This is a genomic window from Belliella marina (assembly GCF_042682445.1).
GTDB classification, from domain to species: domain Bacteria; phylum Bacteroidota; class Bacteroidia; order Cytophagales; family Cyclobacteriaceae; genus Belliella; species Belliella marina.
Genome location: NZ_JBHUHR010000023.1, coordinates 1 through 101,774, shown reverse-complemented (window position 1 = coordinate 101,774; position 101,774 = coordinate 1). Strand labels below are relative to the sequence as shown.

Genomic DNA, 101,774 nt, shown 5'->3' with positions numbered 1-101,774 from the left:
TCTAAAATCGGCCTTGCTGAGAGACTAGTAATTTACAAAAAATCTTGCCACGATGCTCTCAAACGTTAGCTTACGAAATCAACTTTTTTAAAGTAGGGGGAATGTTAGGCAACGTTTTTCTTTTCAATTTTATTTCTCCTGTGGTTTCTCGGTCAGTCCAATATTGTCCTTCCATTTCATTGACTTTGAAACCTTCAAATATTAACAAAGCCGTACCGTAATGAATTTCGCTTCTCTCTCTAACACTTGATTTTGGTGTGTTTATGTATGAGTAAATTAGTTGTTCTAAGCCACGGTCTTTTTCTATATCAAATGATGCTCCAATACTATGACTTCTGCTCTCGTTTGTTTTAATTTTTATCTGGACGTTGAAGAATGTCTGGGCGATTTTTATTTCAGTTGGAATTGGGTCAAGTGATTTTTCTTTCCAATTGGATTTAAGTTCTCCTTCCCATTCTCCTGATAGGTTTGGGAATGGGACAAGCCAAGGATAAAATATTTTCCACTTCCACGCCCATTTAATAAATAATGTCCATAGGATAACATTTATCGAAATAGTTGTAGATATGTGAGTCAAAGCTTTATTAAAATCAACGCTATCTAAATTTTGAGTTGACAGAAATATAATTCCATATGTCAAAAATGCTAATCCCAAAATCGTAAATGCAAAAACTCGAATGTTATAAGTTACCATAGATTAAAATTCTAAGTGATTCCATAATAAAACCATATAAGAATTCACATCCTTATAAGTCCACTTCCTGCCAACAAATAGGTATAGCAATTCAGAAACTTCCCCCCATTCTTTGCAAGTTTCTTCGTCCTTGGTCTGTTCGTAAATGTAAATTATTGACTCCTTTAATCTATCTGTCCAAGAATCGTTGTTATTCATAATCCGATTTGGAACATTCCAAACAAGGCACTCCAAAAGAAAAGAGGTGATATTGTCGCTTACATTCTCACCGTCATCAATCATTTTATATCTCAACTTGCGGTGTAATCGGGTAAGACGTTTAAACCTGCGGTAGGTATTCGAGTTTTTATTTATCCCATTTTCTATGTGCTGCTTTGGATAGTTTACTACCCAATTTCCGCTATCAGCTCTGAATTTTGCACCTAAAACATAGTTTCCATTTTTGGAGTATCTTCTGTAATTCCAAGTTGGAACTACATCTGTTTCAATTCTGTAACTATTCCCTTTTATAGTAATGCACTTGTCTTTTCTCTTAACATCATTTCTACCAAACTTTGCTACCAAAGCGTTTTCAACATCATCTTTAAACTCGGAATATGAGTATTCTGATGGAGAAAGAGATTCAATTCCAACATCCTTTTCTTCGGTGTTAGGTGGTAGGTTAAAGTAGAAACCACCTGTATATCTTACATTTATGTCAATGTCACTATTAAGTCTTACGTTAGTATTGTTGGCGTATGAACCTTGTCCGAATGTTTCTGTTGATTTCTTTTTTAATTTTTCGTCAGAGTTTATGGCATCTCTAACCATTCGTTCAGAATTTTCAAGTTTTGTCTGTTCTGAATCACTTGGAGGTGCTGTCCAATTTGTTAGTTGTTGCTCTGAATATTTTGCCATTACACTACTGTTTGAGTATTGTTCTTATTAGGTCTTTTCTTAGCGTTTTGTATAGCTTGGCTTAATCTCTCTAAGACTTCTTTTCTACTTTCTGATTTGTTAAATTCAGTCACTCCACAACAAACTGTTAGTCTATAGCTGTTATTATCCACAATTAGGGTTGAATCTTGGATTAATTTTCTTTTTCGTTCAGATGCTAATTGGGCGTTTGATACTGATGTCTCTTTGGCAATAATTAAAAACTCGTCTCCACGCATAAAATATCGGTATGTTTCGTCTGTAATTCTGCTGTCCTTGTTTAATAGTTGACCAAGCTTTGATAGTATTTTATCAGCTATTTCATAACTATTCTCGTCATTGAATTTTTTAAAATCATCAACATCAATTAGAATTAAAGATATAGGTTCATCTTTTTCTTTTCTTTCATTTTCCAATTGTTCTAAGTCGCTTTCTAATGCCTTATAATTTTTTAAACCTGTTAATTCGTCAATTTGATTTTCTAATTGAATTGCATTCAATTTTTTATTGAAGATATTAATTGAGAGAACAAAACTGAGTGTTGTGAGTAATAAGGATAATAACATTATGAGCCATATTGATAAAGAAAACTCAATACTTAACCATTCCTTGATTACTGGAACATATTGTAAGAGAAATACAAAGACTACTGAGATTATTAGATACTTTAAAGAATCGTAAAATGCTTTAGAAAGAGCATCCTTTTTAAATTTTTTAAATGAGTCTTTTAAATATTTCATCGTTCTTTAAATGTTGCCTAACTTCAATATACCCGATACAACTTTCGCTTAGCCATCTTCAATATAGGAAAATAAGCGAATGATATACTCTGAAATTTTATAGGGTTATCTCCCAATCATCAAACCTACCAATTCCCCATTAAAGAAAAAATACCAACTACAGGGTATATTTGACAATATTCAACCTTTTTTTATTCAAAAAATTAATTTTATTTTGTCAAAAGCGCAGCTTCTAACGAGGAGAAAAAATTCGGAATATTTATCCAAACTCGAATTCTTAACTTAACTGCCATGTTTGAAGATAAAAAAATCCGCCTTTTCTTCTTTACTATTTTCAGTTTGCTTTTTGGTTTTAAACGGATTCAACTTATACATCCAGCACATAAAACCAAGGAAAACTAAAGAGCCAACCAAAATAACTAATCTCTCTACTCACAAAGTTTAATTCCCCATTATTTATGTTATCTCTTATTTATCAAATAACTTTGCCTAATAATATAAACCACTAACCATTCGCCATTTTGAAAATCATCATTATCAACGGTCCAAATCTCAATCTTCTCGGAAAAAGAGAGCCCGAAATCTATGGAAACCAATCTTTTGAAGATTACTTTCTTACTCTTAAAAGTAAATATACTGAGCTAGAATTGAGTTATTTCCAAAGCAATGTAGAAGGAGAAATTATCAACAAAATCCATGAAGTGGGTTTCGAATGTGATGCCATCTTACTCAATGCCGGCGGATATACCCATACTTCTGTCGCGATCTCTGATGCCATTGCTGGAGTCAGCACTCCTGTCCTGGAAATCCATATCTCCAATATCTACAAAAGGGAGGAGTTTAGACACAAAAGCATTATCAGCAAAGAGTGTGTTGGAATGATTTCTGGACTTGGACTTAGAGGATATGAACTTGGATTGCAATACTTTCTCACAACCTAACCAAACCTATGACTACTACATTTTCACCCGGACCGTCTAAGGTCTATGATGCATTGCCAAAATACCTGCAAGATGCTTATGAATCAGGAATTCTAAGTGCAAGCCATAGGGGTACTGCCTTTATGAACCTATATAAAGAAACGGAGACATTGATGCAGGAAAAACTTCATGTTCCTGCTGATTATAAATTGCTATTCACTTCATCAGCGACTGAAAACTGGGAAATCATCACCCAATCTATCGTTCAAGGAGCGAGTTATCACATATTCTCAGGTTCATTTGGAAAAAAATGGTTTGAGTACGCAAAGCACATCAATGCAAAAACAGAATCATTAAAGATCGATGCAAATGAAACCATCGATGTGGAAAATCTGCAGATAGCTAATGATTTTGATGTAATTGCCATTACCCAAAATGAAACATCAAACGCCACCCAGGTAAAGAATGAAACGATTGCTGCAATAGCGGAGAAGTTTCCCGAAAAGATGATTGCAGTGGATACAACTTCTTCTATGGGTGGAATCGAATTGGATTTTAGCCTGGCTGATATATGGTACGCTTCTGTTCAGAAATGCTTTGGCTTGCCTGCCGGGCTTGGTGTATTGATCGTATCACCGAAGGCTATTGAGAAATCAAAAGACAAAGGTGAGAGAGGCAGATACAACAGCCTGAATTTTATGCTGGAAAATGCTGAAAATTACCAAACCCACTATACGCCAAATGTCTTTGGGATTTATTTGCTGAATAGGGTCCTGCGAGACATGCCAGAAATCCAGCATGTGGACCAGATCACCAAAGAGCGTATGCAAAAGCTTGAGTACACAGTGGCAATGACTGGTAAATTGAAGCTTTTGATAGAAAACGAGGAGAGCAGAAGCTCAACGGTTTTGGCGATATCAGGATCTGAGGAGTTTATCACTTCTGTCAAAAAAGCTGCTGAAAAAGAAGGAATGCAAATGGGCGGTGGTTATGGCCCTTTGAAACCAACCAGTTTCAGAATCGCCAATTTTCCGGCAATAACGGATTCGGAATTTGAGAAATTGATTTCATTTATAAAGCAATATTGATTCGGTCATGTTCGATTTAAAAGAAATACTTTCAGTCACTTTAATCCTTTTTTCAGTCATTGATATCTTGGGATCTATCCCTATTGTGATCAATTTGAGGAAAAAAGTTGGGCATATCGAATCTGAAAAAGCTACCCTTGCAGCTGGATTGTTGATGATCCTGTTCTTATTTCTCGGCAAATCCATCCTGAATCTTTTTGGGATTGGGGTGGAGGATTTTGCGATTGCAGGAGCGTTGATCATTTTTGCTCTGGGTGCTGAAATGATCCTTGGAATCGAACTCTTCAAACCTGATCCAGACGCCAGTGGTGGGGCTTCGATTGTACCGATAGCTTTCCCATTGATCGCTGGGGCAGGCACTTTGACCACTATCTTGACACTGAAAGCTGAGTTTGCACAAATCAACATAGGAATAGGAATAGTCATCAACTTGATCATTGTCTATGTGGTTCTGAAAAGCACCACTTGGCTTGAGAGGAAATTGGGGAAAACTGGACTGGATGTATTGAGAAGGATTTTTGGGATCATTCTCCTTTCTATTGCCATCAAAATCTTCAAAACAGCATTGTTTTCAGGAGAGATGATATAGACGATAGTCAACGGTTACACTAGTGATCTTGCCTGAATTTGATTTACACATTAGTGTCTAGTGCCAGGTTTTGATTCTTCGTTTAATTGGATATCCCTTTTCATACTAGTAGCCATTTGCAACATTGTATGACGTACATTTCTAGCTGCTGTGGTCAGATGACTGTAGACAGTTGACGAAATAATGAATATATAATTATGTATAGCAAATAGTATCAAGTCAAATATCCACCTTCCGGTAAATTTTCTTCCCAAATGCTTTCGGGACCAAGATGCAAATAAAATTGACTTTGCGGCTCTGCGTGCCACCCAAACTACAATACCTGACTTGACAATAGTGTGTAAACCTTTAAAACCCCATGAAACTCACAAGCCTAATCATCTCGGATCTAAAAGAAGTTGCTATCCCTGAAAAGGCTGAATTTTTCCCTCGATTCTTCAAAACAGGCAAAGGGCAATATGGTGAGGGCGATGTTTTTTTGGGTGTCAAAGTTCCCGAACAAAGGAAGATCGCCAAGACCTATTGGAAAGACATCAAGCCATCAGAACTTCAGGAACTGATCCATTCCACTTATCATGAAGTGAGATTGACAGGTATTTTCATGCTTGTGTTGAAATTCGAAAAATCAAAGAGCAGTGTAGAAAAAGGGAAATGGGTCGACTTTTACCTTAAAAATAAATCAGGAGTCAATAACTGGGACTTAGTTGATAGCTCGGCATTCCAAATTTTGGGAGCATGGCTATATGACAAAAACAGAGACTTGCTGTTTGAATTGGCAAAATCCAATAATCTTTGGGATCAGAGGATTTCGATCATAAGCACCTTTTATTTCATCAAAAGAAATGACTTCGAAACCACTCTTCAATTGGCAGAAATACTCCTCAACCATCCACATGACCTTATCCATAAAGCCGTTGGCTGGATGCTGAGGGAAGTTGGAAATCGAGATATCGACATTGCAAGAGAGTTTGTCTTAAAACACATTGATAAAATGCCCCGGACAATGCTTCGCTATGCGATTGAGAAATATGAGGAGGAGGAGAGGAAAATGATTCTCTCCCTCTAGTCATTTCGACTAAAAGGAGAAATCTCAAACTGTAATCAACACACAAAACCGTAATCAATCACAAAAAATCTAAATACCAGACTACGAGACCTCTCCTAACGTCGAGGTGCCGTAGTAGTAAAGCTTAGGACAATAGAAAACTTAAACCTTTAAAATCACATCAGGGGTAGAACCTCCACACCTACTCAATCCCATCCAATTCACTTAACTCCAGCCACCTGAGTTCCAAAGACTCCAAATCTGCGTCGATTTCCTGAATTTTGTTTGACCAATCCATCAGCTTTTGATGATCCTCTGTACCTACGGTGATCAAATCCACGATCTTGGCTTTTTCTGTATTCAGGGATTCAATCTTCTTGTTCAATTCTTCAAATTCTTTTTTCTCTTTGAAGGTCGCTTTTGTCTTTGACTCGGTTACAGTATTGGAAACCTGCTCTTTCTTTTCTTCTTTTACAGGCTTCTCATCTTTTTGTATCAGTTTCGTTTCTTTTTCCCACTCCCTAAAATCCGTGTAGTTCCCCGGGAAATCTTTGATTTTGCCTTCCCCTTCGAACACAAACAAATGCTCAACCAATCTGTCCATAAAATACCTATCGTGCGATACGATGATCAAACAGCCGGGGAAATTATCCAAGAATTCTTCAAGCGTATTCAATGTCACGATATCCAAATCATTGGTTGGCTCATCGAGGATTAGGAAGTTTGGACTCTTGATCAAAATCATCAAAAGCTGCAACCTTCTTCTTTCACCACCACTCAATTTTGATACTGGAGTGTGTTGCTGCTTAGGCGGAAAACCAAACTTATTCAAAAACTGGGCAACTGTGATTGTTGCACCCCCCGCTACCGTCACGACTTCTGCCACTTCTTTTACTATGTCGAGAATCCTTTTCTCCTCATCAAAAGAACCTTCTTCCTGTCTGTAGTACCCAAAAGCAGTAGTTTGACCAATCCCAACCTTTCCGCTGTCAGGCTCCAAAGCACCCGTAATCATGTTCAAGAATGTCGTCTTCCCTGCACCATTCGGCCCCACTATTCCTATTTTATCCCCTTTTTTGAAGGTATAACTAAAGTCCTCAACAATCTTTTTGTCATCATATGACTTATTCAACTTCTCGATCTCAATGATCTTGTTTCCCAATCTCTGGGAAGTAACTGAAAGTTCAATCTCCCTTTCCTCCCTCTTGTTGAATGCCTTTTCTTTAGTTTCCTCAAAGGCATCTACCCTGTATTTTGCTTTTGTACTTCTGGCTTTTGGCTGTCTTCTGATCCAATCCAACTCTTTTTTGTACAAGCTTTTTGCTTTATCCAATTCAGTTGCTTCTATTTCTCTTCTCTCTGCTTTCTTTTCCAAGAAATAGCCATAATTTCCCATGTACCGATGAATGCTGCCGTTATCCAATTCCAAGATTTGGTTGGTGACCTTTTCGAGGAAATACCTATCATGCGTTACCATAAACAAAGCCAAATTGGCTTTGGAAAGATACTCTTCCAACCATTCGATCGTTTCCAAATCAAGGTGGTTGGTAGGCTCATCCAACAGAAGTAAATCAGGCTTTTCCAAAATTGCTTTCGCCAAAGCTACACGTTTTCTCTGTCCACCACTAAGATTCCCTACAGAAATATCAGTATCATGCAGGCCCAATTTACCCAGCACTTCCTTTACCTGATATTCAAAATCCCAAGCTTCAAGCTGATCCATTTTCTCAAAAATTGTTTGCAAAAGATCAGAGTTGTCTTTTCCATTTTCTGAATCAAGCATGGCTTTATGGTAATCCTCAATCACCTTCAGCGTCTCATTGCTACTCCCGTCAAATATGGTTTGATAGATGCTCAACTCCCCAGAAAAAACAGGGTTTTGATGCACGTAAGCCACTTTTACTTGCTGATTGATAGCTACTTGACCAGAATCGGGGACTTCGATTCCCATGATGATTTTCATCAAGGTAGACTTCCCAGCCCCATTGATTCCAACCAATGCTACTTTTTGACCTTGGTCAAGACCAAAAGAAATGTTTTGAAAAAGTTTGCGCTCGCCAAATGACTTGCTGAGATTTTCTACTGATAGGTAATTCATGCCGCAAAGATAGCGGAATTAAATATTGTAGAACATGATTATCGGCAAATCTGCCAGTAAATTAATCAACCAACCATAATGTTCGAGGAATCACCAACCCTTGTGTACTGCAGCATTGGCACATGAGCCTCACCTAGTCACCTAAAAGGCAAAACATTCGTAATACACAATATGTAGTCATATTATTTGATCGAAAACGGATAAAAAAAACATCTTACAACTTCGCTCTCTATAAATGCCAAAAACCTTCCTATTACAGGATTGTTAGATTCTAAAATTCATTTTTGTGGTTATACGCTTCTTTGCAAGTGGATTCAGTTTATAAGTTAATTGGTTACTTCAAACCAATATCTAACCGTATACAATATCAATCAATATCTGATTTAATACAAATGAAGGTATTGAAATCATTACTGGCAAAGTTTCGTATATCTATATTCATTTTTTAAACAACAGGTTTATGGCTTCCCCTAGTTGCTGAAATGCACTTACAAAATGTTCCTTGGATTTTTTCAGGTTTGGTCCCATATCCGTTTTCTTTTCCCTGTACATTTTCTCTGCTTTCTCTTTTCCTTTTTTGAATTCAGCGGCAATTGTGGTTTCTTTTTCTTTTAACTCTTTGATTTTTTTCTCAATTTCTTCTTTGGCTTCACCACTGACGTCTGCAGCCTTTTCGATTAATTGTTCTATTTTAGTACCTATATCCTGAAGAAGGCTTTCCACTTCTTCAAAGCTATTTCTTTTAGCCGCCATAATTCAATCGTTTTAAATTTACCCCAATTTACAAATGTTATCCGAGATAATCAGCAAAATAGAAAAGACAAGCCTCTTAAAGCAAAAGCTTTTTGGGCAAGTATCCGAATTCTTTGCCCAACTGGAGGCGACCTGTCGGGAAGTTGCATTAGAACTTCAAAAAGAATCCAAAAATGTCCCAATCCCAATCAAGATTGAAAAAATAAACGATTATGAATTTCTGTTCAGGGTGGGTGGGGATGTACTGGTTTTTATTCTTCAAAGCAATATTGTCAGGCTTTCGGATGACGCCTACATCAGCAAATCAAAATATTTGAAACACGATGTATCACTGAGGTATTTTGGTCAAGTCTTGATTTACAATTTTTTGGCAGACACCCTGACTTATGGAAGATTGGATGATCCTGGATACTTAATCAGCAGGGTTTTGATCAATAGGGAAAACCACTTCTTCTTGGAAGGTGACAGGAAAATTGTATTTGAATTTCCAGAACTTAAAGAAAACCCGATTACCAAAGAAAAAAACAGAAAGCTCGTTGAGAGCCTGATCCTTTCCGCCCTTAACAACGACCTGCTTGCCCCAAACTTCAATGACATCATGTTGATCAGCTACCATCAAAAGCTGGAACACACTTCAAGTATGGGAAACCCCAAGAAAATCGGTTTTGACTTCTTTGCAAAAAACAGGGAATAGCACCGGGGAAATTGCTTACAACAATTTCAAGTGGGAAATTACGAGGGTTGTCCAATTTGATGGGATGGTCTGAGGGGACACATACCAAAGTGATTAAGTCCAAGCCCTAGAGGTTTTTTTGGATAAAAGCGATTTCCCTGGGAATAGCAAAGCCTAATCCTCTACAGCCTCATTGTTTTGGGTCTGCTTTTCATAGAGTTCTGCATAGACTCCCTTTGAATCCATCAGGTATTCATGTGTACCCTGCTCCACCAGCTTGCCATCATCCAACACAATGATCTTATCCGCAAGCTTGGCGGAAGATACCCTGTGGGAAATGATAATGGAAGTACGGTCAACCATGATTTTTTTCAAGGCATTGAGGATCGAGTTTTCAGTTTTGGTATCCACAGCAGACAAGCAATCATCCAAGAGCAAAATGCTTGGCTCTTTGGCTATAGCCCTAGCGATAGACACTCTTTGCTTTTGGCCGCCAGAGAGGGTTATTCCTCTTTCACCCAACTTCGTCTCAAACCCCTTTGGAAAATCTTTGATGTTTTCATATACATCAGCATCTTTTGCTGCTTTTTCGACTATCCCTTGCGGTATTTCGTCCAATCCAAAACCAATATTGTTGGCAATGGTATCGCTAAAAAGAAACACATCCTGTGGTACAAAGCCTATCTGCTTCCTCAATGAGGCAATATCATAAGCCTCAATTTTCCTATCGTCTATCCTGATTTGCCCGGCTGTGACATCATACATTCTCATAAGCAGGTTTGCGATCGTAGATTTCCCCGAGCCGGTAGTCCCAATGATCGCAAGACTTTCTCCTGCCTGTATGCTGAATGAAACGTTTTCCAATGCCTTGATTCCTGATTCAGGATAAACAAAAGACACATTTTCGACATGGATATTCCCTTTGATCGATGTATCGAGGTTTTCTGTACTGACGATGTCATTTTTCTCATCCAAGAACTCATTGATCCTGGTCTGTGATGCTGCTGCCCTTTGGATAATACTGGTCACCCAACCCAATGAAGTGACTGGCCAAGTCAATATGTTCACATAAAGGATAAATTCTGCAATAACACCATAGCCAATGGTGCCATCGATCACTTGCATACCTCCAATATAGACAGTCAGAATGGTACTGACCCCTATCAAAGCCATGATCAAAGGAAAGAAAAGTGACTGCACCATGGTGAGACGGATGGATTTATCCTTGTAGTCTTCACTTGCTTTTCTAAAATCATTCGCACTGTCATCTTCCCTCACAAAAGCTTTTAGGACTCTTATTCCCGAAAAAGACTCTTGGACAAATGTACTCAGCCCAGACAGGCTGCGCTGGATTTTCTCAGAGCGCTCATTGATGAGATTATTGACAAAATAGATGCTGATGGAAAGTACTGGGAGTGGCAATAAAGAATAAATGGTCAGCTCTACATTTACACTAAGCATATAGCCAATTACCAAAGGAAAAAGAACGATGAGGTTTAGCCCATACATGATTGCGGGACCAAGATACATCCTTACCCTACTCACGTCTTCGGTGATTCTTGCCATCAGATCCCCCGTGCTGTTTTTCCTGTAAAAACTGAGGGGAAGTTTTTGGTAATGGTCAAAAATCTCATTTTTCATATCAAACTCAATCAATCTAGACATGATGATGATCGTCTGTCTGATCAGAAAAAGGAAGAAGCCCCTGAGTAAGGCCATGGCCAATATCAAAACTCCGAAAATAAATATGAATTTCAGGAAAGATGACCGGGCAATCACACTCAATTCACCCTCACTAAACACCTGATAATAAGCAAAACTCTCCACAACATAATCTATTGCGATTCTTACAAGTTGGGCAGGAATAATTACAAATATGTTGGAAATGATAGTAAATAAGATTCCCAACAAGAGGTACCCCTTATATTTTAACAAATATTTATTTAAGCGCCAAAGTGGTTTCACAAAATAAAAACTTTTAAATCTCTTGATTTCTTTTATTTAACTCTTTTAATTGCGTTGGTAAAGCCCGAGAAAAATATATAATTTTGCAACGGAGTTTTTACTTCACATCAATCCCAAATATAACACAATAAAAATTTCCAAGTTCAAATGGTAGAGATTAATACTGGGGAAAAAGTTAGAGAAGGATCAATCTACGGACAGATCACTTCCTTAGGTCATGAGCAATTGGTCATCTGCTATGATGAACCAACAGGCCTGAAAGCCATAATTGGCATTCACAACACCGTTTTAGGTCCAGCTTTGGGTGGGACTAGAATGTGGAATTATGCATCAGAGGCTGAAGCCATCACCGATGTCCTAAGACTATCAAGGGGCATGACATTCAAGGCTGCCATTTCAGGCTTGAATCTAGGTGGTGGAAAGGCTGTAATCATTGGAGATCCTAGGCAAAAAAACGAAGCATTCCTTAGAAGATTCGGGAGATTTGTGGACAGCTTGGGCGGAAGGTACATTACTGCCGAAGACGTCAATATGAAGACCAGCGATATGGAGTATATCGCCATGGAAACCAAATATGTCACAGGCCTTCCCGAAGTACGTGGTGGAGGTGGGGATCCTTCCCCTGTGACTGCCTATGGCACTTATCTTGGGATGAAAGCCGCTGCAAAAAAAGCCTATGGGGCAGATTCACTGACCGGTAAGCGTGTGCTTGTACAAGGTATCGGCCAAGTCGGCAAATACTTGGTATCCCATCTGATCAAGGAGAATGCCGAAGTCTTCATTACCGACATCTTTGAAGACAAAGTATTGGAGGTGGCAAAATCAACCGGGGCTACTCCGATTGACCCGAATATGGTTTATGATTTTGACATGGATATATACTCTCCATGTGCCTTGGGAGCGACGATCAATGACGACACGATCGACAGGTTAAAATGTCAGGTTGTAGCAGGTGGCGCAAACAACCAGCTGAAAGACGAGGAGAGGCATGGAAAAATCCTTTTGGAAAAAGGGGTGATCTACGCACCTGATTTCTTGATCAACTCTGGAGGCTTGATCAATGTCTGTGCTGAGTTTATGGGTGGGTACAATAGAGAGTCCACTTATCGGCATGCAGAAAAAATCTATGACATCACCTCTGCGATCTTAGACAAATCAGCGATAGAAAATATCCCTTCGCAGCAAGCCGCAATAGAAATGGCTTGGAACAGAATAGAAGCTATGGGAAGAGTAAAACTCTCCTATTGATATAGTAAAAACAAAATATCCACCTGATTGAGCCAAAAACATAGCAAAATCAGGTGGTATTTTGTAATTTTGGTGGCAATAGACCAGACCATCACAAAACCTTTGTCTAAAACATTTATATTTACGTTCTTTAAAATCAGGTATGTTAAACAGAAGAATTCTCAGGGTTAAGGCTTTTCAAAATCTCTATGCATATGAATTGTGCAAAGCCTCAAATTTCAATCTCGCAAAAGATCAAATTAAAGTGGCTTTTCTTCCTGATTTGAACAGTATGGAGACCCAGGATAAAGTGCAGCTAAAAAAAGATGCAGAAATCTGTACCTCCCTTTTCTCTACCAACCTGAATAGCAAAACCCTGATTTCCCAACAAGACGTCAGTACAAAAATAAAGTCTGAGGCAATCAAAGCCATCAATGCTTACCACAAGGCAAACGATAAGGACTATGATTTTTTATTGAAAAACATGATCAGTTCGGCTGAACTTATCCCCCAACTCTATCTCAACTCCATCCAACTTCTGATCGCTTTTGCGGAGCATGTCGAAAAAGAGGCAGAGAGAAAAAGAAAACTCTCTACAGAACAAGTAGTATCTGCAAGTGGCGAACTTAACTTTGCCAAGAACGTTATTTTAAAAAAGTTGAAGTCCTTACCCGAATTTGAGACTGCAATCATCCGTCATGATGCCTTATTGGACGACTTGGAATTGGAGATCAAAGATTGGTTTAGACAATATGTCAAACCTTCTGAGCAATACCAAGAATACATCAAAATCGCACAACCAAGCAGGGAAGATGATTTCAACATCTTGGAAAGCATCCTAAAGAAAATCATTTTCAAGAATGAAGTCATTTTGAATTTCTTCTCTGAAAAAGACATGAATTGGACAGAAAACAAATCTGTCGTGAGAAGTCTTGCCGGCAAAGTGGTCAAAAATGTATACGAACAACTTGAAGAAGGTGCAGAATTGCTACCGGAAATTGCCATGAACTGGGAAGATGACAAGGAATTCTTCCAAAATATCTTTAACTTGACGATCGAAAACGAAGATCTCAACAAAGAATTGATTGCCAAAAAAACCCAAAACTGGGATATTGAGAGGATTGCATTTACTGATAAGATTATCATGTCAATGGCAATCACAGAAATGAAGAATTTCCCAAGTATTCCAGTGAAAGTAAGTATCAACGAATACATAGATATTTCCAAAACTTACAGTACACCCAAAAGCAAGCAATTTGTAAACGGCTTGTTGGATGTGCTCTCCAAAGAGATGATGGAAAATGGTGAGATCAAGAAAAGTGGTAGAGGTCTATTGGATAACAAATAACAATAAAACAATGAGTAAAAGCAGTAACAAATGGTTCACATTTATAGCTGGAGCCGGCATAGGTGCAGCTTTGGGGATTCTATTTGCCCCAGATTCAGGTAAAAACACCCGAGATAAACTGTCTTACCAATTATCGAGATATAAGGACGAGCTAGAGGAACTTATCAAAGACCTCAAGGAAGGCAAGAACATGCCTTTCAACGAAGCTAAATCCGAAGGCAACAAGGTGATCAGCGATGCCAAGAACAAAGCCGAGAACCTTCTGAGCGATGTCAACAAATTGATCGAGCAAATTAATCAAGACGCAAATTAATTCAATTCATTCATGAAGTATTTTAATCTTCCATTCATGTTGGCTATTGGAGCTATTGCTTTTTCCAGCTGTAGCAATAACGACCAATCTGAAAAAATAGCGGAGCTTGAGCAGAAGATTGCCCAAATGGAAACTATACCGGCTGTCCCTGCAAATGCCCAATCTACAACTGCTGCTGACCCTTCTACTTTGGGGAAATTCAAGTTTGAAGAACTTGAATTTGATTTTGGTACGATTGCAGAAGGCAAAACAGTTGAGCATGTATTCAACTTTGTCAATGACGGACAAGCCCCGTTGGTAATCTCCAACGTAACGGCATCTTGCGGATGTACTACCCCAGATTACTCTAAGACACCTGTGAAACCTGGAGAATCGGGATTCATAAAAGTTTCATTCAACTCCTCCGGCAAACCTGGCACGCAAGCGCCAACGGTATCTATACAAGCCAACACCAGTCCAAGCGTAAATAGATTGAGACTAAAAGGAAATGTAACACCTAAAACAACAGCAAAAGCTACAGGACAATTAGGTCCTGTTAAAAAGTAATTATGAACAACTTTATTTTATTGCAAGCAGAAGGTGCAGGAAGCGGCATCATGGGTCAGGTATTCTTATTTGGATCCATCATCTTGATCATGTATTTCTTCATGATCAGGCCACAACAAAAAAAACAAAAGGATGCCAAAAAATTCCTTGAAGAAATCAAAAAAGGGGACAATGTAGTAACCATCGGTGGCCTTCATGGCAAGATATATGCTATCGATAGTGACACCATCACATTGGATCTTGACAAAGGTTTCAAAATAAAAGTTGAAAAGTCCGCTATCTCCTTGGACTTCACCAAAAGAGCTAACGGAACAAAATAAATTGTCCCTTGACGAAGCTAAAAAAATTCTTTTCTACAGCCAACCCCAGAAAAGTTGCAAATATGAAAGTGGTAGCCCTGTGTTTTCTCGCAGCTGCCACTTTCTGGTTTTTAAATGCCCTCAACAAGGACAACTACAATACTGTTGTGGACTATCCGATCGATATTATTTTTGACACGGAAGAGTTTATGGCAGTAGAGCAGCTTCCAAAAAAAATCAAAATTGAAATCAATGGAAACGGATGGGATCTTTTAAGGAAGTATTTCAACATCAATGAAACGCCTTTCTTGATCGAAATCAATAATCCAGCGACAAAAAACTACATCCTGACATCAGAAGTCAGAAGGAGCCTTGCCGAAAATATCAGCCCAACAACGCTGGTATCGATGGTTTCCGACACCATTCGCTTCAAAATCGACAAAATTGTCACCAGAAAGATCAAAATCGAGATTGACACGGCCTCCTTTTCTTTGGCCAACAACTTTAGGATTGAAGGCGACATTGACATTGATCCAATCACTGTCGATCTAAAAGGGCCGACTTCCGCACACGAAAAACTTGATGGTTCATTGAAGATTAAGCTCAATGAAGAAAAAATCAACAAAAATTTCAACAAGATCATTCCTATTGAAATCCCAGGAGACCTCTCGGACTTCTTACAGCTACGAGACGAAAGCGTGCATATCAAGTTTGGGGTAATACAGTTTCTAGAAGGAAACAAAAGGCTTCGAATCAATAAATCCAACTTTCCCGACAATGTCAGCCTCTTGCAGGAACCAAACAATATCATGATGCATTATCTGATCGACGAAAGGAAAGTGGACGAACTCAAAAATTTTGATTTTGAAGCTGTTTTGAATTACAACAACAGAAACAAACAAGACAGCACGATCAGCGTAGTCGTGAGCCCTAGGCCTTCGGTATTGGAAAATGTACGTTTGGAACCTTCAACTTTCAGGTTGAAATATGACTAAGAACCCACTTTTGATAGGCATTACCGGAGGAATAGGTTCTGGAAAATCTACCGTTGCCAAAATCTTCTCCATTCTTGGCATCCCCATCTATGCTGCCGATGATAGGGCAAAATGGCTCATGGCAAATAACCCAGAACTTAAAGGAAAAATCCAGCAAGCATTTGGAAAAGAATCCTATACAGAAGATGGTAATCTAAACAGAGGGTTTCTTGCTTCTACAGTTTTTGGAGATGAAGAAAAGACAAAGATCATCAACAACCTTGTACATCCAGCAGTAAAGGCTGATTTCGAAAATTGGGCTTCTTCCCAAAACAGCCCATATGTACTCAAGGAAGCTGCTTTGCTTTTTGAAACCGGCTCATACAAAGAGTTGGATAAAATAATCACCGTGAGTTCCCCACTCCGGATCAGGATCAATAGGGTGCTTTTGAGAGATCCCCATAGAAATGAAGCCCAACTCAATGCAATCATTGACCAACAAATGTCTGATGAAGAAAAAATCCAAGGAAGTGATTTTGTAGTTAAAAACATAGACACCAAACTACTCATCCCCCAAGTACTTCAGATACATCAAAAACTTATTGCATTGGCGAATCAGGGCAAGTAGACCGAATACTCAGGATTGGGAAATGCAACGTGAAGTCGCTGATCGAAATCGGGGTAAGAGACTGAAATAAAAAAGGAATATGCTTTTAGCTGAATGTCTTAAAAGAACACTTCCCATTTCTAACATTTCAAAAGGAAGAAATTCTAGTTCTATTTATTAAGAGGTCAAATGTACATTCGATTTTCTATTGGAACTGATTCATCACAGCAGACATAGCCGGGGTTTAATGCTCTATTTTAAGACTGATTTGGTCAAGGTAAAATTTCATCCTGGTATGATCCCTGTTCAGGAAATCAATTTTATCAATTTTATCGTGCTTATGATTATAGAACACTTCCACATACTCATTTCCAAGAAGGTATAAATTCACTTTGTGCGCATAGTATCTGATCGCAACCACAAAAGTACCATCTACATACAGCTTCTGGATCTTCTTTTGCAAAGTAAGTCTTTTGAAATCTTCTCTACTCATTTGATAACTTGGCTAACTCCATTTCTGATGCAATATACCCAAAAGCAGACCAATATCCAGTATTCAGCACATTTTGAAAAATGGACTTTGCCTTGACAGTATCACCTTGGGTAAGGTAATAATTTCCCAAACCATAGCCTTGGGTTACATATTGGAGCTTTTGATCTGAGGCATTGGCATCCACATCCAGTAATTCTTCTGGATTTATCTCTCCTTTGTACATCAATATCCTTTTGAAGTAAGCTTCATTCTCTATTATATCCAATCCTTTTTTGATTGGCTTGATCAAGTCATTCGCTTCATCTTCTCTCCCCAATTTCATTAAAGTCATATAGTACCAATCCATGGTGGCGATTTTGAGATCATCATTGACAGATACTTCCAAACAGTTTTTGTATGCTTCCAATGCCTCTTCCCATTCCCCTTTCAGATAATGGGCCAATCCCAAATGATACCACACATTAAACTGCACATTCGACAGGGGAATATTGAGCTTGTTAGGCATTCCATCCTGTTCGGTTTGGATCACTGAACCATTCATAAGTAAAGCAGCTTTCTCAAAATCTTCAATAGCCTCATCAAATTTCCTGATGGAAATATACCTATGCCCTCTATGTCTCAAGGGCTCGAACGCTTCGGGATATTCAGAAACTGCTTTGGTAAATGTCCTAATTGCCAAATCAAATCTCCCCAAGTAAGCCTCCCTCCTACCTATCCAAATCAAGTTTTCCAAGTTTGACTGTTCCAAGTAAGCTTCTTCGGCATCTTCAAGCGCCTTCATCTGGGGCTTCTGTGCTATTGAATCGATTTTTGTAAAAAGGGAATCCCCTTTTAGACTAAATGCCTGGAAAACATTTTCATTATGGACAATAAAATTATTCTGCGTCTTCTTTTTGACTACAGTTGTTCCTTCACAAGCATACAAAACTGGGAACATCAACAAAAATAAATTTATTTTCCAATTCATATTTATAGGCTTTCTTAGCGTTAAAACTTTGAAACGTTAACATTGGTACGTATAATTGAATTTAAATAGTTTTCGGAGAAAATGAATACAAAACCAAGAAAATTTTACACCATTAAAAATATATTCATTTTTATACTGCTTTTAGCATCATTCCAATTATCTTCTTGTTCTTCAACCAAAAAAATCAGAAGACAAAATATCAGCCAAGTGGTGGATACAGCCAAATCATACAGGGGTACTCCCTATAGATACGGAGGGACGACCCGATCTGGGATTGACTGCTCGGCATTGATCTACCATTCCTTTGCCAGCGTTGGTGTCACCATGCCACGAACATCAGAGCAACAGAGTAAAATCGGCAGAAAGGTATCTGGCAATAAATTGGAAAAGGGCGATGTGGTCTTCTTCGCAACCGGAAAAAAGAAAAGACAAGTCACCCACGCAGGAATTGTCACAGGAAACAACAGAGGACAGGTACTTTTTATCCATTCCTCAACTTCCCTTGGAGTAACAGAAGATAATCTGAATAACAAGTATTGGTCAAAAGCATATTTGTTTGGAAGAAGGGTTTTTTGATCAAAAAAAGCAACAAATTCACCCCAAATAACATTCAACAGTGTCTAGGGACATACCTCAACATTTTTTGAAAGACTCTATGCAAATGCTTTTGCCCCAAACCCCTTCAAGGGTTTGCCATGAAAAGATTGTACCCCCACGAAGCTGGGATATTTAGGGTCTGCTTAAAAACACAAAACCAATTGGTAATGTATAGATTAGTTTATATAATCAATGATCTTGCGCAGGGTTTTTTAGCAAATGAACGCAAAAACCTTGCAGTATATTGACTTTGTTTTGTTAGCCAGCTTCACGCAAACTACTTCCTTGGCTTCAGTTCGCAGTATATTTATACAGCTTCACTTCGCCAACTCGTATCTTACGCAAATCTGACTTTTTCAGCAGACCCTATTTACTTTCAAATAGATTAACCCTTGATGGGTTTGAACCTTAAGATTTGTTAAAGGTGATTTCCCTGACATACGAATAAGGTGATATTCATTAGAATAATTAAGGTTTGTGATAAAAAGCCAGGCAAATGCTGATTTAATTTCCAAACATCCTTTGGTATTAAGCTTTTATAATTAATTTTGCACTCAAATTAAAAAAGCGTCATTCCCTTTTTACATCAACACATAAAAATGGCAAATCTTGGTAAAATAACTCAGGTAATTGGTCCAGTAGTGGATATCTCTTTTGAAGGAGGTAAATTACCTAACATCCTCGATGCACTTGAAATAACCAAAGAAAACGGTCAAAAAGTAATCTTGGAAGTTCAACAGCACTTGGGTGAAGACAGAGTAAGAACTATTGCAATGGATTCCTCGGAAGGAATGGTAAGAGGCATGGTAGCAACCGATCTAGGTGCACCTATCTCTGTACCTACCGGTGAAGGCATCAAAGGTCGTCTTTTCAACGTAGTTGGAGAGGCTATCGATGGTCTTCCACAACTTCCTGAAGGAAAAAGACTTCCTATTCACAGGTCTGCTCCTAAGTTTGAAGATCTTTCTACAGCGACTGAAGTCCTTTATACTGGGATCAAAGTTATTGACTTGATCGAACCATATGCAAAAGGTGGTAAAATTGGTCTTTTTGGTGGTGCCGGTGTTGGTAAAACTGTATTGATCCAAGAATTGATCAACAACATCGCCAAAGCATATTCAGGCCTTTCTGTATTTGCTGGTGTTGGTGAAAGAACACGTGAAGGTAATGACCTTTTGAGAGAGATGATCGAATCTGGTATCGTTACTTATGGTGATGATTTTGTACACTCTTTGGAAACTGAAGGTGGATGGGATCTATCCAAAGTAGATTTGAAGAAATTGGAAGAGTCTAAAGCAACATTCGTCTTTGGTCAAATGAACGAGCCTCCTGGGGCACGTGCAAGAGTAGCCTTGACAGGATTGACTTTGGCTGAATATTATAGAGATGGTGAAGGTGATGGTGCAGGTAAGGATATCCTATTCTTTATTGACAACATCTTTAGATTTACACAGGCAGGTTCTGAAGTGTCTGCACTTCTTGGACGTATGCCATCTGCGGTAGGTTACCAGCCAACATTGGCAACTGAAATGGGTACCATGCAGGAGCGTATTACGTCTACTAAAAACGGTTCGATTACATCAGTTCAGGCAGTATATGTACCAGCGGATGATTTGACCGATCCAGCTCCAGCTACTACATTTGCCCACTTGGATGCGACTACTGTACTTTCCAGAAAGATCGCAGAATTGGGTATCTATCCAGCTGTAGATCCTTTGGATTCTACTTCTAGAATCCTCTCTCCAGAGATTCTTGGAGACGAGCATTACGGATGTACCCAAAGAGTAAAAGAAATCCTACAGAGATACAAAGAACTTCAGGATATCATCGCCATCTTGGGTATGGAAGAACTTTCCGAGGAAGATAAATTGGTTGTTCACAGAGCTAGAAGGGTTCAGAGATTCTTGTCTCAGCCATTCCACGTGGCAGAGCAGTTTACTGGCCTGAAAGGCGTATTGGTTGATATCAAAGATACCATCAAAGGATTCAACATGATCATGGATGGTGAATTGGATCACTTGCCAGAAGCAGCGTTCAACTTGGTAGGTAGCATCGAAGATGCCATCGCCAAAGGAGAAAAGATGCTTGCCGAAGTAAAATAAGTGACTAGAAATCAGTTGTTAGTTATCAGTCTTGGAAAAACAACACTACTAATAACCCAATAACTATTCACTCAATAACTAAAACAAAGATGCAACTAGAGATCGTAACACCAGACAAAAAAGTATTTCAGGGAGAAGTCTCTGAGGCAAGCTTTCCGGGAGCGAACGGTGCTTTTCAGGTATTGAAAAACCATGCGCCGATTGTCTCTGCTTTGGCAAAAGGAACAGTTTCCTTTACCACCAAAGACGGCAAGCAAAGCATGATCGTAGATGGTGGTGTTGTAGAAGTAAAGGACAACAATATCGTTCTACTTGCTGAAAAGGTACTTTAAGAATACACAAAGTATATTTTGATAATAAAAAAGCCCGGCAATCGTCGGGCTTTTTGGTTTATAAGAAATATAGATTCGCTCAAAGCATATATATCTAGCCAATACTTTTTAAACCGAATAAAATTCCCTACCTTTGCAACCCTGAAAGGAGGTGTAAACATATGATCATAGTCAACGTAAAAGAAAACGAATCTATCGAGAAAGCGCTTAAGCGTTTCAAAAAGAAATTTGATAGAACAGGTGCTGTAAGAGAACTTAGAGCAAGACAACATTTTGTAAAACCTTCTGTAAAAAACAGAGAGCAGAGAATCAAAGCTGCCTACAAGCAAATGTTACAAACTGAAGAAGCTAAATAATATTATTTATTGTTTGCTATCTTTTTGAGATACACTCAATTGGCGCATCTACCGAAAGTGGATGCGCTTTTTTTGTTATTAACATTTCTTAAGCCAGACACTTGGCATTTCAATCCACAATACCTTAGTTTAGTACACACTTAAACTATTGTTATGAAGACCTCTATTTTCACACTTCTTATATTTGCTGTCATTTCTTGCTCTCCACAATCAAGTAGCAATCCTGAAGAAATAAATCACACATCTTTCGCCTCTTCATTGGATTCGATGATGAAATTGGATCAAGGATTCAGAAAACAAATCAGCGAGGCCATGAAATCCAACCTCTCTCTTCCAACCAGCATATATCAGGAAATGGAAAAAGTGGACTCCTCAAATCAGGCTTGGCTCAAAATAAAACTTGAGAAAAATGGTTGGCCTGAAAAAAGCAAAATAGGGGAAAAAGCGGCACGAGCTGTCTTTTTGTTAATCCAACACGCCGACCTTCCAGATATTGAGACATATTATCCGCAACTACAATCATTGGCTGATATGGGGAAGCAAGTAAAATCCATGCAGCCATGATGCTGGATAGAATACTGATGTATCAAGGAAAAAAACAAGTTTTTGGCACACAAGCAAGCAGCTTGCTTCGTGAAGATGGGTCTTGGGTAATTTGGCCTGTAGAAAACCCCGAATCGGTAGATACAAGAAGAAAGGAAGCCGGATTCACTAATTCCGTAACAGAATCTGCAGACTCTATGGACGCTATTTACAATCCAGAAGAAGCACTACCAAAAAATGAATAGCTCTTGCTCGTACACAAAAGCCATCACTCCTCACAGGGTACTGCTGATCAAAATATTTCAACTTTATATCTACCCTATTTCCACCCTATTCCTACTATATTTCCATTATACATCTTCGATATCCCCACAGTATTTCAACCATATTTCTATAATATTTCATTTAAAATAATTAACTTGAAATATCAGAAAGATCATACATGATAGAATCCTTCATCAATTTCTTAGAGTACGAAAAAAGGGCGAGTAGGCACACCGTTATCGCCTATGAGAAGGATCTGGAACAGTTTCAGGAGTTCTGTAGTATTTCCTTCGAAAAGGATGATATCACCTTTGCGGAACATGCCGAATTGAGGGCTTGGATCATCGATCTAGTCGAACAAAATCTAAGTGCTACTTCCATCAACCGAAAAATCGCCACACTCAGATCATTTTACAAATTCCTCCTTCGGTCAGGGGAAATCAAGAAAGATCCAACATACAAGCTCAAAGCTCTCAAAACCCCGAAAAGACTCCCTGAATTTGTGCAGGAAGAATCCATTGACAAGATCATGGAAGCAGCTATTTATGAGCAGGATTTTGATGGACAAAGAGACCGGATGGTGATGGAATTCCTTTACCTGACAGGAGTTCGGCTCTCCGAGCTTTTGGAACTCCGGTGGAAAGACCTCAACCTTCACGAAGACTATGTCAAGGTGGTCGGAAAAAGAAAAAAAGAAAGAATAATCCCGATCACAACCAACCTAAAAAAGAATATAATTTCGTACAAAAAAGTATTTGAAGAAACATTTCATTTTCTAAACGAGAGTGATTACTTTATCGTTACAAATACAAGAGACCCTGCATATCCTATGAAGATATACCGCATTGTAAGACATTATTTAGATCTTTTTGCGCAGACTTCCAAAAGAAGTCCACATATACTTAGGCATACCTTTGCAACCCACCTTCTCAACAAAGGAGCTGACCTAAATGCTGTCAAAGACCTGCTAGGTCATGCAAACTTGGCGGCGACACAGGTCTACACCCACAATTCCATGGAAAAACTCAAGGCTGTGTTTGAACAGGCACATCCGAAAGCGTAATATAAGTTTAACTTTAAACAAATACCGTTATGAAACTTCAAATGCATTCTATCCACTTCGATGCTGATCGTAAGCTAACCGATTTTATTCAAAGGAAAGCTGATAAACTAGATACTTTCTACGATCGCATTATTGACGGTGAAGTATTTATGAGACTGGATAAAAACGAGAAAAACGCCAATAAAATCATTGAAATAAAACTGAATGTACCCGGGAAACAACTTTTTGCAAAAAACCAAAGCGACTCCTTTGAAGCTGCCGCCGATGAAGCAGTGGAAGGCTTGAGAAGACAGATAAAAAAATTCAAGGAAAAAGTGGTTTTGGCAAACCAATAAAAACCCAAAAACACACAAAAGGCCTTTCCATGATGGAAAGGCCTTCATTTTTTAGCATATTTGCAGGCCAAAGCTGATCAAATGAAAACCGCCTCACACTATCGAAAACTCACCTTAAGTATTCTAGCCCTGGTAGCTATATTCAAACTTATCTATTTTTATTTTTCCAACCACAGCATTTTCACAGAAGAAGCCCAATATTGGCTCTGGTCAAAACACCTAGATTGGAACTATTATTCCAAACCCTTGATGATTGCAGTTTATAATTTCTTAAGCAGCAGCATTTTTGGAGACACCGAATTTGCCATCAAATTCAATGCGGTATTGTTTAGCTCCCTAACCGCATGGGTTGTTTTTGAATTTGCGTTGGCTATTTATCAAAAGGGAAAGATAGCTTTTTGGGCTTGTTTGATGCTGCTGGTCATGCCATTTTTCCATCTTGGGTCTATTTTCCATACGACGGATTCCTCCCTGTATTTCTTTTGGATTCTAGGGATATTTTGGATTTGGAATGCCCTGCAATCAGACAAAGCTTCCTGGTGGATCTTGGCAGGTATAGCCACGGTATTTGGTATTCTCTCCAAAAACATCATGGTTTTGACCTTGCCGACTTTAGCAATTTATATCTTAATGACTGACCCAAAAAGGCTCTTTACCAAAGGCCCTTGGATCTACGTATTGGTCTCTTTGCTCTCACTCATCCCCATAGTCATCTGGAACCTTCAAAATGACTTTGTCACCTTCAAACATGTAGGGACTTTGGGAGGAGTCGAAGGAGCAAAGAGTAGCTTCGACATCATTCAATCCCTCAAATACATCGGTGAATTTCTAGGAGGACAGCTTGGTTTTCTCTCTCCGTTTTTCATCCCAATCCTATGGGTTAGTCTCAGAAAAACAACATTCAAGAACAATCCAAGAGCATTGTACCTAATACTTCCTACCATAGTCGTTTGGGCGTTGTTTTTTGCCATGTCCATCTTCAAGAACGTCAATGTCAACTGGCCTGCATTCGGTATGCTAACACTTCCAATAATCATGGCGCACTACTTGGACAGCACAACAATAAAATGGCAAAAATACGCCCTGACTTCCAGTATTTTGACTGGATCAACCTTACTTATCCTCTTTTTTCCTGCACCCTTCGATGCCGTAGGATTCAAAAAAATATTAAAGCCTTCCAAAGACCCCATGAACAGGCTTGCTGGATACAGTGAAATGGGACATAGGATAGATTTCCTTAAAGACAGCCTGCAATTGGAAAAATCATTCATCTTCAGCGACAGCTACCACACTTCTTCCGAAATGGCATTTTACACCCAAGACAATCCCCAAACCTACAACATCAATTTAGGTAGAAGAAAAAACCAATTTGACCTTTGGCCTGGAATCGGTCAATTTGAAGGAAAAGGATATGCTGGAATCTACATCACACGGGAACCTGCAATTCAAGAAACTGTTACATCAGGGTTTGACCAACTCCTGTTGGAAGAAAAGTTTCATACAATCTATAGAGGGGACACTGTCAAGACATACATCTTAGCCATATTCCAAAACCTTAACCACATTGAAGAGATAGAGACGAATTATTATTGAGGAAAATTTGGCAACCTGAAAATATGCAAGTAGCAAAATATCTATTAAAACATTGCGGACAACTGTCAACAAACAGAAGCAAGGCATTCGCATTTAGCCAACAAACCCTCCCAGCTTTCACAACCTTGGCCTGTGTCCCCACAGGTCAAATGACACACATCTAAAAAGGTCATTCTTAAGAGGCTTCTCGTGTTGAAACGGTCAAATCCCCCCTTATAATAACCCCTTCAAATCAAGTTTAATCAATTTGGCTTTGCCCAATAAAACTTTTTGCCATATTTCATTTTTACTTCTTCGGCATTTCCATCCCACAAAGCAGCAAACATCTCGGAAATATACTTTGCATCCCAATTGAGTGCTGCCAATTGAATCTCGTATTTGTCAGAGGGTAATTTATCAAGGTATTTTTCTTCCAAAATCAGGTAATCAAAATCCCCAAAGCGCTCTGGAAAATTCACCTCATCCAAACCCACCATTCTGAAATCAGGTCCCAGCCCAATCCTGATCTTGCTGCCGGCATGCAAATGTCCCAAATACCCGATCTGACTTCCTTTGGCAAGCTCTTGTTCTTCAGCATAGCCCTTGACCAATTGACCGACATCGGGAAGTGATATTTGGTAAGTAGAAATACTTGCTCCAAAAAACAACAACAAGATACTAAAGGAAATCAAAGCTGGTAATTTAGATATAGCTTTACGCTGCGAAACCATATAAACAATCACTGCCAAATCAAGGAGGATTTGCAACCATATCCAATTGCTTGTCGGCAACATGGCATTGAAAAACACACCAACCAACAGCACAATTAGATTCAAGGCAATGAAGAAAAACAGAACCACCCTCATTGCCCTCACTTTTTCCAAAAAACCATTTTTCACCAAAAGCCAAGCCACCCAAATGGTCGACAAAGGCACAACAGGAAGCAGGTATCTTTCATAAAACTTGGTAACCATTGCCGACATCAACAGGATTGCCACAAGCCATAACACCACAAAACCAGTAAAAGCCTTCTCTTCATAGAAGAGTTTTTTGAAGTTTTTCTGAAATCCTTTCATCCCAAAAAGAAACCATGGAATAAACAAAACGATCATCAAGACAATGGCTAAAAGCAGGTTTTTTGCAATCAGCAGGTAACGGGAAGCTACCCTCACCCCTACTTGATCTTCCACAAAAGAATTCAGATAATCTGCTCCATGTATCCAATACATCGCTACAAACCAATATGAAGCCACTACCAAGCCTACCAAAACAGCAGGAAAGTAAAAAACCCGCTGCACCTTCACCCGCTGCCAGGGATTTACACTTAAGTAAATCAGCCCCAATCCCCCCAAAGCCAATGCAGGCAAACCTTTCACTTCAAATGCCAGCGCCAAACCCAAAAACAATATCCAGCTATACCGCCTGGGCGTATCATTTCCATAACGTATAAAACCAATAAAGCCAAGAGCAGCCATCGCCATAAACATCCCCAAAAGCACATCCGGAATAGATCTGGTCGCACTCATAATCAAAACAGGATAAGAAGCCATGATCAAAGATGAGAGTTGGGCTATCCTAGTATCTTTAAACATCAGCTTGGCCGCCCAATAAACACCCCCTATTGTCATCGCCCCAGCCAAAAGGAAGAAAAACCTGGAAGCAAATGGCGTCACCCCAAACAATTCAAAACCAGCCAAAACAAACCAGTAAGTAAGAATGGGCTTCTTAAACCTGAGCTCCCCATTGCCCAAATAAGCCGTCTGGATATCCCCCGTTTGCATCATCCTCACAGCCGCATCAGTATAATACATCTCATCAGGATAATGCATGTGAAAATCCAATGCAAAAGGTCCCACCAACAAAGTGAAGGCCAGCATGACAAACCAAATGGATAACTTACTTTCTGATTGCATAGTCAAAATTTAGAAACAAAGATAATATTTTCATTTTGCTTGCTGGCTCTTTCCAGAGGTAGATCATTCAAAATAAAACTAAAGAAAGTAGCCAAATCGAAGCATTATTTGCTGTCTCTAAATTAAAACTGTATTTTTGACGAAATAAATTTTCCATGACCAAGCCATTAATTTCTGTTGTAATCACAGTTTACAACGAAGAAGAAAACATCAAGCCTCTCTTGGACGCAACCTATGATGCACTCAAAGAGATCGATTATGAAGTCATTTTGATCGAAGACGGTTCTACTGACAAGACAGTCGCAGAGGTTAAAAAATATGCAAACAGCCGTACGAAGCTGATCATATTCAATAAAAACTACGGGCAAACTACAGCACTTGCGGCAGGAATTGACATGGCAGCTGGTGAATACATTGCCACCATGGATGGTGACCTACAAAACGACCCAACCGACATTCCCGGAATGCTCAAAAAAGCAATCGATGAAGATTGGGACGTCGTAGCAGGGAGAAGAGCCAACCGGAAAGATGGTTTTGTATTGAGAAAATTCCCCAGCAAAATCGCCAACTACATCATCAGACACACCACCAAGGTATACCTGAAGGATTATGGCTGTAGCCTAAGAGTCTACAGGGCACATATCGCCCAAAACATGGGGTTATATGGGGAATTACACAGGTTTATACCCGTCTTAGCCAAGCAAGAAGGTGCCAGCATGACCGAAGTAGATGTGAAACATCACCCTCGAATTCATGGGACCTCCAAATATGGCCTGAGCAGGACTTTCAAGGTAATGGCGGATTTGATCCTCATGCTTTTCTTCCAAAAGTATTTCCAAAGACCCATACATATTTTCGGCACAATGGGACTTTTGTCCTTTTTCATAGGGGTATTGATCAATATTTACCTTCTGATAGTCAAATTAATGGGGGAAAACATTTGGGGCAGACCCATCCTACTTCTTGGATTTATTTTCCTTTTGGGAGGGATCCAATTGATCACTACAGGGATCATCGCCGAGATCATCATCCGAACCTATTTTGAATCCCAAGACAAAAAAACTTACAAAATCAAATCGATCTATCAGGGTGAATAAGAAAACACTGAAATTGATACTCAAGCTAATCCTTACAGGATTAGCTGTTTTTTTGGTCTTCAGAAAAATTGACACAGACCAACTCCTGCTCATCCTTCAATCCATAAGTTGGCGATGGCTTTTGCCTGCATTTCTACTTTTCGCCCTGAGCAAAGTATTCACTGCACTGAGGCTTAACCTCTATTTCAGAAACATTGACCTTTATATCAGCGAAAAGAAAAACATGATCCTTTATGCGATCGGGATGTTTTACAATCTGTTTCTACCGGGCGGGATCGGTGGTGACGGATACAAAGTATACTTACTCCATAAGCATTTCAATACCCCCGTAAAGTCGTTGCTTCAAGCTGTTTTACTCGATAGGCTGGGAGGATTGGTCTCTATCGTACTCATCCTTCTATCCTTGCTTCTGGTAGTTGACATAGACCTGGTCATCATTCAGGATATACCTGTCACCCTTATTGCCATCATTCTATTACTACTCACTCTTCCTAGTTTCTATTTGATCAACAAGTATCTCTTCAAAAGATTTTTACCATCTTTTATCAAAGCAAACAGTCTCTCCCTTCTTGGACAAATCTCACAGATGATCGCTGCCTATTTCATCTTGCTGGCATTGGGAATAGATGAAAAAATCCTGGAATATCAATTTGTCTTTCTTCTTTCCTCCATTGTTGCGGTATTGCCCCTCACCATTGGTGGGGTTGGAGCCAGAGAGCTCGTCTTTATCTATAGCTATGAGTATATCGGAATAGACAAAAATGCAGCTGTTGCATTCAGCCTAATCTTCTTTTTGATCTCAGCAATCACCTCTCTAATTGGTTCTTTTTTGAAAATAGATTTAGAAAATACAAAAAAAGACAAAAACAGCCTTTAAAAGCCAAAACAATAGATTATAGAAATATACAACATTGAAAATTTAAAATACAATTTTAAATTTTCAATGTTGTATAACGTATCAAGCATTGATTTTTTAAAATAAAGATTTAAATTTGCAAGGATGATTTATAGAAGAATAGCGTTGGAACTAGAAGAATTACTTCAAGACTTCCCAGCCGTGTCTATCCTTGGACCGCGGCAGGTAGGAAAAACTACGCTCGCTCAGGAAATCGCTATCAAGTTGGACAAAGAAGCTATTTATTTAGACTTAGAAAGTCCAAGTGACAGGAGCAAACTAGCAGAACCTGAGCAATATTTCGACATGTACAAAGGCAAATTGATCATTTTGGATGAAATCCAGAGAGTGCCTGAGCTCTATCCAATACTTCGAGGGGTCATTGACAAAAGGAGAAAAGAAGGACACAGATACGGTCAATTCCTGATTTTGGGATCCGCTTCCCTAGAGCTGATCAAGCAGTCATCTGAATCATTGGCGGGAAGGATCGCTTATGAAGAACTCTTCGCCCTCAATCTTTTGGAAGTCCAAAAAGAAAACAATCCACTGGAAAGACTGTGGCTAAGAGGTGGCTTTCCCGATAGCTTCTTGGCTAGATCAAATGCAGCAAGCTTGAGATGGAGGAATAATTTCATCACAACCTACCTGGAAAGAGACATTCCGCAAATAGCACAATTTGTCCCGGCAAATAGACTTCGGAGACTTTGGACAATGTTGGCACATCTACAAGGAACCCAACTCAATATGAGTCAGCTTGGTGGCAGTATGGATCTCAGTTCTCCTACCATCAAAAGCTACATCGAATTACTGGAAGACTTGCTTCTACTGAGAAGTATCAGACCTTGGTATAGCAACGTCGGCAAACGCTTGGTGAAAAGCCCCAAAGTATATATCCGAGATTCAGGCTTGGTCCATGCTTTACTGAATATAGGTGAAATGGACGAACTTCTTAGCCATCCTATCTTGGGATTGAGTTGGGAAGGTTTCATCATTGAAAACATCCTTTCCACATTACCAAAGGGAGCTGAATACTGGCATTATAGGACATTCTCTGGTGCAGAAATCGACCTTGTCATCACTTACAAAACCAAGGTGATCGCCATTGAGATCAAAAGGACTATGAGTCCAAAAGTATCAAAAGGATTTGTGATTTCCTGTGAAGATATCAAAGCAACTGACAGATACATTGTATATGGAGGCAGCGAAAGCTTCCCCATCAGCAATGATACCACGGCAATTCCACTTTTACAGTTTCTGGAAATTCTAGATGGACTATAAATTTCCATTTAGAATTTCCCCTTGTCCTCTATACTCACAAAACAATAGTAAACTTAACAACTTATAACTCCTCTATTTTCAAAAAATCCAATTGTAAATAATCCCTGCCAAAACCCCTATCACAATAATCAGAGGGGAAGAGAGCTTTGTAAACTGGAGCAGAAGATAAGTGGCAAAAATTGCGGTCACATTGAATAGATTTGCCTCCAATGGCTCAAAAAGCAAATAAGCGGCAGCTATCAACATACCACAGCTCACCGCATTCACCCCTTCCAAAGCCGCACGGACTGGGCGGTATTTTTTCAATTGATCCCAAAACCTGATCACGAAGAAAATCAAAAATGTCCCCGGTAAGAATATCCCAGCAGCAGCAATGAAACCACCAGTCAACAAACCTGCCACACCGTATTCACGCATTGACAAAGCCCCAACATATGAACTGATACTAAAGGTAGGCCCCGGCATTCCCTGAGAAATAGCATACCCTGTAAGGAATTCTTCGGAAGTAAGGAATTCTTTCAACTCCACAAATTCAGTAAACAAGTAAGGGACCAACACCTGGCCTCCACCAAAAATCAAACTTCCGTTTCTATAGAAATTCTCAAAAAGAAGTATGGATTGGTTCTTTGTCAGGGCCCCCAACACAGCCGCCAAGACCAAGATCCCACCCCAAAGATAAAAGTTAGCCCAAGAGATCACCAATTTCTTATCCCCTTTTTGCCTTGGCTGCTTTCGGTAGTTGAGGGACGTGGTCAGCGCGCCAATCAAAAGCAATATCGGAAAAACATAAGGTGAGTGATAAAAAAAGGAAATGAATGCCGCCATCATCATCAAAACAGTCGCTTCAGATGTCTTGACCATTTTGAAAATAGTTTTTTGCGCAGCATAGATAATAAAACCTATGGCCATTGGCTGGATAAATTTCGCAAAACTCAAGGCTCCAGGGGTATTCTCCTGCAAAAAATCGATCAAAAAAGCAGACGCAATCATCAGTAGCGTACCCGGCAATATCCAGACAAAAAGTGATAAATACGCTAAATTCGGTCCTCCAATCCTGTATCCGATAGCTGAAATTGTCTGCGTAGAAGTCGGTCCGGGAAGAATCTGACAAAGCGCATTCAACTCCCACAATTCTTCTTCAGAAATATAAGCCCTTTTCCTCACCATGATATCCAATACCATGGCGAGAAAAGCTTGTGGCCCACCAAAAGCAGTAACAGAAAGCAGTAACACATCCTTGAGATAAAGATAATATCTTACTTTCTTTACAGACACGATTACTTCTTTAATCCAAGTTCTCGCAAACGCTCGTCCAGAAACTCCCCTGCTGTGGCGTCTGTAAATTGTTTTGGGTTATGCTCGTCAACACAACTTTCAAGACAGGTCAAATCCATCTCAGATCTCGGATGCATAAAAAACGGGATTGAGAACCTACTGGAGTTCATTTTCTCCCTTGGTGGATTCACCACCCTGTGGATAGTCGATTTCAATTTTTTGTTTGTCAATCTCTCCAACATATCCCCCACATTCACCACCACCTGATCCGGAAGTGCCGTGATAGGAATCCACTTCCCATCCTTTCTCAACACCTGCAACCCATCGGCACTTGCCCCCATCAGCAAAGTAATCAGATTGATATCCCCATGCTCAGCTGCCCTTACAGCATCCGCTGGAACTTCATCGGGATTCTCGATTGGGAAATAATGTATTTGCCTCAAAATAGAATTCCCATAGATGACTTTATCTTCAAAATAATCCTCCGGCAATTCCAAGTAAAGGGCAATTGCCCGCAACATATTTTTGCCGGCAGCTTCCAAAGTCTTGTATGTCTCCAATGCAATTTCCTTGAACTCTGGCAACTCCTCAGGCCATACATTCTCCGGATACTCGGCTTTGATTGGATCAGAATCGGGAATATCAGAACGCTCTTGGCCCACATGGTAAAATTCTTTCAAATCCCCTGTATTTCTGCCTTTCGCATGCTCTTTTCCTTTTCCGGTATAGCCTCTTTGGTATCCGATTTCAGGTTTCTCGTGCTTGGCCTTCACCTCATCAGGCAATGTAAAATACCTTTTGATAATATCATAAAGCTTGTCCTGCAATTCTTTGTTGAGCCCATGGTTTTTGATTGCGGCAAAACCTATATTGTTATAAGCCTGTCCCAATTTCGCAACAAAGGCTGCTTTTTTTTCCGCATCTCCGGAAGTGAAATCCGCCAAATCCAGGGATGGGATTTCGTCATATAAAATCTCAGTCATAAGGGTAAAATTTACTTCGAAATATACGGTTTTTTAAGCTAAAATTAAATATCTTTAGTTCACCACCTACCAAAGACTATGAAACATATACATTTTTATGCACTCACCTTACTGGTTTGCACCATATTTTCCTGTGAAACCAGACGAGAAAAAAAAGAGGAAGCAAAACATAAATTGTCCACCGCCGACACACTTACCACTACACCTTCAGAAATCAGCTTTTATTTTTATGAGGAAAAAAACGACTATCCTGATGCAATCTTGGAAATGTTCAGCCCTTTGGGAAACCAGGTTTTCAAACCGGGCAAAGTCCCTTTCGAGTTTAATGTAAAAAACTACCCCTACGGAGAAGGGCTGAGCGGATTTCAATTGAAATTGATCCTCAATTCCAGTGATCCAATTGGCTACAATATGCCTATTTTCCAAAAAGAGCTCAAGGAAGGGACATATCGATCAATTGCCTATCTGGTAGACCAAGAGGGGCTGATGTTAAAAGAATTCGGCAATTATGTCGACAGAGACTTTAGGGTAGGCGACACCAGCCCTTTCCCCTACTCAGAAGAACCCTATATCGCTGTGAATCTACCAACAGACAAACAAACCTACACTTCTGAAGAAGAAGTCACGATAGACTTTTTGGTCTTGGGAGGAGATCTCAAAAAGGACAACCTGAAGGTGATTATCTCAATCGACGACATCAATTATGAAGTAGGACAGGTCACCCCTGTCAGGATAGCTAATTTGCCAAAGGGAGAACACTTCTTATCCATCAGATTGGTCCACAAAGATGGCAAGGAACTGGAAGGTCCCTTCTCAACAGTCCGAAAAAGTGTGGTAATACAATGACCGCCTAACCAAACGGTAAGTTTTGATTTCGTGAAAGCCACAACAAATACGACTTTGCAAAACGTTTTTTCCACAAAATAGAAAGACTCATTTTGAAGAACATCCTTATCTTTGCAGCTATCATTATTTAGAATCAAAGACACATTTTATGTTACTTGTAAATACGATCAGAGATAATTTCGACGCTGTTCTGGAAGGGCTTTTAAAAAGAAATTTCCAACAAGCTGAATCAACTCTCCACCAGGTCATCGAACTAGACAAAAAAAGGAAGGAAACACAGACTGAGCGGGATAATTTGCAAGCAGAATCCAACAATATTTCCAAAGAAATAGGACTCTTGATGCGGGAAGGAAAGAAAGAGGAAGCTGAAAACATCAAATCCAGGACTGTTGAGATAAAAGCCCAAATAAAAGTCCTAGAAGACAGTTTCAATACAATTGAAGAAGAACTGAAGCAAAAACTATACACCCTTCCAAATGTTCCTCACAACTCGGTCCCTGCCGGAAAATCAGCAGAAGACAATGAAATTGTGCTTGAACACGGAACAATCCCCCAACTTCCAGATTCAAAATTGGCACATTGGGATTTGATCAAGAAATACGACATCATCGATTTTGATTTAGGAGTGAAAATCGCCGGTGCAGGATTCCCTGTATATAAAGGCAAAGGCGCAAGACTACAGAGAGCACTCATCAACTTCTTCTTGGATGAAGCCATGAAAGCTGGGTATACGGAAGTCCAACCACCAATCCTTGTCAACGAAGAATCTGGATATGGCACAGGGCAGCTTCCAGACAAAGAAGGACAAATGTACGAGGCGACTGCAGACAAGTTGTTTCTGATCCCTACAGCAGAAGTCCCAATCACAAACCTATATCGTGATGTGATTGTCAACGAGCAGGATTTCCCGATCAAAAATGTGGGCTACACCCCATGTTTCAGAAGGGAAGCCGGTAGCTGGGGAGCACATGTCAGGGGCCTAAACAGACTTCATCAATTTGACAAAGTCGAAATCGTACAAGTTGTCCATCCAGACCAGTCTTATGATATACTCGAAGATATGAGTAGATATGTACAAGGCTTGCTACAGAAACTAGAATTACCATACAGGGTACTTAGACTTTGCGGAGGTGACATGGGATTCACTTCTTCCCTGACATATGATATGGAAGTCTATTCTGCGGCACAGGAAAGGTGGCTGGAAGTAAGTTCTGTCAGCAACTTCGAAAACTACCAGGCAAACAGGCTAAAACTTAGATTCAAAGGGAGTGACAAAAAGACACATTTGGCACACACCCTGAACGGATCAGCATTGGCCCTACCAAGAATAGTCGCATCCATTTTGGAAAACAACCAAACCGCAGATGGTATCAAAATGCCACAAGTCTTGGTTCCATATCTTGGTTTCGATAAAATATAATTTGATTATCCGCTACTTTGCCAGTAATGAAGTAAGCAAACCATCATGTTGCGGATAATCGTCAACTACGCCACGGCGCACGAGTGTCAACGGATGACAGTCAACAGTAATGAAAATCCGTTGTTGGAGAAACTTTGTTTGGCTTGTGGCAAAGTAGCGTATATACATAAAATATAATTTGAGTCTCCGCAATGACACCAGAAGGTAGGTTTTCCAACAAAATCATGCGGACAATAGTTATTTACGCCACAACCCAAGGGTTATAAGTCGATTAGTTATCAGTGCATCAATTGATTTAAAACATATCAATTTGTTTGGCTACTGGCATGAAAGCGGATAGTCATAAACACATATGATATAAATAGAATAAGAGCAAGTTTAGACTCCAAAAACAAAAAAATCCTTAGAGAATGAAACCTCATTTTCTAAGGATTTTTTTGTTGCGAAATCAAAAACACACATACCTCAGTAAAATTTTTATATTTTTTTCATTCAAGTAGATATATTCTGATTACAGGATAAACAGACAAAATTTCAGAATATAATTCCGAATAACACAAATTTTACTTCCTTGAATTTTTCACGATAACGTTTGCGAAAGAATTTTCACCTGATTATCATATCTTCATAAAACACGCACTTACATTACGTTTTTGCTAACAATCAATTATTTTTGTTAAAATATTTGCAATACTCAACAGTCTTTTATATGTTTGTATCATGATCTTTTGAAAGATCGCCCCCCAAAGTAGCTGGCCTCTATTTTAAAGTGCACGAAGACTTCGGCACAGAGGTTAATCCGAAATAAGTATTTCTTAACCCTATTTAAATTATACTATTATGAGATTAGTTACAGCAATGATTCTTGCATTGAGCATTTCTTTTACAGCCTTTGCAGAAAAAAACACAACAACAGAAGGGACTGTCAAACTTAAAAAAGTAGAAGGCAGCAAAGTTCAACTGATTTATGGTATGGTACCCAACGGAGCCATTACAGTAAAGATCTATGATGATTTCAATTCTTTGGTACATACAGATAGAATTCTATCCAAAAAAGAATTCTCCAAAGCATATGACTTCTCTAAACTGAAAGAGGGCAAATACCAAATAGGTGTATTCAACAGCAACGGAGAAGTAGATCATATGGAATTGAATGTCGGTGAAAAAAAAGTAGAGCCAGTAGTATTCTCCAAACTAGAAAAAGTACATGGGAATAAATACAAGTTACTTGTAAACTCTTTGCTACCATCCAACATGTCAGTTCTTATCTATGAAAACAACCAATTGGTGCACGAAGAAGAACTGAAAGACACCAAAGGATTCCAAAAAACATATGTATTCAACCATCCGGTTGGACATTCAAAAATCGAGTTTTTTGTGAAGTCAGAAGATGGATTCTCCAAACTTATGGCAGCAAACTAAAACCTATATTTTTCAATAAAAAAGGGCTTCTTTGAAATCAAAGAAGCCCTTTTTTATTGCTTTTAATTCTAGTATTATTTGAAGTATTTCAAATTGATCACTTCTTTTTCATTGAGGAACCTATATTTTCCCCGAGGCAAATCTTTCTTGTCAAGACCTGCATAGGTCACTCTGTCCAGTGCAATTACCTCATAGCCAAAGTGGGCAAATATTCTCCTTACAATTCTATTTCTCCCAACATGGATCTCCAAACCCAAGATGGTTTTGTCTTTTGACAAGACCTGTAGATCGTTCACTTTCACATCTCCATCCTCCAAGGCAAAGCCTTCTATAATGGTCTCTTCATCTCCTTTTGTCAAGGGTTTATCCAAAGTAACCTGATAAATCTTCTTGATTTGATTGGAGGGGTGGGACAACTTTGCAGCCAATTCCCCATCATTCGTAAACAATAAAAGCCCAGTTGTATTTCTATCCAATCGGCCCACCGGGAAAATCCTTTCTTTGCAAGCATTGCCTACCAATTCCATCACTGTCTTTCTCTCCATTGGATCGTCGGTTGTAGTGATAAAATCCTTCGGCTTGTTCAACAAAACATAAACAGGCTTCTCTGGGCTGATGGTTTTACCTTTGTAAGTGATGGTATCATTCCTCTGGACTTTATAACCCATTTCCATGATCACTTCCCCATTTACTTTGACATCCCCATTTTGGATCAAATTATCAGCTTCCCTTCTGGAACAGATCCCTGAATTGGATATATATTTATTCAGTCTGATTTCATCATCATTTTGATTTTTATTGAGTTTCTTTTCAATTTTGTCAAAATTATAATCAGGCCTTGGTTCCGTAGGTGCCTCATGAAATGTTGGCTTTTGGTTCTTTTTCCTTGCAGCCATTTTCTTCTCGACCTCTGACTTCTTCACTGTTTCAAATACCGGTCTTTCGTCCTTTCCGCGACCTTTGTACACGGTCTTATATTCTCCGGAATTCAGCTTTGGATCACCATCCTTAGAACGGTTACTCGACTTTCCATATGAAGGACTTGTTCTACCCTCTTGAGGTTTTGGTGTGTACTTTTTCTTAGGATAACCTTCTAGGCTAAACCCCTCGCTCTTTTGGGGATTCGGCTTAGCAGTTCCGCCGTATGGCTTTTTGGAAACAGAAGTTTTTCTTTCCGTCTGATCACTTGATTTTTTGAAAGTTGGCTTTGCTCCTCTTTCAGGTTTAAATTCATCTTTTGATCTCGATTTTTTAAAATCAGAATCTTTTGAATAGTCCTTTTTCCTGTCACTTCTACCATCTTTGCCATAAGGCTTGCCAGTAGATTTAGAGTCTCTATTTGACCCTTGGTTTCTGTTATTATCTTTTCTCATTTTCATGCAACATCTCTGCTGTATTATTGGTAAATCCCTTAACTATCAAGCATATCTAAGTTCCTGAATTCAAAGGGGATGCAAAGGTACAGATTATTTTTGATAAAATGATTCAACCGCTGCCCTTACAGAACCAAACTTGAATAATTTGGCTTTGGCATCTTGCTCCGACAGGCCTGTAGCCTCCATGATCATTTTAGTCCCACGGTTGACCAGCTTCTCATTGGACAGTTGCATATCCACCATTTTGTTGCCTTTTACCCGACCCAACTTGATCATAACCGTGGTTGAGATCATGTTGAGCAGCAGTTTCTGGGCAGTTCCCGCTTTCATCCGGGTACTTCCGGTAACAAACTCTGGCCCAACAACAACTTCTATCGGAAAATCTACTTCAGCAGCCAATGGAGTACCAGTATTACAGGTGATACATCCAGTCAACAAACCTTCTTCCCTAGCTCTCTTTACTCCGCCAATGACATAAGGGGTAGTTCCGGAAGCTGCTATACCAATGACGCAATCCTGATCATTTGACCCAAAAACTCTAATATCTTTCCAAGCTTGATTGGCATCATCTTCCGCATTTTCAACAGCTTTTCTTATTGCCTGATCTCCCCCGGCGATGATCCCAATTACCATATCATGTGGAACACCATAGGTAGGTGGGCACTCGGATGCATCCAGAATCCCAAGCCTTCCACTTGTACCAGCCCCTATATAAAAAAGCCTTCCTCCTTTTTGCATTCTTGCCACTACCTCTTCAATCAACCCCTGTACCGAAGGCAAAACTTTCTCAATGGCTAAAGCTACTTTCTGATCTTCCCTGTTGATGTATTGAAGCAAAGTACCTACATCAAGCCCTTCGAGGTTATCGTAATGGGAATTACTTTCTGTTGTATTCATGATTGTTTTGGTGGTAAAGTGACAAGCCCGCAATCGGACTTTCCAAAATTAAACTTACCTGTATTCCAGCATCCATAGCTGCACTTCTCAATATATCACTGTTGTAAAAAGCGATAGAGCCTACAAAGCTTACTTGCTTTTCACGATAATTATCATATTTCATGACGTGTTTCTTAAAAAAATCCTGAAAGGCATCATAATACAGCATATAGCAATAAGGATCTGATTTGTGTTCTGTAAGAAATCGGCAAAAAGAAGCCATATATCTTCCCGGAAAAGGTTCTTTGTAAACTTTGATCCGGATTTCTTCATAGTCCAAGCCAAGCTTTTCAATTGCCAATTTGTGAATGGTATCAGGCAATTCCCCATGGATAAAATCCTGCAGGAATTTTTTGCCAACATGGGCACCCCCACCTTCATCACCAAGGATATAACCGGGAGAGGGCATGGATGCAATGATATGCTCACCATCAAAATCACAACTGTTAGAACCAGTCCCAAGGATACAGGCTATACCTGCCTTTTCCCCAAAAGTTGCCCTAGCAGCAGCCATCATGTCATGATCTACTTTGATATATGCATTGGTAAATACAGTCTCCAAGACGGACTTTACCTGATTCTTGAAATATGCTGTCGAACATCCAGCACCATAATAAAAAACCTGATCGACATCATCCGCAATTTCAAGAAGAAAGTCCTCTCGAATCAAGTTTGCCATTTCATCGCTCGATTGGTAAGATGGATTGAAGCCAATACCTCTGTATTGTTCTATATCCCCATTGTGCCCAATCAATCTCCAGTCGGTCTTACTGGAACCACTATCAGCTATTAAGATCATTCTATTCTATCAAATGCCCAACGGAATTAAATTTTACAAACACTTTTTCAGTGTGTGGTGCATCGGCAAGCTCCTCCGTAAGATCTTGCCCAGCCCAATGCTCATAATGCTTTCCATTCTTCCACAACCTGGAATCCGACACGTCATAGATCACCCCCAAGTATGCTATCCATATCTCAGGCCTATCCTGCCCATTTCTCAAAGCAAGTTGCTGCCTTGTATATGTTTTCATATCAAAACAGTTTTAACTGGGCATTGATCCATCTTTCTGGAATCTCACCCGACTGTGCCATTTGATAATCTTTATAGCTACATGGAATGATGGTAGTCCGTTCAAATTTCTCCTGATCATTTTGGGGGATCTCCATCCACCACTTATCACTTCTGATACTTTTATAAAACACAATCACTGAAGGCTGTGCATCTAAAGAAACGGTGTACTTTATATAATCATTGCTCTTGAAGCTCAAACTATCTTTTCTATCATAAAAACCCTCAATAAAATACCATATCATGGTTGCAATGATTGCGGCCGTTTTATTGCGGTTGTCATCATAATATGGCTGATAGCCATAGATACCAAATGAACTCAATTTCTCATTCATTCCGGCAAACCTACAGATTTGACAAGCTTCTTCCCCAGTGAGACCGAAGGGCTGTGCATCGGCAGCCCCTGGCGCATCAGAAGATTGAATCGCACACACATCGAAACTCATCAAATCAGCATTTCTAACCAGTGGCTCAATCTCTTTGAAATTCGCCCTGACATTCCCCAGCCTGATGTGGTCAAAATACAACTTCTCCATGACATTTATAAGATCCTTATCCACCAAAAAACTTTGGTAAGCCAAATGGGAATAATTGAAAAGGAAGTTTGGCTGGTGGAGAATGATATTCTGTGTGTGGGTTTGGAATGGAAGTGCATCTTCTTCCATATCGATCTTGGCATCCACAGTCACCATGCTTACCAGTTTGTTGAGACCTTGATAAGAAAGGTATTGACCGTAATCCAAATCATGGGTACCTCCTATATAGATTGGCAGGATTTGCTTTTTCAGGAGAAATTCGCCTACAGTCTTCAAAATATTGATCGACTCATCCAAAGTATCGCCCGGGTGCAGATCCCCCAAATCGACAATTTTATAGAGCGCTTCCCCTTTTTTGAGATGGTAAAGCTTTTCCCTGATCTCTATGGCAGAGCGTTCTATTGTGTCTGTGTTTTTCATCCCCCTTTTCTCCGCAAGACCAATGATGGCGATTTGCACACCTTTGATATCCGGGAATGTCTCCCCGTGAAAGTGGATGAAATTGAAGAAAGAATTATGTGCGTATTTCTGTTGGGTGATTACCTCAGGAACAGGCTCAAAGAATGATTTCAGGTTCATAGGATTTGGATAAGTCTAAGTCAAAAATAAGTAAAAAAACGAGAGGGAAATAAAAAAGTCCCGCTAATGCGGGACCCAATGTTTATTTAACCTCCAAAGTCATCGAATCTGATGTTTTCCTGAGGCACTCCCATATCATCTAGAAGTTTCAGTACTGCTGCATTCATCAATGGTGGTCCACAAAGGTAAAATTCTACCTCATCTGGCTCCGGATGGTCTTTCAGATAATTATCGTACAATACTTGGTGGATGAACCCAACATAACCATCACCCTCTTTGTCATCCAAAGACTTCTTCACTTTCCAATTGTCTTCCGGCATTGGTTCTGACAAACCGATATGGAAATTGAAATTCGGGAAATCTTTTTCTATATCCCTAAATTGCGGGGTGTAGAACAATTCTTTTTTGGATCTACCACCGTACCAATAAGAAACTTTCCTGTCGGATTTTTCTGTATGGAAAAGATGGAAGATATGAGACCTCAATGGCGCCATTCCTGCTCCACCACCGATATAGATCATTTCTCTCTGAGTTGGGTTGATATGGAATTCACCATATGGTCCTGAGATGACTACTTTATCTCCAGGTTTTCTTGAGAAGACATATGAGGAACAAATCCCAGGATTGACATCCATCCATTTGTTGTTTGCCCTATCCCATGGCGGAGTAGCAATCCTGATTGTCAACATCACTATATTACCTTCAGCTGGGTGGTTGGCCATGGAGTAAGCCCTAAACAGCTCCTCATCATTTTTCATCACCAAATCCCAAAGACCGAATTTATCCCAATCACTTTGGTAAACATCGTTAGGGTGACCCAAATCAGGATGTGGAGTAATGTCCATATCCTTGAAGTTCACAGTGATTACTGGAACATCAATCTGGATATATCCGCCTGATTCGAAATCCAAAATCTCACCTTCAGGCAATTTAACTTTAAATTCCTTGATAAAGGTAGAAACGTTGTAGTTCGAGATGACCTCGCATTCCCACTTTTTGATACCAAAAATCTCCTCAGGAATTCTGATTTTCATGTCTTGTTTTACTTTCACTTGACAAGAAAGCCTCACTTTCCCCTGCTTTTCAGCTCTACTCAAATGTCCTTCTTCAGTAGGTAGAACTTCTCCACCACCATCTTCGATGACACATTTGCACATGGCGCAAGTACCACCACCGCCACAAGCTGATGGCAAGAAGATTTTCTTATTCCCCAAGGTATTCAACAATGTTGAACCTGCCGAAGTGACGATTGGATTGCTTTCATCACCATTGATGATGATCTTCACATCTCCAGAATTCACCAGCTTGGATTGGGCAAATAAAAGGATAAAAACGAGTAGCAAGATAATCAGTGTAAATGCTACAATCGAAGTAATAATTACTGAACCCATTTAATAACGATTTTTACTTTTTCTTTTTCAGTATTTAGCCCCTACTTAGGGAACACAAATATATTTATAAATAGATAAACTTAGCCAAAAGCCGTTTGATTTTTGACTTTTTATCTGGTATTTAACTATAGTTACAACTCTCTAACCGTTCAGTAGGTTTAGCAAAGTCGTCAATCTGTTTTTCAACTGTCTCCTATCGATGATGAAATCCAGAAAACCATGTTCCAATACAAATTCAGAACTCTGAAAACCCTTGGGGAGATCCTTTCCAATTGTCTCCCGGATCACCCTTGGACCGGCGAAACCAATCAAAGCCCCAGGTTCTGCAATATTGAAATCACCCAACATGGCGTAGGAGGCCGTCACCCCTCCAGTAGTTGGATCCGTCAACATAGAAATATACGGAATCCCGGCTTTGTCCAACAACGCAAGCTTAGCCGAGGTTTTTGCCATCTGCATCAAACTGAAACCTGCTTCCATCATTCTCGCTCCACCAGACTTTGATATCATCAAAAATGGAATCTTCTCTTTCAAAGAGTAATCGATAGCCCTGGCGATTTTTTCCCCAACCACAGACCCCATCGATCCTCCAATAAAGTTGAAATCCATACATGAAATAACGATATCCAACCCATTCATCTTACCTACAGCCGACCTTACAGCGTCATTGAGTTCTGTTTTGGCAATTGTGGCTTCAATTCTGGACGTATATGGCTTTGTGTCTGTGAATTTCAATGGGTCTCCAGATGTCAATTTCTCATCCAGTTCCTTAAACTTATTCCCGTCAAACAATATCTCGAAATATTCTTTTGACCCGATCTTGACATGATAATCATCATCAGGACATACATAAGAGTTTTGCTTCAACTCACGGGTATGGATAATGTTTCCTTTGGGAGTCTTATACCACAGACCGTCGGGAGCATCCTTCTTTTCCTCTGTTGAGGTTTTAATTCCTTTATCTGTTCTCTTAAACCAAGCCATAATTTATTCTTGTTAAACCCCAAACATAAATTCAGGGACTACAAATTTATATGTTATATCCATTAAATAAAATTTAGACACCATGTTCCTTAAAACACAAATCACAAACATTTGTTTCACAGCACCTTAAGAAGCCCCCTAAAAGACAATAAACTTCCCTACAAGCTATCCTATGTGTCAATATAACTTTGGGTGATTAAGTAAACTGTTTGTTAATTGTTTATTAAGAGGGATATTCGATATGATTATCCGCAAATATGCAAGTGAGTATATTAAACATTTGTAATATTGCGGGATAATAATCGTCAGAAGACAGGCAACCTCAAAAAGAGAAAAGCTTATTTTGATCAGGTTATTTTCAAATAGGAGGATATCCATGATATTCGATCCCTAAAATCAATAAAAAATCACAACATGAATTTAGTTTCATTATTAATTGTATCTGCAATCATCCTGGTTACGGCATACTTTGTTTATGGTAAATTTGTTTACAAAAAGTTCAAACTCAGTGACAAAAGAATTGCCCCTTCCCACGAATTTTCCGATGGGGTAGATTATATACCCAGCAAACCAATTGTGGTCTTAGGGCATCATTTTGCATCCATTGCGGGCGCAGGACCAATTGTAGGGCCGATTATCGCTTTGACCTTTGGCTGGATACCAGCTGTAATCTGGATTTTGGTTGGCGGGATTTTTTTTGGTGCAGTACATGATTTGGGAAGCATGGCAGCATCCCTACGGAATCAGGGAAAATCAATCGGAGTCATCATCCAAAACACGATTGGTTACAAGGGTAAGCAGCTTTTTATCCTTTTTAGCTTTTCTACGCTGATTCTGATCATTGGTGTTTTTGCAGATATCATTGCCAAAACCTTTGTCAGCAATCCTGGGGTAGCATCTGCCTCACTCTTTTTTATCATTTTGGCTATTGTTTTCGGCATCATCAATAAAATCATTGGGGATAAAAAAATCGCATTCATATTGATATCAGTGGTAGGAATTGTTTTGATTTACTACTTCGTCTATTTGGGGATGCAGATCCCGATAGCTTTGGACTATCAAATATGGATTTATATACTTTTGATCTATGCATTTATAGCTTCGGTCGCACCTGTTTCGATGCTTCTTCAGCCACGGGACTACCTGAATAGTTTCTTGTTATATGGGCTTATCATCGCAGCAGTCTTGGGGGTTTTCATCGCCAATCCTACGATAGTCATGGACAATGAAGTCCATTTCAGCTCAGACAATCTAGGATATATCTTTCCGGTATTATTCGTCACGATCGCCTGTGGAGCTATCAGTGGTTTCCATTCACTGGTTGCTTCTGGCACTACTTCCAAGCAACTTGACAAAGAAAGTGATGCCAAAATAGTGGGTTTTGGAGGGATGTTGATAGAATCCTTTCTTGCCATCATTGCCGTGGCGGCAGTGATAGTTTTATCAAGGACAGAATATTTGGAGAAAATAGAAACATTGGGACCAGTGCCATTGTTTGCCAATGGCTTGGGAAACATCATTTCAAGCATGGGGATTTCTGAGGATTTTGCCATTGGATTTGTTGCACTTACGGTATCTGCCTTTGCATTGACGACATTGGATACCTGTACCAGGCTTGCCCGGTTCACACTTCAGGAGTATTTCGAAGACATCAAAAGCCCAGTGGGTACAAAGCTTTCGCAAAATAGATACCTATCTACTTCAGTAGTTGTCATTTTAGCGGTGCTGCTTTTGGGCTCTGGTGGATTTAGTATTCTCTGGCCTATTTTTGGCTCTGCCAACCAACTGCTTGCTGCATTGGCATTGTTGACCATATCTGTCTGGTTGATGAAGCAAAAAACCAATGCCACATTTGTCCTGATCCCGATGTTCTTTATGTTCACAGTAACATTGACTTCCTTGGCATTGTTTGCTTGGAAAAATTATCAGGATCAAGTCTATGTACTTGCAGGGATCGCAGTGGTTTTATTCATCCTTTCTTTTGCACTTATTTTCTTAGCCGCAAAAAGTATAAAAAGAGAGGTCAACCATCTAAAATAGTCATTCTTCCTCAAAATCATTTGACATAATTATTCAAAACACAAAATCATTAAATGTCTCATCTGGAAGCATGTGCAAATCAATCAATAAGTCCAGTTCATCATTTGTCTTGTTGGTTTTGAGAGCGTGAAGTGCATACTCGGAACCATGAAAATCAATAAGATACTTGATGAAATTTCCAAAAAACACATTCTTAAAATTAACAATTTCCTCAATTAAGACACCCAATTCATCTTTGTTTTCAAAGCAGACCTCAAGTGTTTGAAAACCGTATAGTGCCATTTGAGTAGATGACTCTAAGCAATAGTATCTTTGTGCACCACCAAAATAGGTTGCAAAACCTTCATCCAAATACCTATTTGGATTTGTGACATTTCTAATAAAGTTAGGCTGCTTGCTTTGTAGTGCAAACAGCCTATAAATAAATTTAACTTGTGACCCGAAATCCTTTAAACTATTACTTACGCACGATTTTTGTTGTCTTGTTATTACTTTACGTTGATATCGGATTCACTTGAATTTGTCCGCCAATCGCTTTTAAAACTTTCATTATCGTAGCAAATTGCGGTTTTGCTCCATCAGATAATGCCTTGTATAAACTCGGTCTGCTCATTCCAGTTTCTTCGGCAATTTTTGTCATTCCGATTGCTTTTGCAATATGTCCAATTGCATTAATCACATCAGCGTTGTCCCCCTCTTCTAACACCGTGTTAAGATATTCCGCAATCATTTCCTTACTGTCTAAATAATCCGCTATTTCAAATTTTGAAGTTCCCATTTTTAACTATTTAATTTTTCCCAAATCGCTTTTGCTTTTTTAATGTCACTTTGCTGAGTAGATTTATCTCCACCTAATAAGAGAATGATTATCTTTCCATTTTTTTCTTTAAAATATACACGATAACCTTTTGCGAAATTCAATTTCAACTCTCGAATCCCATCTCCAACTGGTTCGCAATCACCAAAATGTTCATCATTCTCTAATTTCTGAATTCTAAACAAAATCTTCGATTTTGCTTTGAGGTCTCTTACCTTTCTTAACCATTTGTCAAATTCAGTCGTTTTCTCAATAAAAAACATAACGATTGTATCTAATTGGATACAAATTTAAACTATTTCTCTGGATAAATTCAATTTGTATTGATATTTATTGCGGTATCAATTATAATACTCCATAACTCTGATGTAAAAGTAGATTTACACTGTAAATCAATCAACACTATTAAACACCTCTTTTACTTTTCTGGGAATCCTCCAAGCCAAATTCACATTGATCAAATAATCTGCAAAGGCAGCATCTCCATGCCTACGATTGTCCGGAGTGGAATCGGCAATATCTGTGAGGCTTCTGGTTCTATTCCTGATCAATGCCACTGGAACTGTCAATGTCGTGGTGAAATTGCCTAACATATAACTAAGCCCCGGCTCAACAGAGACAATATAGCCTGGTCTTCTAAACCCATCACTGTCTCCAATTATGTCCCTCACAGGGACACCCTCAACACGTCCTCCAAGAGAAAGCCCAAGCCCATGGATTCCCGGTATAGGCTTAAATACTCCAGCCCTGAACGCAAACTGATCGGGAACACTCATGATTCCTTCCGAAGCCCTGCCCCTGTTGGTTCTCGTCCCATTGGTATTTCGGGGATTGAACATATAGAAGCCATCATAGTACAAAAAGAAATTTGACGGCAGATTCCAAATACCTTGGGCATCTACAATCAATCCCCAGCCTCCATCTCCCAATTGAATGGACTGATCCACAGGTCTCACTTCAGGAGTCCCACCTGGACCTACATTGTAAAATGTGCTTTGGGCATTGTAATCACCGGTTGGTAGTTTGACTCCTAATCCAACAGCAGTATTCCCCTTACGTGCCTTTTCCGATGAAAGCAACCAATACCCTGCCCCCACTCGCATGTCTGCGATGCCTTTGGAATAGGTCATGTGACGGGAATTTCTCCCGTGTTCATATAAAGAGCTTCTTTCATTATAAGCGAATGGCAATGAAACAACTGCATATGCCCTGTTCGAAATGGCATAACTTACATTTAGGTCAACACCATGCGACCAGTTGATCACTTCTGTGTTGTTAGCAACCCTATTTGGATGCTCTTCAGTCCCACTGAAGTGGCGGAATGACTTGAAATATCTATAATTGGAACTGATATTCCATTCTCCCTTTTCAAGAATGTTTCCCTGTCCGACTGCATTTCCGATTCCGGAAAATTGCCTGATTGCCACACAGCCTTGGGCTTTGACTTCTGAAGAGGTAATTATTAAAAGCAAAATTACCGAGTATATTTTGTTGATGTTTTTCATATTCTATTTTATAAAATTATTGTATTCTGTCATTTTTGGCTTTTTCCACTGCATAATTCCCTATGTTTCTACCCTGCTCTATCCCAACTTCTGCATCAAATCTGTAATGGATTCCACCATAGACCCGAGACATCGCTGCTTCTTCAGCATATTTGTTAAACATACTTTGATCTTCAGGAAAGAAATAGGACAGGACTACAGCGCCCGCAGCCGAAAAAGTACTATGCCCAGAAGTATAGGCTGGAAAATTGGGAGTACCCAAAATAGTTTTGAAGCCAGGAATAGTCTGAATAGGCCTTGGATAATGATAGTAGTATTTAGCATCCCAACAGCTGATTCCTGCATCTACAATAGCCGTATTCATATAAGCAAAAACCTTTGCAGAGCGAAGAGGATTAAGCTTGTTTTTGACGATTGCTTCCTTTGCAAATTTATTCCAATGTCCCGGAGGTGTATAGGTACCGAGTCCATCTTGCCACCAATTTGCGATTTTTCTTTGCTCCACGGTCAGATTATTCGCAAACCTTTTTAGTTCCTCTGCATCTTTATTGAATTGATCAGATCCTGGGGCTGGAGGTGGGCCAGGACGTACTTCCTCCACATTTGACACATTCCACATTTTGACTTTCCCAAACAAAGGGGTTAGTCCCACAGGCCTTTTTGGTGATTCCATATTTTCCCAGGCCCAACCAAACCTTTCAAAGGCAGCATTTTTGATAGAATCAGACACTGATTTTGGAGTTTGTGCCTTTGACATTCCATCGGTAGAAGCTCGCTGAAGCGCGATTTTGGAGATTTCAGACCCAATCAATTCTCCTGCATCCAAGTCACTTCTGAAATTGATCCCAGCCTGAAGCATACTCTTAAGATGCTCTTGAAACAAGCCTTCCAAAAATTCTCTTTCCAAAGGAAACATGGCACTTAAGATATCTTTTGAAACTTTGGCAACCACAGCCCCATCGGAGGGAAAGGAAGGCAGGTTGTTTTTGGAATAAGCCGGAATTATCCCCGAATCCTCTTGGTAAGGGGAGTTTAGCTTAAATTTATATTTGTAATGCCAAGCAGCCACTAAGCCATCGAACTGGGCAACGCTCAAATAAGCCAATGCCCTGCTGGTATATGGAGGGTGTGCAAAAGGAAAAACGGGAGGACCTTGTGGATTGGCTGGATTAGGCAGTGTGTATGTCCCGTCTTCATTTGGCCCTGGAATTAGGTTATACTTCGCTGCCAACTCAAGCGCAATTTCATTCCATCTGATAATTGGATTGGACGTCCAGTATTCTACTGCTTTGGTTTCTTGCTTGGTCATTGAAGACATGAGCAACTTAATATCATCCAACTCTTGTACCCTACTAGTTTGAGGAGCTTCTAGTGCTATCTCCTCTATTTCAACCAAAAGAAATGTATTCATAAGGCCACCATTTTCATCCAGTTCAGAAAAACTATAATCTTCAAATTCAAAATAAGACGGGGTCTCTTCGATGCACGAAATATTGCAGAATCCCATAGTAAGCAAAATTGCTATAGAAGTTATATATTTATTCATAATGATTTCACTTTTTAGTTAATTCCAATTGATAAGTCAGTCCCAATCCTAAAGAAGAGAATTGACCCATATTTCTCCCTCCTACTGCATAGTTGTAATATGCGAGCACTCCAAGTCCTTGTCTGCCTTTGATGTAATATTGAGCCCATGCACCGACTTGGCTGACCTCCATCTTGTTGGTAGGTTGGGGTGCATTATACGCCCTTATGTCATCCCCGGAAAGGCAATTGAGTAATTGATAAGTGGCCTCTAATCTCAATTGATTTTCCAAAAACCAGTAACCTATAGCTGCGTGAAAATTAAAAGCATCGGGCACGTTCATAAATTGAGAGTAAACACTTCCATTTTGGTAATAGTAATTTCGTTCAATCTCAGTTTGTCCTCTTTTGAGATATGCAATAGAGGATCGAAAGACCAGCCCATTATCCATTTTATATCCGGCAATACCCCGAAAACCTAATTCGGGCGCCCCAAAACCTAAACTGAAAGGCATGTAGTCCGAAAGATAATTGCCGACAGGTCGGCTATAATGCAAATTAGTAAGGAAGAGTAATCTACCACCACTTATTCTTTTTTGAAGCCATTCTACTTTTGCAGAAACACTAAGATCCTGAATCCCAGATTGCCCCACCTGAGTTCCACCTGAAGCTTTTGTCGCGATATAAGGGAGGCTTGCTATAATATTAACTTTGTTGGTCAACCCCAATGCTATCATGGGCATGCCCATTTGTCTTGTCAAAGTTCCAATGTTGGCATTTTCTCTGAGTCTGGTCCCTTCCCAGTATTTATCCCAAGTGGAATGTTCATAAATCAGGGCTATACAAATCTCATTTTTACCCATCATTACTTCATCCCAGGGAGTTTGTGCTTTGCTTTTGAATTGTATAAAAAATGACATAACCAATCCAAGGATTATTGGTAGTATTTTTTTCATATTATTTTTTAAGTAAGTTTTATAAATGTTTGAATATTGAAAAATCGAGCCATTGGAGGCTGTCCCAAATGTCAAATCACAAAACTTAAACCCGCTTTTGTCTTGAATTCATCTGACTAAACTCCATCTGTCTTTGTGGTATTATTTATTTTAACCACAAAGACACTTGGAGATCCAAATTGAAATCAACACATTACCTGGAAAATAAAACTTGTAAAGCAACTATGGGACAGCCTCTTAAATTGGCTGCTATCAAAACTAAATTGACACAATGAAATCTCCGCCGAATCGGAAAAACCATCAATCAGAATCTAGCCATGACTGCAAATCCCCTTCGGATGACAACGCTAAACGAACAGCAATATAAATGAACAATATGCACAATTAACCCTTTGAAGACATATATTCATTATAGCAAAGCTGATAGGTCTAATGTGATTTCCCGAAGAAAAGATCCTAAAATGGGGCTGAAAATATTAAGCAAACTCAGGGGGAGGTGTGCTATTGTTGTGATATGCTTCATTGTAAGTAGAAAAAATAAACCCTATGTATTTTTTTTCTTGCCCGAGCCAAGCGGTGAGGATAAATTCCTGATTTGGTTTGGTATAGTCTTTAATGAATATCTTGGAAAGCAAAGAGTTGCTGTTCTCACACGGAACCTCATCAGAAACCAAAGATGCAATCCATTTTTTGACAACAGAATCCAGTTTGTTTTTCGCCGTATCTGGGACATAGACCACCTGCAAGGTGTCATTGGAATATCTTTGTTTTACAGCACGATAGTTCTTCCCATCCTTTTCAAAAGTGGTATTCGTAACCTGAAATTCAGATTGGTCAGCCATGTAAGGGACAGAAATTGGGATTTCCATCATTTCCTCCTCCGCTTCATCTGTCTCAAAAACCTTGTCTGTCCAATAAGATTCCAGTTGAAAGGAAAATGTATAATAGAAACCATAATAGCCAAAATGGTACAGGGCAAAAACGCTTAAAAGTAATATGGCTATAATTTTTCTCAAACTTATTGGTATTTGGGTCTCTAAAAGTAATCAATATTAGGAAAAACAAAATAAAATCAAATGATTTTATTTACAATCACAAGAAAAACCAATATTAATAGTGACAGACCATACACTTTCAACACTTTCAACCTATTGAACCTATCCAAAAACCAAAGTACCAAAACAGGTTTGTATAGCCCCAGAAACAAGGATAGGACACTGCCTATGATAAGGATTTGCAAGAAAAGGTGAATGGCATCTTTCATGTTTTCATAAACAAAAAAAGGAACCTCCTTGCGGAAGTTCCTCTGATATGGTTAATACTTATCCTATTTCTTACGCTTGATCTCCTGCATGGTGTAGCCTTCTATGGTGTCATCTACCAAGATATCATTAAACTTCTTGATCGAAATACCACATTCGTAGCCAGCTTTCACTTCAGAAACATCGTCCTTGAATCTCTTCAATTGATCGATTTCCCCATCATGAACAACAATACCATCACGTATTACTCTTATCTTATTCTTACGGGTAATGAAACCATCTGTGACATAAGAACCAGCAACAGTGCCAATTTTAGAGATTTTGAATATTTCCCTCACTTGGATATTACCAGTGATGATTTCTTCAAATTCAGGCTCAAGCATTCCCTCGATCGCATCTTTGATTTGGTTGATCGCATCGTAGATGATAGAGTAATGTCTGATCTCGATTTCTTCCTGTTCGGCGATTTTCTTCGCATTTGGAGAAGGCCTTACTTGGAAACCAATGATGATCGCATCGGAAGCCGAAGCCAACAACACGTCTGATTCGGAAATCTGACCTACACCTTTGTGTATAATATTGACAGACACTTCATCTTTGGATAATTTCAACAAGGAATCTGAGAGTGCTTCAACTGATCCATCCACATCACCTTTGATAATGATATTGAGTTCTTTGAAGCTACCGATGGCCAATCTACGTCCAATCTCATCAAGTGTGATATGCTTCTTGGTACGCATGCTTTGCTCTCTCTGGATCTGCTCCCTTGAGTTGGCAATTTCCCTTGCTTCCCTTTCAGTATCATACACCTTGAATGTATCACCAGCTTGTGGCGCTCCACTTAGTCCCAATACTTGGACAGGAGTAGAAGGTCCAGCCTCTTTCAGTTTTTTGCCTTTGTGGTCAAACATGGCTTTCACCTTGCCATAATGCTGTCCTGCCAGCATGACATCACCGATACGCAATGTACCTGCTTGAACCATCACAGTCGTTACATACCCCCTACCTTTATCAAGAGATGCTTCTACTACAGTCCCTACAGCATTTTTATTGGGGTTGGCAGTCAGCTCAAGTACTTCCGCTTCAAGCAATACTTTTTCAAGTAGCTCGTCTATACCCGTACCTACCTTTGCAGAGATATCTTGGGACTGATATTTACCGCCCCATTCTTCCACGAGTAGATTCATATTTGCCAATTGCTCCTTAATCTTGTTAGGGTTTGCATTTGGCTTATCAATTTTGTTAATCGCGAAAATCATTGGAACACCCGCCACTTGCGCGTGGTTGATAGCTTCTTTGGTCTGCGGCATGATATCATCATCGGCAGCGACTACAATAATTGCGACATCAGTGATTTTGGCACCTCTGGCCCGCATAGCTGTAAACGCTTCGTGACCAGGGGTATCAAGGAATGCGATTTTTTCCCCCGTACTCGTCATTACATCATAAGCTCCGATATGCTGGGTGATTCCACCTGCTTCATCATCAGTCACTTTCGCTCTTCTGATAAAATCAAGAAGGGATGTTTTACCGTGATCAACGTGCCCCATTATGGTCACAATCGGCGCCCTATTCACTAAATCCTCTGGATTATCTACTTCTACAATCGTATTTTCCTCTTCATCAGATTTTGTAAATTCTACCTCAAAGTCAAATTCATCGGCAATAATCGTAATTGCTTCAGCATCCAATCTCTGGTTGATGGACACAAACATCCCAAGAGACATACATGTCGAAATAACCTGGTTCACCGATACATCCATCAATGAAGCCAAATCATTGGCAGAGATGAATTCGGTTACTTTGAGTACTTTGTTATCTTCAAATCCCTCTTCGGTCTCCCTAGATCTCTCGGATTTTTTATCTCTTCTGTTCTTGCCTTTTCCACCTCCTGCTTTTCCACCCTGCAATCTGGCAAGCGTTTGCTTGATTTGATCTTGGATTTCTTTTTGGGTAGGTTCGGCTTTTTGGACTCTTCCGCCAGCATGGCCACCTTGACCTGGTCTTCCACCTTGTCCCGGTCTGCCCTGAGGGCTTCTTCTTTCCCTTTGGTTAGGTCCACCGCCAGCTCTATGTCCGCCTTGCGGCTGTCCAGTTCCGGCTGGTTTATTTCCTCCTGCTGTGTTTGCACCACCTTTGGCTGCGTCTCCACCTGGAGTATTTTTATCGATTCTCTTACGAACTCTCTTTTTCTTATCCTTATTTCTCTCATCTGAAGAAGCTACAGGCTTGCCCTTTTTCTTCGGACGATCTGTAGGGAGTTCAATTTTCCCCAATACAGTCAAACCTTTCAAAGAATCCGCCTTGGCCGCAATTACTTGCTGCGGCTCTGCTTCTGCCTTTACTGGGGCGGAAGTCGGTTTTGGAGTTTCTTTTTTCGGCTCTTCTTTTTGAGGGATAGGCTCTTTTGGCGTTGTTTTTTGCTCAGGTTGAGGAGTAGAGGTAGGTTTTTGTGATTTAGCGTTGTCATCTTGCTGAGGCTTCACAGCCTGAGTGGGTTTTTCTACTTTAATCTCAACTTTTGGAGCTTCTTCCTTTACAGGCTCTGGCTTGGCCACTTCCTTTGGCTTTTCCTCTATTTTTTCTTCAGCCTTTGGTTCTACTTTAGGAGCTGGAGTGGGAGTAGGTTTAGGTGAAAGATCGATCTTTCCCAAAACTTTGATCCCTGGCAGTTTAGGTGCCTCTGAAGTTACTTTTGTATCTTCCTTTTTTTCTTCCTTTGGAGTTTCAGGCACAGGGGCAGGTGAAGGGACAGGGTTGGGCTTCACAGCTTCTACCTTTTTCTCCTGTTTTACTGGCTCAGGCTTAGACTCCTCACGAGCTTCTGACTCTGCCTCTATAGTAAAAGTCTCATGATGACGCTTACCTATGGATAGGTGTGACGCCTCTTCCTTCTCTTGGGCAGAGGACTTGAATTCTTTTGCCAGCACACTAAACTGATCCATGCTGATCTTCGAATTGGGGTTGTTTTCGACTTCAAAGCCCTTTTTAGCCATAGATTCCACAATCGTAGAAATACCTACGTTGAGTTTTCTGGCGACTTGGCCAAGTCTCATCATTTTTTCTTCTGACATACGCTAAAAACCTCTTTCTAATTCTTTGGCAAATATAAGACCTATATTTGGGTAAATTGGTCTTTATTTATTGTTCAAATTCCTGTTTTAATATTCTGAAGATTTCCTCTATAGTCTCTTCCTCTAGCTCAGTACGTCTCAAGAGATCTTCTTTGGTCAAAGAAAGCACACTCTTGGCAGTATCCAAGCCTGTCTTTTTCAACTCATCGATCACCCAACTTTCGATCTCATCACCAAATTCGTCAAGAACTACATCTTCCTCATCTTCATACTCGCTCAGTTCTCTGAACACATCAATCTCATATCCTACCAATCTGCTTGCAAGTCGGATATTAAACCCTCCCTTACCGATCGCCATGGATACCTGATCTGGTTTCATGAAAACTGAAATCCTTTTTTTCTCGTGATCCGCTTGGATCGAAGAAACTTTTGCCGGGCTCAAGGCACGCGACACATATAGATCAAGATTATCTGTGAAATTAATCACATCGATATTCTCATTTTGCAACTCTCTAACTACTGCATGGATCCTGCTTCCTTTCATTCCGACACAAGCTCCAACTGGATCTATTCTGTCATCATAAGATTCTACAGCCACTTTTGCCCTTTCTCCTGGCTCCCTTACAATTTTCTTGATGGTAATCAATCCATCAAAAACTTCAGGCACCTCATTTTCAAACAGTCTCTCCAAGAAAATCGGGGACGTTCTTGAAAGTATAATTCTAGGGTTTCCATTGACCATTTCCACCTTGTGTACGATAGCCCTGGCAGCATCTCCTTTTCTGAACCTGTCTTTTGGAATCTGTTCGCCTTTTGGAAGGATCAGCTCATTGCCTTCCCCATCCATCAACAATACTTCCCTACCCAATATCTGGTAAACTTCAGCCGAGATGATCTCACCGACCAATTCTTCATATTGGTTGAAAAGCAAATCCTTTTCAAGATCCTTGATCTTCTGGATCAAGGTCTGTCTAGCCATCATGACTGCCCTACGGCCAAAATCTTCCAACTCAATCTTTTCGTACACCTCTTCCCCCACTTCAAAGTCAGGTTCGATTTTTTGGGCATCTGTAAGGCTGATCTTGTCAAAATCCCAGATATCCTCAGAGTTGTCGTCTACGATCTCCCTAATCCTCAATATTTCAAGATCACCTTTGTCGGCATTGATGGTCACATCAAAATTCTCGTCGGTCTCGTACTTCTTGCGAATCATCGCCCTAAACACATCTTCGAGAATGCGAATCATCGTTGGTCGATCCACATTTTTTGATCTTGCAAATTCTGCAAATGATTCTATAAGAACTTTAGCATCCATTTTTTTTACTTAAAAGAGACTAGTACAATTGATTTCTTTATTTCTTCCAAAGGGTACACCAAGTCTTCTTCAGTGGCTTTTTTCCCTTTTTCTTTTTTGATCACCTTCAATACAATCTCTGAAGGTCCCACTTGGAGAAGTTCCCCCTCAGTTTCCTTTCCGTCTGTCAAGGTTACTTTGAGTTTTCTCCCTATATTTTTCTCATACTGCCGTCTTGAGTTTAGAGGATAATCCACACCAGGGGAAGAAACTTCAAGCACATATGCGTCCTCCAGCAACTCCTTCGCTTCAATCTCCTCACCTACTTGTCTGCTGATAAATGCGCAGGCATCTATACTGACTCCCTGATCGGCGTCAATAAGAATCTTAAGCTGAGGTTTACTGCTGTTTTCAATAAGCTGAATGTCCACAATGAAGTGCGTTTCATCGGGCAAATGCTTCTCTACAATTTCTTCAATAGTCTGTTTTAAACTCATATTACAATTTACCATAATGAAAGAGGGGACTGTCGTCCCCTCCATATATTCGGCTAATACGGTACAAATTTAACAAAATAATTTCCATAAAAAAAAGACTGTTATTAATTCCTTTGTTTTAAAGTACTTGAAAGCAATACAATCCTACTTTGTGGAGCCAAAATTATCGTTGGTTTTATTTTTTGGTATGTGAATTGATTGTTGCAGACCAACTCGCTGAAATCACATCAATTAAAGACCGTTTAAATTGATTCAAAAAGGGAGTATATGTTAAAGTGAAACATTGTTTCAAAAAAAAAACATATAATGATAAGAAATTGCAATTAAGATAATAATTTTGTCGTCCTGCGTTTCTTGTTATGCATCTAGAATGCTAACTTTAACATATTCTCAAATTAAAATTCAACCAAAAAGACATAATGGGATTATTCGATTTTTTCTCCAGTGATATTGCTATAGATTTAGGTACTGCAAACACGCTGATTATACACAAGGACAAAATCGTTGTTGACGAACCTTCGATCATTGCTATAGATAGAACTACCAATAGGGTTTTGGCAGTAGGAAAAGATGCGATGAACATGCATGAAAAGACGCATGAGAACATCAAAACTATCCGTCCGCTTAAAGATGGGGTGATAGCTGATTTCTATGCTGCCGAACAGATGATCAGAGGATTGATCAAAATGATCCCAGGGCACAAAAAGGGTATGTTTCCCCAGTCCCATAGAATGGTAATCTGTATCCCTTCAGGCATCACCGAAGTGGAGAAAAGAGCTGTCCGTGATTCTGCCGAGCATGCTGGCGCCAAAGAAGTATATATGATTTACGAACCGATTGCAGCTGCCATCGGTATCGGCATAGATATAGAAAAACCAATGGGGTCCATGATTGTAGATATCGGGGGTGGTACTACCGAAATCGCACTGATAGCCCTCTCTGGTATTGTGGCTGACCAATCTATCCGTGTGGCCGGTGACACGTTCACTAAGGACATCTTGGACTACATGAGAAGACAACACAATCTACTGATCGGTGAAAGGTCTGCCGAGAAGGTCAAAATAGCCATTGGCTCTGCTTTGACCGAATTGGATGATGCACCTGAGGATTATGAAATTAGGGGTAGGGATTTGATGACGGGTATCCCAAAAGTCATCAAGGTTTCTTATTCTGAAATAGCATTTGCACTTGACAAATCAGTATCAAAGATCGAAGAGGCAGTTTTGAAAGCATTGGAAATTGCCCCACCGGAGCTTTCTGCCGATATTTATGACAATGGGATTCACCTCACAGGGGGTGGTGCATTGCTGAAAGGCCTGGACAAAAGGCTTCACCAGAAAACAAAATTGCCAATACATATTGCAGAAGATCCACTTAGGGCAGTGGTAAGGGGAACTGGAACCGCCTTGAAAAATATTTCCAATTTCAGAACCGTATTGATGACTTGATCTCTGGATGCAGCGCATTTTATTATTCCTTTACAGTTTAAGAGCTTTTCTATTATTCGTTTTTTTGGAGACAATCGCCATTTGGCTGATTGTCTCCTTCAATTCCCAGCAAGGCTCTGCTTTTTTCAACAGCTCCAACAGGTTCAGTGGCAAAGTGTTGGGGGCGAAAAACAATGTTTCCGAATACTTTTCCCTGGCAGAAGTCAACAAGCGGCTAGTGGATACGAATGCGGAATTATTGGCTGAATTGGAAATGTACAAAAAACCTGCAGACAGCACCTATATCCAATTGGATAGCAGTTTGATGGCCAAGTTTGAATTTAAAGGAGCTAAAGTCATCAACAACTCTATCCGTCTCAGCCAAAACCACCTAACCCTCAACAAAGGGGCGGCGCATGGGATAAAACCAGGAATGGGGGTGTTCAATGGCCAAGGGGTTGTCGGAAGAGTAAAAGGTGTGTCCAAAAATTTCGCAACTGTAATATCCCTGCTACACATAGACCTTTTGATCTCTTCCAAAATCGAATCCACAGAGGTGTTTGGGTCCATCAAATGGGATGGTGCAGATCCAAAAAATGCGAAGATGCTCTATATCCCGAGGCATGTCAAGATAGAAGTTGGAGATAAAGTCGTCACTTCAGGATACAATGCTGTGTTTCCCGAAGGCATTGCCATAGGGACAGTATCTGAGGTAAGTCAAGGGACTGATACGAACTACCTCGATGTCACCGTGGACTTGTCAACTGATTTCACGAAGGTCACCTACGTGTATCTTGTAGAAAACTCCATTGAAGAAGAATTGGATTCCCTGTATATAAATTCAGAAATAAACAATGAACAGTAGTAGGATTTTTTATTTGGCAGGTGGATTTATCCTCTACCTTTTGGTACAGACACTTGTACTGAAAAACCTCGTGCTGTTTGGTATTGCATTTTGCTTTTTGTATATCACATTCCTTATCCTGCTGCCGATAGAAACCAAAACAATCCCAACTTTATTGATCGCTTTTGGAATGGGGCTGATCGTAGATCTCTTTTATGACACTTTGGGCGTCCATACTGCAAGCCTCCTGATCATTGCATTTATCCGGAGACCTTGGATCAAAATCCTGACCCCTACCGGAGGCTATGACGACAATTTACAACCTACAGTTTTGAATATGGGTTTTGGTTGGTATATGACCTACAGTCTACCACTCATATTCATTTTCAACATTTCCTTCTTTTTTATTGAAAGCATGGGTACACATTTGTTTGCCCCAGTCGTTCAAAAAATAATCACTAGTGCTATTTTTGTTTTTGTATTGAGTAATATTGTTCAACTGTTGTTTTACAGGAGAAGGAGAGGATTGTAATGAACGAAAAAAGACCGATTACCATCATCGTCGTTATTGTGCTGATAGGGATCGTACTGTTGACCAAACTGTTTATGATCCAAGTGGCAGATGACAGCTTTTTGAAAAGAGCTGAAAAAAATGCTGTCCAAAGGTTGGTGGACCATCCCTATCGGGGACTTGTCTATGACAGGACCGGAAAAATCATGGTCTACAACAATCCTATTTTTGACCTGATGGTCATACCCAAAGAATTTGATGTCAAAGACACAACAAGGTTTTGTGAAATATTCAACATCGCCAAAGAAGACTTGATTGAGAAATACACTGCCGCAAGGAAATATTCCTCAGTAAAACCCTCAATCCTCATCCCGCAGGTATCAACTACAGAGTTTGCAAAAATCCAAGATTATTTGATCGACTATCCTGGTTTGTTTGTGACAACCCGATCTGTCAGATCCTATCCACAGGCCAGTGCAGCCAATGCACTGGGATATATCGGTGAGATCATTCCAAGGCAACTGGAAAGAGACACCGTCAGGTACTATAGACAAGGGGATTTTGTTGGCCATAGTGGTTTGGAAGGCTTTTATGAAAAGGAACTTCGAGGAGTGAAGGGGGTCAAATACAAAATGGTCAATGTCAGGGGCATTGATAAGGGTTCATTCAAGGATGGGGATTATGACACTGCCTCTGTGGCAGGAAGAAACCTCACCTCTACCATAGATCTTGAGCTTCAGCTATATGGTGAAAAGTTGATGGAAGGAAAAGTAGGTTCTGTCGTAGCGATAGAACCAAAGACAGGTGAAATCTTGGCGATGATTTCAGCACCTTCCTACGATCCGAATTTGCTTGCAGGCTCCAAATTCAGCACAAATTATGGTGTATTGAACAAAGATGAAACCAAGCCTTTGTTCAACAGGCCTATCATGGCGATGTATCCACCAGGTTCTATTTTTAAAATTGTCCAGTCCCTGATCGGTCTTCAAATGGGTGTATTGACACCAAATACTACCTATGCGTGTAACAGATCATTGGTAGCCTGTCACAACCACCCATCACCTGTGAATTTATTTGGCGCAATCCGGAATTCCTGCAATCCCTACTACCACCAGGCTTACCGAGCCATGATCAATCAAGAGGTGTCTAGAAACACTTTTAAAGACACAGAAATCGGACTTGATAAATGGAGGGAAAAAGTATTGCTTTTTGGACTCGGAGGACCTGTTGGGATTGATATGTACAATGAAAAGGGGGGAAGTATTCCTTCCAGCACTTACTACGACAGAATATACGGTCCTGGCAGATGGAAGTATTCGACCATCTATTCCCTATCGATCGGTCAAGGTGAAATGTTGGTGACACCACTCCAAATGGCAAACCTTGCTGCAATATTTGCCAATAAAGGCTACTATTACCCGCCACACCTGATCAAAGCGATAGACGGTGACCATACCAAGATCAAAGAAGAATATAGGACAAGAAGAGAGGTTGGTGTCGATGCGCACCATTTTGACCTGATCCAAGACGCCATGGCAGAAGCTATCTATGGAACTGCTGCAAGGGCTGCTATTCCCGATATCACCATCGCCGGAAAAACCGGTACCGCACAAAATCCACAGGGCGAAGACCATTCTGTTTTCGTAGCCTTCGCACCCAAAGAAGACCCAAAAATCGCCATCGCTGTGTATGTTGAAAATGCCGGTTGGGGCGGTAGGGCTGCTGCAAGTACAGCAAGTTTGATGATAGAGAAATATATCAAAAGGGAAGTAGCGAGACTTGGACTGGAAGACTATGTAATCGCCGGAAAATTCATGTGATTTGAGACAGGACGACTTATATATCAACAAAATTGATTGGATATCCATCATAATCTATGCAGCACTCGTGATTATAGGATGGTTCAATATCTATGCAGCTGTTTTTGATGAACAAAACGCAAAAAGCATCTTCGATCTATCGATCAATTCAGGACAGCAACTTGTAAGGATAGGTGCAGCAGTAATCATGATTCTTCTGATTATGGTTGCCGACTACCGCTTGTACGAAAACCTTTCTTTGATTCTATATGGGCTTTTTCTGATACTTCTGATCATCACTCCATTTTTGGGGAAAGAAGTAAATGGACAAATACTTTCTGTAGGTTTCGGTTCTGTCCGCATACAACCTGCTGAATTTGCCAAATTTGCCACCGCCTTGGCACTCGCCAAGTTTATGGAAAGACCAAGCTTTGACCTCAGTCAGGTCAAATACCAACTGCAGGCATTGGCTATCATCATGATCCCTGTGATTTTGATCATGCTACAGCCCGATACGGGTACAGCTATGGTCTTTTTTGCATTTTTCATTATGCTCTACAGGGAGGGGATGCCTCAAAAATACTATATATTAGCCTTAACAATGATTGCAGTTTCACTTTTGGCATTGGGGATTGAGAATAACCTTTATTTGGTTTTTGCTATTGCTGCCGCTATTAGCATTATGATATTTTTAGGGAAAAAGAAACTATCAAGAATCATATCCTTCGTAGTCATAGGGCTGTTGATGATTGGCTATGTGTACAGCTTGGACTATGTCGTGTCAAAACTCCCACAACATCAGCAAAACAGGATCATGGTGCTTTTCAATCCTGACCTAGACCCTTTGGGAGTAGGCTGGAATGTCACGCAGTCAAAAATCGCCATTGGTTCGGGTGGATTCCTTGGCAAAGGCTACCTAGAAGGAACCCAGACAAAGTTCGACTTTGTTCCAGAACAACATACCGATTTTATCTTTTGTACACTTGGTGAGGAATTTGGCTGGGCTGGAAGCTTGGTAGTAATCATCCTCTTTTGCAGTCTGTTGATCAGGCTTGTTTTCCTGGCAGAACGGCAAAAAACCAGATTCTCCCGGGTCTATGGTTATTGTGTCATTTCCATATTGCTCTTCCATTTTATGGTCAATATTGCGATGACAATCGGACTCTTTCCTGTAGTAGGGATTCCCCTACCATTCTTTAGCTATGGAGGCTCTTCTCTATGGTCATTTACTATTCTTCTTTTCATATTTATCAAGTTGGATTCACATAGAATCCAGATGCTGGGAAGGATGAATTAACTTGAATCGATACTATTTTTACCTGTATCCTTAGTGTACCTTGTAGTAAAAAAATCACCCACATGTTTGTATAATGGTTCTGTGTTTAAAAATCTAACCACGGAGGACACGAAGTATTTCACAATGTGCACAAAGTTCTTCTTCAAGACCACTTGAATCGACACTATTTTTACCGGGATTCAGCTTGGAGACGGCGAGCCTACCTCACGGAAAGCAGGCATTCGGAGACGTTCCCTTCAAACCTACTCCTAACTTCTTAAAGATAGTGAACTTTCATGTTTAATAAACCGCCCGCTGTATCCAAGTTGATGTTAGAGTGCGTTATTCCTTCTGCGTTTTAAAGGAAAGTTAATCCGATTCTTTTATTAAGACCTTGTTCGAAAATTCGAATTAATGTCGATAACTGGATATTTCCTTTTCCATTTTCTAGCTTGGAGATATAACTTTTCTTTGTTCCTGCCCTTTCCGCCAATTGCTCCTGGGTAAGATTTGCTTCTTTTCTAGCCGACTTCAGCATTTCACTTACAATGAACATTTGGGCATTTTCTTCATATTTATTTCTGCTTGCACTTCCGACTTTTCCGTGTTCCAGTTCAATCAGTTCATCAAATGTTTTTACTTTGCTATAATCTTTCATGGCTTTATTTCTTTGATTGAAAATATTCCTTCATTAACCTTTCCGCTTTCTCTATTTCATTCTTTGGAGTTTTTTGAGTCTTCTTTTGAAAACCATTGAAAAGGACAACCAGCCTCCCTTTATCAAAGCAACAGAAAATTCTATAAATATTTGATTGGTATTCAACTCTTACTTCAAATAACCCTTCAGTTCCTTCAAGATGTTTGAGAAACTTCTCTGGTACCCTTTCCACTTGCTTGATCAGCTCAAAAACATATTGAATCTTACTTTTAACCTTATCATTCTGGTTTTGATAAAATTCAATAAAGTGGTTTTCGTAAAAAATAATCTTCCTAACCATATTCACAAAGTTATCTCAAAAGATAATATTTTCCAAAAGTGTGGGATTCTTTTAATGCACTCTAACTATATCCTTGGTGTCCCTTGTGGTTAAAAAATCACCCACATGTTTGTATAATGCTTATGCGCTTAAAAATCTAACCACAGAGGACACGAAGGATTTCACAACGTGCACAAAGATATTCTCTAAAACCACTTTGTTTCAACACCATTTTCCCTTGTGTTCCTTGTGCCACCTTGGTGTCCTTTGTAGTAAAAATGCCCCCTAAATATCTGGATAACAACACCTACAACAACCCTCTAGCCTTTATCTCCAAATACTTGTTGATCGTATTGATGCTTAGCTCACTTGGTTTTGTCAAAATCGTCTGAATCCCGTGTCGATTGAGTTCTTTTGCCATTAATTTCTTATCATACAAAAATTTCTCTGCAACAGTTTTGTTAAAGACATCGGATAGCTTGCCTGCCGGCTGTGAAGTCAACTCCTCCAACAGGGTATTCTCAAACATCACTACCACCAGCAAATGCTTCTTGGCAATCGCTTTGAGGTAGACCAGCTGTCGCTCCAATGCACTGTGATGCTCAAAATTCGTAAAGAGGATCAACATGCTTCTATGATTCACCTTTTGCTTCAACCAGTTGTACAACAAGCCAAAATCAGTATCCAAAAACTTTGTATTGACATTGTATAGCATCTCCATGATACTCATCAAATGTGTTTTGCGATTGATGGCGGGGAGGGATCTTTGGATGGTATTTGAGAACGTAATCAGACCAGCCTTATCCCCTTTTTTGATGGCAATATTGGAAAAAGCCAAAGTACTATTGACCGCATAATCAAGAAGACTCAGACCATCAAATGGCATCTGCATCACCCTACCTGTATCAATGATGGAATAAATAGGTTGGGACTTTTCGTCCTGATACTGATTCATCATCAAAGAGGCGCTTTTTGCAGTCGCTTTCCAGTTCACCCTCCGGATATCATCCCCTTGGACGTACTCTTTGATTTGCTCAAATTCCATTGTATGCCCAATCCTTCTGATTTTCTTCAATCCCAGATCAAATTTCCTGGTATTTGCTGCCAAAAAATCATACTGTTGCATTTGGATAAACGAAGGGTAAACCTTCACCATTTGTCCTTTTTGAAAACTATACCTCCTTTTGACCAAGCCCAGCATACTGGTCACAAAGATGTGAAGGTCACCAAAATAATATTCTCCCCTAGTTTTTGGCAGCAATTGGTAATTGATAATCTTTTCCCCATTATTCTCCACTCCCTGCAATATTCCGAAATCCCTTTTCTGAAATTGTACCGGTATTTCATCTAAAATAAAGGCATTGATAGTCCGGCTATAATTGTTTTTCAGTACAATTTTTACGGTGTTGAAATCACTGTTCGAGAATTTGTCAGGCAAAACCCGCTCGGCTGCAATGCCATTTTTTCTCCTAAACAAAAAAACAAAATCAGCTATTACGAGCAATGCCAAACCCCACAAAGAAATAAAGCCCAAAGGATATAAAAACCCAACCCAGTAGGACACCAGAAAGATAAAGGCTATTCCAGCCAATATCCAATAGAGTCTGCGCTCGAAGAAAAGTTGTCGAAGAAATTGCATCAAATTATCTAGGGATTTCTACTGACTGTACAATACCATCAATAACGGTCTCTGTCGTCATTCCTTCCATTTCACGCTCAGGACTCAAGATTATCCTATGTCCCAGCGCAGGAACCACTACCTTTTTCACATCTTCTGGAATCACAAAATCCCTACCGGATATCGCCGCAGAGGCTTTTGATGCATTCATGATTGCCAAAGAGGCTCTTGGTGATCCTCCCAAATATAGATTGGGATGATTTCTGGTCTTCACGACAATTTGGGCTATATATTTGAGGATTTTCTCCTCAATTCCTATCTCAGAAGTCAATTGCTGAAAAGTCTTCAAAGACTCGGGGTCAAGAACAGACTCTACCTGATCAATTGCAGCATCTGATTTTCTTGCATGATGGCTTTTAAGTATGTCAAATTCCTGATCAAGTGTAGGGTAATCCAATTTGATCTTGAATAAAAACCTATCCAACTGAGCTTCCGGAAGGCTGTATGTCCCCTCCTGCTCTATCGGATTTTGGGTTGCCAAAACCATAAATGGCTCATCCATCACATAGGTATGTCCATCTACCGTCACCTGACGCTCTTCCATTACTTCAAACAAAGCGGATTGCGTCTTGGCTGGTGCACGGTTGATTTCATCTATCAAGATCAAGTTGGAAAAAATTGGTCCTTTTTTAAATTCAAATTCCCCCTGCTTCATGTTCAAGATCGAAGTGCCAAGCACATCACTTGGCATCAAGTCAGGCGTAAATTGGATTCTGCTAAACCCAACTTGCAGGGTTTTTGAAAAGAGCTTGGAAGTGATCGTTTTGGCAATCCCCGGAACACCCTCAATCAACACATGCCCCTTTGCCAACATGGCGACCAAAAGTAGGTCAATCATTTCCTCCTGACCCACGATTACCTTTTGGATTTCTGTCTTGATTTTCGCTACCGCAACACAAAGTTCTTCCAAAGGCAAGCGGCTTTTGAACTCCAAGGAATCATTGTGCTGCCCTAAGTTTTCTTCCTTATTTTCTTCCATTACTATATGATTTAAATTCTTCTATCAATTTATTTACTTTCAGGAGTTCTTGTTTTGAGACTTTCTCTTTAGAGAGAACAGCCATCAAAAAACTGAAAATCTCCACACCCCTATCGGCTGGACAATTTGCCCGAATTGTCAAATCCCTTATAACTGCTTCATCCAGATTCTCAAACCTAATCCTAAAATGGGCTCTACAATATTCCAAAAAGAGATTGATCTGTTGCTTACCCATCTCAGTAAATGCCTCCCGCTCCATGTACATAGCCGAAATTGTTTCGGAGAAAGCCACCGTCTGGTTCTCCAAAGGCAGGACAACTGGTATGCTCCTTTGCCGTCTTCTCCCTTCAAACACAATCCAGACCACAAGCATGAAAATCATGGTGTAATAGGCGCTTTTCAACTTTGGATTGGCAAGAAACAAATAAAGTGGAGATGTATAAACCGTCCTTCCCATTTTTTGATGGTTATCAAAATAAACCTTTCCTTCACTTGGTAAGTAAGCCAAAACCCCTTCTGTGTAATTTTTTGTACTTTTTTCCAAAAGGAAATAATTGGAAAATGCAATTGGAAAGGTATGGAGATACACCGTTCCATCCCCCACTTTCACTGCAATGAAATTTGGCTCTGCCATGGATTCAGAATCTTGGAATTTCATCTTTCCCAAAACCAATGTATTGGTACTATCCACTTTCGAAAAATATTCCAAGAGTGTAACTCTTTCAAATAGATAGGGTTCATCTGCCCTAAGCCGCCTGTCCTCAAAATTGAGCTCAATATGCTCCCTGAAATCCGCCAACTCAACCAAAGGGGAAACTTTCAATCCCAAAGAATCCAATAGAGGCGTGCTGTAGTTTCTCGCCGAGAGAAATAAGGTATTGCCTTTTTTCACCCAGTCGAGCATCTTTTTGATTTCTGATTTATCTGTTGCGTAATATGAATTGAAGGCAAAGTAAGTACCGCCTTGGGGATCTTTGTTCAGCCACTCAAAAGCAGGGACATTTACTTCTTCAAACCGATCTTTGGCAATTTTTTCCGACAATTGATCATAAATGACCTTTCCTCCATAGGGGATTTTATCCAATTTGGAATAACTCTCGCCCCAATCTACAGACGGCTTCGTATTGACCTGCAACAGCAGCAATACCAGCAAAATCAAGGCTAGGAATCCCATGATAAATTTTTGTGACCTTGGTATCATAGCAAGCTGTCTACTTTTAAAAATGCTCCTTCAGCCCTATTGAAGGCAGTTTGATTCATATGAAAATCTCCATACCAAATATAATCATAGATCTTGGTGATCTCTACAAATTGGTTTTTCAAATCACCAGTAGCCAATTCGTCAAAGTAATCATGGTTTGTTTTTTGGATTTTCCAGTCGATCAATTCTCTTTCTATCAGTTTCTTCAATGTCAATAAATAATAATACCTGATCGCCAACCTAAAATCATTTCTAGCTATGGCTTCATTGATCAATTGTTGGATATTCTGGTTTTGGATGATTTCTTCATCTGATCCAAAGGCAACCTGGTTGCCATTTAGCTTGTTTTCTGATACTCTCCTGTTATCGTACCTGACAAATAGCCAAACCAACAAGATGGAGAGTCCGATCAAAACCAAATAAGGCAATATTTGAATAATGAAATTCAGAAAAGCACCTGCAGTCCTATTGCCAATGATCCACCTCCAAAATCTGGAATAGAGTTCACCGGCTTTGCGCTGAAGCTTTTGGAACCAATTTTCACCGACATCCGATTCATCATACTGAAAATCCCTATCACCCAGATACCGGTCCAAGTATTCTTCCCCAAATTCAAATGGCTGTAAATCCTCCACGGTATGAATAGCCTCCACGGACAGACTATCCTGTTTGGCTTCCACCATGGAGATACTGAATAAAAGAAGAAGAATGGAGATTTTCAATTTCATCTTATGATCCCAACTCGTCGATTTGCTGCCTGATTCCTGTTTTGTTTTTCTCCTCATCCAAATCGTAATAGACAAATCCTATAGCGATATGCATCACAACGGTCAAAACATAAGATGCCGCACTCCCTATAGTCGCCAAGATCATATAAATAAAATCATTAGGCATCTCCGGACTTCCAATGGAGGATTGGGATGCCGAAATCACGGTTTTGATCAACATGTAGATCAAGGAGGGCATGCTAAATGCAAAAGAAATCAACCCAATGATAATCGATATCACCAGGATAGTCCCAAATGTCACCCACCAGTAGCCTTTGGTCAACCGGAAACTCTCACTGATCGTCTCACCGATGCTTTTCTCCCTAAATATCATCAGGGGAAATGCCAACACTACAGGAACTATGAAATAAATACCCGGAATGACAAAAAAGATAAACCCGAACGCCATCATCATGTAACAGATGATCATCAACAAGACCATACTGCCAAATTTGCTTTTTGCCTGATCAATGACAGTGGACTCTTCTACTACTCCCCTGTTCACCTCATATTCATGGGTGAAGCTAAAGATCGTAGAGGCACTCATGGCATAAAATATCCCACCTGCCAAAGCCAAAGCCAAAAGGGCGATCATTATATTCGAAGCCATGGATACTGGATCTGGATCCAACATGACATATTGATAATAAGCCGAAGCAACCAATACAACGATGAAGGGAATCCCACATGTCTTGACCAAAACAGAAAACAACTGCTTGGAGTTGTTGCGCGAAAAAGCAAATGTATCTGACAGAATTGCTCCCAATTCACGTCTTTTCCTCAAGGGTATATAATTTTCCATCAATTTGTTTTTTTATGGATTTGGATAGGATAAATAACGTAATAAAATAGTATCACACCTAAAGAAATAAATATTATTGAAATATTAAAAACATCAGGCAAATCAGTAATCCTCGTAACAAAACCTTCCAAAAATCCCGCTACAATAAAAAAAGGAATGGTACTGATCAAAATCTTCAAACCTGCTTTCATTCCTCTTTTCAGGGAAACCAACCGAGAATAGGTTCCTGGAAACAAAATACTATTCCCCAACACAATCCCTGCACAACCTGCAATGATGATCACAGAAATCTCTATAGTTCCATGAACCCAAATCGTACGGGCAGATTCCCAAAGTAAGTCTTGGTCATAGAAAAAATATTGGAATGAACCCAGCATAATCGCATTCTGCATCAAAATGTAGAAAGTCCCAACTCCCAACAAAATCCCCAGCGAAAATGCTGTCAGTGCAACACGGATATTGTTCACCGTAATTCCCAGAAACATATCCACCTGTTGCATTTCTTTGTATACAGCCATTGGGTCGCCTTTTTCTATATTGTCAAGGGTCATGTTCACATAGGCATCCCCCAAGATCGCCCTCACAAATGCCGCATCGGTAGCGGCAGAATAAGCACCTATTATTGAAAACACCAGAAATATCAGAAATGCGATAGCAAGCTGCGGCAAGTACTGGTAAAACATGGCAGGAAATTCCTGGGTATAAAATTTTATGAACCTTCCTTTGGATTCTTTTTTTGTTTTGTAGATTTTTTGGTGAGATTTAGAAGCCAATTGGTTCAGGTAGATGTGCGTTTGGCTATTTGGATAAAAAGTCTGGGCATAGCTCAAATGATCCGTTATCTCAATGTACAAGTCACCAAGCTCCATGGGAGATATTTTGGCGTTGGATAAAAGAGCATTTTCAAATCTTATCCATTTATCTTTATTTCGCTTAATAAAAGCAGCTTCACGCATCTTAAATTATCAATTTTACCAAAGAAAATAATAAATGAAGGAATTTCAAATAAAGACCGCCCAAAACATCAATATTCATCAAAATACCGCAAATGTTGGTAGCCGAATTTTGGCATACCTGCTTGATGCTGTTTTTATATTCCTGTTTATAGTTTTGGCAATATTCCTAGGCAGTAAAATTTTCGAAAACAGCTCTTTTTCATTGACTTTCTACACAGTAATGGGATTGCCAATCCTCCTGTACCATTTACTGTTTGAGTCGCTGATGGATGGTCAATCCCCCGGAAAAATGGTTTTGCAGATCAGGGTAGTGAAAGTCGATGGCTCAAAGGCAGGTCTGGGAGATTATCTCATCCGCTGGCTACTACGGATAGTGGACATCAGTTTCACTTCGGGTGGCTTGGCGATTTTGAGTATTCTTATCAGCGGAAAAGGCCAACGAATAGGTGATCTTGCTGCCGGGACAACCGTTATATCCGAAAAATTCATCACAAATCTGCAAAACACTTTGCTGGTAGACCTCCCGGAAAATTATGTCCCAAAATATTCACAGGCAATGATTTTGACCGATAAGCAAGTCCAAGATATCAAACAGATCAAAAATGAAGCATTGAAAAGCGGGGATTTTGGATTGATCCAAAAATTGGCAGCAAAAACAGCTGATTTGCTCCAAGTAACCTATGAAGAAAAATCCTTGGCATTTCTGGATCAGGTGATCAGGGATTATAATTTTTATAGCCAACAGGGTTGAGTCTGAAATATGAGTTAAAAAACATTCTCAAAAATTCAAAAATTGGCGAGAGAATATCGAAGCAAATTAAAAATAGCAAAAACGTTACTCTCTTAAAAAACAGATCCCGGCTCAATTATGCAATTTCATTACATAATTGAGCCGGGATCGACATGGAAAACCAAACTCAATTTGGCTTAATACTTATACAGATTATTAAACAGCATCTTGAATGTGCCATGTGACTGCGCCCTGTATGTGATTTCAGGAGTGTATACTACCAAATGACCTTTACCCATTGGTGCTACAAATGCAGTGATCCCATCTTCAAGATATGATTCGCCCCATGCCCACCCGCTTTTCAGAGGTGTAGCTGTATCAAACCAACTCAAAGCTTGGACACCTTGGAGTTTGGCTTCCGGCTTCAACTTGAACACAGGGTTGTTGTTAAACAAGACATAGGAATAATCTTCCAAACCCCAATTGAGAACCTGGTTTGAATCTACCCTTGTTTGCAACACACTGCCCGGCACATAATACTTTTCTCCCGGAAGTGGTTTCTCAGAACCATCTCTTTGGACTTCAACCAATGCATTGCGTACCGGCAATTCCAAATGGTATGCAAGCACTGAACTTGAACCAATTGCCACTACTTTCCCACCATTTTCAATGAATCTTTTCAACTGTGGAATAGACTTGTCAGCAGTGATAGAACCCAACATGTGGTGGTACTCTGATGGTGTATCTTCCTCTTTTGGTCCTCTATAACCTCCCGAACTGCCAAGGCTTGGTATACCTCCACTGATGAATAAGATGGCATCATATTTAGCATTGAGGTTTCCCTGATCTATTTCCTTTGCAAAAATCAATTCAAATTCAAAATTGTACTGCTCAAGAATCCATCTCACCCAACCACTTGGCATAGAACCTCCATAAGAATCGTACAATGCAACCCTTGAAGGTTTGATTGCAAGCAAATCTTTTGGTTGGCTTTTCGCAGCTTTGATTTCCAGGCCAAACTGCTTTCCATAATCAGCTAGTACTTTGTAGCCATTGGATGGAATGTAGAAAGATCCAGCGGGCATCTCTTCTACACTTGAGTTAGTCCTAGAGACTTTTATTCCCTTTTTCAAAAGCTCATTTGCGACAGTGAATGCATCATTGTGTACACTGCTGATCAAAAACCCGTTTTTAGACCCAGAAAGTGGCAACTGTTCCGGAACTTCCAATTCTCCATAAGCCAATGTCTCAAATGGTCCATCAAACCCATCCAAGATTCTGTCAAATTCAACGTCCATCTGGTAAGCCAATGTCCAACCAGCAGCATCATAAGGTCGGATCGGAGGGCCGCCCGGATATTGGAAATCATTTGGATAATCCTGTGGCTCAAACATGTCGATGACATGTGGTCTGAACGCCTGATCGGTCTTGACAATATAAGACCCCTTTGGATAGGTTTTGCCATTTACCTGAAACTGGCTTGTCGCTTTCTCTATTCTAATCCCGGTTTTTATCAGGGCATTGATAAACTTCACAGCGGTAGGAAAATCCTTTTGATCCGCTGGAATTATAAATCCCCGTGGATCTCTTTTTTCAGTCGCTTGGTAAATGCTATCATAAAATATCGACGGAATACCCCACCTGGAATTTCCTTGACTACTCTCTTTTGATTGGTCATAAGCAGTCTTGATGGCTTCCACTTTTTTCGGGAAAGGAGTCCAATAGTCCTTGCTACCTCTTTCGATAGAGCCTTTGCCCATACTGTATATGTTATACAATAGATGATCCCTGTTTCTGGCTGCATAATCCAGCACTGCATAGTTCAGGGATACAGAATAGTCGATTGATTGCTGAAACTTCCAAGTTTCCTGTGGGGTGACAGGGAAAGGGGTGTTTGCATTTGGGATCAACCTATCTGGTACCAATGGGATTGATTCCGGATTGGGACCACCGACGATCTCTGTCAAGATTCCAATGATATTGTGATAGTGGGTAGTAGTCCTTAAGCCACCATTATACCAAGTGGAAAAAGTAGAACCATTCATTCTTGTAAAACCCGGTTTGTTTTCAGCATTCAACCTGTTGTACATGGCAGCACCCACAGCATCAATTCCCGTGACCATCATTGGGTCAAACACATAATTGAAAGGATCTCTGTATGGAGGACCTGCCAAAACAGACCCTGCAGGGCCTCTTTGGTGGTGATTGTACATAACTTGCGGAATCCATTCTACGAATAGTTGATGCCCCATGTTCACAGACTCCTTCATGTTTTGGATGTAGAAATCCCTGTTGTTGTCATGGCCTATATACTTTTGGTACAAGACCGGAAGGCCTGAAAGACTCCTTTTTTCCGGCTCAGCATGTCTCATGTACCAGTCACCGATTTTCTCATGCCCATCCGGATTTGCATGGACAAAAAGGATCACTACATTGTCAAGAATCCGTTGGTTTTCTTTGTCATCTCTGGTCAATACATTGTATATCGTCTCTGTCAACTGATGGATCCCCACTGTCTCAGTCGAGTGCAATCCCCCATCAATCCAGACAATCGCCTTGCCTTCATCAGCCAAATCACGGGCTTCTGATTCTGCGAGGCTCTCTGCACGGGCCATTTTCACAGAAATCTCTTTGAAGCGATCTAGGTTTTTGTGGTTTTCTGGAGAAGTCACGATCATCATCCATTGATCCCTTCCCTCTTCAGTTTTTCCAATAGAAACCAATTTTGCTCTGTCTGAAATTTCAGCAACTTTTTTAAAATAGGCCTCTGTTTGGCTGTAAGTTGAAATGTGATAATCATCACCCATCCCGAAGCCAAAATGCTCCCTTGGGCTGGGGATAGTTTGGGACATTGCTGCAGTAAGTCCCAAAATAAAAACACCAAGGAGAATAAATCCTCCCTGGATGAATTTGTTGTTTGTTTTTGTTTTTTTCATCTATGGTATATTTTTAAACCTAACACCTACCCTACAGTCACATAGTTCACCCCTGGACTCATCGCAGGAGTTGTCATTGTATTGGACTATTCTCTTTCCGTCTGCCATAATAACAATAAATTTGAAGAGGAAATAGTCATTTACAGCAACGGTCGATAAGTTGGTCTGAGTCAACGCAGCAAGCTCTGAAGCGGTGAAGCTATATTGCTTGGGGAAAGTAGTCACCCTTTCGAAAAGGGTATCGTTTGCCCGTATGACACTTGGAAGTGGGAACTGTCTTTCGTTTGGATGCACTTCTGCCAAGGACAATACAAGTGGGTATACTGGAGGATTTCCCTCCCTTCTATTGAAACTCACATAAACTTCGATCGCTTCAATACTCGCCCTGCCTTCCGCATCATAGTAGTCCAGTTGCCACTCAAATTTTTGGGTGGTGCTGTAGTCTGGATCAGCCAGGTTGAAATACGAGGTTTTGGCAGAAGCAAATGTAGGCAAAGCGGAACTCCCAGCATTCAATGTAACTTTTGGAGTCGCGACGTAGGTAAAGTTTTCCCATTCATAATCTACTGTTTTGCAGGAAAACAACAGGCAGATCAAAAGACTTAATATTGATATTTTTTTCATGGCTTTATTTATTTTTCAAAAATCAGAATAAGATTAGCGGCTCCAGAACACAGGGATGATCTGCTGATTTCTTTGCAATTGCTCCCTTGTTTCTACCACTGTTTCATTTGAAGTCAACTCAGTCTCTGAGAAGAAGAACCTTTGTGGAAAGACATCAAGAGGAGATATCAACTCTACCAATTCCGGGAGACCAGTCCTTCTATAATCATTGTAGGATTCCACTCCATTTCCATACATTGCTATCCACTTTTGCATCATTACCATAGCGAGTTTATCTTCTTGGGACGCTGATTCAAATGCTTCCAATAGCCTCTCGTTGAAACGCAGGATACTCGCTGATGATATTGGGAAGGCAGGAGACAGTGTACTTATAGCTTCCATATTGGCAGCTACAGCTTGGGTCAATAATTCACCTGCATTTTCCCCTGTATTCAAAGTCAAGGCAGCTTCAGCCCGATAAAACTTCATCATTGAATTTGTCAAAAGCGGCTGAATCCCTGCACCAGTACCATCCCCATTGGCAAACAGCACCAGTCGGAATGAATTTGCGGAAGCCCCTGCAGTCGCTCCAATATTATTCAGCAACCCCTCGTCATTGGAAATGGAAGGGATCATGCCATTGTCATACACTCCACCTGAAGGATATATCCCCACGATCGCCCTGGTTTGTTGATCGGCAGGTGATGCTGCGCCATCACCGGGATAACGACCATAATAACCTTCTCCAACCTGGGAATTTGCCAAGCCGGCCTTTTCATTCAACCTGAAAATATAATACCTGAGCCTGGGATCATCCTGTTCTTTGAGTCTGTCATGAAGCACCATACTAACATAACCATCCCTGCTTGGAGAATAACCGGTGGTATACCACGGATGTCTGGTTTCTGGAGCCGGGCTACTCCCAAACAAAAAGGTGAAATCATCTTCATTGCTGTCTATCATATTATTTTCAGCAAGCAATGCGTTGATCCCCTGGGCGGAAGCCGTAGGATTCACATTCTTAGTCTGTAGATAGAGTTTGAACTTCAACGAGTTGGCAAATTTCATCCATTTCTCCCTAGAACCCTGATACATCAAATCTGAGGAGGGAACAACTGAAAAGCCTTTGTTTATATCTGCTTTGGCTTCATCTATCAGTTTCAGAAGGTCTGAATATATCTCTTCCCCACTATCGAAACGTGGGTTTGCGGATTTAGCCGCTTCATAGTATGGAAGATCTCCCCACAAGTCCACCATCAACCCATACAAAAAGGCTTTTTGCAACTTTGCTATCCCCAAATAGCCCCAGCTCTCCTGTTCGGTACCGGTTGTGATCATTTGCTCTAAATCTGGAATAGCCTGGGTATAATAACCCAACCAAGTCGCCTGGAAAGTTGTCCCAGTTTGATCCCACCTGTTCAGACCACCGGCAGCCCTGTGCTGTATGACATTTGATGCTCCTCTATTGATGGTATTGAAATTCCCTACAATTGACAATTGGGTTGCTGGAAGCAGTAATGCCAATTGGGGATCGGTGGGATTATTTGGATCCGCGTTGATATCAATAAATTCAGAACAAGCTCCTGACAACATTCCAATCAGCAGCAGACTGGCTATCATTTTTGATTTTATAAATTTTACAACTTTCATCTTTTCGCTGGTTTTAGAATGTAAATCTTAAGTTGACCCCATATCTTTTGGTAGGAGGTACACCGAGCTGGTCATACCCTAAGTTGTTGGCTCCCGCAGTACTCACTTCCGGATCGTAATTCATCGCGGTAGGAGTATTCGGTGCTTTATACCATAAGTTTCTACCACTCACTGATACAAAAGCGCTTCCAAATGGGGTTTTGCTGAGAAGCTGCCTTGGGAAAACATACCCTAGGGAAATTTCCCTCAGCCTAAAAACCGTAGCATCGAAAATAGCTGCTTCATTGATGTATCCCGCCGAAGGGCCACTAGGACCAAAGCCACTCCCAAAGAAATAATCATTGTAGTTCAATGCAGTGTTGTTGGGAATCTTGTTTCCATTTTCATCCAACAGAGGTTGTCTTGTATTCACATCCCCCATCACGCCAGTTCCAACCCTAAATGAATCCCGATCCTCTGTATCCTTCAAGACACCACGGGCATAAGTCTCCCCTATAGTGGTAGACAAGATATCCCCTCCCTGTTTCCAATCAAACAAGACATCCAGAGTAATTCCCCTAAAGGAAAACGTATTGCTCAATCCTGCAAAGAAATCTGGATTTGGATCACCAATTGGGCCGTTGGTTGCAGCCAAAATAGGTTTTGCCGTGAGAGGATTGACCAAAATATTCCCTTCATCGTCACGTGCATACCTGGATCCGAAAATCATCCCATAGGGCTGACCCTCAATATGGACATTGCCGCTATAGGTAAGTTGGGCAAAACCTCCCAAGTCCTCTACCCTATTTCTATTTCGGGTGAAGTTGGCACTGATAGACCAATTCAACCCCTTATCAGACATCAGTGGGTTTGCAGTCAAACCGATTTCAATCCCTTTGTTGGAGGTTTCTCCTAAGTTGATGATCCTGGTCAGGAATCCTGAAGATGGCGCAGAGTTTACCACAAAAATCTGCGAGGTACTCATTTTGGTATAATAAGTCAAATCCAAAGAGAACAGGTTTTGCAAAAACCTCAACTCAGTACCTATTTCAAATTCAGTGATAAATTCTGGTTTCAATTCATTGTTTGAAAAACTGTTGGCAAGTGTTTGCGTACTTACACCAGAATTATTGGAATTGGAAAATGGAGAACCTATCCCTCCAAATGTTGCATTGGCATTGAACACATTGATAGTCTGGTATGGAGATGCCTCGTTGCCCACTTTTGTATAACCAGCCCTGATGGTACCGAAATTTAAGGTTGACGAATTCATCTTCAAAGCCTCTGTAAATACAAAAGACCCATTGACGCCACCATAGAGATAACTTCTATTATCCGCAGGAAGGGTAGAAGAGACATCATTCCTACCGACAAAATTAAGAGAGGCGTAATTTTTATAATCAAATGTCAAATCACCAAAAAAGGCATAGTAGCGTTGTTTTATCAAGGCTTGATTATTTGGCAGCCCCCCCAAAGTAATGGTGGTAGTATTCCTAATATCATTCAAACCCGCCACGATAATTCCGTCTCCGGAAAATGCAGATCTTCTGGTCAATCTTTGGTTGATATTGTTTCCAAGAATCAACCTTACCTTGATATCTTCATTAATCTGCGTATTGATGGTTGCCAGCAAGACATTGTCCAACTCTTCTCTGTAGATATTGTCTGTGTTGATGGTGCCGTTGGCATAGACACTGGAACCTTTCCCCAATACACTCACCCGATTGTCAGTGAAGCTGTTAAATCCAAATGTATTCTGGATTGTCAACCAAGGAGTAACTTCTTTTCCTAATACGAAACTCCCAAATGTCCTATCCACATCGCTGGTAGCCGGACTGTGCTTGACTGACCAGTAAGGATTGTCCAAGGCCCTATAGTAAACATTTCCTCCAGTAACTGGATTTTCGAAAGGGTAATTTGTCAAATCATAACTTGTAGGCATAAACAGCAGATTTCCCATCACAGAACCTGAGCCGCCAATCGGAGGACTGGTTTGGCTGGTTTTCACATAGTTCAGCGTTCCCCTGACAAAGAACCCATTATCCAATTTAGCATTCCCTCCTATATTGAATGATGTTCTGGTAATACTATTTCCTGGCACCACCCCATCATTGTTTGTTCTTGTAAACCCAGCCGTTACACTACTCTTCTCTGTCCCCCCGTTGATCATGATGGAATTTTCAAACAAATTTCCGTTTCTAAAGAAATTGCTAACATTTTCCTTCATGTAAGATCTATAGGGAACTTGAACAGGAGTAACGCCATCAGCCTCATAAAATTCAGGGAATTGGGAAGCGGGGTTTGAACCCAAGGCCAACGGATGAGGAATCGTGGGTCTGCTGGAATAAGGAGACCCATAAGAGCCATACACACCCGCACGATAATCCCCGTTGGTTCCTTGTCCATATTTATTCTGATACTCCGGAATCCCCGACAACCTTTCGTTGGAATAGGAAGTGTTGTAGGTGATTTCCATTCCTTTCCTGCCTTTTCTAGAACCAGTTTTTGTGGTGATAATGATGGCACCATTTGCAGCCCTAGATCCATAAAGTGCAGAGGCCGCAGCACCTTTTAATACCGTCAGATTCTCAATGTTATTTGGATCAATGTCAAATGCCCTACTTGAAGTGGATTGACTGCTTTGCGTCTGACGTGTACCGCCCGATTCAAAAGTCGAATTATCAAAAGGCACTCCATCTACTACAAACAAGGGTTGGTTGTTGTTTCCCAAAGATGAATTCCCCCTGATTGAAATATTGGTCGCCCCTCCGGCTACTCCTCCTCCACCTTGGATATTGACACCTGCTATCTTTCCTGTCAGTGCCCTTACTGGGTCAGGCTCATTTCGCTGTCCCAACTTATCGCTATCTAAAGTAGTCACTGCATACCCCAGCGTATTCGAGTTTCTTTCAATCCCAGCTGCGGTAACCACCACTTCGGAAAGTTGCACACTATCGGATAATGTTACACTTATCTCGCTTTGGTTGGTTATGTTTACCTCCATCTTTTCATAGCCGATATAGGATATGACCAAGATATTTTCATTTTCTCCAAGGTCAACCTGAAAGATGCCGTCCAAATCCGTAACAGCCCCTTTTGCAGTACCCTTGATGAGAACATTTGCTCCCGGAATTGGCATCCCAGCTTCATCCAATACAGTTCCCTTGATGGTTTTTTGTTGGGCATATCCTTGGTGGGAAACCAAAAGTATAGCTTGCAACATCAAGAAGTAAAGGCATCCCTTCCAATAGGGCGAAATGCCAATTTGAGTAAAATTTGTCTTCATAGACTATAAGGTTAATGAGTAAGAAATACACACCTATCCCATCCCAATCAAAATTGAGTGAAAAGGCATTAACAGAAACAGTTATTTGGGATTCAACTAAGAATAAGAAAGAATTGAATTCATGCGCATAAAAAATATACTTTTTATTCTTTACTAAAAGTAATCTAAAAAATCCCCAAACTCAAACCACTTACATAAATATTTTAAAAAACAACCAGAAAATATGATTTTCACACAAAATTACAACCACAAAGGCAAAAAAAAATACCGATATGCAAGAAAAATACATTAAATAAGCAAAATATAGTTGTATTTAAACCGTATTTAAAAAAAAAGACTAAACCACTTATCCCAATTTATGGTTATCCGCTACTTTGCTAGTAAGTTAAAATGTAGCAGATAACCGCCAACTATACCACGTCCCAATCATCAGATTGTCTGGAGCACCTACATTGGATATTTTATAGGACTACTAGTATGAAAACATATATGAATAAAAAAAAGGGGAATCACCCCCTTTGATCAAATTTTCTGAAAACAAGTTGCAGAAACTCTTCTACCGCTTCTGAATTCTTATCCCAGGCCAACTCCCCTACATACCTTTCATTGACTAAATGGATGGCAGACATAAAGCTATCACACTGATCGATGGATTTCAAAGCATGCTTCATCAAATCCGGATTCCCGTCAAACAACTCTTTGGTGAACATAAAACGCTGGTTGATCCCAATGTTCTCAGACAAATCTGAAATTGTCCCTTTCATAACGCTATACTGCTCGGATTCAAACTTCTCCCAAGCCTGAAGTGGGTCTATTATTTGCGAAGCATGGGCCACCTTGTATTGGGAAGTGACAACCTCCACCCTCTCGATTTCTTCTTCCAATTCATCCACCGCACCCTCTTCGGAAGATTCCCCCAAACCCTGAACTTCTTCGGAAGCAACACCAGTCGATTCATCTTCCAAAATATCTTTACTTTCCTCGGACTCCATCGTTACTTCCTGCTGATGCCCCACTTCATCTTCAAGAACTTCCTCTTTATCAGGAACCCTTTCAAACAAAATATCAAAATCCAAATACAAAATCCCCTGTAGCTCAGACAACAAATTTTCCGGACTATCCAAAACCTCCTTTTGCTGCCCAAAATTCAACTGCAAAGCTTCTTTGTATGCCTCGGCTGATTGGCTGATCCCCGCCCTGTCGATTAGGTTTGCCACCAAGATATGGTTCCATTTATAATACTTCTCATTGCTTTTGAGAAACTCATTCACACTCGACCGAGAAGCTTTGTCTATTTCCCCCCTGAAAAAAGAAACGGGATCCAGTGCCAAAATAATCGAAAATGCCACGGCTTCTCCCAGAAGCGGTTCAAAATTCTCCCTGTCTATTTTGATCGATCTAGAAAGCACATTCATAAATTCATTCAGGGCATGGTATACAGAATTATCCCTGTAATCAAAATACGGATTGCTTTTGAGTTTTTCCAACTCTACTTGCCAAGCTTCAAAGAGGGATTTGATCACAAAGAAATTGACTTGCTTACTCGAAGTCAACCTGAGGATTTCAGCCCCATTGATGTATTGTTTGGAAGAGAAGTATTGGTCACAAACCTTCTTAGCAAACTCCAAAGCGTAGTTTTCTAAATATTTGCTGTTAATTTTGACACTCATAGCTGGTATTTTATTTTAAACGGAAGCAGAAATCATGCTGAAAATTATCATTGAGAACTTAAATCACAAAGAAATAATTTCCCATGAAAGTAATCGTAAAGTTATAGAATTAATTCATGAAAACTACATTGACTGGATGCACGCCTGCGGCAAAAAAGGCAGATGCACCACCTGCAAAATGATCATCACAGAAGGGATAGGCAACCTGAGCCCATTGACAGAACGGGAAGAAATTTTCCGGAAAAATGACCGATTAAAACCCAACGAAAGATTAACTTGCCAAGCTGAGCTGAAATCCGGCACACTCCGAATCCGTGTAGCAGAAGCAAATAAGTTTCCTCATATGGAGTACAGTGGGTGAAGTTGTACGAGTTAGGCGGGGTAGAATTGGGAGATTTGTTGGAAAGTTGCAATGTTTGAAGGTTGGAAGGTTTGGATAGCTTGTCACTCGTGGTGGATTACTAGACTGGTAGAACTTGGCCTTGGCGGATTGAAAAATTGGAAGATCATAAGATTAGTTGAAAGATTGCAAGGTTGGAAAGTTAGAAGGTTGAGTCCACTCTTAAAAGCCATTTTCATTAGAAAAAAGTGGCTTAGGATTGAAATTAGAAGGGTAAAATTCTCATTTTAATCCTTACCGGAGAGGACTCAAGGTTAGGTAGCCATAGCAATATTGGTGGTCTTTGTACATTGCACTTAGTACTTAGTACAATCAAATTGAGATTAGAAAATTGGTTTGAAAGTTACAAAGTTGGAATGTTTTAAAGCTGGGGGAGAGATGATTGAGTTATTGAGGAATTTGAAGAACTTGTCCGTCGTGGTGGATTGGAAAATTGAACTATTGGAAAGTTAAGAAAATTGTAACCTTACAAAGTTGTTGGAGGATGGTTTTTTTAGTGGATATTTGGGATTGTCCCGAAAATCACTAGACACTCTTTAATAATCACAATCGTCATATGAACTCGACCCTAAATATATCGCCGAAGGCTCATATCTATTTATATCGCAAAGCTTATATCACTATCTACCTCTATTAATCTCACGTACTTGGTCTAACTCTTGCATCTTTTATCTTATGTCTTGTGTCTCATGTCTTGTGTCTCAAATCTAAAAAGCAAAAATGTTTATAGAACCATTTATAGGAGCTAAAAATAAAACAGACAGGAAGGGCCATATAGAAGTGGTCTGTGGGTCGATGTTTTCCGGAAAAACGGAGGAATTGATCCGAAGGCTTAACCGTGCCCTGATCGCTAAACAAAAAGTGGAAATCTTCAAGCCTTCTATAGATATCAGATACCATGATTCCGATGTGGTCTCCCACAACGAGAATTCAATCAGGTCCACCCCAGTGAATTTTGCAGAGGACATCCTGCTGCTGGCAGGAGATTGCGATGTGGTCGGGATCGATGAAGTCCAGTTTTTTGACAATCATATCGTACATGTAGCCAATGTCCTCGCCAACGCCGGCAAAAGGGTCATCCTCGCAGGACTGGACATGGATTTTGAAGGAAAAGCCTTTGAGCCCATGCCACAGCTTTTGGCAATTGCCGAATATGTAACTAAGGTCCATGCCATCTGTATGAAATGTGGGGACTTGGCTTCCTATTCTTTTAGACTATCAGACACCAAAGAAAAAGTCGTTCTTGGCGAGAAGGACAGCTATGAGGCCCGGTGCCGAAAATGCTTTTATGAAGACAAAAAATGAGTTGGAAAAATAAATCTCAATGGTTTGCGGCAATTTTCAATTGCAGACTTTCTTTGCCCTTTTTTCAAAGATCGATCAGCCTATTGTTTTTGTTTTTTCTCAATCCCCTTCTGATTACCGCCCAATCAAACATCCCAATTGGCACTTGGAAAACCCACCTCTCCTACACCGATCCTGCTATTCTCAGGGGTTCCGATCAGACTATTTTCCATATTGGAATGGAGAGTCTATTTTATTTTTCACTAAATGGAGAAGAAATAAACACCCTCACAAAAATTGATGGGCTATACACACATCAATTTGTTGCAGCCACATTTGATCCAGCAAGCAAAAAGCTCCTCCTCGCTTACCCTGATGGCACGATAGATTTGGTAGGCGAGCGTAAAATATCATCTCTTGGGGACTTAAAAAACAATTCCCAAATCACCGAAAAACAAGTAAGGTCTATCAAAATCATAGGTCAAAAGGCATTTCTTGCTGCAGATTTTGGCCTGGGAGTGATAAACATCAACCTTGGCCGCTTTGTTGATTCCTATATCAACATTGGCCCAAATGGAAGCAAGCTGCAAATCAATGACATCAGTGCTGACAACGAATATTATTACTTAGCGAGTGAATTGGGGATATTGATTGGAAAAAAAACCAGCAACCTAAAAGATTTCAGAAACTGGAACATGACCAATTCCAATATCAGTGGTGGATTCTTGAGAATTGAATCCATTGATGGGGTACAGATTGCATTGGGAGCCGATAGCAATATTTATCTTTTGGATAACCACGGGGCGCAACCCATCATCGGCACATTCGGTTCTGAGCATCTAAAAATATTCCCAAATGGCCTCTATGTAAAAAAAAGCAGCAGCATTCTCAAAATTGAATCCAACGGTTCATTCCAGGAAATCTTCAACTCCCCCAATACATTTTCAGACTTCCATTTGATAGGAGATGAAATCTACCTCAGCATTCCGCGAAAAGGCTTGGTTAGGGAAAATGACTACAGGGAATTCAAGCCAAATGGAACTGCAACAAAAGTTCGGAAATTTGAAATAACGACTTCTGGGATTTATGCTTTGCCTATTTTCAAACCTGCTAATGCTGCCCTTTACAGATCGTTTGGAACAGCAAGCAGTCAGCTCGAAAATGGGAATTGGCTCAAAAACAATGCCCCAAGTTTGCCGACTTCAAAAGCGAATCTGGGCAACAAAGAGTATATAGGAACCCAGGAAAATGGACTTTGGGTACAGCAAGGCGATGATATGAGTCAGATCCAACTACCAGGTCTACCTCTAAACCAAAGCATAGCCGTAATCCAAAGTGATCCATTGGGGCAGATTTGGATAGGAATGGAGGATAGCCAATCGCGCTTGTACAAAATCAATCCCGATGAATCCATCAACACCATCCCTGTTGCAGGATTGGCATTCCCCCTACAAATAGAAAGTGACCTGATTGGCAACCTATGGATACTACAAACGAACCAGACCAATTCATTTACGCAACTAAGGGTATTCAACGAAAACACAGGCTTGAACAGGGTCATTTCCTCTGCCAATAATCAAGGTGGAATCCCAAACCTACCAATCCAATCAATTCATATCGACAGTGAAAATAGGCTATGGATAGCCCAAAACGGAGGGATTGTCTATATCCCCAACATTTCAAGCATAAACAACAGCACGGCAATCAATGCTGTTCAGCCATTATTCAACAATGCACCACTACTGAATGGGGAATTTGTGACTGCTGTCAACATCGCTCCAGACCAAAGCATTTGGCTGGGGACAAATGGCAGTGGCCTTTGGCATTTTTCAGAAATGGGAGAAAAACTGAAAGCTAACTACAGGGCTTCCAATAGCCCTATGTATTCAGACAATATATTAAATTTGAGTTATGATTATGGCGCAGGCGAGCTGTTTGTCGTGACACCGGAAGGGGGCTTATCCTACAGGACAGGAAGCATATCTTCATCTGAAGATTTAGCGGCTTTGAAAATATTCCCAAATCCAATCAGGCCTGATTTCAACGGATACCTGAGTGTTGAGGGATTGACAGATTATGCACAGGTCAAAATCACCAATTCGGCAGGCAGGCTAATCCATACCAGGCAAGTGCGTGGGGGATCGTTTACATGGAATATACAAGACGTGGGAGGGAAAAGACCTCCACCGGGCATCTATTTGGTATTTGTCGTGGATGAAATGGGACAGGAAAGAATCGCGGGAAAATTTGTAATAATCTGATGCAGAAAAAAACCAGTGGGATAGTCATTTCTTATATCCGATACAAAGAGACTTCAATCATCGTCAAGATTTTCACCCGGGAACTTGGTTTGAAATCCTATATCATCAACGGAGTCAGAAGCAGTACCGGAAAATCAAAAATCGCACTTTACCAACCACTTACCCAACTGGATTTGGTCGTCTATGACAAAGAGGGTGCAGGACTGAACCGGATTTCAGAAGCAAAACTGCTGCATCCATACCATTTGATCCCTTTTGATTTCATCCGATCGGGGGTTGCCATGTTCGTTGCAGAAGCATTGTCCAAATCCATTTATGAGAATTATCAAAACGAGTCATTGTACGATTTTCTGGAAACAGTATTGGTTCATCTAGACAGCAAAGACTGCAGATTATCGACCTACCCAATCGTATTTTTGCTAGAGATGTCCAATTATCTGGGGTTTGCCCCCAGTGATTCCACATCTTTCTTCAATGAAATCATCCACGAAATCAAATCCCCAGCACAGCTCCATGCAGAAAAAGAAGCATTGGACCAATTGTTCGAATTATCCTTTTCATGTCGGAAAAACATCCCTTCAGCTATCAGAAAAGGACTTCTGGATCATTTCCTTATTTTCTATTCCCAGCATTTGGAGGACAATGGAAATTGGAAATCTATAAAAGTGCTGCGACAATTGATTTTATAATCGTTAAGTCCTTTGGCAAAAAGTTTGCGTATATTGAATGTATAGTGTAATATTGCGGTGTCACAGTATTTCAAAATCCTCTCCCCGTGGATTTTATACTATCCTGAATATATTTTTAATTCAGTTCAGTAATACTCAATACAAGTTTATCAATAAACATCTTTAGTAAATTAATTAACATCATAAGCTTTTTATGTATAACATAGAAGAATTAAGGATCAGACTTCTTTCTGAATTGAAAGAAATCGCAGAGGAATTGGGAGTCAAGAATTTTAAGACACTCAAGAAAGACGATCTAGTATACGCAATTTTAGATCAGCAAGCTATCACCCCAGAAAAGGCGCTTCCCAAGAAAAAACCTTCAACATCAGAACCTGAGCAGAAACAGCCAGATCAGAAACCGGAATCAGCAAAGGATTCCAAGCCAAAACAGGCAGAACCAGCGAAGGCCGAGGAAGCTGACAAAAAACCAAAATTCAGGAGACAAAACGTAACGGAACTTCCCAAGGAAAAACCTAAAACTGAAGAAAAGCCTGCTCCACGTCCAAAAGAAGCCAGAGAGCCTATCAAGGACAAAAAAGAGAATGCTCCAGAAAAGAAAGAGCAAGTGAAAAAAGAACAAGTTCAGAAAGAGCAAACCCAAAAACCCAAAGCGGAACAACCTGCATCTGAACAAAAAAAATCAATCCCCCCTACTGTAGCTGATGATGAAAAACCAAAATTCATCAGGCCTAGAAAAAGAGTTGTTGATGAGATAGAAGCACAACCTCCAATTACGAATGTAGAGCCCGAGCTTCCGAGAAGGAAAAACATCAAGGATATAGAAGAAGCACATATCCCAACTGCAGAGGTGATTCCCAACAAGAGGAAAACCTATGTGAGTCCGAAGGAATTTGAAGGAATCATTGAAAACGAAGGTGTTTTGGAAATCATGACCGAGGGTTACGGCTTCTTGAGATCATTGGATTACAATTACCTTGCTTCTCCGGACGATATCTATGTATCCCCATCACAGATCAAACTTTTTGGATTGAAAACCGGTGACCATATCAAGGGCACCATCAGGCCTCCGAAAGAAGGGGAAAAATACTTTGCATTGCTCAAAGTCATCACCGTCAATGGAAAGACTACAGAAGAAATCAGAGACAGGATTCCATTCGAATACCTTACACCTCTTTTCCCTGAAGAAAGACTGAACCTGACCACAAGGGCTGACAATTATTCCACAAGGATATTGGATCTTTTTGCACCAATAGGAAAAGGACAAAGAGGGATGATAGTAGCCCAGCCCAAGACTGGTAAGACTGTCCTATTGCAACAAATCGCCAACGCCATCACAGAAAACCATCCCGAAGTCCACCTGATGATCTTATTGATCGACGAGAGACCGGAGGAAGTTACTGATATGGCAAGATCCGTCAATGCAGAAGTAATCTCTTCGACATTTGATGAGCAGGCAGACAGACATGTAAAAGTGGCTTCCATCGTATTGGAAAAAGCCAAAAGGATGGTAGAATGTGGGCATGATGTAGTCATTCTCCTTGACTCTATCACCAGGTTGGCTAGAGCTTACAACACTGTAGTCCCTTCATCAGGAAAAATCCTTTCCGGTGGTGTGGATGCCAACGCCCTGCATAAACCTAAGAGATTCTTCGGTGCTGCAAGGAACGTGGAAAACGGTGGCTCATTGACCATCATTGCTACAGCTTTGGTAGAGACAGGTTCTAAGATGGATGAAGTGATCTTTGAAGAATTCAAAGGTACAGGCAACATGGAACTTGCACTTGACAGAAAGCTTTCCAACAGAAGAATCTATCCTGCGATCGATGTACCTGGATCAGGCACAAGAAGAGAGGACCTATTGATGGACAAGGAAGAAATGCAGAGAGTATGGATTCTCCGCAAGCTGATGTCCGACATGAATTCACAGGAAGCCATGGAATTCCTACTCCAAAGAATGCGTGGAACAAGAGACAACGCGGAGTTTTTGATCAGTATGAATGGCTAAAACCGTCAACAGCTGACAGCCCAGTCAATAGGTACCAGCATATAAACTGACATCAAAAAGATTGATCCCGCCTAACCCTTACGGTTTAGGCGGGATTTTTTTTATTTGGCAATCCTAAACCAACTACCCCATTTTCATACAATCGGCAAACGGTCAAACGAAAAACCCTTGAAGAGCTCAAACTTTGAAAACATCGACCCCTGAAGGGTTTCCGTCCTAAAGTAATTTATCTATACTCTTCTATTATTCATCCTGCATAAAGGCTTATATTTCATTCAAAAAACAACTAAAAACCTCTCATTTTTCATATAATCAGTAAACTGTTTTTCAAATACCCAAAACAGCTTTGTAAACTAATGATTTGTTTTATTGTTTCATCTGTAAGATATTTGGACACAGCCGATTGAAAGAAAGGCTAGATATATTTACCGATAGACACCACCCAAACACCCCAAGCTAAATCCGATCCTCAAATGAAAGCCTTAGTCTTTACATTTTCCTGCTTTTTCTGCAACAGGCATGTCAGATTACTTGGCTCTACCCTATTCCTTATCACTTTGATGGGTACGAACCTTAGCGACATCAAAGCCGAAGGTTCAGGAGATTGGGGGACGGCTACAAATAGACAAAGTATGCTTTGGGTGCCAGCTTCTGGAACTGGAGTATCCAGCTATAGAGTTAGAGGTTGCATGTTTACGCCATCTACCGCAACGGCATATAACACAGGGCATCGTCTATATGTCTATGTTAAAAGTGGAGAAACAGTGTTTTATGGGTTTCACAGAACAACCTCCACTACAGAAACCACAAATGTCTCTTGGTTTTATGACCCAAGTGATACTGGGTTTTTCCCTACCGGCACTGGATCAAACAGACTTTCAATTAACAGTGAAAACTATAATTTGAGCGGAAATGAAGCTTTAGGACGTCCTGCATCTGCAAATAGTGCCAACCTCGGACCTAAGCAAATTACAAACACAGGCTATGATGCATATTCTTTTGTAAACAATACGGGTAGTGACAGAGCATTTTGGGTAGAGTTGTCCACATATGGTTTCAATATTGACTTTTGGGATATTACAGTAGCGTCAGGAAGCTCTCCAAATTACATAGAGCATAAAGGCCGAGTATATTCTCGATTTTGGAGTATAGCTAACTCCAGAAGTAGTGCAACATCAACCGCTTTGACCATTCTAAACAAAGGGCAAGCAGACGCTTATTCATTTCATGAAGACTTTGGTTTTTATGTCCCAATAGACAATACATATACAGCTGATGTTGATGATTATTTTGTTAAGCGTATAAAGTTCCCTGGCTCTTCTGGTGGATGGACTAATTTCTTTGCCAATCAAGATGGCCCTAGAAACAATCTTTCCTATGAAGAAAACAGAAAATCAATTACCACCACTTCATCAAACAATTTTCAGTACCCCCTATTCATAAACGACCCAGATCCAACCATCTGGAAAACAACCACCCCTCCTTCTGCAACCCTTGAAATTAATTACAGAGAAAAAAACCCACCGGCCACAGGTGGAGAAGCAAACGTAAACATAAGCATCACCTTACCTGCTATCGTAGATATACTTATTGATATTAATGGCAACGGTGAGTTTGACAGTAATGAGGACGTTATTCTCTCAGAGATTTATGAAGAACCCGGAGAATATACAATATATTGGAATGGGGAAGACGCCAATGGGATTGAACTCCCCAGTGGCGGAGAAGTAAACTTTATTGCTTCCGTAGCATTTTTTCCTGTGCATTTTCCTATTTATGATCTAGAGCAATGCCTGGGTATACATGTATCCAACATCCGCCCAGGCATTCCAAATGAAATAGATTTTATTTTTTGGGATGACTCACTAATCCCTAGGACAGGGTTAACTCCATCGGATAGCCCGCAGTCTATTGAAGTGAATGTGACAGGTGTAGAAAGTCCTGAACATATATGGTGGGCAACGGGTGACAACGGTTTTAGCAACAATATAACCATCAATACATGGACAGCCTCTTTTTATCGAGTTGTCCAAAGAACCAGCGGATTTACATTTCTATCAATTTCCGGAAATGTATTCGAAGATCTAAATGCATTGGAAGACGATACAGTCAATGGAGAGGGGATTGACATACCTGATTTCTATGCAGTTTTGATTGACGATCAAAACAATGTAGTAAGCTTTGCAACGATTCAATCTGATGGAACTTACACCATCAACGATGTTCCAAATGGTATTTTCAGTATTTTCATCACAACTGAAATGCCTACGCTCGGAGGAATTGCCCCCAATCTAACGCTACCTGAATACTATGAAAATACGGGGGAATTCCTAGGCACTGGAGAAGGTAGTGATGGGACGGTAGATGGAATCCTAAACAATATCGAAATCCAAAATGCTTCGATCGGCAACGCAAACTTTGGCATTAGACCTATTGAATACGATTTGATTGCCATGAAAACTGTCAATGCGCTCAAACCAAATATAGGAGATGAAATTATTTTTACAATCTCAGTAGAGAATGCAGGGTATAGTAATGCCACACAAGTGTTTCTTGATGAGTTTATGCCTGATGGTTATGAATATGTCGATCATTATACTTTAAAGGGGACATTTGATCATTATAGTTCTCCAGCAATTTGGGAAATCGGAGACTTGGCAAGTTGGGAATCCGCAACTCTTGAAATCACTGTAAAAGTTCTTGATTCGGAAGACTACAGAAACACAGTGGAAGTTTACAGTGAATCTGGAGTTCCAGAAACAAATTTTGAAAACAACTTTGCAGACGCAGATACTGAACCATTCAGGGAACTGCCCGTCGACTGGCTTAGTTTCGATGGCAAGCTTACAGACAGCAACCAAGCCTTACTCAAATGGAGTACTGCAAAAGAAAGGGACAGCAAGCATTTTATCGTACAACGATCCCGAGACATCAAACAGTGGGCTTCCATCGGCCAAACAGCTGCCCAAGGAAATACAGACGAGGTTAGCCAGTATCAGTTCACCGACCCAAGCCCCATGCCTGGAAGCAACTACTACAGGTTAGAACAAGTTGATTTTGATGGAAAAACTAACCTTTCCAAAGTCATACTGGTAGATTTCAAACCAAATTGGTCAGTAAAAGTATATCCAAACCCATTTGCCGACGAAATATTTATCCAAACCAAAAACCTAGGCGAAATCCATGTCACTATGATGGACAATTACGGCAGGACTATTTTCAGCAATTCCAGTAATGTGGAAGATTATTCATTTCATTTTGACACCAAAGACCTTCAAAATGGACTATACTACCTCAAAATCCACCGAGGTCCTGAAAGCTATATCTATAAGCTGAAGAAATAAGCCTCGGCAACTCCACTTTTTCATTAAACCCCATGCTTCATCAATAGGTTAACTGAACAAAAGTTGATCTCAACGGACCATCTACCATCAGCAAAAGGGAGTCCGAACCCTTCATTTCTGATATCAAAGGAGTATGGAGAACCTAGCCCAACCTTACTTCCGGAGACATTTTTCATTTGAAGCTCATAAAATCTGAAGAATTTGACGACGAAATAACCCAAGTTCTGCTAATCAACTCCAAGGAAAGCAGTAAATCGATTGCCTCCAATCAGCTTGAAGAAAGCTCTAAGTTTATCTCTGGGAATCTACAGACTCTTCCCTGCCTAAAATCCAACATTTTTAATTTTGAGAATTAAAAATGAAATACATTTTTATATATTTAAAAAACTTTTATTTATATTTGTATCAGAATTTCACCAATTCAAAAATCAAGTATAAAAACTTTGACTCCAATAGGTTTAATCTAAGAAGCCAATAAACTAGCCATCTATTTATGGTCTAGAGTTACTCCTTCTTTCCAAACAAACATTTTCTACCCCACCATTTCTAAAACTATATGAACATAAAATTTTACCTTTTATATATAAAAGTCATTCTTTTAGTATTTTCATCACTTACAAATTCCCCCAATGCTAATGGTCAATGCAATACTATTCTTGTTCAAGGTGATACGTACGAAATAAAAATTGAATTAGAATCTACACGTGTATTGGTAACCAATGGTGGTTGTCCAGGATGGGGGTTCAATTATCAAACCGAAATTGCTTATAAGATCACGACAACTGGTACAAACCCTAATTTATACACACTTCAAGGTAACATCAACTGTGGTGGAACTAATAGTTTTTTCAACCTCCCTAATAGTGGTGGCTCTGGAAATATATTGTCTGCTAATGCCAGCAGAAACAATTGTAACAACTTCCCACCAACTCCTGAAAATATGAGTTGCAACGGAATGACTATAACGATACACGGAAGAGGCATTCCTAACCAAAACATCTCCGTTACTTGCGGATTTTCAATCCTCCCTGTAGAAATACTTCACCTCCATGCCACTTTCTCTCAAGAAAACAGAACTTCCACAATCTCTTGGGGTACTGCCAAGGAATGGGAAAATTCCCATTTTGAGATTGAAAGAGCAATAAACAATGTAAATTCATTTTCTAAAATCGGAAAATTGGAAGGTGCTGGCTATTCAGATACTGTCGAAGAATACAACTATACCGATGAAAGCCTCCCGCTTTTGGGGGGCATGGCTTATTACAGATTGAAGCAGGTGGATTTCTCTGGGGAATCTAAATACAGCGAAGTGGTGGGCGTTCGAATTCCCGCTATGAATATTACCAAGGGGGTTTGGAGAGCATTTCCAAACCCTACCTCAGGAGAAGTATTCAACCTCGAACTAATCAATACCCGAGAATACAACAACGAGGAATTGAGTATCCGCTTAGTGACCCCTTTGGCAAACAACAAAGCTATAGAAGGGAAAGATTTGAGAGAAATATCATTGAGGGTAGCTGAAGTCCTAAGAAAATCACCCCATGGAGTTTATATCCTGGAAGTCAACTGGGGACAAAAAATAGAATACATCAAAATACTCAAAAAGAATGGACAATCTTCGAAACACAGGTAGCTTTTAAGGCAGCTTCAAAAACCTAATTTTTCCCATATCTTCCTTCTTTTGAAGTACTTCTTTTTGGGACAACTGCAATCTGCTATGGTAAACTTGGTCCCCTTTCTGCTTCCCGCACTCAAAGTCTTGACAGCTGTGCTAAAATTATAATGATCTTCATCATCGTCCTTGGAAAACGAAAGTTCTGTGTCTGAATTTTTAAAATCCACTATATAAACAACCTCTCCCGAGGAAGTCTCAATCAATTCATACCGTAGAATTGATATGTTTTCCCCAGGCTTTCTTGGATTTGGGTGGAGTTCTCTAGGGAATGGGTATTTGGAAGCATGGGGGTCTATGACATCATATACAAAACCATCCGATTCCCTTGTCTGCAACACAATGGGTTTGAGGATATACTTTATTCCCAGTTTTAAGCCCAACTGCTCTCTGTCTTCGGGACTATCTATCCCTTTGATATTGTTGTTGAAAAACTCATAATCCAGCTCATATTTATCATAGACATTGGTAAACCCCTCTTTTTCAAAAACTGACTTGATAATATCCCAAATCTCATTATTCTCCATTCCAGAAAGGAAATGACTATCCACATCATCAATGATAATACCATCATCTAGACTGAGGCAGACTTTGCAATATTGCCTAATGGTGGTCTTTGTACTTTGGCATGATCCTAAACAAACCACTAGCAAAACAAGCAATAAATAAATTCTATTCATTTGAGTTATTTACAAATTGTGCCTAAAGAAAAAGAGAAAAAATGACGGGAAGCACATTTAGTTTGAAAATTTTAAATGCATGGATTTACACGGCTTACAATCAGCCAAATAAAAATCTAATATAACAACAGAACAATCACCTCAAATTGATTTGATTTTAGCAATAAGAAAAAGGCCGGATATTTAAATCCGACCTTTTTATAAACTGCAGATACTTTTAAAATATCGATTACTTAATCTCGTCTTCAATCATTTTGTCCACTTTCTCTTTCACTTTTGGACTTTGTGTGTAAGCCATATACATTTCCTGAAACTGTTCTTCTGAAAGACCGCTGTCCTTGATCGTTTTCTGAATTTCAGTTTGCAAACCTTGTTGCATTTCCATTACTTTCTGGCCTGCATTATTGAAGCTTGCCATTTCTTCGGCCCCTGAAGCTACTTCTTGCAAGGTACCTGCCTGTTGGGCCTGTGCCAATTCTTGGAAACGCTCTACCTTCAAGTCATTCTCCTCGATCGCCTTCACCATATCTCCCTGAGACTTTTCCTGAAGTGGAATCAGCACCAAATTTATTTTTACAAACTCCTCAAACTCTTGGTCTGAGAAGTCTTCCTTCACTTGCGTTTGTGGCTGCATCATCTGTTGCGCTATCGCACCGAATCCAATAAATAGGGTGAATATCAGGGAAAGCATGGAACTCTTGGTTATTGATTTTGAATCATTCATAATTATAGATTTTGTTTGATACATGGTCAAAAGTACAAAATCCACTCCAAAAAGACTTTTTAAATCATTTTTTTAATGTTTATTAACAATTTTAAAACGGAAATTTTATGTTTTTTTTTTAGAGATCTGAGACACAAGACAAGAGATACAAGACACAAGACGTAAGATACAAGAAGCAAGACTTGGGACAAAGCATGCTTTCTGCGGTTACGTCACCTCGATCCCGAAAGCATCGGGAGAGAGGTCTCGCCCCGACTTTATACAAAAAAGTGAGAACATGAAAAATATATATAAATTTCAGTTCGAGATTTCTCTCTACGTTCGAAATGACCAGCAGGTCGCCTCTCTCCTGAAAGCATTCGGCAGGGGCCTGCCCCGCAGAATTGCGGGAAGGTCTCTTTACATGGACCAAGGTATTTATGAGGATTGTAAATAAAAGAAAAACAATAAGAAAAAGTGTCAAATAAAATCAGGATATTACAAACCTGAGTTCGATTGTTATCACAAAGTCAAAATCAATAAAAATATCCAGTTACAAGGCAAATTTTTGAGGGATAGCCTAAGCTATCGCTCAAAAATTTAACGCAGTAAATGGGTGTTTTTATTGACTGAGCCTACTATTCGGTTTTAAACGGCAATCTACTTCCCTTTTTCAATCCGCAATATCCCAATATTACTCCATAAAAAAGTTCGCACCTTCTTTTCGTAGTTCTCACCATTTAAAACCGTTTTGACAAAGTGAGAATAGTCGAACTCAGGTTACAAAGAAAACTTCGCCTACTTCGCCCCTCAGCAGTTCTTTGCGAGAGTTTTTATCCGCCAATCTTCCAATTTTCAAATCAAGCTGACTAAGCAAAAACCTTCTAACCTTGCAACTTTCTAATCCACTAACTTTAAAACATTCCAACTTTGGAACCTTCAAACCATTTTTCCAATCCCCTAATAGCCCTATCAACTAATCAGTATAATCCCTACAATCCTTTACCCAGCCCGACTCCCTTTCAAGGCCCATTTCATCAGTGGACCACTTGTCATACTTGTGATGATCGCCATGACCACCAAGGCAACAAACAATTTCTCGTCAATCAGACCATTTTCCAGTGCAATCAAACCTAGGATGATTTCCATCGCCCCCCTTGCATTCATCCCAAAGCCTACTGCAAGTGACTCTTTGATATTGAACCCTCCTTTGAATGCCCCATAGCCACTTCCGATGATTTTTCCCGCAAAGGATATTGCCAAAATGGCCAAGGTCAGCAACAACTCGAAATTCGTGAAGAAATTGATTTTCAAACCTATAGAAACAAAGAATAGCGGTGCAAAGATATTATTGATAAACTGATGGACGATTTCCTTGGCACGCTCCGACATATGCTCAGAATCCCCCAAAGCTACCCCCAGCAAGAAGGCACCGAAGATTGAGTGGATCCCCAACCATTCTGTAAATGCAGCTGCCAAGAAACAAAATGCCATAGACAAGGAAAGTACACCACCAGGCCAGGCAAGTTTTTTATTGATCCAAGGGAGAATTTTATTGATGATGATTTTCCCCAATGTGAGCATAAAAAAGGTGAACATCAGTGTCACCCCAATCGTCTGGGCGAGTGACAGTGAACTTCCTTTTCCCATAAAAGAGAGAATCACGGAAAATATCAACCAACCAATGATGTCATTGACCATCGCAGAAGCTACGATCAGCATCCCCATTTTAGTCTTGAAGAGATTCATGTCCATCAAGATCCTGACGACGACCGGCAAGGCTGTAATTGACATTGCCGTCCCCATAAAGAGGGAAAACAACAACCTGTCCCCATCTGCCAAGCCAAAGAATGAGGAGAAATAATAAGGAAAGACAAACCCCAAAACAAAAGGGACTACCAAACCGAGAAGACTGATACTCAGGGCAGATTTACCCTGGGACCATACCAAATGGAGCTCTACTTCCAAACCCGCTATAAACAAAAGCAATACGACAGCTATCTGAACAAAGCCATCCAATGCCAAATTTGCACTGGGATTGCTCATAAACAGAAAATCAAATGCACCAGGGAAAAAAGTCCCCAAAATAGTTGGCCCCAATATAATCCCCGCCAACAACTCCCCTACTACGGCAGGTTGCTTAAACTTCTGTGCTATCTCTGCAAACACACGAGCCAGCAATAGCATAGCCGCAAGCTGCAGAAATAGGTTGACTACATCTTGATGTGATAAACTTTCCATGTAGTCTTTATTTTTTTATGATTAACAAATTGCAGGGAAGATCACTGAGGATGTCTTCCAAGTCATGTGGGAATAAACGATCAAAAAAGCCTAAATTCCCCTCATCTCCAACCACCAATAAGTCTGCATTGAAGTCTTGTGAAAACCTCGCCAGTTCTACAGCCCACTTGCCACAGGTAATCTTCACATTGACCCGCAAACTCCCCTTATCGATTTCTTTCAGGATGTTTTCCACATATTCCACTTCCTCTCCCACCAATTTCCTTCGGGTACTTGCAATCTCTCCTTCCCCACCTTCTCCTGCGGTAGCCATTTGAAATCCATACATTTTGATTTCATTGACCACATACACTTTTTTGGCATTATCAAGCTTACACCATTCTATCCCTTTTTGGATGACATAAGGCGTCTGTTCTTGTTGGGTCCCATTGATCACCACCTTTTCAAAAGGTGTAGGATCCAACATCGGCTCAATAAAAGTAAGTACAGAGCATTTGGATTTACGGATGATTTTCCTTGCAATAGAGCCCAGATAATAGTTGAAAAAACCTTCCGTCTTGAGCGCACCTGCCACCAAAAGATCTACTCCCTCCTGATTGCACGTCTGGATGATTTTCTTGGCGGGATTGCCTGATTCCCACAAAATTTTCGTCTTGTCCAAATTGATGTTGTGCTTCTCAAGCATAAAGTTGAGATTCTCTTCCAAAGTGGCTGTCTTCTCCCCAACATGGATAAGGATCAGTTCAGAACCAAACAAATCCTTCAACCGCTTTGATTCACAGATCAATGCCTCCATGGTAGGGGAAAATGAAATTGCCAACGCTATCTTCTTAAACATATCAGTCATTTTTTGGGAGAGGGAAAAATAGGGAAAAATACCTTTCCATCCTAAAAATGACGAGAGGAGAATGGGTGAATCATTTTTTAACATCGGGTCATGACCCAATGCTTAGATCAAATGCCTGTCCCGTACCGAAAGCTTTCGGTACGGGACAGGCATTTCAGGGCAAGTTGTCTTGTGTCTCAAACCTCACATTGTTACGCCTTGATTTTTCTTGATATTTATTTTGTCTTTTTACTTAATTTAACTTCACATTTTTAGGGTGCTTTTTGTGTAATTCCCTAAATCGTTCGTGCCTACGGCACTTGATAAACCGTCACGAATCTTTAATCTCGGTAATAAATTACCGATCTAATATTTCGGTCATGCCTACGGCATTTTTTCTCAAGTACATGTCGCTAAAATCCCACACGCCCTTGCGGTCGATATGACTTGCCTCTAAAACGAGGGCGTAAGTATAAAAAAAAGTATCAACTAATTTCAGGACGGGACATCCCGATTCGGGACAGGTCCTTCGGGGTTGACTATATTGAACCCCTTGACACTTGCGTCTGTCTCGCCTCTTGCTTCTCGCCTCTTGCTTCTTATCTCCTGTCTCTAAATTTTGTGTGTCTAACCTTGTAGCTTATGCCTCAAAACTCCCAACCCCAAAACCGTCTCCTTTTATCCATACTTTCAGCCTTTCAAAAACCTGTAGGTCAGTACAACCAAAGCAGATTCTTTAATCCAGCTATTTTTTGTATCATAGTTGCGCCAAGTATACTATATGTTGGCAATTGATCTAAACCTTAATAGACTTTATGAAGAAGATTTATCTATCGTTGGTTGCTGGAGCGGGATTGTTATTTTCCCTTACTTCAACCACACTGGCCCAGGGAGACTATCCTACACTCAGCCAGGTCAACCAAAGGCTTCAGGCGATTTCCGGCAGCGGAAGCCCAGCCAAACTCACTTCCTTGACAAAAACCGAAGGTGGCAAGGATATTTGGGTACTCAAAGTGGGTACCGGAGATTTAGACAACAAACCTGCCATCGCTGTAGTCGGTGGGATTGAAGGTTTCCATGTCCTGAGTGTAGAGCTGGCCATCCAATTTGCCGAGAAACTTGTAAAAGAACATTCAGCTAAATTGGAGAACACTACTTTTTATATTTTCCCAAACATGTCTCCTGATGCTTATGAGCAATACCACGCTTCCCTAAAATATGAGCGAAGGGGAAATGCTGCAAAGGTTGACCATGACCGTGATGGCACCATCAGTGAGGATGGCTATGAAGACCTCAACAAGGATGGATTCATCACCATGATGCGTGTAGAGTCCCCTATGGGCGAATACACCACACATGAAAAAGACGAAAGAATCCTTGTAAAAGCAGAACGTGCAAAAGGAAAAAATGGGAGCTATATGATTTTTCCTGAAAGCAGGGACAAAGATAAAGACGGCTCTTTTGGGGAAGACCTTGCAGAAGGCATTGCCTTCAACAAGAGCTTAACTTACAAATACCCGATTTTTCAGCCACTTGCTGGAGACTATGCTGCTTCACAGGTAGAAACCAGATCGATGCTGGATTACCTATTTGATCAATGGAATATCTTTGCCTTTGTTTCATTCAGCCCTTCAAACAACCTATCTTCTCCACTCAAATACAATGCGGGAGATGCCAGAAAAAGAATCCTTACCTCTATGCTGGAAAAAGATGTCGCCATCAACAGCATGGTATCCGGGATCTACAATGAAACAGTTTCCCAAAAAGCATTCAACCAAACCAACCAGGGAACTGACGGGGATTTTTTCCAGTGGGCATATTTCCATTTTGCAAGACTGAGCTTTAGTACCCCAGGATGGTGGGCACCAGAAGTCAAAGATGAAGAAGGAAAAAGCAACTCCAATGCTGAGATAAATTTCTTGGCATGGGCAGCACAAGAAGGTATGGACGATGTATTTGTACCTTGGACAAGTGTAGAGCATCCTGACTTCCCGGGACAGAAAGTGGAAGTTGGCGGGATCAAACCTTTTGTGATGCACAACCCACCATTCAACATGGTAGACGAAATCGCAGAAGAACACACGGCATTCATTTTGAAATTGGCGGATTTACAGCCAAAACTTGAATTCCACAATGTGAAAACAGAGAAGTTGGGCAACGGCCTGACAAGAATCACTGCAGATATTTTCAACAATTCACCACTTCCAACCCATTCTGAATTGGGAGAGAGATCAAGGTGGCTGAGAAAAGTGAGGGTTGACATCTCGAAAGATGCCAAAGATTTGGTGGCTGGCGAAAAGAAACAACTGATCAAAAGTATCGGTGCTTTCGAAAAGGAAAGTGTTAGCTGGATAGTCAAAGGAAGCGGAAATGTAGACATCAAGGCAGGTGCTGCACATACGGGCTTTGCCACTTTGAATGTAAAACTCTAATCACATCGTAAAAATCAAATCATGAAATTCAAAAACTGGATATATACAACGGCCCTTGGCGCTGCGATGTGCTTTGGAGCTACAAAGACTGCTGACGCACAAGTGGCGGCAGAAAGATATTTCCGTGCCAACGGAACCCCACACAACCCCAAGGTCCAAGTGTCTTGGAATAGGTACCATACCAACAAGGCTTTGCTTGAAATCATGAAAGACATGGTTGCCAAGCACCCGAATTTGGTGAAATTGGAAAGCATCGGGAAATCTTACCAAAACAATGACATCTGGGTACTGACGGTCACCGACTTCAAAGCTGGTAAAGCAGAGGACAAACCAGCCATGTGGATAGATGGAAACATCCATTCCAACGAGATTCAGGGAACTGAATTCACTCTTTATACTGCATGGTATCTGATGGAAATGTATGGCGAGCTGGACTTTATCACGGAATTGCTGAAGGACAAAACCTTCTATTTCGCCCCGACCATCAATCCTGATGCACACGATTACTTTATGACTGGTCCAAACAATGGGAATACCCCAAGATCAGGGATGATGGTATTCGACAACAATGGCGATGGTGAGTTTGGAGAAGATCCAATGGATGATTTGGATGGAGATGGCAACATCACACAGATGATCAGAAAATCACCGACAGGCAATTTCATCAAAGACCCAATGGATCCAAGGAAATTGATCAGAGTAGCTGCCGATGAAAAAGGGGAATATGAAATGCTCGGCCAAGAAGGCCTTGACAGAGATGGTGATGGAAGAGTGAACAGTGATGGAATCGGATACTATGATCCCAATAGAGATTGGGGTTGGAACTGGCAGCCTGATTATGTGCAAGGTGGTGCTTTGAGGTATCCATTCTCTGTGCCTGAAAACAGGGCTGTTGTTGATTTTGTAATGACCCGTCCAAACATTGCTGCCGCTCAATCTTACCACAATTATGGCGGGATGATCTTGAGGGGCCCTGGTGCTGAGGAAGACTTGGGAACCTACAATGCCAGTGATGTCAGAATCTATGATGCCATTGCCAAAAAAGGCGAGGAGTTTATGCCAGGGTATAGATACTTGGTGGTTTACAAAGACCTTTATTCAGTATTTGGCGGTCAACTGGATTGGTTTTATGGTGGCAGGGGCATTTTCACCTACTCCAACGAGCTGATGACTTCTTATCTTTATTTCCATCAGAATGCCGGTAGAGGCAATCAGGATGAGCAAATGAATGTGGATAAATATTTGACTTTTGGTGATGCTTTCGTGAAGTGGAAAGAATACGAGCACCCACAGTTTGGCACCGTGGAAATCGGTGGATTCAAGAAGAATTTCGGGCGATTACACCCAGGATTCTTGCTTGAGCAGGATGCCCACAGAAATGCAGCTTTCTCAATTCTTCATGCCTACCACACTCCAAAGTTGAGTGTAATGGATGTAAAAGAAGTTGATTTGGGAGGTGGCTTGAAAGAAGTGACTGCAACGATCTACAATGAGCGGATGATCCCTACACATTCGAGTCAGGATTTGAAATATAAAATAGAAAGACCGGACTATGTAAGCCTCACTGGCGCAAAAGTAGTCGCTGGGTTTACGGTAGAAAATGCTGACTTCAACCAGGTAACCGAACAAAAAGTAAATCCTGAAAAGATCTCTGTAGCCAACATCCCTGGGATGACTGCCGTGAAAGTAAGGTGGATTGTCAGTGGAGGAGGAAACTACAGCATCAATGTAGATTCAGCCAAAGGTGGCAAGGCGAGCTGGAAGAAGTGATTGGAATTGAGTTGATTGGTTATCAGTTATTAGTTACTGGTTATTGACAAAATAGAATTACATAGATTTAACAATCAAATTTAAACCTTCCCTGAAAGTGTTTCAGGGAAGGTTTTTTTTGTGGATGCTCTTCAGTAACGATCTAGGAAATAATTCACTCATCACCAGCATAATTAAAGGAGAGCTATTAGCCCTGACATCTTCGTGCTTAGACACATGATCCAAACCAAATCTGGTCAATCTAGATAAATCCACTGAAGGTTGAACCCCGAAACTGGACAACAAGGGGCGTTACCCCTGTCATCTTAGTAGAATAATGATTATCAGAAACCCGCGAGGGGCGTAGCCCTGAAATCTTCCATTTTCAAATTACCCACCGAATTTATTCACGAGATCTTTTTTCAAATTGTCAAAAACATATTGATGTTCTTGTTTGATCCCTATTTTCTTAACCAAAGTTAACTCTTTGTCTTTTTCTCTGTAATATAAACCTGAGTTCGATTGTTATCACAAAGTCAAAATCAATAAAAATATCCAGTTACAAGGCAAATTTTTGAGGGATAGCCTAAGCTATCGCTCAAAAATTTAACGCAGTAAATGGGTGTTTTTATTGACTGAGCCGACTATTCGGTTTTAAACGGTAATCTACTTCACTTTTTCAATCCGCAATATCCCAACATTACTTCATAAAAAAGTTCGCACCTTCTTTTCGTAGTTCTCACCATTTAAAACCGTTTTGACAAAGTGAGAATAGTCGAACTCAGGTTATAAACTACTATCAGCTAAAGAACGATAGGTTTGGTTTCGCCTAAAGGCGACTAAAGTATATCCGAGACTTTGTGTTCTTTGTGAAAAACTTTGCGCTCTTTGTGGTTATAATTTTTGCACAAAGTAAAAACACCAAGGTATTATGTTTGAAAAATAGGCATAAGCTAGATTTCATATATTAAAGGGAGAAATTCAACATTAACCTTTAAATTAAGAACGCTTATGCCATCTACTAAAG

89 protein-coding genes are annotated in these 101,774 nt (G+C 40.2%); 43 read left to right on the top strand and 46 right to left on the bottom strand.

Annotated features, from left to right (window positions below; all coding sequences use genetic code 11):
- Positions 1 to 70: 70 nt before the first annotated feature.
- Genes ACFSKL_RS09140 through ACFSKL_RS09130 form a run of 3 tightly spaced genes read right to left on the bottom strand, consistent with a single transcriptional unit; the run spans position 71 to position 2,349 of the window.
- Positions 71 to 694, bottom strand: a complete 624-nt coding sequence (locus tag ACFSKL_RS09140) for a Cap15 family cyclic dinucleotide receptor domain-containing protein (RefSeq protein ID WP_376885560.1) — start codon at positions 692 to 694, stop codon at positions 71 to 73.
- Between the two features lie 3 nt (positions 695 to 697).
- Complete coding sequence (locus ACFSKL_RS09135; RefSeq protein WP_376885558.1) at positions 698 to 1,591, bottom strand: nucleotidyltransferase domain-containing protein; 894 nt, start codon at positions 1,589 to 1,591, stop codon at positions 698 to 700.
- Entirely contained in the window at positions 1,591 to 2,349 is a 759-nt protein-coding gene (locus tag ACFSKL_RS09130; protein ID WP_376885557.1) for a GGDEF domain-containing protein, read from the bottom strand. The genes ACFSKL_RS09135 and ACFSKL_RS09130 overlap by 1 nt, the downstream gene beginning before the upstream one ends.
- Positions 2,350 to 2,870: 521 nt before the next feature.
- Between ACFSKL_RS09130 and aroQ the strand changes: the two genes are divergently transcribed.
- From aroQ to ACFSKL_RS09110, 4 genes are all read left to right on the top strand, one after another.
- Positions 2,871 to 3,290 (top strand): type II 3-dehydroquinate dehydratase, encoded by a 420-nt coding sequence (aroQ, locus tag ACFSKL_RS09125; RefSeq protein WP_376885555.1) that lies wholly within the window; start codon positions 2,871 to 2,873, stop codon positions 3,288 to 3,290.
- 8 nt (positions 3,291 to 3,298) lie between these two features.
- The gene (locus ACFSKL_RS09120) at positions 3,299 to 4,357 is read left to right on the top strand and encodes an aminotransferase class V-fold PLP-dependent enzyme (protein ID WP_376885554.1); all 1,059 of its coding nucleotides are present in this window, start codon (positions 3,299 to 3,301) and stop codon (positions 4,355 to 4,357) included.
- 7 nt (positions 4,358 to 4,364) lie between these two features.
- A complete protein-coding gene (locus tag ACFSKL_RS09115; RefSeq protein WP_376885553.1) occupies positions 4,365 to 4,946 on the top strand; it encodes a MarC family protein in 582 nt (193 codons plus the stop codon).
- Positions 4,947 to 5,304: 358 nt separating this feature from the next.
- A complete protein-coding gene (locus ACFSKL_RS09110) occupies positions 5,305 to 6,012 on the top strand; it encodes a DNA alkylation repair protein (protein WP_376885552.1) in 708 nt (235 codons plus the stop codon).
- Between the two features lie 181 nt (positions 6,013 to 6,193).
- Here the strand turns inward: ACFSKL_RS09110 and ACFSKL_RS09105 are convergent, their stop codons facing one another.
- Together ACFSKL_RS09105 and ACFSKL_RS09100 are read right to left on the bottom strand one after the other, a co-directional pair.
- Entirely contained in the window at positions 6,194 to 8,089 is a 1,896-nt protein-coding gene (locus ACFSKL_RS09105; RefSeq protein WP_376885550.1) for an ABC-F family ATP-binding cassette domain-containing protein, read from the bottom strand.
- A 438-nt stretch (positions 8,090 to 8,527) separates the two neighbouring features.
- Positions 8,528 to 8,842 carry a hypothetical protein gene (locus ACFSKL_RS09100; RefSeq protein WP_376885548.1) on the bottom strand — a complete coding sequence of 105 codons (315 nt, stop codon included), beginning with the start codon at positions 8,840 to 8,842 and terminating at the stop codon, positions 8,528 to 8,530.
- A 34-nt stretch (positions 8,843 to 8,876) separates the two neighbouring features.
- Here ACFSKL_RS09100 and ACFSKL_RS09095 point away from each other — a divergent pair, with 34 nt between their 5' ends.
- The gene (locus tag ACFSKL_RS09095; protein ID WP_376885547.1) at positions 8,877 to 9,536 is read left to right on the top strand and encodes a hypothetical protein; all 660 of its coding nucleotides are present in this window, start codon (positions 8,877 to 8,879) and stop codon (positions 9,534 to 9,536) included.
- Between the two features lie 153 nt (positions 9,537 to 9,689).
- Here ACFSKL_RS09095 and ACFSKL_RS09090 read toward each other — a convergent pair whose 3' ends face one another.
- Positions 9,690 to 11,480, bottom strand: a complete 1,791-nt coding sequence (locus ACFSKL_RS09090; protein WP_376885545.1) for an ABC transporter ATP-binding protein — start codon at positions 11,478 to 11,480, stop codon at positions 9,690 to 9,692.
- Positions 11,481 to 11,627: 147 nt separating this feature from the next.
- On the opposite strand from ACFSKL_RS09090, the gene ACFSKL_RS09085 reads away from it, so the two are divergent.
- The 7 genes from ACFSKL_RS09085 (at position 11,628) to coaE (ending at position 16,815) form a co-directional block, all read left to right on the top strand.
- Positions 11,628 to 12,728 (top strand): Glu/Leu/Phe/Val family dehydrogenase, encoded by a 1,101-nt coding sequence (locus tag ACFSKL_RS09085; RefSeq protein WP_376885544.1) that lies wholly within the window; start codon positions 11,628 to 11,630, stop codon positions 12,726 to 12,728.
- A 142-nt stretch (positions 12,729 to 12,870) separates the two neighbouring features.
- Positions 12,871 to 14,055: a transcription antitermination factor NusB gene (gene nusB, locus ACFSKL_RS09080; protein ID WP_376885541.1), complete on the top strand. Its 1,185-nt coding sequence runs from the start codon at positions 12,871 to 12,873 to the stop codon at positions 14,053 to 14,055.
- A 10-nt stretch (positions 14,056 to 14,065) separates the two neighbouring features.
- Positions 14,066 to 14,368, top strand: a complete 303-nt coding sequence (locus ACFSKL_RS09075) for a YtxH domain-containing protein (protein ID WP_376885539.1) — start codon at positions 14,066 to 14,068, stop codon at positions 14,366 to 14,368.
- A 12-nt stretch (positions 14,369 to 14,380) separates the two neighbouring features.
- Complete coding sequence (locus tag ACFSKL_RS09070) at positions 14,381 to 14,914, top strand: DUF1573 domain-containing protein (RefSeq protein WP_376885537.1); 534 nt, start codon at positions 14,381 to 14,383, stop codon at positions 14,912 to 14,914.
- A 2-nt stretch (positions 14,915 to 14,916) separates the two neighbouring features.
- The gene (gene yajC, locus ACFSKL_RS09065; protein WP_376885535.1) at positions 14,917 to 15,234 is read left to right on the top strand and encodes a preprotein translocase subunit YajC; all 318 of its coding nucleotides are present in this window, start codon (positions 14,917 to 14,919) and stop codon (positions 15,232 to 15,234) included.
- Between the two features lie 8 nt (positions 15,235 to 15,242).
- Positions 15,243 to 16,208 (top strand): YbbR-like domain-containing protein, encoded by a 966-nt coding sequence (locus tag ACFSKL_RS09060; protein ID WP_376885533.1) that lies wholly within the window; start codon positions 15,243 to 15,245, stop codon positions 16,206 to 16,208.
- Positions 16,201 to 16,815, top strand: a complete 615-nt coding sequence (gene coaE / locus ACFSKL_RS09055; RefSeq protein WP_376885532.1) for a dephospho-CoA kinase — start codon at positions 16,201 to 16,203, stop codon at positions 16,813 to 16,815. Before ACFSKL_RS09060 ends, coaE begins: the two co-directional genes overlap by 8 nt.
- A gap of 223 nt (positions 16,816 to 17,038) precedes the next feature.
- On the opposite strand, the gene ACFSKL_RS09050 is transcribed toward coaE, so the two are convergent.
- A complete protein-coding gene (locus tag ACFSKL_RS09050; RefSeq protein ID WP_376885530.1) occupies positions 17,039 to 17,287 on the bottom strand; it encodes a hypothetical protein in 249 nt (82 codons plus the stop codon).
- Positions 17,280 to 18,254, bottom strand: a complete 975-nt coding sequence (locus ACFSKL_RS09045) for a tetratricopeptide repeat protein (protein ID WP_376885529.1) — start codon at positions 18,252 to 18,254, stop codon at positions 17,280 to 17,282. Before ACFSKL_RS09045 ends, ACFSKL_RS09050 begins: the two co-directional genes overlap by 8 nt.
- 81 nt (positions 18,255 to 18,335) lie before the next feature.
- Here ACFSKL_RS09045 and ACFSKL_RS09040 point away from each other — a divergent pair, with 81 nt between their 5' ends.
- The 9 genes from ACFSKL_RS09040 (at position 18,336) to ACFSKL_RS09000 (ending at position 25,439) form a co-directional block, all read left to right on the top strand.
- A complete protein-coding gene (locus ACFSKL_RS09040; protein WP_376885528.1) occupies positions 18,336 to 18,830 on the top strand; it encodes a C40 family peptidase in 495 nt (164 codons plus the stop codon).
- Between the two features lie 620 nt (positions 18,831 to 19,450).
- Positions 19,451 to 20,953, top strand: coding sequence for a F0F1 ATP synthase subunit beta (gene atpD / locus ACFSKL_RS09035; RefSeq protein ID WP_376885527.1), 1,503 nt, complete (start codon positions 19,451 to 19,453; stop codon positions 20,951 to 20,953).
- A gap of 89 nt (positions 20,954 to 21,042) precedes the next feature.
- Positions 21,043 to 21,285 carry an ATP synthase F1 subunit epsilon gene (atpC, locus tag ACFSKL_RS09030; protein WP_376885525.1) on the top strand — a complete coding sequence of 81 codons (243 nt, stop codon included), beginning with the start codon at positions 21,043 to 21,045 and terminating at the stop codon, positions 21,283 to 21,285.
- A 161-nt stretch (positions 21,286 to 21,446) separates the two neighbouring features.
- A complete protein-coding gene (gene rpsU, locus ACFSKL_RS09025; RefSeq protein ID WP_241274045.1) occupies positions 21,447 to 21,641 on the top strand; it encodes a 30S ribosomal protein S21 in 195 nt (64 codons plus the stop codon).
- A gap of 153 nt (positions 21,642 to 21,794) precedes the next feature.
- Positions 21,795 to 22,205, top strand: a complete 411-nt coding sequence (locus tag ACFSKL_RS09020; protein WP_376885522.1) for a DUF6624 domain-containing protein — start codon at positions 21,795 to 21,797, stop codon at positions 22,203 to 22,205.
- Positions 22,202 to 22,429 carry a DUF6624 domain-containing protein gene (locus tag ACFSKL_RS09015; RefSeq protein ID WP_376885520.1) on the top strand — a complete coding sequence of 76 codons (228 nt, stop codon included), beginning with the start codon at positions 22,202 to 22,204 and terminating at the stop codon, positions 22,427 to 22,429. The genes ACFSKL_RS09020 and ACFSKL_RS09015 overlap by 4 nt, the downstream gene beginning before the upstream one ends.
- A 197-nt stretch (positions 22,430 to 22,626) precedes the next feature.
- On the top strand, positions 22,627 to 23,511 hold the full coding sequence (locus ACFSKL_RS09010) for a tyrosine-type recombinase/integrase (RefSeq protein ID WP_376885518.1): 885 nt from the start codon (positions 22,627 to 22,629) through the stop codon (positions 23,509 to 23,511).
- A gap of 29 nt (positions 23,512 to 23,540) precedes the next feature.
- A complete protein-coding gene (gene hpf, locus ACFSKL_RS09005; protein ID WP_376885517.1) occupies positions 23,541 to 23,846 on the top strand; it encodes a ribosome hibernation-promoting factor, HPF/YfiA family in 306 nt (101 codons plus the stop codon).
- Positions 23,847 to 23,927: 81 nt separating this feature from the next.
- Positions 23,928 to 25,439 (top strand): ArnT family glycosyltransferase, encoded by a 1,512-nt coding sequence (locus tag ACFSKL_RS09000; protein ID WP_376885515.1) that lies wholly within the window; start codon positions 23,928 to 23,930, stop codon positions 25,437 to 25,439.
- Between the two features lie 242 nt (positions 25,440 to 25,681).
- On the opposite strand, the gene ACFSKL_RS08995 is transcribed toward ACFSKL_RS09000, so the two are convergent.
- On the bottom strand, positions 25,682 to 27,331 hold the full coding sequence (locus ACFSKL_RS08995; RefSeq protein ID WP_376885513.1) for an ArnT family glycosyltransferase: 1,650 nt from the start codon (positions 27,329 to 27,331) through the stop codon (positions 25,682 to 25,684).
- Between the two features lie 155 nt (positions 27,332 to 27,486).
- On the opposite strand from ACFSKL_RS08995, the gene ACFSKL_RS08990 reads away from it, so the two are divergent.
- The 3 genes from ACFSKL_RS08990 (at position 27,487) to ACFSKL_RS08980 (ending at position 30,601) form a co-directional block, all read left to right on the top strand.
- Positions 27,487 to 28,428, top strand: coding sequence for a glycosyltransferase family 2 protein (locus ACFSKL_RS08990; RefSeq protein ID WP_376885510.1), 942 nt, complete (start codon positions 27,487 to 27,489; stop codon positions 28,426 to 28,428).
- Complete coding sequence (locus tag ACFSKL_RS08985; RefSeq protein ID WP_376885508.1) at positions 28,421 to 29,305, top strand: lysylphosphatidylglycerol synthase transmembrane domain-containing protein; 885 nt, start codon at positions 28,421 to 28,423, stop codon at positions 29,303 to 29,305. Before ACFSKL_RS08990 ends, ACFSKL_RS08985 begins: the two co-directional genes overlap by 8 nt.
- Before the next feature lie 123 nt (positions 29,306 to 29,428).
- Complete coding sequence (locus tag ACFSKL_RS08980; RefSeq protein WP_376885506.1) at positions 29,429 to 30,601, top strand: ATP-binding protein; 1,173 nt, start codon at positions 29,429 to 29,431, stop codon at positions 30,599 to 30,601.
- A gap of 78 nt (positions 30,602 to 30,679) precedes the next feature.
- Here the strand turns inward: ACFSKL_RS08980 and chrA are convergent, their stop codons facing one another.
- Together chrA and ACFSKL_RS08970 are read right to left on the bottom strand one after the other, a co-directional pair.
- Positions 30,680 to 31,876, bottom strand: a complete 1,197-nt coding sequence (gene chrA / locus ACFSKL_RS08975) for a chromate efflux transporter (protein WP_376885504.1) — start codon at positions 31,874 to 31,876, stop codon at positions 30,680 to 30,682.
- 2 nt (positions 31,877 to 31,878) lie between these two features.
- Positions 31,879 to 32,859 carry an isopenicillin N synthase family dioxygenase gene (locus tag ACFSKL_RS08970; protein WP_376885502.1) on the bottom strand — a complete coding sequence of 327 codons (981 nt, stop codon included), beginning with the start codon at positions 32,857 to 32,859 and terminating at the stop codon, positions 31,879 to 31,881.
- 78 nt (positions 32,860 to 32,937) lie between these two features.
- Here ACFSKL_RS08970 and ACFSKL_RS08965 point away from each other — a divergent pair, with 78 nt between their 5' ends.
- The 3 genes from ACFSKL_RS08965 to ACFSKL_RS08955 all read left to right on the top strand — a co-directional run bounded on the left by ACFSKL_RS08965 (position 32,938) and on the right by ACFSKL_RS08955 (position 36,547).
- The gene (locus ACFSKL_RS08965) at positions 32,938 to 33,705 is read left to right on the top strand and encodes a hypothetical protein (RefSeq protein ID WP_376885501.1); all 768 of its coding nucleotides are present in this window, start codon (positions 32,938 to 32,940) and stop codon (positions 33,703 to 33,705) included.
- Between the two features lie 148 nt (positions 33,706 to 33,853).
- Positions 33,854 to 35,125, top strand: a complete 1,272-nt coding sequence (gene serS / locus ACFSKL_RS08960; protein ID WP_376885499.1) for a serine--tRNA ligase — start codon at positions 33,854 to 33,856, stop codon at positions 35,123 to 35,125.
- Positions 35,126 to 35,965: 840 nt separating this feature from the next.
- The gene (locus ACFSKL_RS08955) at positions 35,966 to 36,547 is read left to right on the top strand and encodes a hypothetical protein (protein ID WP_376885497.1); all 582 of its coding nucleotides are present in this window, start codon (positions 35,966 to 35,968) and stop codon (positions 36,545 to 36,547) included.
- A gap of 74 nt (positions 36,548 to 36,621) precedes the next feature.
- Here ACFSKL_RS08955 and ACFSKL_RS08950 read toward each other — a convergent pair whose 3' ends face one another.
- From ACFSKL_RS08950 to accD, 7 genes are all read right to left on the bottom strand, one after another.
- Positions 36,622 to 37,920, bottom strand: a complete 1,299-nt coding sequence (locus tag ACFSKL_RS08950) for a pseudouridine synthase (RefSeq protein ID WP_376885496.1) — start codon at positions 37,918 to 37,920, stop codon at positions 36,622 to 36,624.
- 93 nt (positions 37,921 to 38,013) lie between these two features.
- Positions 38,014 to 38,820, bottom strand: a complete 807-nt coding sequence (gene murQ, locus ACFSKL_RS08945) for an N-acetylmuramic acid 6-phosphate etherase (protein WP_376885494.1) — start codon at positions 38,818 to 38,820, stop codon at positions 38,014 to 38,016.
- Positions 38,801 to 39,658, bottom strand: coding sequence for an N-acetylglucosamine kinase (locus tag ACFSKL_RS08940; RefSeq protein WP_376885492.1), 858 nt, complete (start codon positions 39,656 to 39,658; stop codon positions 38,801 to 38,803). The genes murQ and ACFSKL_RS08940 overlap by 20 nt, the downstream gene beginning before the upstream one ends.
- 1 nt (position 39,659) lies before the next feature.
- Positions 39,660 to 39,890, bottom strand: a complete 231-nt coding sequence (locus ACFSKL_RS08935) for a cytochrome b5 domain-containing protein (protein WP_376885491.1) — start codon at positions 39,888 to 39,890, stop codon at positions 39,660 to 39,662.
- Between the two features lies 1 nt (position 39,891).
- A complete protein-coding gene (locus ACFSKL_RS08930) occupies positions 39,892 to 41,043 on the bottom strand; it encodes a formimidoylglutamase (protein WP_376885489.1) in 1,152 nt (383 codons plus the stop codon).
- Between the two features lie 86 nt (positions 41,044 to 41,129).
- On the bottom strand, positions 41,130 to 42,434 hold the full coding sequence (nqrF, locus tag ACFSKL_RS08925; protein WP_376885487.1) for an NADH:ubiquinone reductase (Na(+)-transporting) subunit F: 1,305 nt from the start codon (positions 42,432 to 42,434) through the stop codon (positions 41,130 to 41,132).
- 141 nt (positions 42,435 to 42,575) lie between these two features.
- A complete protein-coding gene (accD, locus tag ACFSKL_RS08920; protein WP_376885484.1) occupies positions 42,576 to 43,418 on the bottom strand; it encodes an acetyl-CoA carboxylase, carboxyltransferase subunit beta in 843 nt (280 codons plus the stop codon).
- Positions 43,419 to 43,832: 414 nt separating this feature from the next.
- Here accD and ACFSKL_RS08915 point away from each other — a divergent pair, with 414 nt between their 5' ends.
- Positions 43,833 to 45,458, top strand: a complete 1,626-nt coding sequence (locus ACFSKL_RS08915; RefSeq protein WP_376885482.1) for a carbon starvation CstA family protein — start codon at positions 43,833 to 43,835, stop codon at positions 45,456 to 45,458.
- Between the two features lie 33 nt (positions 45,459 to 45,491).
- On the opposite strand, the gene ACFSKL_RS08910 is transcribed toward ACFSKL_RS08915, so the two are convergent.
- The 11 genes from ACFSKL_RS08910 to ACFSKL_RS08860 all read right to left on the bottom strand — a co-directional run bounded on the left by ACFSKL_RS08910 (position 45,492) and on the right by ACFSKL_RS08860 (position 56,387).
- Positions 45,492 to 45,809 (bottom strand): hypothetical protein, encoded by a 318-nt coding sequence (locus ACFSKL_RS08910; protein WP_376885481.1) that lies wholly within the window; start codon positions 45,807 to 45,809, stop codon positions 45,492 to 45,494.
- A gap of 142 nt (positions 45,810 to 45,951) precedes the next feature.
- Complete coding sequence (locus ACFSKL_RS08905; RefSeq protein ID WP_241411004.1) at positions 45,952 to 46,236, bottom strand: addiction module antidote protein; 285 nt, start codon at positions 46,234 to 46,236, stop codon at positions 45,952 to 45,954.
- 2 nt (positions 46,237 to 46,238) lie between these two features.
- Entirely contained in the window at positions 46,239 to 46,538 is a 300-nt protein-coding gene (locus ACFSKL_RS08900; protein ID WP_376885479.1) for a type II toxin-antitoxin system RelE/ParE family toxin, read from the bottom strand.
- A 129-nt stretch (positions 46,539 to 46,667) separates the two neighbouring features.
- A complete protein-coding gene (locus tag ACFSKL_RS08895; protein WP_376885477.1) occupies positions 46,668 to 47,780 on the bottom strand; it encodes a hypothetical protein in 1,113 nt (370 codons plus the stop codon).
- A 16-nt stretch (positions 47,781 to 47,796) separates the two neighbouring features.
- The gene (locus tag ACFSKL_RS08890; protein ID WP_376885475.1) at positions 47,797 to 49,326 is read right to left on the bottom strand and encodes a vanadium-dependent haloperoxidase; all 1,530 of its coding nucleotides are present in this window, start codon (positions 49,324 to 49,326) and stop codon (positions 47,797 to 47,799) included.
- Between the two features lie 7 nt (positions 49,327 to 49,333).
- Entirely contained in the window at positions 49,334 to 50,260 is a 927-nt protein-coding gene (locus ACFSKL_RS08885; RefSeq protein WP_376885473.1) for a transporter, read from the bottom strand.
- Positions 50,261 to 50,736: 476 nt separating this feature from the next.
- Complete coding sequence (locus tag ACFSKL_RS08880) at positions 50,737 to 51,276, bottom strand: hypothetical protein (RefSeq protein ID WP_376885471.1); 540 nt, start codon at positions 51,274 to 51,276, stop codon at positions 50,737 to 50,739.
- A 56-nt stretch (positions 51,277 to 51,332) separates the two neighbouring features.
- Positions 51,333 to 51,524: a hypothetical protein gene (locus ACFSKL_RS08875; protein WP_376885469.1), complete on the bottom strand. Its 192-nt coding sequence runs from the start codon at positions 51,522 to 51,524 to the stop codon at positions 51,333 to 51,335.
- 63 nt (positions 51,525 to 51,587) lie between these two features.
- Positions 51,588 to 54,596, bottom strand: a complete 3,009-nt coding sequence (infB, locus tag ACFSKL_RS08870; protein ID WP_376885468.1) for a translation initiation factor IF-2 — start codon at positions 54,594 to 54,596, stop codon at positions 51,588 to 51,590.
- A gap of 67 nt (positions 54,597 to 54,663) precedes the next feature.
- On the bottom strand, positions 54,664 to 55,911 hold the full coding sequence (gene nusA, locus ACFSKL_RS08865; RefSeq protein WP_376885465.1) for a transcription termination factor NusA: 1,248 nt from the start codon (positions 55,909 to 55,911) through the stop codon (positions 54,664 to 54,666).
- A gap of 5 nt (positions 55,912 to 55,916) precedes the next feature.
- Positions 55,917 to 56,387: a ribosome maturation factor RimP gene (locus tag ACFSKL_RS08860; RefSeq protein WP_376885463.1), complete on the bottom strand. Its 471-nt coding sequence runs from the start codon at positions 56,385 to 56,387 to the stop codon at positions 55,917 to 55,919.
- Positions 56,388 to 56,806: 419 nt separating this feature from the next.
- Between ACFSKL_RS08860 and ACFSKL_RS08855 the strand changes: the two genes are divergently transcribed.
- The 5 genes from ACFSKL_RS08855 to rodA are packed head-to-tail and all read left to right on the top strand — an operon-like array spanning position 56,807 to position 62,265.
- Positions 56,807 to 57,835 carry a rod shape-determining protein gene (locus ACFSKL_RS08855; protein ID WP_076501372.1) on the top strand — a complete coding sequence of 343 codons (1,029 nt, stop codon included), beginning with the start codon at positions 56,807 to 56,809 and terminating at the stop codon, positions 57,833 to 57,835.
- A gap of 7 nt (positions 57,836 to 57,842) precedes the next feature.
- Entirely contained in the window at positions 57,843 to 58,679 is an 837-nt protein-coding gene (gene mreC, locus ACFSKL_RS08850; protein WP_376885461.1) for a rod shape-determining protein MreC, read from the top strand.
- Positions 58,669 to 59,190 carry a rod shape-determining protein MreD gene (locus ACFSKL_RS08845; RefSeq protein ID WP_376885458.1) on the top strand — a complete coding sequence of 174 codons (522 nt, stop codon included), beginning with the start codon at positions 58,669 to 58,671 and terminating at the stop codon, positions 59,188 to 59,190. The genes mreC and ACFSKL_RS08845 overlap by 11 nt, the downstream gene beginning before the upstream one ends.
- The gene (gene mrdA / locus ACFSKL_RS08840; protein WP_376885456.1) at positions 59,190 to 60,989 is read left to right on the top strand and encodes a penicillin-binding protein 2; all 1,800 of its coding nucleotides are present in this window, start codon (positions 59,190 to 59,192) and stop codon (positions 60,987 to 60,989) included. Before ACFSKL_RS08845 ends, mrdA begins: the two co-directional genes overlap by 1 nt.
- A 1-nt stretch (position 60,990) precedes the next feature.
- The gene (rodA, locus tag ACFSKL_RS08835) at positions 60,991 to 62,265 is read left to right on the top strand and encodes a rod shape-determining protein RodA (RefSeq protein ID WP_376885454.1); all 1,275 of its coding nucleotides are present in this window, start codon (positions 60,991 to 60,993) and stop codon (positions 62,263 to 62,265) included.
- 337 nt (positions 62,266 to 62,602) lie between these two features.
- Here the strand turns inward: rodA and ACFSKL_RS08830 are convergent, their stop codons facing one another.
- The 8 genes from ACFSKL_RS08830 to ACFSKL_RS08795 all read right to left on the bottom strand — a co-directional run bounded on the left by ACFSKL_RS08830 (position 62,603) and on the right by ACFSKL_RS08795 (position 69,517).
- Positions 62,603 to 62,902 (bottom strand): helix-turn-helix domain-containing protein, encoded by a 300-nt coding sequence (locus ACFSKL_RS08830; RefSeq protein WP_376885452.1) that lies wholly within the window; start codon positions 62,900 to 62,902, stop codon positions 62,603 to 62,605.
- Between the two features lie 4 nt (positions 62,903 to 62,906).
- Complete coding sequence (locus ACFSKL_RS08825; protein WP_376885450.1) at positions 62,907 to 63,242, bottom strand: type II toxin-antitoxin system RelE/ParE family toxin; 336 nt, start codon at positions 63,240 to 63,242, stop codon at positions 62,907 to 62,909.
- Between the two features lie 286 nt (positions 63,243 to 63,528).
- Positions 63,529 to 64,860, bottom strand: a complete 1,332-nt coding sequence (locus ACFSKL_RS08820) for a DUF58 domain-containing protein (protein ID WP_376885448.1) — start codon at positions 64,858 to 64,860, stop codon at positions 63,529 to 63,531.
- Positions 64,861 to 64,864: 4 nt separating this feature from the next.
- The gene (locus ACFSKL_RS08815) at positions 64,865 to 65,878 is read right to left on the bottom strand and encodes an AAA family ATPase (protein ID WP_376885446.1); all 1,014 of its coding nucleotides are present in this window, start codon (positions 65,876 to 65,878) and stop codon (positions 64,865 to 64,867) included.
- Positions 65,865 to 67,052 (bottom strand): DUF4350 domain-containing protein, encoded by a 1,188-nt coding sequence (locus tag ACFSKL_RS08810; RefSeq protein ID WP_376885445.1) that lies wholly within the window; start codon positions 67,050 to 67,052, stop codon positions 65,865 to 65,867. The genes ACFSKL_RS08815 and ACFSKL_RS08810 overlap by 14 nt, the downstream gene beginning before the upstream one ends.
- 23 nt (positions 67,053 to 67,075) lie before the next feature.
- Positions 67,076 to 67,807 (bottom strand): DUF4129 domain-containing protein, encoded by a 732-nt coding sequence (locus tag ACFSKL_RS08805; RefSeq protein ID WP_376885443.1) that lies wholly within the window; start codon positions 67,805 to 67,807, stop codon positions 67,076 to 67,078.
- A 1-nt stretch (position 67,808) separates the two neighbouring features.
- Entirely contained in the window at positions 67,809 to 68,648 is an 840-nt protein-coding gene (locus ACFSKL_RS08800; RefSeq protein WP_376885441.1) for a hypothetical protein, read from the bottom strand.
- A complete protein-coding gene (locus ACFSKL_RS08795) occupies positions 68,648 to 69,517 on the bottom strand; it encodes a stage II sporulation protein M (RefSeq protein ID WP_376885439.1) in 870 nt (289 codons plus the stop codon). The genes ACFSKL_RS08800 and ACFSKL_RS08795 overlap by 1 nt, the downstream gene beginning before the upstream one ends.
- 121 nt (positions 69,518 to 69,638) lie before the next feature.
- On the opposite strand from ACFSKL_RS08795, the gene ACFSKL_RS08790 reads away from it, so the two are divergent.
- Positions 69,639 to 70,355 carry an RDD family protein gene (locus tag ACFSKL_RS08790; RefSeq protein WP_376885437.1) on the top strand — a complete coding sequence of 239 codons (717 nt, stop codon included), beginning with the start codon at positions 69,639 to 69,641 and terminating at the stop codon, positions 70,353 to 70,355.
- Positions 70,356 to 70,531: 176 nt separating this feature from the next.
- Here ACFSKL_RS08790 and ACFSKL_RS08785 read toward each other — a convergent pair whose 3' ends face one another.
- The 5 genes from ACFSKL_RS08785 to ACFSKL_RS08765 form a co-directional block, all read right to left on the bottom strand.
- Positions 70,532 to 73,270, bottom strand: coding sequence for a M14 family metallopeptidase (locus ACFSKL_RS08785; RefSeq protein WP_376885435.1), 2,739 nt, complete (start codon positions 73,268 to 73,270; stop codon positions 70,532 to 70,534).
- Positions 73,271 to 73,894 carry a hypothetical protein gene (locus tag ACFSKL_RS08780; protein WP_376885434.1) on the bottom strand — a complete coding sequence of 208 codons (624 nt, stop codon included), beginning with the start codon at positions 73,892 to 73,894 and terminating at the stop codon, positions 73,271 to 73,273.
- A gap of 33 nt (positions 73,895 to 73,927) precedes the next feature.
- Positions 73,928 to 75,523: a SusD/RagB family nutrient-binding outer membrane lipoprotein gene (locus ACFSKL_RS08775; protein ID WP_376885432.1), complete on the bottom strand. Its 1,596-nt coding sequence runs from the start codon at positions 75,521 to 75,523 to the stop codon at positions 73,928 to 73,930.
- A gap of 13 nt (positions 75,524 to 75,536) precedes the next feature.
- Entirely contained in the window at positions 75,537 to 78,788 is a 3,252-nt protein-coding gene (locus ACFSKL_RS08770; RefSeq protein ID WP_376885430.1) for a SusC/RagA family TonB-linked outer membrane protein, read from the bottom strand.
- A 509-nt stretch (positions 78,789 to 79,297) separates the two neighbouring features.
- Positions 79,298 to 80,458 (bottom strand): hypothetical protein, encoded by a 1,161-nt coding sequence (locus tag ACFSKL_RS08765; RefSeq protein WP_376885428.1) that lies wholly within the window; start codon positions 80,456 to 80,458, stop codon positions 79,298 to 79,300.
- Between the two features lie 34 nt (positions 80,459 to 80,492).
- Between ACFSKL_RS08765 and ACFSKL_RS08760 the strand changes: the two genes are divergently transcribed.
- From ACFSKL_RS08760 to ACFSKL_RS08730, 7 genes are all read left to right on the top strand, one after another.
- The gene (locus tag ACFSKL_RS08760; protein WP_376885426.1) at positions 80,493 to 80,819 is read left to right on the top strand and encodes a 2Fe-2S iron-sulfur cluster-binding protein; all 327 of its coding nucleotides are present in this window, start codon (positions 80,493 to 80,495) and stop codon (positions 80,817 to 80,819) included.
- A 759-nt stretch (positions 80,820 to 81,578) separates the two neighbouring features.
- Complete coding sequence (locus ACFSKL_RS08755; protein ID WP_376885424.1) at positions 81,579 to 82,163, top strand: thymidine kinase; 585 nt, start codon at positions 81,579 to 81,581, stop codon at positions 82,161 to 82,163.
- Positions 82,160 to 84,403, top strand: a complete 2,244-nt coding sequence (locus ACFSKL_RS08750; protein ID WP_376885423.1) for a PorZ beta-propeller-like domain-containing protein — start codon at positions 82,160 to 82,162, stop codon at positions 84,401 to 84,403. Before ACFSKL_RS08755 ends, ACFSKL_RS08750 begins: the two co-directional genes overlap by 4 nt.
- Complete coding sequence (gene recO, locus ACFSKL_RS08745) at positions 84,403 to 85,092, top strand: DNA repair protein RecO (protein ID WP_376885421.1); 690 nt, start codon at positions 84,403 to 84,405, stop codon at positions 85,090 to 85,092. Before ACFSKL_RS08750 ends, recO begins: the two co-directional genes overlap by 1 nt.
- Positions 85,093 to 85,285: 193 nt before the next feature.
- Complete coding sequence (gene rho / locus ACFSKL_RS08740; RefSeq protein ID WP_376885419.1) at positions 85,286 to 87,100, top strand: transcription termination factor Rho; 1,815 nt, start codon at positions 85,286 to 85,288, stop codon at positions 87,098 to 87,100.
- Positions 87,101 to 87,573: 473 nt separating this feature from the next.
- Complete coding sequence (locus ACFSKL_RS08735) at positions 87,574 to 90,444, top strand: T9SS type A sorting domain-containing protein (protein WP_376885418.1); 2,871 nt, start codon at positions 87,574 to 87,576, stop codon at positions 90,442 to 90,444.
- Positions 90,445 to 91,399: 955 nt separating this feature from the next.
- Positions 91,400 to 92,077, top strand: a complete 678-nt coding sequence (locus tag ACFSKL_RS08730; RefSeq protein ID WP_376885416.1) for a hypothetical protein — start codon at positions 91,400 to 91,402, stop codon at positions 92,075 to 92,077.
- A gap of 14 nt (positions 92,078 to 92,091) precedes the next feature.
- On the opposite strand, the gene ACFSKL_RS08725 is transcribed toward ACFSKL_RS08730, so the two are convergent.
- From ACFSKL_RS08725 to ACFSKL_RS08710, 4 genes are all read right to left on the bottom strand, one after another.
- Entirely contained in the window at positions 92,092 to 92,796 is a 705-nt protein-coding gene (locus ACFSKL_RS08725; RefSeq protein WP_376885414.1) for a hypothetical protein, read from the bottom strand.
- A gap of 229 nt (positions 92,797 to 93,025) precedes the next feature.
- The gene (locus ACFSKL_RS08720) at positions 93,026 to 93,520 is read right to left on the bottom strand and encodes a DUF4168 domain-containing protein (RefSeq protein WP_376885412.1); all 495 of its coding nucleotides are present in this window, start codon (positions 93,518 to 93,520) and stop codon (positions 93,026 to 93,028) included.
- Positions 93,521 to 94,501: 981 nt separating this feature from the next.
- On the bottom strand, positions 94,502 to 95,740 hold the full coding sequence (locus tag ACFSKL_RS08715; RefSeq protein ID WP_376885410.1) for a cation:proton antiporter: 1,239 nt from the start codon (positions 95,738 to 95,740) through the stop codon (positions 94,502 to 94,504).
- A 7-nt stretch (positions 95,741 to 95,747) separates the two neighbouring features.
- On the bottom strand, positions 95,748 to 96,578 hold the full coding sequence (locus ACFSKL_RS08710) for a universal stress protein (RefSeq protein ID WP_376885409.1): 831 nt from the start codon (positions 96,576 to 96,578) through the stop codon (positions 95,748 to 95,750).
- A gap of 803 nt (positions 96,579 to 97,381) precedes the next feature.
- Here ACFSKL_RS08710 and ACFSKL_RS08705 point away from each other — a divergent pair.
- Both ACFSKL_RS08705 and ACFSKL_RS08700 read left to right on the top strand, forming a co-directional pair.
- A complete protein-coding gene (locus ACFSKL_RS08705) occupies positions 97,382 to 98,998 on the top strand; it encodes a M14 family metallopeptidase (RefSeq protein WP_376885407.1) in 1,617 nt (538 codons plus the stop codon).
- Positions 98,999 to 99,019: 21 nt separating this feature from the next.
- Entirely contained in the window at positions 99,020 to 100,768 is a 1,749-nt protein-coding gene (locus tag ACFSKL_RS08700; protein WP_376885406.1) for a M14 family metallopeptidase, read from the top strand.
- Positions 100,769 to 101,774: the final 1,006 nt, after the last annotated feature.

Excerpts from the sequence above, each read along its gene's own strand:
- ACFSKL_RS08885 (WP_376885473.1), bottom strand. The coding sequence starts at position 50,260 with ATGAAAAAAATACTACCAATAATCCTTGGATTGGTTATGTCATTTTTT.
- ACFSKL_RS08795 (WP_376885439.1), bottom strand. The coding sequence starts at position 69,517 with ATGGAGCTTGGTGACTTGTACATTGAGATAACGGATCATTTGAGCTAT.
- coaE (WP_376885532.1), top strand. The coding sequence starts at position 16,201 with ATGACTAAGAACCCACTTTTGATAGGCATTACCGGAGGAATAGGTTCT.
- ACFSKL_RS08825 (WP_376885450.1), bottom strand. The coding sequence starts at position 63,242 with ATGGTTAGGAAGATTATTTTTTACGAAAACCACTTTATTGAATTTTAT.
- ACFSKL_RS08955 (WP_376885497.1), top strand. The coding sequence starts at position 35,966 with ATGAGATTAGTTACAGCAATGATTCTTGCATTGAGCATTTCTTTTACA.
- yajC (WP_376885535.1), top strand. The coding sequence starts at position 14,917 with ATGAACAACTTTATTTTATTGCAAGCAGAAGGTGCAGGAAGCGGCATC.
- accD (WP_376885484.1), bottom strand. The coding sequence starts at position 43,418 with ATGGCTTGGTTTAAGAGAACAGATAAAGGAATTAAAACCTCAACAGAG.
- ACFSKL_RS08990 (WP_376885510.1), top strand. The coding sequence starts at position 27,487 with ATGACCAAGCCATTAATTTCTGTTGTAATCACAGTTTACAACGAAGAA.
- ACFSKL_RS08980 (WP_376885506.1), top strand. The coding sequence starts at position 29,429 with ATGATTTATAGAAGAATAGCGTTGGAACTAGAAGAATTACTTCAAGAC.
- ACFSKL_RS08890 (WP_376885475.1), bottom strand. The coding sequence starts at position 49,326 with ATGAATAAATATATAACTTCTATAGCAATTTTGCTTACTATGGGATTC.
- ACFSKL_RS09000 (WP_376885515.1), top strand. The coding sequence starts at position 23,928 with ATGAAAACCGCCTCACACTATCGAAAACTCACCTTAAGTATTCTAGCC.
- ACFSKL_RS09140 (WP_376885560.1), bottom strand. The coding sequence starts at position 694 with ATGGTAACTTATAACATTCGAGTTTTTGCATTTACGATTTTGGGATTA.
- ACFSKL_RS08830 (WP_376885452.1), bottom strand. The coding sequence starts at position 62,902 with ATGAAAGATTATAGCAAAGTAAAAACATTTGATGAACTGATTGAACTG.
- ACFSKL_RS08875 (WP_376885469.1), bottom strand. The coding sequence starts at position 51,524 with ATGAAAGATGCCATTCACCTTTTCTTGCAAATCCTTATCATAGGCAGT.
- ACFSKL_RS08705 (WP_376885407.1), top strand. The coding sequence starts at position 97,382 with ATGAAGAAGATTTATCTATCGTTGGTTGCTGGAGCGGGATTGTTATTT.
- ACFSKL_RS09120 (WP_376885554.1), top strand. The coding sequence starts at position 3,299 with ATGACTACTACATTTTCACCCGGACCGTCTAAGGTCTATGATGCATTG.
- ACFSKL_RS08845 (WP_376885458.1), top strand. The coding sequence starts at position 58,669 with ATGAACAGTAGTAGGATTTTTTATTTGGCAGGTGGATTTATCCTCTAC.
- nqrF (WP_376885487.1), bottom strand. The coding sequence starts at position 42,434 with ATGGGTTCAGTAATTATTACTTCGATTGTAGCATTTACACTGATTATC.
- ACFSKL_RS08770 (WP_376885430.1), bottom strand. The coding sequence starts at position 78,788 with ATGAAGACAAATTTTACTCAAATTGGCATTTCGCCCTATTGGAAGGGA.
- ACFSKL_RS08935 (WP_376885491.1), bottom strand. The coding sequence starts at position 39,890 with ATGAAAACATATACAAGGCAGCAACTTGCTTTGAGAAATGGGCAGGAT.
- rpsU (WP_241274045.1), top strand. The coding sequence starts at position 21,447 with ATGATCATAGTCAACGTAAAAGAAAACGAATCTATCGAGAAAGCGCTT.
- ACFSKL_RS08765 (WP_376885428.1), bottom strand. The coding sequence starts at position 80,458 with ATGAGTGTCAAAATTAACAGCAAATATTTAGAAAACTACGCTTTGGAG.
- ACFSKL_RS08700 (WP_376885406.1), top strand. The coding sequence starts at position 99,020 with ATGAAATTCAAAAACTGGATATATACAACGGCCCTTGGCGCTGCGATG.
- ACFSKL_RS09070 (WP_376885537.1), top strand. The coding sequence starts at position 14,381 with ATGAAGTATTTTAATCTTCCATTCATGTTGGCTATTGGAGCTATTGCT.
- nusB (WP_376885541.1), top strand. The coding sequence starts at position 12,871 with ATGTTAAACAGAAGAATTCTCAGGGTTAAGGCTTTTCAAAATCTCTAT.
- atpC (WP_376885525.1), top strand. The coding sequence starts at position 21,043 with ATGCAACTAGAGATCGTAACACCAGACAAAAAAGTATTTCAGGGAGAA.
- ACFSKL_RS08915 (WP_376885482.1), top strand. The coding sequence starts at position 43,833 with ATGAATTTAGTTTCATTATTAATTGTATCTGCAATCATCCTGGTTACG.
- ACFSKL_RS08755 (WP_376885424.1), top strand. The coding sequence starts at position 81,579 with ATGTTTATAGAACCATTTATAGGAGCTAAAAATAAAACAGACAGGAAG.
- ACFSKL_RS09040 (WP_376885528.1), top strand. The coding sequence starts at position 18,336 with ATGAATACAAAACCAAGAAAATTTTACACCATTAAAAATATATTCATT.
- ACFSKL_RS08780 (WP_376885434.1), bottom strand. The coding sequence starts at position 73,894 with ATGAAAAAAATATCAATATTAAGTCTTTTGATCTGCCTGTTGTTTTCC.
- ACFSKL_RS08710 (WP_376885409.1), bottom strand. The coding sequence starts at position 96,578 with ATGTTTAAGAAGATAGCGTTGGCAATTTCATTTTCCCCTACCATGGAG.
- atpD (WP_376885527.1), top strand. The coding sequence starts at position 19,451 with ATGGCAAATCTTGGTAAAATAACTCAGGTAATTGGTCCAGTAGTGGAT.
- hpf (WP_376885517.1), top strand. The coding sequence starts at position 23,541 with ATGAAACTTCAAATGCATTCTATCCACTTCGATGCTGATCGTAAGCTA.
- ACFSKL_RS09130 (WP_376885557.1), bottom strand. The coding sequence starts at position 2,349 with ATGAAATATTTAAAAGACTCATTTAAAAAATTTAAAAAGGATGCTCTT.
- ACFSKL_RS09105 (WP_376885550.1), bottom strand. The coding sequence starts at position 8,089 with ATGAATTACCTATCAGTAGAAAATCTCAGCAAGTCATTTGGCGAGCGC.
- serS (WP_376885499.1), top strand. The coding sequence starts at position 33,854 with ATGTTACTTGTAAATACGATCAGAGATAATTTCGACGCTGTTCTGGAA.
- ACFSKL_RS08995 (WP_376885513.1), bottom strand. The coding sequence starts at position 27,331 with ATGCAATCAGAAAGTAAGTTATCCATTTGGTTTGTCATGCTGGCCTTC.
- ACFSKL_RS08785 (WP_376885435.1), bottom strand. The coding sequence starts at position 73,270 with ATGAAAAAAACAAAAACAAACAACAAATTCATCCAGGGAGGATTTATT.
- ACFSKL_RS08820 (WP_376885448.1), bottom strand. The coding sequence starts at position 64,860 with ATGCAATTTCTTCGACAACTTTTCTTCGAGCGCAGACTCTATTGGATA.
- ACFSKL_RS09075 (WP_376885539.1), top strand. The coding sequence starts at position 14,066 with ATGAGTAAAAGCAGTAACAAATGGTTCACATTTATAGCTGGAGCCGGC.
- ACFSKL_RS08900 (WP_376885479.1), bottom strand. The coding sequence starts at position 46,538 with ATGTTTTTTATTGAGAAAACGACTGAATTTGACAAATGGTTAAGAAAG.
- mrdA (WP_376885456.1), top strand. The coding sequence starts at position 59,190 with ATGAACGAAAAAAGACCGATTACCATCATCGTCGTTATTGTGCTGATA.
- ACFSKL_RS09085 (WP_376885544.1), top strand. The coding sequence starts at position 11,628 with ATGGTAGAGATTAATACTGGGGAAAAAGTTAGAGAAGGATCAATCTAC.
- ACFSKL_RS09115 (WP_376885553.1), top strand. The coding sequence starts at position 4,365 with ATGTTCGATTTAAAAGAAATACTTTCAGTCACTTTAATCCTTTTTTCA.
- ACFSKL_RS08800 (WP_376885441.1), bottom strand. The coding sequence starts at position 68,648 with ATGGAAAATTATATACCCTTGAGGAAAAGACGTGAATTGGGAGCAATT.
- ACFSKL_RS08735 (WP_376885418.1), top strand. The coding sequence starts at position 87,574 with ATGAAAGCCTTAGTCTTTACATTTTCCTGCTTTTTCTGCAACAGGCAT.
- nusA (WP_376885465.1), bottom strand. The coding sequence starts at position 55,911 with ATGGATGCTAAAGTTCTTATAGAATCATTTGCAGAATTTGCAAGATCA.
- mreC (WP_376885461.1), top strand. The coding sequence starts at position 57,843 with ATGCAGCGCATTTTATTATTCCTTTACAGTTTAAGAGCTTTTCTATTA.
- ACFSKL_RS09135 (WP_376885558.1), bottom strand. The coding sequence starts at position 1,591 with ATGGCAAAATATTCAGAGCAACAACTAACAAATTGGACAGCACCTCCA.
- ACFSKL_RS08930 (WP_376885489.1), bottom strand. The coding sequence starts at position 41,043 with ATGAACCTGAAATCATTCTTTGAGCCTGTTCCTGAGGTAATCACCCAA.
- ACFSKL_RS08965 (WP_376885501.1), top strand. The coding sequence starts at position 32,938 with ATGAAACATATACATTTTTATGCACTCACCTTACTGGTTTGCACCATA.
- ACFSKL_RS09015 (WP_376885520.1), top strand. The coding sequence starts at position 22,202 with ATGATGCTGGATAGAATACTGATGTATCAAGGAAAAAAACAAGTTTTT.
- ACFSKL_RS09050 (WP_376885530.1), bottom strand. The coding sequence starts at position 17,287 with ATGAGTAGAGAAGATTTCAAAAGACTTACTTTGCAAAAGAAGATCCAG.
- ACFSKL_RS08725 (WP_376885414.1), bottom strand. The coding sequence starts at position 92,796 with ATGAATAGAATTTATTTATTGCTTGTTTTGCTAGTGGTTTGTTTAGGA.
- ACFSKL_RS08815 (WP_376885446.1), bottom strand. The coding sequence starts at position 65,878 with ATGGAAGAAAATAAGGAAGAAAACTTAGGGCAGCACAATGATTCCTTG.
- ACFSKL_RS08775 (WP_376885432.1), bottom strand. The coding sequence starts at position 75,523 with ATGAAAGTTGTAAAATTTATAAAATCAAAAATGATAGCCAGTCTGCTG.
- recO (WP_376885421.1), top strand. The coding sequence starts at position 84,403 with ATGCAGAAAAAAACCAGTGGGATAGTCATTTCTTATATCCGATACAAA.
- ACFSKL_RS09045 (WP_376885529.1), bottom strand. The coding sequence starts at position 18,254 with ATGAATTGGAAAATAAATTTATTTTTGTTGATGTTCCCAGTTTTGTAT.
- ACFSKL_RS08950 (WP_376885496.1), bottom strand. The coding sequence starts at position 37,920 with ATGAGAAAAGATAATAACAGAAACCAAGGGTCAAATAGAGACTCTAAA.
- ACFSKL_RS08810 (WP_376885445.1), bottom strand. The coding sequence starts at position 67,052 with ATGGGATTCCTAGCCTTGATTTTGCTGGTATTGCTGCTGTTGCAGGTC.
- ACFSKL_RS08905 (WP_241411004.1), bottom strand. The coding sequence starts at position 46,236 with ATGGGAACTTCAAAATTTGAAATAGCGGATTATTTAGACAGTAAGGAA.
- ACFSKL_RS08970 (WP_376885502.1), bottom strand. The coding sequence starts at position 32,859 with ATGACTGAGATTTTATATGACGAAATCCCATCCCTGGATTTGGCGGAT.
- ACFSKL_RS08940 (WP_376885492.1), bottom strand. The coding sequence starts at position 39,658 with ATGATCTTAATAGCTGATAGTGGTTCCAGTAAGACCGACTGGAGATTG.
- ACFSKL_RS08750 (WP_376885423.1), top strand. The coding sequence starts at position 82,160 with ATGAGTTGGAAAAATAAATCTCAATGGTTTGCGGCAATTTTCAATTGC.
- infB (WP_376885468.1), bottom strand. The coding sequence starts at position 54,596 with ATGTCAGAAGAAAAAATGATGAGACTTGGCCAAGTCGCCAGAAAACTC.
- ACFSKL_RS08760 (WP_376885426.1), top strand. The coding sequence starts at position 80,493 with ATGCTGAAAATTATCATTGAGAACTTAAATCACAAAGAAATAATTTCC.
- ACFSKL_RS08720 (WP_376885412.1), bottom strand. The coding sequence starts at position 93,520 with ATGAATGATTCAAAATCAATAACCAAGAGTTCCATGCTTTCCCTGATA.
- murQ (WP_376885494.1), bottom strand. The coding sequence starts at position 38,820 with ATGAATACAACAGAAAGTAATTCCCATTACGATAACCTCGAAGGGCTT.
- ACFSKL_RS08805 (WP_376885443.1), bottom strand. The coding sequence starts at position 67,807 with ATGAAATTGAAAATCTCCATTCTTCTTCTTTTATTCAGTATCTCCATG.
- ACFSKL_RS08715 (WP_376885410.1), bottom strand. The coding sequence starts at position 95,740 with ATGGAAAGTTTATCACATCAAGATGTAGTCAACCTATTTCTGCAGCTT.
- ACFSKL_RS09110 (WP_376885552.1), top strand. The coding sequence starts at position 5,305 with ATGAAACTCACAAGCCTAATCATCTCGGATCTAAAAGAAGTTGCTATC.
- ACFSKL_RS09095 (WP_376885547.1), top strand. The coding sequence starts at position 8,877 with ATGTTATCCGAGATAATCAGCAAAATAGAAAAGACAAGCCTCTTAAAG.
- rho (WP_376885419.1), top strand. The coding sequence starts at position 85,286 with ATGTATAACATAGAAGAATTAAGGATCAGACTTCTTTCTGAATTGAAA.
- ACFSKL_RS08790 (WP_376885437.1), top strand. The coding sequence starts at position 69,639 with ATGAAGGAATTTCAAATAAAGACCGCCCAAAACATCAATATTCATCAA.
- ACFSKL_RS09100 (WP_376885548.1), bottom strand. The coding sequence starts at position 8,842 with ATGGCGGCTAAAAGAAATAGCTTTGAAGAAGTGGAAAGCCTTCTTCAG.
- ACFSKL_RS09020 (WP_376885522.1), top strand. The coding sequence starts at position 21,795 with ATGAAGACCTCTATTTTCACACTTCTTATATTTGCTGTCATTTCTTGC.
- ACFSKL_RS09010 (WP_376885518.1), top strand. The coding sequence starts at position 22,627 with ATGATAGAATCCTTCATCAATTTCTTAGAGTACGAAAAAAGGGCGAGT.
- ACFSKL_RS08855 (WP_076501372.1), top strand. The coding sequence starts at position 56,807 with ATGGGATTATTCGATTTTTTCTCCAGTGATATTGCTATAGATTTAGGT.
- ACFSKL_RS08895 (WP_376885477.1), bottom strand. The coding sequence starts at position 47,780 with ATGAAAAACATCAACAAAATATACTCGGTAATTTTGCTTTTAATAATT.
- ACFSKL_RS08730 (WP_376885416.1), top strand. The coding sequence starts at position 91,400 with ATGACTATAACGATACACGGAAGAGGCATTCCTAACCAAAACATCTCC.
- ACFSKL_RS08860 (WP_376885463.1), bottom strand. The coding sequence starts at position 56,387 with ATGAGTTTAAAACAGACTATTGAAGAAATTGTAGAGAAGCATTTGCCC.